At 55.0% G+C, this 115,343-nt stretch carries 109 protein-coding genes and 5 pseudogenes (1 of these 114 running past the window's edge); 53 read left to right on the plus strand and 61 right to left on the minus strand.

Going from position 1 to position 115,343, the window contains the following annotated elements:
* Positions 1–280: 280 nt before the first annotated feature.
* Positions 281–1,255: a LysR substrate-binding domain-containing protein gene (locus ABLN87_RS09060; RefSeq protein ID WP_353009277.1), complete on the minus strand. Its 975-nt coding sequence runs from the start codon at positions 1,253–1,255 to the stop codon at positions 281–283.
* A 199-nt stretch (positions 1,256–1,454) separates the two neighbouring features.
* On the opposite strand from ABLN87_RS09060, the gene ABLN87_RS09065 reads away from it, so the two are divergent.
* From ABLN87_RS09065 to ABLN87_RS09090, 6 genes are all read left to right on the plus strand, one after another.
* Positions 1,455–2,405: an ABC transporter substrate-binding protein gene (locus ABLN87_RS09065; RefSeq protein ID WP_353009280.1), complete on the plus strand. Its 951-nt coding sequence runs from the start codon at positions 1,455–1,457 to the stop codon at positions 2,403–2,405.
* An 85-nt stretch (positions 2,406–2,490) separates the two neighbouring features.
* Positions 2,491–3,519 (plus strand): quaternary amine ABC transporter ATP-binding protein, encoded by a 1,029-nt coding sequence (locus ABLN87_RS09070; protein WP_353009283.1) that lies wholly within the window; start codon positions 2,491–2,493, stop codon positions 3,517–3,519.
* Complete coding sequence (locus ABLN87_RS09075) at positions 3,519–5,501, plus strand: ABC transporter permease (RefSeq protein ID WP_353009285.1); 1,983 nt, start codon at positions 3,519–3,521, stop codon at positions 5,499–5,501. The genes ABLN87_RS09070 and ABLN87_RS09075 overlap by 1 nt, the downstream gene beginning before the upstream one ends.
* 1 nt (position 5,502) lies before the next feature.
* A complete protein-coding gene (locus tag ABLN87_RS09080) occupies positions 5,503–5,874 on the plus strand; it encodes a cupin domain-containing protein (protein WP_353009288.1) in 372 nt (123 codons plus the stop codon).
* A complete protein-coding gene (locus tag ABLN87_RS09085) occupies positions 5,871–8,270 on the plus strand; it encodes a DUF1989 domain-containing protein (protein WP_353009289.1) in 2,400 nt (799 codons plus the stop codon). The genes ABLN87_RS09080 and ABLN87_RS09085 overlap by 4 nt, the downstream gene beginning before the upstream one ends.
* A gap of 32 nt (positions 8,271–8,302) precedes the next feature.
* Positions 8,303–8,794, plus strand: coding sequence for a hypothetical protein (locus tag ABLN87_RS09090; protein WP_353009291.1), 492 nt, complete (start codon positions 8,303–8,305; stop codon positions 8,792–8,794).
* Between the two features lie 411 nt (positions 8,795–9,205).
* Here ABLN87_RS09090 and ABLN87_RS09095 read toward each other — a convergent pair whose 3' ends face one another.
* From ABLN87_RS09095 to ABLN87_RS09130, 8 genes are read right to left on the minus strand one after another with little or no spacing between them, the layout of a single operon-like run.
* Positions 9,206–10,510: an aminotransferase gene (locus ABLN87_RS09095; protein WP_353010240.1), complete on the minus strand. Its 1,305-nt coding sequence runs from the start codon at positions 10,508–10,510 to the stop codon at positions 9,206–9,208.
* A gap of 52 nt (positions 10,511–10,562) precedes the next feature.
* Complete coding sequence (locus ABLN87_RS09100; protein ID WP_353009293.1) at positions 10,563–12,125, minus strand: trimethylamine methyltransferase family protein; 1,563 nt, start codon at positions 12,123–12,125, stop codon at positions 10,563–10,565.
* Entirely contained in the window at positions 12,118–13,350 is a 1,233-nt protein-coding gene (locus ABLN87_RS09105) for an aromatic ring-hydroxylating oxygenase subunit alpha (RefSeq protein WP_353009296.1), read from the minus strand. Before ABLN87_RS09105 ends, ABLN87_RS09100 begins: the two co-directional genes overlap by 8 nt.
* Complete coding sequence (locus ABLN87_RS09110; RefSeq protein WP_353009298.1) at positions 13,350–15,410, minus strand: FAD-dependent oxidoreductase; 2,061 nt, start codon at positions 15,408–15,410, stop codon at positions 13,350–13,352. Before ABLN87_RS09110 ends, ABLN87_RS09105 begins: the two co-directional genes overlap by 1 nt.
* 60 nt (positions 15,411–15,470) lie before the next feature.
* Positions 15,471–16,532, minus strand: a complete 1,062-nt coding sequence (locus ABLN87_RS09115) for an ABC transporter substrate-binding protein (protein WP_353009300.1) — start codon at positions 16,530–16,532, stop codon at positions 15,471–15,473.
* A gap of 15 nt (positions 16,533–16,547) precedes the next feature.
* The gene (locus ABLN87_RS09120; RefSeq protein ID WP_353009303.1) at positions 16,548–17,645 is read right to left on the minus strand and encodes an ABC transporter ATP-binding protein; all 1,098 of its coding nucleotides are present in this window, start codon (positions 17,643–17,645) and stop codon (positions 16,548–16,550) included.
* Positions 17,642–18,430 carry an ABC transporter permease gene (locus ABLN87_RS09125; RefSeq protein ID WP_353009306.1) on the minus strand — a complete coding sequence of 263 codons (789 nt, stop codon included), beginning with the start codon at positions 18,428–18,430 and terminating at the stop codon, positions 17,642–17,644. The genes ABLN87_RS09120 and ABLN87_RS09125 overlap by 4 nt, the downstream gene beginning before the upstream one ends.
* Positions 18,427–19,308, minus strand: a complete 882-nt coding sequence (locus ABLN87_RS09130) for an ABC transporter permease (protein ID WP_353009308.1) — start codon at positions 19,306–19,308, stop codon at positions 18,427–18,429. Before ABLN87_RS09130 ends, ABLN87_RS09125 begins: the two co-directional genes overlap by 4 nt.
* 97 nt (positions 19,309–19,405) lie before the next feature.
* On the opposite strand from ABLN87_RS09130, the gene ABLN87_RS09135 reads away from it, so the two are divergent.
* The 9 genes and pseudogenes from ABLN87_RS09135 to ABLN87_RS09175 all read left to right on the plus strand — a co-directional run bounded on the left by ABLN87_RS09135 (position 19,406) and on the right by ABLN87_RS09175 (position 27,844).
* Positions 19,406–20,059: a TetR family transcriptional regulator C-terminal domain-containing protein gene (locus ABLN87_RS09135; protein WP_353009311.1), complete on the plus strand. Its 654-nt coding sequence runs from the start codon at positions 19,406–19,408 to the stop codon at positions 20,057–20,059.
* 185 nt (positions 20,060–20,244) lie between these two features.
* Positions 20,245–20,815 (plus strand): annotated as a pseudogene (locus ABLN87_RS09140) (IS6 family transposase).
* Positions 20,816–21,120: 305 nt separating this feature from the next.
* Positions 21,121–22,311, plus strand: coding sequence for an L-aspartate--glyoxylate aminotransferase BhcA (gene bhcA / locus ABLN87_RS09145; protein ID WP_353009313.1), 1,191 nt, complete (start codon positions 21,121–21,123; stop codon positions 22,309–22,311).
* A gap of 10 nt (positions 22,312–22,321) precedes the next feature.
* A complete protein-coding gene (gene bhcB, locus ABLN87_RS09150; protein WP_353009316.1) occupies positions 22,322–23,296 on the plus strand; it encodes a beta-hydroxyaspartate dehydratase BhcB in 975 nt (324 codons plus the stop codon).
* A 10-nt stretch (positions 23,297–23,306) separates the two neighbouring features.
* On the plus strand, positions 23,307–24,470 hold the full coding sequence (gene bhcC / locus ABLN87_RS09155; RefSeq protein WP_353009318.1) for a 3-hydroxy-D-aspartate aldolase BhcC: 1,164 nt from the start codon (positions 23,307–23,309) through the stop codon (positions 24,468–24,470).
* Between the two features lie 24 nt (positions 24,471–24,494).
* Entirely contained in the window at positions 24,495–25,475 is a 981-nt protein-coding gene (gene bhcD / locus ABLN87_RS09160; RefSeq protein WP_353010242.1) for an iminosuccinate reductase BhcD, read from the plus strand.
* An 83-nt stretch (positions 25,476–25,558) separates the two neighbouring features.
* Positions 25,559–26,455, plus strand: a complete 897-nt coding sequence (locus tag ABLN87_RS09165) for a LysR family transcriptional regulator (RefSeq protein ID WP_353009320.1) — start codon at positions 25,559–25,561, stop codon at positions 26,453–26,455.
* The gene (locus ABLN87_RS09170; RefSeq protein ID WP_353009323.1) at positions 26,445–27,188 is read left to right on the plus strand and encodes a sulfite exporter TauE/SafE family protein; all 744 of its coding nucleotides are present in this window, start codon (positions 26,445–26,447) and stop codon (positions 27,186–27,188) included. Before ABLN87_RS09165 ends, ABLN87_RS09170 begins: the two co-directional genes overlap by 11 nt.
* Positions 27,189–27,223: 35 nt before the next feature.
* Positions 27,224–27,844 carry a glutathione S-transferase family protein gene (locus ABLN87_RS09175; RefSeq protein WP_353009326.1) on the plus strand — a complete coding sequence of 207 codons (621 nt, stop codon included), beginning with the start codon at positions 27,224–27,226 and terminating at the stop codon, positions 27,842–27,844.
* Between the two features lie 7 nt (positions 27,845–27,851).
* Here the strand turns inward: ABLN87_RS09175 and ABLN87_RS09180 are convergent, their stop codons facing one another.
* The 8 genes and pseudogenes from ABLN87_RS09180 to ABLN87_RS09215 form a co-directional block, all read right to left on the minus strand.
* Positions 27,852–28,517 (minus strand): fumarate hydratase C-terminal domain-containing protein, encoded by a 666-nt coding sequence (locus ABLN87_RS09180; protein ID WP_353009329.1) that lies wholly within the window; start codon positions 28,515–28,517, stop codon positions 27,852–27,854.
* Positions 28,514–28,738 (minus strand): DUF6434 domain-containing protein, encoded by a 225-nt coding sequence (locus ABLN87_RS09185; RefSeq protein WP_353009332.1) that lies wholly within the window; start codon positions 28,736–28,738, stop codon positions 28,514–28,516. The genes ABLN87_RS09180 and ABLN87_RS09185 overlap by 4 nt, the downstream gene beginning before the upstream one ends.
* A complete protein-coding gene (locus ABLN87_RS09190; protein ID WP_353009335.1) occupies positions 28,735–29,691 on the minus strand; it encodes a fumarate hydratase in 957 nt (318 codons plus the stop codon). Before ABLN87_RS09190 ends, ABLN87_RS09185 begins: the two co-directional genes overlap by 4 nt.
* Positions 29,688–30,092, minus strand: a complete 405-nt coding sequence (locus ABLN87_RS09195) for a hypothetical protein (RefSeq protein ID WP_353009338.1) — start codon at positions 30,090–30,092, stop codon at positions 29,688–29,690. The genes ABLN87_RS09190 and ABLN87_RS09195 overlap by 4 nt, the downstream gene beginning before the upstream one ends.
* 14 nt (positions 30,093–30,106) lie before the next feature.
* Entirely contained in the window at positions 30,107–31,861 is a 1,755-nt protein-coding gene (locus ABLN87_RS09200; RefSeq protein WP_353009341.1) for an L-aspartate oxidase, read from the minus strand.
* Between the two features lie 2 nt (positions 31,862–31,863).
* Positions 31,864–32,202 carry a succinate dehydrogenase, cytochrome b556 subunit gene (gene sdhC / locus ABLN87_RS09205; RefSeq protein WP_353010244.1) on the minus strand — a complete coding sequence of 113 codons (339 nt, stop codon included), beginning with the start codon at positions 32,200–32,202 and terminating at the stop codon, positions 31,864–31,866.
* Positions 32,203–32,310: 108 nt separating this feature from the next.
* A pseudogene (locus ABLN87_RS09210) lies at positions 32,311–32,544 on the minus strand (succinate dehydrogenase); the annotation flags it as partial.
* On the minus strand, positions 32,544–33,260 hold the full coding sequence (locus tag ABLN87_RS09215; protein ID WP_353009344.1) for a succinate dehydrogenase/fumarate reductase iron-sulfur subunit: 717 nt from the start codon (positions 33,258–33,260) through the stop codon (positions 32,544–32,546). The gene ABLN87_RS09215 and the pseudogene ABLN87_RS09210, both read right to left, overlap by 1 nt.
* A gap of 117 nt (positions 33,261–33,377) precedes the next feature.
* Between ABLN87_RS09215 and ABLN87_RS09220 the strand changes: the two genes are divergently transcribed.
* From ABLN87_RS09220 to ABLN87_RS09230, 3 genes are all read left to right on the plus strand, one after another.
* Positions 33,378–34,214 (plus strand): nitroreductase family protein, encoded by an 837-nt coding sequence (locus ABLN87_RS09220; RefSeq protein WP_353009347.1) that lies wholly within the window; start codon positions 33,378–33,380, stop codon positions 34,212–34,214.
* Between the two features lie 239 nt (positions 34,215–34,453).
* The gene (locus tag ABLN87_RS09225; RefSeq protein ID WP_353009349.1) at positions 34,454–36,085 is read left to right on the plus strand and encodes an alpha-D-glucose phosphate-specific phosphoglucomutase; all 1,632 of its coding nucleotides are present in this window, start codon (positions 34,454–34,456) and stop codon (positions 36,083–36,085) included.
* Between the two features lie 239 nt (positions 36,086–36,324).
* A complete protein-coding gene (locus tag ABLN87_RS09230; RefSeq protein WP_353009351.1) occupies positions 36,325–37,791 on the plus strand; it encodes a uracil-xanthine permease family protein in 1,467 nt (488 codons plus the stop codon).
* Between the two features lie 96 nt (positions 37,792–37,887).
* Here the strand turns inward: ABLN87_RS09230 and ABLN87_RS09235 are convergent, their stop codons facing one another.
* Positions 37,888–38,571, minus strand: a complete 684-nt coding sequence (locus tag ABLN87_RS09235) for a DnaA N-terminal domain-containing protein (RefSeq protein ID WP_353009353.1) — start codon at positions 38,569–38,571, stop codon at positions 37,888–37,890.
* 467 nt (positions 38,572–39,038) lie between these two features.
* Between ABLN87_RS09235 and ABLN87_RS09240 the strand changes: the two genes are divergently transcribed.
* From ABLN87_RS09240 to ABLN87_RS09250, 3 genes and pseudogenes are all read left to right on the plus strand, one after another.
* On the plus strand, positions 39,039–40,346 hold the full coding sequence (locus tag ABLN87_RS09240; RefSeq protein ID WP_353009356.1) for an AAA family ATPase: 1,308 nt from the start codon (positions 39,039–39,041) through the stop codon (positions 40,344–40,346).
* The gene (locus tag ABLN87_RS09245; protein WP_353009358.1) at positions 40,343–41,449 is read left to right on the plus strand and encodes a ParB/RepB/Spo0J family partition protein; all 1,107 of its coding nucleotides are present in this window, start codon (positions 40,343–40,345) and stop codon (positions 41,447–41,449) included. The genes ABLN87_RS09240 and ABLN87_RS09245 overlap by 4 nt, the downstream gene beginning before the upstream one ends.
* 749 nt (positions 41,450–42,198) lie before the next feature.
* Positions 42,199–42,901, plus strand: a pseudogene (locus ABLN87_RS09250) (IS6 family transposase).
* Between the two features lie 26 nt (positions 42,902–42,927).
* Here the strand turns inward: ABLN87_RS09250 and ABLN87_RS09255 are convergent.
* The 6 genes and pseudogenes from ABLN87_RS09255 to ABLN87_RS09280 all read right to left on the minus strand — a co-directional run.
* Positions 42,928–43,361, minus strand: a pseudogene (locus ABLN87_RS09255) (IS110 family transposase); the annotation flags it as partial.
* A gap of 135 nt (positions 43,362–43,496) precedes the next feature.
* A complete protein-coding gene (locus ABLN87_RS09260) occupies positions 43,497–45,329 on the minus strand; it encodes a PAS domain S-box protein (protein ID WP_353009360.1) in 1,833 nt (610 codons plus the stop codon).
* Between the two features lie 660 nt (positions 45,330–45,989).
* Positions 45,990–46,382, minus strand: a complete 393-nt coding sequence (locus ABLN87_RS09265) for a response regulator (RefSeq protein ID WP_353009361.1) — start codon at positions 46,380–46,382, stop codon at positions 45,990–45,992.
* Positions 46,383–46,446: 64 nt separating this feature from the next.
* Complete coding sequence (locus ABLN87_RS09270) at positions 46,447–48,453, minus strand: ATP-binding protein (protein WP_353009363.1); 2,007 nt, start codon at positions 48,451–48,453, stop codon at positions 46,447–46,449.
* Positions 48,454–48,544: 91 nt separating this feature from the next.
* Positions 48,545–48,862, minus strand: a complete 318-nt coding sequence (locus tag ABLN87_RS09275) for an Hpt domain-containing protein (RefSeq protein WP_353009365.1) — start codon at positions 48,860–48,862, stop codon at positions 48,545–48,547.
* Between the two features lie 23 nt (positions 48,863–48,885).
* Entirely contained in the window at positions 48,886–49,854 is a 969-nt protein-coding gene (locus tag ABLN87_RS09280; RefSeq protein ID WP_353009367.1) for a response regulator, read from the minus strand.
* 712 nt (positions 49,855–50,566) lie between these two features.
* Here ABLN87_RS09280 and ABLN87_RS09285 point away from each other — a divergent pair.
* A complete protein-coding gene (locus ABLN87_RS09285) occupies positions 50,567–51,493 on the plus strand; it encodes a DMT family transporter (RefSeq protein ID WP_353009368.1) in 927 nt (308 codons plus the stop codon).
* Positions 51,494–52,116: 623 nt separating this feature from the next.
* Here ABLN87_RS09285 and ABLN87_RS09290 read toward each other — a convergent pair.
* The 6 genes from ABLN87_RS09290 to ABLN87_RS09315 all read right to left on the minus strand — a co-directional run bounded on the left by ABLN87_RS09290 (position 52,117) and on the right by ABLN87_RS09315 (position 58,282).
* Positions 52,117–52,926, minus strand: a complete 810-nt coding sequence (locus ABLN87_RS09290; protein WP_353009371.1) for an NAD-dependent epimerase/dehydratase family protein — start codon at positions 52,924–52,926, stop codon at positions 52,117–52,119.
* Positions 52,914–53,816, minus strand: coding sequence for a hypothetical protein (locus tag ABLN87_RS09295; RefSeq protein ID WP_353009374.1), 903 nt, complete (start codon positions 53,814–53,816; stop codon positions 52,914–52,916). The genes ABLN87_RS09290 and ABLN87_RS09295 overlap by 13 nt, the downstream gene beginning before the upstream one ends.
* A gap of 52 nt (positions 53,817–53,868) precedes the next feature.
* Positions 53,869–54,864, minus strand: coding sequence for a substrate-binding domain-containing protein (locus ABLN87_RS09300; RefSeq protein WP_010437236.1), 996 nt, complete (start codon positions 54,862–54,864; stop codon positions 53,869–53,871).
* 56 nt (positions 54,865–54,920) lie between these two features.
* Positions 54,921–55,907 (minus strand): ABC transporter permease, encoded by a 987-nt coding sequence (locus tag ABLN87_RS09305; protein WP_353010246.1) that lies wholly within the window; start codon positions 55,905–55,907, stop codon positions 54,921–54,923.
* A gap of 2 nt (positions 55,908–55,909) precedes the next feature.
* The gene (locus ABLN87_RS09310; protein ID WP_353009376.1) at positions 55,910–57,463 is read right to left on the minus strand and encodes a sugar ABC transporter ATP-binding protein; all 1,554 of its coding nucleotides are present in this window, start codon (positions 57,461–57,463) and stop codon (positions 55,910–55,912) included.
* Positions 57,464–57,610: 147 nt separating this feature from the next.
* Positions 57,611–58,282 (minus strand): GntR family transcriptional regulator, encoded by a 672-nt coding sequence (locus ABLN87_RS09315; protein WP_353009378.1) that lies wholly within the window; start codon positions 58,280–58,282, stop codon positions 57,611–57,613.
* 85 nt (positions 58,283–58,367) lie between these two features.
* Between ABLN87_RS09315 and ABLN87_RS09320 the strand changes: the two genes are divergently transcribed.
* The 13 genes from ABLN87_RS09320 to ABLN87_RS09380 all read left to right on the plus strand — a co-directional run bounded on the left by ABLN87_RS09320 (position 58,368) and on the right by ABLN87_RS09380 (position 69,102).
* Entirely contained in the window at positions 58,368–59,258 is an 891-nt protein-coding gene (locus ABLN87_RS09320) for an SMP-30/gluconolactonase/LRE family protein (protein ID WP_353009380.1), read from the plus strand.
* A gap of 26 nt (positions 59,259–59,284) precedes the next feature.
* A complete protein-coding gene (locus tag ABLN87_RS09325) occupies positions 59,285–60,319 on the plus strand; it encodes a sugar ABC transporter substrate-binding protein (RefSeq protein ID WP_353009382.1) in 1,035 nt (344 codons plus the stop codon).
* An 84-nt stretch (positions 60,320–60,403) separates the two neighbouring features.
* Positions 60,404–61,927, plus strand: coding sequence for a sugar ABC transporter ATP-binding protein (locus ABLN87_RS09330; RefSeq protein ID WP_353009384.1), 1,524 nt, complete (start codon positions 60,404–60,406; stop codon positions 61,925–61,927).
* Positions 61,924–62,925, plus strand: coding sequence for an ABC transporter permease (locus ABLN87_RS09335; RefSeq protein WP_108861951.1), 1,002 nt, complete (start codon positions 61,924–61,926; stop codon positions 62,923–62,925). Before ABLN87_RS09330 ends, ABLN87_RS09335 begins: the two co-directional genes overlap by 4 nt.
* A gap of 1 nt (position 62,926) precedes the next feature.
* On the plus strand, positions 62,927–63,715 hold the full coding sequence (locus tag ABLN87_RS09340; protein WP_353009387.1) for an SDR family NAD(P)-dependent oxidoreductase: 789 nt from the start codon (positions 62,927–62,929) through the stop codon (positions 63,713–63,715).
* A 22-nt stretch (positions 63,716–63,737) separates the two neighbouring features.
* A complete protein-coding gene (locus ABLN87_RS09345; protein WP_010437254.1) occupies positions 63,738–64,232 on the plus strand; it encodes a lactoylglutathione lyase family protein in 495 nt (164 codons plus the stop codon).
* Positions 64,225–65,256, plus strand: a complete 1,032-nt coding sequence (locus ABLN87_RS09350; protein ID WP_353009389.1) for a C-terminal binding protein — start codon at positions 64,225–64,227, stop codon at positions 65,254–65,256. The genes ABLN87_RS09345 and ABLN87_RS09350 overlap by 8 nt, the downstream gene beginning before the upstream one ends.
* A gap of 12 nt (positions 65,257–65,268) precedes the next feature.
* The gene (locus tag ABLN87_RS09355) at positions 65,269–65,958 is read left to right on the plus strand and encodes an RraA family protein (RefSeq protein WP_108861947.1); all 690 of its coding nucleotides are present in this window, start codon (positions 65,269–65,271) and stop codon (positions 65,956–65,958) included.
* Positions 65,939–66,859: a 2-dehydro-3-deoxygalactonokinase gene (locus ABLN87_RS09360; RefSeq protein ID WP_353009392.1), complete on the plus strand. Its 921-nt coding sequence runs from the start codon at positions 65,939–65,941 to the stop codon at positions 66,857–66,859. The genes ABLN87_RS09355 and ABLN87_RS09360 overlap by 20 nt, the downstream gene beginning before the upstream one ends.
* Positions 66,856–67,482, plus strand: a complete 627-nt coding sequence (locus ABLN87_RS09365; protein WP_353009394.1) for a 2-dehydro-3-deoxy-6-phosphogalactonate aldolase — start codon at positions 66,856–66,858, stop codon at positions 67,480–67,482. The genes ABLN87_RS09360 and ABLN87_RS09365 overlap by 4 nt, the downstream gene beginning before the upstream one ends.
* Positions 67,479–68,180 (plus strand): SDR family NAD(P)-dependent oxidoreductase, encoded by a 702-nt coding sequence (locus tag ABLN87_RS09370; RefSeq protein WP_353009396.1) that lies wholly within the window; start codon positions 67,479–67,481, stop codon positions 68,178–68,180. The genes ABLN87_RS09365 and ABLN87_RS09370 overlap by 4 nt, the downstream gene beginning before the upstream one ends.
* A 9-nt stretch (positions 68,181–68,189) precedes the next feature.
* Positions 68,190–68,708 carry a 2,4'-dihydroxyacetophenone dioxygenase family protein gene (locus tag ABLN87_RS09375; protein WP_010437260.1) on the plus strand — a complete coding sequence of 173 codons (519 nt, stop codon included), beginning with the start codon at positions 68,190–68,192 and terminating at the stop codon, positions 68,706–68,708.
* Entirely contained in the window at positions 68,689–69,102 is a 414-nt protein-coding gene (locus ABLN87_RS09380) for a methylglyoxal synthase (protein ID WP_353009398.1), read from the plus strand. Before ABLN87_RS09375 ends, ABLN87_RS09380 begins: the two co-directional genes overlap by 20 nt.
* Positions 69,103–69,126: 24 nt before the next feature.
* Here ABLN87_RS09380 and ABLN87_RS09385 read toward each other — a convergent pair whose 3' ends face one another.
* From ABLN87_RS09385 to ABLN87_RS09400, 4 genes are all read right to left on the minus strand, one after another.
* A complete protein-coding gene (locus ABLN87_RS09385) occupies positions 69,127–70,272 on the minus strand; it encodes an alpha-hydroxy acid oxidase (protein WP_353009401.1) in 1,146 nt (381 codons plus the stop codon).
* Positions 70,273–70,317: 45 nt separating this feature from the next.
* Positions 70,318–71,601 (minus strand): TRAP transporter large permease, encoded by a 1,284-nt coding sequence (locus tag ABLN87_RS09390; RefSeq protein WP_353009403.1) that lies wholly within the window; start codon positions 71,599–71,601, stop codon positions 70,318–70,320.
* Positions 71,602–71,611: 10 nt separating this feature from the next.
* A complete protein-coding gene (locus tag ABLN87_RS09395; RefSeq protein WP_170347550.1) occupies positions 71,612–72,097 on the minus strand; it encodes a TRAP transporter small permease in 486 nt (161 codons plus the stop codon).
* A gap of 78 nt (positions 72,098–72,175) precedes the next feature.
* A complete protein-coding gene (locus tag ABLN87_RS09400) occupies positions 72,176–73,174 on the minus strand; it encodes a TRAP transporter substrate-binding protein (protein WP_353009405.1) in 999 nt (332 codons plus the stop codon).
* Between the two features lie 117 nt (positions 73,175–73,291).
* On the opposite strand from ABLN87_RS09400, the gene ABLN87_RS09405 reads away from it, so the two are divergent.
* Positions 73,292–73,963 carry a GntR family transcriptional regulator gene (locus ABLN87_RS09405; protein WP_353009408.1) on the plus strand — a complete coding sequence of 224 codons (672 nt, stop codon included), beginning with the start codon at positions 73,292–73,294 and terminating at the stop codon, positions 73,961–73,963.
* 650 nt (positions 73,964–74,613) lie between these two features.
* Here the strand turns inward: ABLN87_RS09405 and ABLN87_RS09410 are convergent.
* The 3 genes and pseudogenes from ABLN87_RS09410 to ABLN87_RS09420 all read right to left on the minus strand — a co-directional run bounded on the left by ABLN87_RS09410 (position 74,614) and on the right by ABLN87_RS09420 (position 77,416).
* A pseudogene (locus ABLN87_RS09410) lies at positions 74,614–75,396 on the minus strand (IS6 family transposase).
* 551 nt (positions 75,397–75,947) lie between these two features.
* Positions 75,948–76,811 carry a sterol desaturase family protein gene (locus ABLN87_RS09415; protein ID WP_353009410.1) on the minus strand — a complete coding sequence of 288 codons (864 nt, stop codon included), beginning with the start codon at positions 76,809–76,811 and terminating at the stop codon, positions 75,948–75,950.
* A gap of 299 nt (positions 76,812–77,110) precedes the next feature.
* The gene (locus ABLN87_RS09420) at positions 77,111–77,416 is read right to left on the minus strand and encodes a YciI family protein (RefSeq protein ID WP_353009412.1); all 306 of its coding nucleotides are present in this window, start codon (positions 77,414–77,416) and stop codon (positions 77,111–77,113) included.
* 75 nt (positions 77,417–77,491) lie between these two features.
* Here ABLN87_RS09420 and ABLN87_RS09425 point away from each other — a divergent pair, with 75 nt between their 5' ends.
* Positions 77,492–77,827, plus strand: coding sequence for a winged helix-turn-helix transcriptional regulator (locus ABLN87_RS09425; RefSeq protein ID WP_353009414.1), 336 nt, complete (start codon positions 77,492–77,494; stop codon positions 77,825–77,827).
* Positions 77,828–77,904: 77 nt separating this feature from the next.
* On the plus strand, positions 77,905–78,708 hold the full coding sequence (locus ABLN87_RS09430) for a CPBP family intramembrane glutamic endopeptidase (protein ID WP_353009416.1): 804 nt from the start codon (positions 77,905–77,907) through the stop codon (positions 78,706–78,708).
* Positions 78,709–78,813: 105 nt separating this feature from the next.
* Here the strand turns inward: ABLN87_RS09430 and ABLN87_RS09435 are convergent, their stop codons facing one another.
* From ABLN87_RS09435 to ABLN87_RS09450, 4 genes are all read right to left on the minus strand, one after another.
* Positions 78,814–79,254, minus strand: coding sequence for an ABC transporter permease (locus ABLN87_RS09435; RefSeq protein WP_353009419.1), 441 nt, complete (start codon positions 79,252–79,254; stop codon positions 78,814–78,816).
* A 489-nt stretch (positions 79,255–79,743) separates the two neighbouring features.
* Complete coding sequence (locus ABLN87_RS09440) at positions 79,744–80,439, minus strand: ABC transporter permease (protein ID WP_353010248.1); 696 nt, start codon at positions 80,437–80,439, stop codon at positions 79,744–79,746.
* Positions 80,417–80,632 (minus strand): hypothetical protein, encoded by a 216-nt coding sequence (locus ABLN87_RS09445; protein ID WP_353009422.1) that lies wholly within the window; start codon positions 80,630–80,632, stop codon positions 80,417–80,419. The genes ABLN87_RS09440 and ABLN87_RS09445 overlap by 23 nt, the downstream gene beginning before the upstream one ends.
* Before the next feature lie 89 nt (positions 80,633–80,721).
* The gene (locus ABLN87_RS09450) at positions 80,722–82,116 is read right to left on the minus strand and encodes a PLP-dependent aminotransferase family protein (RefSeq protein WP_353009424.1); all 1,395 of its coding nucleotides are present in this window, start codon (positions 82,114–82,116) and stop codon (positions 80,722–80,724) included.
* A 32-nt stretch (positions 82,117–82,148) separates the two neighbouring features.
* Between ABLN87_RS09450 and ABLN87_RS09455 the strand changes: the two genes are divergently transcribed.
* Positions 82,149–83,159, plus strand: coding sequence for a DMT family transporter (locus ABLN87_RS09455; RefSeq protein ID WP_353009427.1), 1,011 nt, complete (start codon positions 82,149–82,151; stop codon positions 83,157–83,159).
* Positions 83,160–83,511: 352 nt separating this feature from the next.
* On the opposite strand, the gene ABLN87_RS09460 is transcribed toward ABLN87_RS09455, so the two are convergent.
* The 3 genes from ABLN87_RS09460 to ABLN87_RS09470 all read right to left on the minus strand — a co-directional run bounded on the left by ABLN87_RS09460 (position 83,512) and on the right by ABLN87_RS09470 (position 85,430).
* Positions 83,512–84,147, minus strand: a complete 636-nt coding sequence (locus ABLN87_RS09460; protein ID WP_353009429.1) for a LysE family translocator — start codon at positions 84,145–84,147, stop codon at positions 83,512–83,514.
* A gap of 433 nt (positions 84,148–84,580) precedes the next feature.
* On the minus strand, positions 84,581–85,024 hold the full coding sequence (locus tag ABLN87_RS09465) for a hypothetical protein (protein ID WP_353009432.1): 444 nt from the start codon (positions 85,022–85,024) through the stop codon (positions 84,581–84,583).
* Positions 85,025–85,061: 37 nt separating this feature from the next.
* Positions 85,062–85,430, minus strand: a complete 369-nt coding sequence (locus ABLN87_RS09470) for an antibiotic biosynthesis monooxygenase family protein (RefSeq protein WP_353009433.1) — start codon at positions 85,428–85,430, stop codon at positions 85,062–85,064.
* Positions 85,431–85,569: 139 nt separating this feature from the next.
* Here ABLN87_RS09470 and ABLN87_RS09475 point away from each other — a divergent pair, with 139 nt between their 5' ends.
* Positions 85,570–86,004 (plus strand): MarR family winged helix-turn-helix transcriptional regulator, encoded by a 435-nt coding sequence (locus ABLN87_RS09475; RefSeq protein ID WP_353009434.1) that lies wholly within the window; start codon positions 85,570–85,572, stop codon positions 86,002–86,004.
* Between the two features lie 425 nt (positions 86,005–86,429).
* Here ABLN87_RS09475 and ABLN87_RS09480 read toward each other — a convergent pair whose 3' ends face one another.
* Both ABLN87_RS09480 and ABLN87_RS09485 read right to left on the minus strand, forming a co-directional pair.
* The gene (locus ABLN87_RS09480) at positions 86,430–86,960 is read right to left on the minus strand and encodes a plasmid partitioning protein RepB C-terminal domain-containing protein (protein ID WP_353009436.1); all 531 of its coding nucleotides are present in this window, start codon (positions 86,958–86,960) and stop codon (positions 86,430–86,432) included.
* A 971-nt stretch (positions 86,961–87,931) separates the two neighbouring features.
* The gene (locus ABLN87_RS09485; protein ID WP_353009438.1) at positions 87,932–88,864 is read right to left on the minus strand and encodes a LysR family transcriptional regulator; all 933 of its coding nucleotides are present in this window, start codon (positions 88,862–88,864) and stop codon (positions 87,932–87,934) included.
* Positions 88,865–88,958: 94 nt separating this feature from the next.
* Between ABLN87_RS09485 and ABLN87_RS09490 the strand changes: the two genes are divergently transcribed.
* Positions 88,959–90,611, plus strand: a complete 1,653-nt coding sequence (locus tag ABLN87_RS09490; protein ID WP_353009440.1) for an ABC transporter substrate-binding protein — start codon at positions 88,959–88,961, stop codon at positions 90,609–90,611.
* A 161-nt stretch (positions 90,612–90,772) separates the two neighbouring features.
* Positions 90,773–92,452, plus strand: coding sequence for a BCCT family transporter (locus tag ABLN87_RS09495; RefSeq protein WP_353009442.1), 1,680 nt, complete (start codon positions 90,773–90,775; stop codon positions 92,450–92,452).
* A 219-nt stretch (positions 92,453–92,671) separates the two neighbouring features.
* On the opposite strand, the gene otnC is transcribed toward ABLN87_RS09495, so the two are convergent.
* The 7 genes from otnC to ABLN87_RS09530 all read right to left on the minus strand — a co-directional run bounded on the left by otnC (position 92,672) and on the right by ABLN87_RS09530 (position 99,007).
* Positions 92,672–93,313, minus strand: coding sequence for a 3-oxo-tetronate 4-phosphate decarboxylase (gene otnC, locus ABLN87_RS09500; protein WP_353009444.1), 642 nt, complete (start codon positions 93,311–93,313; stop codon positions 92,672–92,674).
* On the minus strand, positions 93,310–94,587 hold the full coding sequence (gene otnK, locus ABLN87_RS09505; RefSeq protein ID WP_353009446.1) for a 3-oxo-tetronate kinase: 1,278 nt from the start codon (positions 94,585–94,587) through the stop codon (positions 93,310–93,312). Before otnK ends, otnC begins: the two co-directional genes overlap by 4 nt.
* Positions 94,584–95,381: an N-acyl homoserine lactonase family protein gene (locus ABLN87_RS09510; RefSeq protein WP_353009449.1), complete on the minus strand. Its 798-nt coding sequence runs from the start codon at positions 95,379–95,381 to the stop codon at positions 94,584–94,586. Before ABLN87_RS09510 ends, otnK begins: the two co-directional genes overlap by 4 nt.
* Positions 95,378–95,665: a putative quinol monooxygenase gene (locus tag ABLN87_RS09515; protein ID WP_353009451.1), complete on the minus strand. Its 288-nt coding sequence runs from the start codon at positions 95,663–95,665 to the stop codon at positions 95,378–95,380. The genes ABLN87_RS09510 and ABLN87_RS09515 overlap by 4 nt, the downstream gene beginning before the upstream one ends.
* Entirely contained in the window at positions 95,665–97,176 is a 1,512-nt protein-coding gene (locus tag ABLN87_RS09520) for a tripartite tricarboxylate transporter permease (protein ID WP_353009452.1), read from the minus strand. Before ABLN87_RS09520 ends, ABLN87_RS09515 begins: the two co-directional genes overlap by 1 nt.
* A 4-nt stretch (positions 97,177–97,180) precedes the next feature.
* On the minus strand, positions 97,181–97,930 hold the full coding sequence (locus ABLN87_RS09525; RefSeq protein WP_353009455.1) for a hypothetical protein: 750 nt from the start codon (positions 97,928–97,930) through the stop codon (positions 97,181–97,183).
* A 69-nt stretch (positions 97,931–97,999) separates the two neighbouring features.
* The gene (locus tag ABLN87_RS09530; protein ID WP_353009457.1) at positions 98,000–99,007 is read right to left on the minus strand and encodes a Bug family tripartite tricarboxylate transporter substrate binding protein; all 1,008 of its coding nucleotides are present in this window, start codon (positions 99,005–99,007) and stop codon (positions 98,000–98,002) included.
* A gap of 136 nt (positions 99,008–99,143) precedes the next feature.
* Between ABLN87_RS09530 and ABLN87_RS09535 the strand changes: the two genes are divergently transcribed.
* The 10 genes from ABLN87_RS09535 (at position 99,144) to ABLN87_RS09580 (ending at position 106,192) form a co-directional block, all read left to right on the plus strand.
* Positions 99,144–100,232 (plus strand): isocitrate/isopropylmalate dehydrogenase family protein, encoded by a 1,089-nt coding sequence (locus ABLN87_RS09535; RefSeq protein ID WP_353009458.1) that lies wholly within the window; start codon positions 99,144–99,146, stop codon positions 100,230–100,232.
* Positions 100,229–101,260 (plus strand): Gfo/Idh/MocA family protein, encoded by a 1,032-nt coding sequence (locus ABLN87_RS09540; RefSeq protein ID WP_353009460.1) that lies wholly within the window; start codon positions 100,229–100,231, stop codon positions 101,258–101,260. The genes ABLN87_RS09535 and ABLN87_RS09540 overlap by 4 nt, the downstream gene beginning before the upstream one ends.
* A complete protein-coding gene (locus ABLN87_RS09545; RefSeq protein WP_353009462.1) occupies positions 101,257–101,934 on the plus strand; it encodes a GntR family transcriptional regulator in 678 nt (225 codons plus the stop codon). The genes ABLN87_RS09540 and ABLN87_RS09545 overlap by 4 nt, the downstream gene beginning before the upstream one ends.
* A gap of 266 nt (positions 101,935–102,200) precedes the next feature.
* A complete protein-coding gene (locus ABLN87_RS09550; RefSeq protein WP_353009464.1) occupies positions 102,201–102,566 on the plus strand; it encodes a VOC family protein in 366 nt (121 codons plus the stop codon).
* Between the two features lie 121 nt (positions 102,567–102,687).
* Positions 102,688–103,059, plus strand: a complete 372-nt coding sequence (locus ABLN87_RS09555) for a YciI family protein (protein ID WP_353009466.1) — start codon at positions 102,688–102,690, stop codon at positions 103,057–103,059.
* Positions 103,060–103,062: 3 nt separating this feature from the next.
* Positions 103,063–104,298: an RNA polymerase sigma factor gene (locus ABLN87_RS09560; RefSeq protein ID WP_353009469.1), complete on the plus strand. Its 1,236-nt coding sequence runs from the start codon at positions 103,063–103,065 to the stop codon at positions 104,296–104,298.
* A gap of 68 nt (positions 104,299–104,366) precedes the next feature.
* On the plus strand, positions 104,367–104,753 hold the full coding sequence (locus ABLN87_RS09565; RefSeq protein ID WP_353009470.1) for a VOC family protein: 387 nt from the start codon (positions 104,367–104,369) through the stop codon (positions 104,751–104,753).
* 24 nt (positions 104,754–104,777) lie between these two features.
* Positions 104,778–105,176: an MAPEG family protein gene (locus ABLN87_RS09570; RefSeq protein ID WP_353009471.1), complete on the plus strand. Its 399-nt coding sequence runs from the start codon at positions 104,778–104,780 to the stop codon at positions 105,174–105,176.
* A complete protein-coding gene (locus tag ABLN87_RS09575) occupies positions 105,176–105,520 on the plus strand; it encodes a TfoX/Sxy family protein (protein WP_353009474.1) in 345 nt (114 codons plus the stop codon). The genes ABLN87_RS09570 and ABLN87_RS09575 overlap by 1 nt, the downstream gene beginning before the upstream one ends.
* Positions 105,521–105,532: 12 nt before the next feature.
* Positions 105,533–106,192 (plus strand): DUF2461 domain-containing protein, encoded by a 660-nt coding sequence (locus ABLN87_RS09580; protein WP_353009476.1) that lies wholly within the window; start codon positions 105,533–105,535, stop codon positions 106,190–106,192.
* Positions 106,193–106,439: 247 nt separating this feature from the next.
* Here ABLN87_RS09580 and ABLN87_RS09585 read toward each other — a convergent pair whose 3' ends face one another.
* Both ABLN87_RS09585 and ABLN87_RS09590 read right to left on the minus strand, forming a co-directional pair.
* Positions 106,440–106,598, minus strand: coding sequence for a hypothetical protein (locus ABLN87_RS09585; protein ID WP_353009477.1), 159 nt, complete (start codon positions 106,596–106,598; stop codon positions 106,440–106,442).
* A 12-nt stretch (positions 106,599–106,610) separates the two neighbouring features.
* The gene (locus tag ABLN87_RS09590) at positions 106,611–108,176 is read right to left on the minus strand and encodes a trimethylamine methyltransferase family protein (RefSeq protein ID WP_353009479.1); all 1,566 of its coding nucleotides are present in this window, start codon (positions 108,174–108,176) and stop codon (positions 106,611–106,613) included.
* A gap of 103 nt (positions 108,177–108,279) precedes the next feature.
* Between ABLN87_RS09590 and ABLN87_RS09595 the strand changes: the two genes are divergently transcribed.
* Positions 108,280–109,152: a LysR substrate-binding domain-containing protein gene (locus tag ABLN87_RS09595; protein ID WP_353009481.1), complete on the plus strand. Its 873-nt coding sequence runs from the start codon at positions 108,280–108,282 to the stop codon at positions 109,150–109,152.
* A gap of 204 nt (positions 109,153–109,356) precedes the next feature.
* Here the strand turns inward: ABLN87_RS09595 and ABLN87_RS09600 are convergent, their stop codons facing one another.
* The 6 genes from ABLN87_RS09600 to rhaS form a co-directional block, all read right to left on the minus strand.
* Positions 109,357–110,739, minus strand: a complete 1,383-nt coding sequence (locus ABLN87_RS09600; RefSeq protein WP_353009484.1) for an FGGY-family carbohydrate kinase — start codon at positions 110,737–110,739, stop codon at positions 109,357–109,359.
* Positions 110,736–111,050: an L-rhamnose mutarotase gene (gene rhaM, locus ABLN87_RS09605; protein WP_353009486.1), complete on the minus strand. Its 315-nt coding sequence runs from the start codon at positions 111,048–111,050 to the stop codon at positions 110,736–110,738. Before rhaM ends, ABLN87_RS09600 begins: the two co-directional genes overlap by 4 nt.
* Positions 111,050–112,033 carry an ABC transporter permease gene (locus ABLN87_RS09610; protein WP_353009487.1) on the minus strand — a complete coding sequence of 328 codons (984 nt, stop codon included), beginning with the start codon at positions 112,031–112,033 and terminating at the stop codon, positions 111,050–111,052. Before ABLN87_RS09610 ends, rhaM begins: the two co-directional genes overlap by 1 nt.
* Positions 112,030–113,013, minus strand: a complete 984-nt coding sequence (locus tag ABLN87_RS09615) for an ABC transporter permease (RefSeq protein ID WP_353009489.1) — start codon at positions 113,011–113,013, stop codon at positions 112,030–112,032. Before ABLN87_RS09615 ends, ABLN87_RS09610 begins: the two co-directional genes overlap by 4 nt.
* A gap of 11 nt (positions 113,014–113,024) precedes the next feature.
* Positions 113,025–114,557, minus strand: a complete 1,533-nt coding sequence (locus ABLN87_RS09620; protein ID WP_353009492.1) for a sugar ABC transporter ATP-binding protein — start codon at positions 114,555–114,557, stop codon at positions 113,025–113,027.
* 68 nt (positions 114,558–114,625) lie between these two features.
* Positions 114,626–115,343 carry the 3' portion of a rhamnose ABC transporter substrate-binding protein gene (gene rhaS / locus ABLN87_RS09625; protein ID WP_353009494.1) on the minus strand. 281 nt of this gene lie beyond the right edge of the window, so only the last 718 of its 999 coding nucleotides appear in the window; its start codon lies off the right edge, out of view — the gene reads right to left on this strand; the stop codon is at positions 114,626–114,628.

Here is a 115,343-nt window from a genome sequence, read left to right on the forward strand (position 1 = left end):
CCATAGGGCAGCAGATCATCGCTGGATATGCCCAGCTTCGCACCAATTTCCTGAATCGGCTTCTTCCTCGCCTCGCGGGCAATCTCAATGTCGGATTTGTAACTCATTGGGTTTTAGACTCCCTGCAAAAGTAGGCCGAACGAATTCAGACCGGTCCACTTGTACGACCGGGACGGAATCGGTTACTTTCTTTAGGGTAAATAAATATTCCCTTTGGTCAACCTCTGAGTTACAGAGACCTTGACAGAACGATCATCTATCGCGCGATGACACCTGCGGATCACGCGTAGCGCTTGCGCCCTGCGCTGAGCCCTAACAACCAATCCTCGACGATGCGGCGTTCCGGGAATGCTTTTTGCGATGGGCTCTTCAGAAGGTAATATCCCGACTGCGTTCGCACCGATACGTCGTGGATTGGCCTGACCAACGCACCACTTTCGAGCAGCGGGTCAACAAGATGAGCCCAACCCAAAGCGACCCCCAACCCATCGACCGCTGCTTGTATCGAGAGAGGATAGGTGTTGAAGGCCACAGCGCGTTCCATCAAGGAAGTGGAGATTCCATTGCCGGTAAGCCAGGTATGCCATGTCATCCATTCCGCATGGCTGCTGGTCACTTCAATCAAATCCAACTCCGGCAGCGCGGACAGGACTGCCGCCTTCGGATTACTTTTGAGATATTCAGGGCTACACACCGGGAAAACGGTTTCTCCGAACAAAAGCTGAGCATCATATCCCGGCCAATCTCCATCTCCACGCAATATCGTCAGATCCATCGAATCAGACAAGCACTCTGCGTCGCTGTCCGAAGACACCAGCGAAATACGGATGCGCCCATTGGATTTGTTGAATTTACGTAGCTGCGGCATCAACCAGAGCGACGCGACAGAGTTGGTCGCAGAGATCGAAACCGTGTTGGCCTGATGTTTGGCCAACATATCACGGCTGACATCCCGCATCAGATCCAGTGATTTTTCTACGGTTGCCAACAATATGGCACCTTGCTGCGTCAACGAGACCGACCGATGGCCTCTAACAAACAAGGGCACATCATAATGTTGTTCCAACAGACGCACCTTGCGACTGATTGCCGTTTCCGAAATGTTGAGCACCTTGCTGGCCTGCGCAAAGCTCTGGGCCTTAGCGGCCGCTTCAAAAGCCAAAAGGTAGTCGAGCGGTGGAAGGATCTTCCCGGAAACTGGTGCTTTCTTTGGCATCTGGCGGCGGATTCCCAATCTAAAGCGGATTGCGATCAAAGAGCATTTGCCTTCGTCGGCTGAAAACCGATCAGGCAACTGACTGTTAAAATAGTGAAAACCGGGATTAGCCTCAAGATTTTATGGGCAACGCCTCTCAAATTTCTGTTCTGCATCTCGCGCAAATTTAGGCAGAATACGCAAATTCGGGGCCGGAAGAGCCCTCAATCCAAAATTGAACGTCACTCAGGGAGCAAACATGAAACTTTCAAACCTACTTTCTGCTGCAACCTTGGCAGCGGTAGCGGGCACCGGTGCGATCGCAGAAGACAGCAGCGATCCGATCGTCATCCCAATTCACAACTGGTCCAGCCAGATCGTGATGTCTTACGTGGTCGGCCAGTTGTTCGAAGAGATCGGCGATAATGTCGAATACGTCACGACCGACAGTCAGGCGGTCTACGAGTCGGTGCGTCTGGGCGACGTCACGCTTGAGATGGAAGTCTGGGAAGGCGCATTTGGTGCATCCTTCCGCGCGGCTCTGGAAAAGGGCGGTCTGCATGATGCGGGCGATCACGATGCCGTCACCCGCGAGGACTGGTGGTATCCGATGTGGACGAAAGAGTCCTGCCCCGGCCTGCCGGACTGGAAAGCCTTGAACGATTGTGCGCATCTGTTCGCGACAGCCGAAACCGGCGACAAAGGCCGATATCTGGACGGTCCGGTAGACTGGTTGAAGCATGGTAAAGAACGTGCCGAAGCACTTGATCTTAATTTCACCGTAATCAACGCAGGTTCGGCTGCAGCACTGTGGGCCGAGATCGGCGCCGCAGAAGCGGACAAGAAGCCGGTTCTGGTATTCAACTGGACACCCAACTTTGCCGAAGCTGTCTGGCCCGGTGAGTTTGTCGAGTTTCCAGCCTGGGAAGATGGATGCGATAAGGACCCATCCAAAGGTCCGAACCCCGATGCGCTGTATGATTGTGGTAACCCAGCAACCGGTTATCTGAAAAAGGCCGCATGGGATGGTATGAAAGACAAATGGCCCGCTGCCTACTGCGTATTGACTGAAATTTCCTTCACCAATCCGCAGATTGCGGAGATGGCCAAGCTGGTCGACACAGACGAGCTGGAACCGGAAGAGGCCGCCACCGAATGGCTGGATGCTAACCGCGCTGTTGTTGATCCCTGGATCGGCGCCTGCAGCTGATACCCCGGTCATACGCAACGAAATCGGCGCGGCCTTGCTGATCTCAGTGAAGCAAGGCCGCGCTTAACAAGAAAGAAAGGCAGCCATGTCCGCCACAGCGCCTGTAATCTCAGCCCAAAATGTCTGGAAACTATTTGGGCCTTCGCCCGAGAGCTATCTGAAGTCCATGTCGGCTGGCCGTAGCTTCGACGAGATTCGCGCGGACGGCTACATCGCTGGGGTCAAAGACGTCTCGATCGAGGTTGGCCGGGGCGAAATGCTGGTCATCATGGGACTGTCCGGATCAGGCAAATCAACTCTGGTGCGATGCTTTTCGCGCCTGCACGACATAACTGGCGGCACGATCAAGGTTGATGGTCAGGATATCATGGGCCTGAGCGAGCGTGACCTGATCGAATTGCGACGCAACAAGATGGGCATGGTGTTCCAGTCCTTTGGCCTGCTGCCGCACCGTACGGTCTTAGATAACGTGGCCTTCCCGCTGGAAATGCGTGGTCAGGATCGCCATGACCGACGCGAGCGGGCTTTGGAAGTTATCAAGCTAGTCGGCCTTGAGGGTCGTGAAGAGTATTTCCCGCGCGAACTCAGCGGCGGGCAACAGCAACGAGTCGGCATCGCACGGTCTTTGGCGATTGAGCCGGACATTTGGTTTCTGGATGAACCGTTCTCGGCCCTTGATCCATTAATCCGGCGCGAAATGCAGGATGAATTCCTTCGACTGCAAGAGATGCTGGGTAAGACTATTGTCTTTATCACTCACGATTTCGACGAAGCGCTGCGCCTCGCAGATCGGATTGCAATCATGCGCAATGGCGCGGTTGAACAATGTGATACACCCGATCAGATCGTCATGAACCCCGCCACCGAATACGTGGCGAAATTTACCGAAGACATCGACAAGGCCCGTGTCGTGCACGCAAAAGGGCTGGCAAAACCCATTAATGGACATGCTTTGGAAGGCACACCTGTCAATGGCGGCTCGACCATCCACGAATTGGCGCGGGTTCTGGTCAACGACAACCGCATCCTTCTGCCGGTTGCCGATGAAAAGGGTGTTGTCACTGGTGTTCTAGAACGCGACGCCGCGTTGAATGTCCTGCTTGGAACCGAATGATGGCGACGCTGTCCACTGATCTTCTCGAAACCTCGGATAAGCCGTCGGGGCGGACCCGCGTGCTTACGGCATTGCTGGTCGTGGCCTTTGCGCTGATCCTCGCCAAGGCCGCCGGTGTTTTGCCCGAATGGCTGAACCGCATACCCGAAGCGGCCATCCCACCCACCGCGCAGGTTCTGGATGCGATCTTCAACTTCATCCAGAACGACCTTGGCCTGATCTATGTGACTCGCTTCATTGCCGAAGGTCCGCTGGAGTTTTTGTTGGACACATCTGCCAACCTTTTGGAAGGCAAGCGTCGCTGGCCCAACCTGGGACCGATCCCATGGTCTGCGATTGCCGCGGTTGCCGCTGTCGTCGGTTATGCCGTCGGGGGATGGAAATTGGCAGCCCTTGGTGCGGGTACCTTTGTCTGGACGGCGGCGATCGGACAGTGGAAAATCGCTATGCAAACCATGTCCGTGATTGTAGTCGCGGCACCCTTGGCGTTCCTGTTGGGTCTGGTTCTGGGTATCGCCGCGTGGAAATATGGCTGGTTCGAGCGGATGCTGAAGCCCATCTTGTCCATATTGCAGACCCTGCCCTTCTTTACCTATCTGTTGCCGGCTGTGATCTTCTTCAAGGTCGGGCCAACAGCCGGGGCTGTGGCAACGATTACGTTCGCCATCCCGCCGATGATCCTAATGACAACACTGGGACTTAAAAAGGTCAGTCCCGAAGTGATCGAAGCGGGTCAGATGTCGGGTTGCACCCGCTGGCAGATGCTGCGCCACGTCTATGTTCCGGCGGCACGCACCGAAATTCTGGTCGGCGTCAATCAGGTGATCATGCTGTGTCTGGCCATGGTGGTTCTGACAGCGTTCATCGGTATGCCCGGACTTGGTGCCAAGCTGTTGGCAATGATGGGCAGCTTCAAACTGGGCCGTTCCTTCGAGATCGGAGTTACCATCGTTCTTCTGGCCGTGACGCTGGACCGGATGTCAAAGGCTTGGGTGGTCAAGCAACCGGTTCACTTTGAACGCGGCACCCCCTGGTGGAAGCGGCACCAGATCTCGCTGGTCGCACTGGGTTTATTCATCGGGTTTATCTTGCTGTCGCAGCTGTTCCCGATCCTTGCCGAAGTTGGCCGCAAGCAACACTTGAGCCAAGGCAAGGAAATTGACGTGATAATCAAGTCGTTTCTGGCGATTGACGCCATCAAGGGAACAACTGAATGGTTGCGCTGGTTCCTGAACGTCAAGGTTCTGATCCCGTTCCGGAACACGTTGCTGGCGATCCCCACCCCCGCCTTCATCCTGCTGGTCGTTGCCTTTGCCTATTGGGTCGGCGGACGCCGCCCGGGTATCTATGCTGCGGTGTTCTTTACCATCATCGCATTCTCGGGCTGGTGGGACCGGTCGGTGATCACGCTATATACAGTGATCTCGGCTGTTGCGCTGGCCACTCTGATCGGAATACCGCTCGGCGTGATTGCCGCGCGGTCCGAGCGCTGGTCCAAGAGCATCTTGCTGGCCTGCGACACCGCACAGACCTTTCCCAGCTTCATCTATCTCATCCCGGCTATCATGCTTTTCGGCGTCAATGACGTAGCTGTTGTGTTCTCGATCCTGATTTTCGCCGCAGTGCCATTGATCCGATACACCATTATTGGCCTCAGCAGCGTCCCTCCGGAAATGACAGAAGCGGCAGATATGTCCGGGTCCACGCGGCGTCAAAAGCTGATGTCGGTTCAATTCCCGCTGGCGCTGCCAACAATGGCCGTCGGGTTCAATCAGGCAATCATGTTTGCCTTTTTCATGGTCATCATCGCAGCCTTCATCGGCACACAGGACCTTGGACAGGAATTGCAACGCACGCTGGCAGGGACCGAATTGGGCAAGAACTTTGTCCTTGGCCTGAACGTGTCGCTGATGGCGCTGACCTTTGACATGGCCATTAGCAGCTGGGCGGAACAACGCAAAAAGCGATTGGGGCTCGATTGAGATGGAACCGCTTCAGAACAGACGTAGTGTTGCCCGTTTCGACGATACAGGATTTATCCGGATGCGGATGGACGGCCTGCCAGACGAGCAGGTTTGGTGGAAGAACGTCAGCTTTGATGAGAAAACCGGTCAAGGCAGCTATCTTATGAAGATGGCGCCGGGCACACGCTCGAACCCCCACATCCATCACGGACCGGAAGAGTTCTTTGTCCTCGAGGGCGATCTGACCGATCACGATGGGTTTTGCTATCGCAGCGGGGATTTCGTCAGCCTTGCCGCAGGATCCAGCCATTGCTCGCACACTGAAACGGGTTGTCTTTTGGTGGTGACGCACCGCGGCGCAACGGAATCCATTCAGGAAGGTGCATTATGAATGTGAAACCGGTTTTCGAAGTCCCATTCGAACGCAGCGGAGTTCTGGCCCCTGGCCTTCCGATCCTGCCCCACGGGACAGAGCGCCACCCGGTTCCCGGCATGGGGTCGCGCGCAGTTCCGGTGTCCAAAGGCGATACCATCACGTTGCTGGATCGCGATGGCATGCAACCGGCCGAAATGGTCTTTTTTGCTCCAGATCGGAGTTCCGACGCAGCCATGCTGGGCGCGCAGGGGCATGGGCGGCCCCAAGGGTTGATTGCAACGCTGGCAAATGGCTCCGCTTCAGGGAAAAAGGTACTGCGAGCTCTGGAGGTTGCAGGTTTCGACATCGGAAAAGGCGACGCAATTCGCGCATTTACCGATGGGTCTCGCCCCGGCGACATGGCGCATTTCGTGGCGGAAAACGATGGCCTTTTGATCGTCGCCGCACCCGGCAAGGCGATGCGCCCAGAGGACAACAATCCGCCCACGGATATCATCTTGTATATCCAACGCTCTGCACCCGGATTGGAAAAGCCCGATGTAGGCCCGCCTGATCCGCTGGCTGATCCTTTGAAGGACATCAACATTCAGCCCGGCAATGCCAAGTCCTATGAGGTCAAAGCAGGAGAATTCATACAGGTCGTGGATATCCGCGGGCGCGAGTGTTCTGATTTCCAGGCCTTCAGCCGCCGGGCACTGGATCAAGGGATCGAGCGCGAGATCGACCCGACCACAACCCGCAGTCTGATGGGCAGCCTATATCCTCAACCGGGGATTTTCTCGAAATACTGGTCGGTCGATCAAGAACCTTTGGTCGAAATCGTACAGGACACCTGCGGACGGCATGACACGTTCGGCCTTGCCTGTACCGCGCGGTATTACGAAGACCTTGGCTATCCCGGTCACGTGAATTGTTCGGACAATATTAACAAGGATCTGGATCAGTATGGCATCAAACCGCGTGGTGGCTGGCCTGCGATCAATTTCTTCTTCAACACAATGCTGGACGAGACCAACGCCATCGGTATGGATGACCCGTGGTCACGGCCTGGCGATTTTGTCCTGTTGCGTGCACTGACCGATCTGGTCTGTGTCAGCACTGGATGTCCCTGCGACATCGATCCGGCGAATGGCTGGAACCCAACCGACATTCAGGTTCGAACCTACAAGGCGACCGAGGATTTCAAGCGATCCTACGGCTACAGAAAATCTGCGGAGGCGGATGTGGAAGAAACCAAAAAAACCGCGTTTCACGACTGCTTTGCACGGCACACCCGTGATTTCATAGAATACAACGGCTATTGGCTACCCAATACAATGACCAATCACGGTGCGATTGCTGAATACTGGGCCTGTCGGGACAAGGTCGCAGTCATGGACCTGAGCCCCTTGCGGAAATACGAGGTTGTCGGACCTGACGCCGAAGAACTGTTGCAGCTTTGTGTGACTCGCAACATGAAAAAGCTGAGCGTTGGTCAGGTCGTCTACACAGCCATGTGCTATGAACATGGTGGCATGATAGACGATGGCACTGTCTATCGTTTGGGAGAGACCAATTTCCGCTGGATTGGCGGTTATGACACCAGCGGATTGTGGCTGCAGGAACAGGCACTCAAACGCAATATGAATGTCTGGGTGCGCAATTCTACGGACCAGTTACACAACATCGCGGTACAGGGGCGGCACAGCCGCGACATCCTTTCCAAGATATTCTGGACGCCGCCTCAGCAACCGACGATCGAAGAACTGCCATGGTTCCGGCTTACCGTCGCACGTGTGGGCGATGTGCAGGGGACGTCAGTGGTTATTTCCCGGACAGGTTACTCCGGCGAACTTGGATACGAAATCTTCTGCCACCCCAAAGATGCCGTCGAAGTCTTTGATCGCGTCTGGGAAGTCGGTCAGGAACACGGCATCGCACCGCTCGGGCTTGCGGCGCTCGACATGTTGCGGATCGAAGGCGGATTGATCTTTGCCGGGTCGGAATTCGATGATCAGACGGACCCGTTTGAAGCAGGCATCGGCTTTACGGTGCCACTGAAGTCAAAAACCGACGATTTCATCGGACGGGCGGCAATCGAAGAGCGCAAAGCACACCCGCACCGTAAATTGGTCGGTTTCGAAGTCGAAGGGGGCACCGTCCCCTCGCCCGGCGATTGCGTGCGCGTTGGAAAGGCGCAGGTTGGCGAGATTACAAGCGCAATGAAATCACCCGTTCTTGGCAAGGTCATCGCATTGGGCCGGGTTTCAGTTACCCACGCCACCATTGGGGCAGACATTGAAATCGGACAGTTGGACGGGCAGCAAAAGCGATTGAAAGCTAGGATCGTTCCATTCCCGCATTTTGATCCGGCAAAAGATCGCGTGAAAGGGATATACGCAGAAGCGATGGTTCCGGACGCCGCAGAGTAGCCACAAATAGGGTGACGATATTCAAATTCATCATGTCCAATCGTCGCCACGCCTCAAGAATGCACTCGTCGTTCGGCTTTGGAATTGTGCCCAAAACGGGCATTTTCAGACCGCTGCTCCGTCAAATCAACTTGTTCGCATTACTGGCGTTGTATTCGATACCCGTTTTGGCGGACGAATGTGATCGGATTACTATGCTGGAAAGCTACGAAACGTCTGCAGTCTCACCCGATGCCGCAATCTGTGAAACCTTTTTGGGCTTGGCCGGCGCCAAGGGAATTTCATGCTTTTGGTCATTTTCGTATCGAAGCGATAACGCTGAGCTATTTTTTCGCGACGCTTGGCTGGAAGTTATACGCTGTCGCGAAGGTATCAGCCCATCAAATTCCGACCCTGTGAACCACCCCGACAGCTACTACTTGCAGGAACTGATCACAGTGCGAGGTACATACCGCGTGTCAAAGAAGGACAAGAGCCAGAAAAACCAAACTTTAGTTGTAGTGGGTTTTGTAAACCACGAATAAGAAGCTCTTGCGTCTCGCCACCGTCGCGATGGCGAACAAATCAGCTAGGATCATCTGGGCTATTCTGACAAACAAAAGGAGTACCGGCAGACGGTCGCTTGATCCCGCCCAGAGATGCAAGACGCTTGACGTGAAGATGCAAAACGAAATCACCCAAGAGTAAGGGCACTCGGACCAAGATCGCGTCCCTCAGAGGTCGTTTAGCCGAGAGGAATCATACTTGCGGAACTCATCAGGGTTATCGGCAACAGCTTCACAAACAGGCCGGACACACGACTGTGCTAAAAGACCAGCGCAATCATCGAAATCTCTTGCAACGCAAGAGCCATCCACACACGACCTTGGGTAGAGTCTTCGTTTACTGCCGTGGCATCCCGATCTACAGAGATTCACAACAGTTTTGCATGCTCTTCACTGTTCACTGCTTCCGCCAAGCCACGTTCTTGTCGCTTCAAGCCCTTCGCGCAAAACAGAAAACATCTTCTTAATTTCACTTTCGCTAATGATAAGGGGCGGTGAAAGCACACACATATTGATAACAGGCCGAACTAATAACCCACGTTTTTGGCATTCTATATCGATCTGGCCACCAATCTCGTAATCGCGCCCCAGCTCGCTCTGAGGATCACCGTCGACTGAGCACTGAATGCAACCCATTAAACCCATCCCACGCACGTCGGCAACGATGTCGATCTGACGCAACTGCTGCAGCTGATCCTGAAAAGTCGGAGCGACCTTTCGAACGTGTTCGAGAAGTTTTTCCCGCTCAATAATCTCAAGGCTCTTCAAACCCGCAGCCGCGCTGACCGGGTGACCAGAATATGTATAGCCATTTGAAAAGGTAGCATCTTTTCCTGCAACGTCTGCGATTAATCGGTCCGAGATAATCGCGGCACCCATTGGTGCATACCCAGATGTCATTCCTTTGGCACAGGTGATTATGTCTGGCTGAATGCCGAAAACAGCCTCTGACGAAAACCAATGCCCCAATCGCCCGAAAGCTGTGACCACTTCGTCGGAAATGTATAGAACATCATACTTCTTGCAGATGTTCAGGCAGCTTTCGTGATACCCTATGGGCGGCACGATCACGCCGCCAGAGGCAAGAACCGGTTCGGCAATAAAAGCAGCAACATTTTCTGGACCAAGCGCCAAAATGGCGTTTTCAAGATCGGAAACTTTCTCTTTCAGAAGGCTCTCATCGCTTTGACCGGTCGCACGATAAAGCGGATTCACGTCTGGCAAGAAATGTGCGAGGTCATCGGCCTTGTCGAGCCAAAGCCTGTCACGCTCTTTTCCACTGACGCTGGCCGCCAGATAGGTGCTGCCATGATAGGCTTTTTGCCTTGAAATAATCCTCTTTTTCTCGGGCCGACCCAAGAGGTTGTTTCGAAAATGGACAAATCGGATAGCCGTATCCACCGCAGTGGAACCGCCGGTGGTAAAAAAGACATTGTTCAAATCGCCCGGCGTACGTTTGGCGATTTCGCGTGCGAACCGCGCGGCAGTCGAGTTGGCGTTGTTGAAGGGCGAGAAATAGGCAAGGTTCCGCGCTTGCTCAGCCATGGCCTCGGCCATCTCCTCTCGTCCATAACCGATCTGGGTGCACCACATGCCTCCCGGTCCGTCGATCAAGCGTTCGCCTTGTTCGTTCACCACGTGGATGCCGCTGGCACCTTCGATAAATGTCCGGTCGTTTTCGCGCAAAGTTGCCATCCCTTCCCACGGGTGCAGGAAGTGATCATTGTCCCATTGCTTGGCATTAGAGTTATCCACGGGGGGCCATGCTTTCTGCGCTCATCACAATTGGGAATTCTTCGCGCACCTGAGCGTCCGAGGCGCCAAAGTAGTTGGGGAAATGGGTGTCGAGAATAGAATTGGCCTTGTCACGGGCACGGTCCATCAGATCAGTTTTGCCCTCGTTTTCCCATGTATCTGTACGCTCACGATCCATGAGCCGCGGGTAGACAAATTCGGTGTTCATATAGTTCAGCGTGTGTGGGTTTCCGAGGAAATGACCAGGATCAATGGCACACTGGTGGATCACATCCACCGCCATGGTTTCGTCTGTAACCTCTATCCCACGTAACGATCGCAGGATCATACCGCCCGCTTCGTCATCGATAACCATGCTTTCAAAACTGCATCCCATCAGGCTGCCAATCATGCCCCCGAATTCGCAAAGGCGATTGGCACCGGCATGAGCGGCTAGCGTGAAGGTCAGCGCCTTTTCCAACCCGTATTGCGCGTCAGGTAGTTTGGCATCGGTCATGCCTGCGCCAACGGATGTGGGAAGGCCATAGAAATTACCCATCTGAATGGCTGCCGCCCCTATCAGGGCCTGCTCTCCGCTGCCGCCAGTGAACGACCCGCTGCGCAGATCAGTGATGAAGGGCCAGGCGGCAAAACAGACCGGACAACCTGGTGTGATGAGGTTCACGATGGCAACGCAGGCCAGCGTTTCGGCCACGGTTTGCACCAGCGTTCCCGCAAGCGTCGCGGGGGCTGTGGCCCCGGCTTGCGGAGGCACAGCCAGATCGACAGTCAGGCCAAGCTTGGCGGTATCAATCAGAATCTCCATATTTTCCTTGCCGATCCGCAGGGGTGAAACCATGGGGCAGCCGCCAAAAATGACACTTGGTTTTTTCATGAAAGCGCCTTCACCCCCGTGGGCCAAATCAAACATGCGGATGGCATGCGGGATATGACTGCGGTCGCGAAAAGTAAGGCAAGCAGGTTTTTGGCTACCGGCGAGCATTGCATATATGGTGTTCATATCGTGGGCGAAATCATCGGTCACATCGGTGGCCAAAACTGTGTCGCCCAGCATATGGATGTTGTCTAAACGGTCCACTAGACGGGTGAAGTCATAGACATCGCGCAGGACCGAAGGTCGATAAGATTTCGATTGTGAATCGAAGGTGGTGACAGCGGTGCCAGAGTTGGCGAAGTAAACGCTCTCTGCCGAGCAATGCATATCGTCTTTGCCTTCACGCTCTCCGCGGGCATAGACGTAAAACTCCTTGGCGGCACCAGCCAGGATGTCTTCCATCAGGGCGCGGGGGAAGCACAGCCGATTGAGGTCATTCATCACCGCACCCTTGGGCAGCACCAGATCAAGCAGTTCCGGGAAATGGTCGGTAACGCCGGTGTTTTCCAGAACGGTCAAGGCCGCTTGATGGATGTTCTCCATATCTGCTTGTGTCAGCGGTTTATAGCGTCCGCCACTTAGGCCGCCTCGTACAGCCTCATTGCCCGTAGTCGCCTGTTGCACCTTTATGCGCGCGGCGCGCCCGCCGCCGCCGCGACGGCGTGATTTTACCTCAGCCATGACCGGACATCCTTTGTTCTGGTTCCGGGCTGATCATGTTGAAATAGAAGTCATAAAAATCCTGGATCGAGGTTTCCACGTCGCCCAAAGGGCCGGGTTGGAAGTATTGAGAGTTTACGCCGGACTGGTTGTGCCGAATGATGCGTTCGTCATCCAAAGATGTGACATGCCAAAGCCAGGTCAGGTTTTCTTTGTTGTAGTCCTGGCCTTCTTCGGCGTCAGCACGAACCAGCCAGACCACCTGAATGTCGGTTTCCTGTAAGCCTCGTGGAATGAAGCGGTAGCCGACCATGTGATCCGAATAAATCAGGAACCAATTTAGTGGACCAATATCAAAGTCAGTTGCGCCACCGTCGAAGCCTTTCAACGTTCCAAGCAATGGCGCAAGCGCCTCGCCCGATTTGCTGCCGGTTTTGTAGCCCGGATAAAGCGGATAGCGCCGACAATACGCGCTGGTAAATGGGGTCGGCGCAGCGTCGCCGACAAGCGCCAAGTCATCAGGTGACAGCCCAATTTCCACAGCCCTTGCCTTTAGCGGTTCGATCAAGCCAACCATGTCTTGCGGCGATTTCAGACTATGGGAACGAGAATACTCTTTGTGCGCTGGCCCGCAGTGGTAGCACTCAAGATAGTTTTCCACCGCTAGTTTCCAATTCGCTGGAACGGGAAACGACGCCGTATGCGCTACTTTCAGATCGTCAAAGCCATAGGGCTCGACAAGTGGCGAAAGTTGGTTGAGGACAGGATCAAGCGATGGTGTATTTGCATCGGCACAGACAAAGATCAGACCTTTGAAGACACTCACCTGAACAGGAAAGAGCCCGAATTGGGACGGGTCAAAGTGTTCCCCCATGTTGTGACCTGCACGAAGTTTTCCCGATAGCTCATATGTCCAGGCGTGGTAGGGGCAAACAAGAACACGGGCGTTGCCGGACTGTTCGGTGCAAACGCGAGATCCCCGATGGCGACAGACGTTCAAATGAGCGCGAACTTCGCCTTCGCGGTCGCGAACAACGATAATGCTCTCCGGGCCATAGTCGAACAGGAAGTAGTCACCGGGGTTTGGGATTTGGCTGATATGCCCGGCCCAGAGCCAGTTGCGGTTCCAGACCTGGACGATGTCATAATTATAGATGTCTTGCGAGGTATAGAAACCGCGCGGTAAGGCGTGGCCGTACTGGTGCGAGGCTATCAACGCATCCAACTCAAACGGTCGGCTGTTCATCACGTTTCCTCCAAATCGATTATCTCGCGGCGAAACCAATCCTGGTCTGCTTCGGCCTTGGGGCGTTCAAAATCGCGGGCGGCACGGTGGCCTGCGAAGACCGCGTCCACGATCAATCCCGGAGACGCGGCATCGCCAATAAGTTCGAGGGTTTTGAATCCAACCCCGTGCAGGCTGTCATACAGCGCCGTCTCACGCTGGCGTTCGGTGACCAGAATTGTTGAGGCACACGGAATATCCGTTTCACGACCGGTAAAGGCACAACCGATGCGTGCCATGTCACCTTCAGCCGCCGTCAGCACCTGATTGCAGCGAATGTCGATGCCAAGCTCGATCAGGCGGGCCTGAATGCGCGGCTGCTCCAAAGTATTGACGGCGTAAGCTGAGACCAAACTCTCCGGCGTGACAAAGACCACTTGGTATCCGGCGGTCGCCAGTTTTTCGGCGATCACTCCTGCCAGATAGATGTGGTCATCATCATAGATCATCACCGGGCCATCCGGAGGCAGAACGCCGTTCATGATGTCATCAGGCGTCAGCACATTTGCGCTTTGCTCGATCTGAGGCATATTGCGTTGCGTGCTACGGCCCATGCCGTCGTTGCGCCAATGGCTGCCACTGGCTACAAAGACGTGTTCGACACCTAGCTCTGCCACCTGATCGCCATCAAGCCTGCTGTCGGTGAACAATTGGACGTTGCCGCGCTGCTTCAGATCATTCAGGCGATAGTCGACGACGCGGGACCAAGCTGCGAGGCCGGGAAGTTTGCTTTCCTTTGCAACACGTCCACCAAATTCAGCAGCCGCTTCGGCCAAGGTCACCTGATATCCTCGCCTTGCCAATTGCGTGGCGCATTCAAGTCCGGCAGGACCACCGCCAATAACCAAAGTATCCGCGTTGCTCTTCTTCGGCGCGATGATCTCAGGGTGCCAACCGCGGCGCCATTCCTCGCCCATTGTCGGGTTTTGAGTGCAGCGGATCGGGACGCCAAGATTGTCAGAGGAGACGCAGATATTACAGCCGATGCATTCGCGGATTTCGTCGATCCTGCCTTCTGCAATTTTCTTCGGAATGAACGGGTCCGCGATGGAAGGTCGCGCAGCTCCGATCAGGTCGACAATACCCTTTTTGACCATCGACAGCATCATGTCGGGGGACGTTAGGCGACCGACACCAACCACAGGTTTCCGTGTGACCTGTTTGACGTGGGACAGAAACGCGTTCTGATAGCCATCTTCCGGCTGAAAACGGGTCGTGGCACTGTCATTCGACCAATCGGCCACATTCACATCCCATAGGTCAGGAAGATCCGCCAAAAGTTCGACCACGGCGCGGCCTTCTTCAGCGGCCTGCATGCCGTTGGCACCCATCATCTCATCAATGGCAAAGCGGAATGCCACAGCGCAGCTGTCGCCTACAGCTTCGTGGGTGTCTTCCAGAAGCTCGCGGGTTAGACGCACACGGTTTTCAAGTGACCCACCATATTCGTCACTCCGCTGGTTCATATGCGGCAGCATGAAATGTTGCGCCAATGTCATGTTGTGTCCGGCATAAACGTAAACGATGTCAAATCCGGCTTCTTTTGCACGCAAGGCGGCGTCGCGGTGCCAGCGGCGAAATTCCCGAATATCGGACTTATCCATGGCCTGCGCCTGCTTAGGATGCGTCGTGTCAACGGACATCTCGGAAGGTGCAAGAACCGGAGCGCGGGTCAGCAGGTTTTGCGCATGATTGCCATTGTGAACCAGTTGGATGGCCGCCAACGCACCATGTGCATGTACCGCATCCGTCATCAGCCGCAACGCGGGCACATCGCGCCCGTCCCATAGCCGCCCTTCGGCATAAGGAGACAGGTCAGAGGTCGGGTGAATCTCCGTCTCCTGATTGGAAACTACCGCCCACCCGCCTTCTGCTTTCATCCCACGGACGGCAGCATCCGCCCGCGGCCTGAGGTGCCCAAGCCCGGTGCAATGAGGCACCTGATAGAAGCGGTTTTTTGCTGTAACTGGCCCAATCTGAACCGGTTCCAAGAGCAAAGCATATGCGTTCGCGTTCGACATAACCACGCGTTTTCCTGTATTTGGGATCCGGAGCCGAATGGCCCCGGAAATGTGGTTGTATTAGAAGCCGGCTTTGATCCGCTCGAACTCCGCCAGCATTTTTGCTTCAAGCTCAGGATTCACCGCATCAAAGAACAAGCTGCCTTCGAAAAAGCTTTTGGGATCAGAGAAGCCATAGGTCTCAATGCTGGTCTGATCGGCGATTTCGAACGCCTTGGCGTTGGAATGCGGGTAACCCCAATTGTCGATGATGTACTGGCCGCTGGCAGGATCAGTGAGTGCATTCAACAGATCATAAACCTGATCGACCGGTGTTGTAGAAGACTTCAGATGCACATAGCCGCAAGCCCAGGTCGCGATACCTTTGTCAACGTCTCGCATCATTGCCGCAGGCACTTCGTTCCAGATCAGGTTCAGCTCGGACTGGTTCCAGGCCCAACCCATTTCGATCTCACCACTGGTCATAGCTTGATCAAACTGACCCGCATCGGACCAGTAAAAGCGCATGTTCGGGTGGATCGAGCGCAGGAAGTCAGACGCTTCCTTGAACTGCTCATCGCTCAGGTTGGTGTAGTCGTCAGCATTTCCGGTAGCCAACGCCGCCAATGCATATGCAGATGATGCGGCATCCGGGATGGCGATCTTGCCAGCATAGGCCGGATCAGCCAGCAGTTGCAGCGAGATGTCATCGCCTGAGATTTTGTCGGTGCGATAGATAAGGCCAGTATTCCCCCACTCGAACGGCAACATGTAAAGTTGGCCGTCCAGGACGATGGCGTCCACTTCCTTGATCTCGGGCAGCACATCGGCCCAATTGGTCAGCTTGCTTTCGTCCAGCGGCTGTATCAGATCGGCCGCGACCCATTTCCTGACCGCGTCGGAACAAGGATGTGCCAGATCAGCCGTGAAACCCGAGCTTAGTTTCGTAAAGGCTTCCTCCTGACTCCCGAAATAGGAATAGCTTGGCGCCTCATTCCCGTATTTTTCCATGTAGCTGGCGAAGAAGCCCGGGTCTTCATACCCCGACCAGTCAAACACCGTCAGATCGGCGCCACCGGCACTGGCGCTTCCTGTACTTATTGCCGTCGCACATGCGAAGGCCGCAATTCCCTGAAGTTTCATATTATCCTCCCTTTTTTATTCTATGTTTGTACCAAGATCGATCACGCTGGCGCTCTGAAGCCCCAGCCAGACCGCGTCGCCGCGATTGAAATCAACCGTGTGAAAATAGTTCGGAACCGAGACCGAGATCGGCTTGTCGGTCCCCGCAACCTGTATGTGGTAGTGAATGTTTTCACCGTAGAAGGCGACATTGCTGACTGTGCCCTGAACAGTTGATGGGTAGTCCTCGGGTTTTTCAGTGGTGATTTCCAATTGTTCGGGCCGAATGCCGATGTTCATATCTCGGGCGCTGGTCGCGACGTTAGGGTTCCTTTCAATCTCCATTTGGCCAAAGGCCTTGGCGTCGATTGAAAGCGTATCGCCATTTTCTGCCAGCAACTGTGCTGGCAAGATGTTCATCTCACCGATGAAACTGGCAACCTGTTGATCGCAGGGGCGGGCATAAAGCGTGGTTGGTGTATCCACCTGCTTGAGCCGCCCATTGAACATCACACCGATGCGGTCGGACATGGTCATCGCCTCATATTGGTCGTGTGTGACCATCACGAAAGTGATGCCAAGGGATTGCTGCAGGTTACGCATTTCAAACTGCATCTGCTCACGCAGCTTCTTGTCGAGGGCTGACAAGGGCTCATCCAGCAACAACACTTTAGGTCGCATGATCAGCGCACGGGCGAGCGCCACCCTTTGCCGCTGCCCGCCCGACAATTCACTTGCGCCGCGATCCTGAAGACCGCCCAATTCGACCATTTCCAAAGCTTCCGACACGCGCTGGTCAATCTCGACTTTGGGCGCCCTGCCGCGTAGTCCATAGGCCACGTTGTTTCCGACGTTCAGGTGCGGGAAGATGGCGTAGCTTTGAAAAACCATGTTTGTTGGGCGGTTGTTGGCCGGGACACCTTCCATGTCCTGACCGTCGATCAGCACGGTGCCCTTGGTCGGTTCCTGGAAACCCGCGATCATCCGCAATACCGTGGTTTTGCCGCATCCCGATGGGCCGAGAAGCGAGAAAAACTCGCCCTCTTTGAGGTCGAGATTGATACCGCTAGCCGCCAAGAACGTGCCATAGCGTTTCTCGACGCCCCTGAGTTCTATGATATTTCTGACTGTCATCGGACCTCTGATGCGGATGAGCGGCGGCGGAAATACTCGGCCAGCACCAAAAGCAGGACCGATGTAAGCAGCAGGATAGAGCCCAGCGCCAGCACGTTTGGAAGCTTGGCGGGGAAACGGATCTGGCTCCAGATATAGACCGGCAGGGTTGGCTGGTTGCCGGACAGGAAAAAGGCCAGGACGAACTCATCGAAGCTGACCGTAAAAGTGACCAGCATGCTGGCTACGATACCGGGGGAAACGACCGGCAGCGTCACGCGGCGGAAGGTTTCGAACACGCCGACGCCCAGATCGTAAGATGCCTCTTCCAGCGAGGCATCAAAGTCATCAAATGCAGACTTCAGGATCGAGACGGAAAATGGCAGCGCAAGAAACGTATGACCCAGAACGACGGTCAGCAAAGACGGCTTGAGACCAATGAACAGAAACAAAACCAGCATTGAAGAAGCCACGATAATGCCAGGTATAACCAAAGGCAGCATCACCAGACCCTCTGCGGCACGCTGACCGCGAAACCGGTACCGAACAAAGGCGCGGGCGGCGAACAATCCCATGGTGGTAGATAAAAGTGCGACGACGGTGCCGACACCAAGCGAATTCCAAAGGGCCTGGATCAATGTATCCTGCTCGCCCAGCTTCCTATACCAGTCCAGCGTCCAGCCCTTGATCGGAAAAGCGACGATTGTGCCGCTGTTGAATGAAAACAAGGGCAGAAAAAGAACCGGCAGGTACAGAAATACCAGATACAGGAAAGCATAGGCCGTAAGGGTCGAGGGACGTCTCATCTGATCCGCCTCCCTAGCCGAGTCGCGGTAATCACAAACACTATGGCGACAAAACCGACTGACAGCATCGCGATCAGCGACAGTGTGGCGCCGAGTGGCCAGTTATTGGCAGCCCCGAACTGCACCTGAATAAGGTTGGCGATCATCTTCCCGTCCGACCCGCCGACCAGTGCCGGCGTTACATAATCGCCTACGGTCGGGATGAAGATGATCAGGCAAGCAGCAATGATCCCTGGAATGGTCAGCGGCAGCGTCACCCGCATAAAGCGCTGAAAAGAGCTGTTGCCGAGGTCTGTGGCGGCTTCCAGCAGGCTTGGATCGATTTTCTGCAATGAAACATAGATCGGCAGGATCGCAAATGGCGCCCAGGCATGAGCAAGCGTCAGCACGACTGCAAATTCATTGTAGAGCAAGAAGTCGAGCGGTTCGTCGATCAGACCAAGCATCAGCAGTGCAGAATTCATCACCCCGTTGAAACCAAGAATGAGTTTCCAGGCAAACACGCGCAGGAGATAGCTGGACCAGAACGGAATAGTGATGAGCAGAAGCCAGATTGTCTTTTTCCGTGCCTTCATCGCAATGAAGTAGGCGATAGGATAAGCCAGTGCGACGGTTACGACAGTGACCACCGCTGCAATCCAGATCGACCTGAGCATCAAGTGTCGAACCAGCGGGTCGGAAAACGCGTCGCGATAGTTATTCAGCGTCGGGGTCTTGTCGAGCGTCACATAGGTTTGGGTCCAAAACGAATAAGCGATCAGGATCACCAATGGCGCCGCAACCAGAAAGCCCACGTAAGCAGTGGCTGGTGCGCTGAGGGTATAGCCCCGGGACGCTTCGCTACGAAAGATCACCCAACCTCCCTTCTCGGTTTTCACGAGTCACTAATGGACGATCGTCCATTAAATGTTGCGCCAGAACAGCCTTTCGTGTCAATCTCTCTGTGACCTGCACATATGAGAAGACCTCAAACCAATGGAATCATTTGATAAAATGAAAGACCCTAAGGGAAGAAAGCGTAGTTCGAAACGCGATCCTGAGGCCAACAAGCAGCTTCTGATCAAGGCAACTTTGGACACTATCGCGGATATTGGAGTTACCGATACCTCGGTCAGCCGCATCTGCGAGCGTTCTGGATTATCACGCGGAATGATCCATTTGCATTTCGGGGGAAAGGACAATTTGTTGACGGCAGCAGCCCAGCATTTCAGTGCCCAATACTATGCTGAGATGGACAGATTGACCGATCTAGGCTCGGATGCATCGCCCGAAGACCGCGTGATGGCTGTGATCGAGGCGGATCTGTCCGAAGCTCTGCTCAATCCAAGAAGTACAAAAATCTGGCATGCATTCCGAGGCATCGCGAGTTCGCACGCTGGCATCGCCCGTTACAGCAGCACTCAGGATCAAAAACTTGTCGAGACTTTGCGGCTTGCGTTCAAGGAGATAGCGCAAGAAAACAAGCGTGACTCAAACTTGGTGGAGGATGCCACCGCCGGAACGTTGGCTTTGCTGGAAGGTATGTGGGTCAACTACCTAACAGATATGCAGGGCTTTTCACGACGACGTTCTGTTGATCTTGTCAGACGGTTCTTGTGCGGACTTTTCCCCGGAAAATTCAAATTGTGAGATTTTGGAACGCTGAGATTTGACACAGAAAACAGAAACTACTTGGGACACTGATGCAGACTTTTGACTATCGATATGCTTGGGCTTTGCGCGTGAAGGCTGTGTCGCAAACATTGGGCCTGGATTGACGAGTATATAGATTTCTTTTTTTGGTGTCCGCGTAATGTTCTCCAACAGGTTTCAGCATGACTTCCTTGAAAGGCTGTCATTTCCCCAAGGATGCAGTTTTGTATGCCGTTTACTTCTACCTGCGGTACACGGTTTCTTATCGTGATTTGGAAGAGATCATGGCGCATGGACGAAGCCTATATTCGTGTGCGCGGGAAGTGGATGTATCTTTATCGAGCGATCGACAAAGCGGGAAACACCCTCGACTTCATGCTGTCTAAGCGCCGGAACCGTCCAGCAGCAGCCAGGTTCTTCGCCAAAGCGCTGTCGTCAAACGGAATCCCAAACAAAATCGTCATAGACAAGAGTGGTGCAAATGCAGCCAGCATTCGAGAAGAGGACAGGATCCTGAAGCGGTTCGGGCGCTCTGCCAAGGTACAGATAATCAGCTCCAAATATCTGAACAACATGATCGAACAGGATCATCGGTTCATCAAGCGGTGCGTTCGGCACATGTATGGGTTTAAGTCGTTCGAAGCCGCCTCAGCCACATTGGATGACATTGAGCTGGCCAACATGATCCGCAAGCAGCAATTCTCTAGCGCTACGACCTCGGGCTTTCGGATGTTTGCTGTGATCGCAGGATAGATGTGTCCGGCAGCTCGCTGGCGCTGGCCGTTCTAAAAGTCTGTGACAGAACCGGATGCGACAGCTATCAAACCACAAACATCAGAAACGAATCTCAGATCAATCTCGGGCAAATACTCTTCAACTTAGCTCGCCTCACACATATTTTTTAATTCTCTCAGTTTTAACCCGCTAAAATGAAAAAATAAGCTTTCTCACATTTTCAGTAATTTACGCGATTTCCTATCCTCCCAAAAAACTTTTTCGAGAAAATTGCAGTTCTGACGCCCGGATAGGACACTCCTCTCAAAGCGGAGGAAGTGACAATGTCCAATCAGAACCCGGTCTTCATTCCCGGCCCCACAAACATCCCCGACCGGTTGCGCCTGGCGATGCAGGTACAGACCCAGGACCACCGCGCTCCGGATTTCGTTGAGACCTTCGCGCCAGTGCTTGAGGATACCAAGAAGGTCTTCGGCACCACGATCGGACAGATCATTACCTTCCCGGCCAGCGGAACCGGCGGGTGGGAGGCCGCAGTGACCAACACGCTCAGCCCCGGCGATACGGTTCTTGTCGCCCGCTACGGCATGTTCAGCCACCGCTGGATCGACCTGTGCCAACGTCATGGGCTGGACGTTCGGGTCATCGAGTGCGCCTGGGGTAGCGGCGCGCCGGCGGATAAGTTTGCCGAGGCTTTGGCCGCCGATACGGGCCATGAGATCAAGGCCGTTCTGGTCACTCATAACGAAACCGCCACTGGTGTGCGCTCGGATATCGCGGCAGTGCGCAAGGCGATCGATGCCAGCAATCACCCGGCGATGCTGTTTGTGGATTGCGTCAGCTCTCTGGCGTCAATGCCATTCGCGTTTGATGATTGGGGCGTTGATATCGCGGTCTCTGGCTCGCAGAAGGGCTTCATGCTGGCGACCGGCATGGCGATCCTGTGTGTCAGCCCCAAGGCGCTGGCAGCGATGGAAACGGCCAAGCTGCCGCGTACCTTCTTTGACTTCCGCGACATGATGAATGCCAACGCCTCGGGCGGCTTTCCTTATACGCCACCGCTGCAACTGATCTACGGCCTTCGCGAAAGCCTGAAGATGCTGTTCGAAGAAGGGCTCGACAGTGTTTATGCCCGCCATTTCCGCCTGGCCGAAGGCGTGCGCAAGGCGACCTCGGCCTGGGGGTTGGAGCTGGTGGCGCAGTCGCCTGATCTCTACTCGGACACCGTCAGCGCGATCTATGTGCCCGAAGGTTTCGACAGCAATGCGCTGACCGATCATGCCTTCAACGCCTATGGCGTCAGCTTCGGCATCGGTCTGGGTGAGATGAGCGGCAAAGCCTTCCGTATCGGCCATTTAGGCAGTCTGACGGATGTGATGGTGTTGTCCGGCCTCGCGACGATTGAGATGGCGATGGCCGATCTGGATTATCCGATCAAGCTTGGTAGCGGCGTGGCGGCGGCACAGGAATACTTCCGCGCTAGCCATGCCACCCCCATGCAATCCGCAGCGTAAGGAGGCCCTGATGTTGGATTCAATGACCACTGCCGATTGCCTGACCCTCGTCGATATGCGCGAAGCGCATGAGCGGATCAGGCCGCATATCAACCGCACGCCAGTGCTGCGCTCGGCCTATCTGGACGATCTGACCGGCGCGCAGCTGTTCTTCAAATGCGAGAACTTTCAAGAGGCCGGGGCCTTCAAGGTGCGCGGCGCCTGCAACGCGGTCTTTGGCCTGAATGATGAGGCCGCCAAGCGCGGCGTCTGCACGCATTCTTCCGGCAACCACGCGCTCAGCCTGTCGTATGCCGCTGGTCGTCGAGGCATCCCCTGCAACGTGGTGATGCCGCGCACGGCACCGCAGGCCAAGAAGGACGCGGTGCGTCGCTATAGCGGGATCATCACCGAATGCGAACCCTCAACCACCTCGCGCGAGGCGGTATTTGCCAAGGTGCAGGCGCGCACGGGCGGTGAGTTCGTGCATCCTTACAACGATCCTCGCGTGATTGCGGGGCAGGCAACCTGTTCGGCGGAACTACTGGAACAGACCGACGGGCTGGACGCGGTGGTCGCGCCCATCGGCGGCGGCGGCATGATCTCGGGCACTTGCCTGACCTTGTCGAACCTTGCGCCCGAGGTGCAGATTTATGCCTCGGAACCGGAACAAGCCGATGACGCCTATCGCAGCTTTAAGGCCGGTCACATCATCGCCGATGACGCGCCGGTCACCATCGCCGACGGGCTGAAAGTGCCGCTGAAGGAAAACACCTGGCACTTTGTCTCAAACTTCGTCAGCGACATCCACACCGCCAGCGAGGACGAGATCATCGCGGCGATGAAGATCACCTGGAAATATCTGCGCATCGTGATGGAGCCCAGTTGCGCCGTGCCCCTGGCCACCATTCTGAAGCACCCCGAGGTCTTCAAGGGCAAACGCGTCGGCGTGATCATCACCGGCGGCAATGTGGATCTGGACAAACTGCCCTGGGCACAGGGTTGAGGAGGACATCATGAACAAACCCGTAAACATCGAGCAACTCGAAGTCGGCTACGACATTCCCGCTACCATCGGCATGGACGCATCCGAGATCCAGACCCCGGCGCTGGTGCTGGATCTGGACGCGCTGGAACGCAACATCCAAAAGATGGGCGATTACGCCAAGGCCCATGGCATGCGCCACCGGGTGCATGGCAAGATGCATAAATCCGTCGACGTGGCGCGGTTGCAGGTCGAGCTGGGCGGGGCCTGTGGTATCTGCTGCCAAAAGGTGTCCGAGGCCGAAGTCTTTGCCCGTGGCGGTGTCAAGGATGTGCTTGTGTCCAATCAGGTGCGCGACGCGGCCAAGATCGACCGATTGGCACGGATGCCCAAGCTGGGCGCGCGGACAATCTGCTGCGTCGATGATATCGATAACGTGGCCGACCTGTCCGAAGCTGCTCAGCGGCACGCGACCCAGATCGAATGCCTGGTCGAGATCGACTGCGGCGCCGGGCGCTGCGGCGTGACCACAACGCCTGAGGTCATCGCCATCGCCAAGGCAATCGACGCCGCCCCGGGGCTGAAGTTTGCGGGCATTCAGGCCTACCAGGGCGCCATGCAGCACATGGACCTCTACGAGGATCGCAAAGCCAAGATCGACATCGCTGTGGCGCAGGTCAAAGCCGCCGTGGACGGGCTCAAGGCCGAAGGGCTGGAGTGTGACATCGTCGGCGGTGGCGGTACCGGGTCTTATTACTTCGAGAGCACCTCGGGCGTGTATAACGAACTGCAATGCGGCTCCTACGCCTTCATGGATGCCGACTATGGCCGCATCCTCGATGAAAACGGCAACCGCATCGACCGGGGAGAGTGGGAGAACGCCTTCTTCATCCTCACCAGCGTCATGAGCCATGCCAAGGCAGACAAAGCCATCGTGGATGCAGGGCTCAAGGCGCAATCCGTCGACAGCGGCCTGCCGGTGATCTTTGGCCGCTCGGATGTGGAATACATCAAATGCTCGGACGAACATGGGGTCGTGTCGGACCCGGACGGGGTTCTGAAGGTCAATGACAAGCTGCATCTGGTGCCCGGCCACTGTGATCCGACCGCAAATGTGCATGATTGGTATGTAGGCGTGCGGGGCGGCAAGGTCGAAACCCTCTGGCCCGTTTCCGCGCGCGGAAAGGCGTACTGAGGCGAGGGAAGGATCATGAAAGATATGACAGACACACCCTTGTTGATCGTCGGAGAAGACCTTTGCCAGCAACTGGTTGGCCGCGCCGAGGCATTCGATGCGGTTCGGGACGTCTTCGCCGCCATGGCGCGGGGCGACGCCTATAACTTCCCGGTCATCCGCGAGGCCATTGGTTATGCCGACGCGCTCTATGGCTTCAAATCCGGCTTCGACCGGGCCGGTCAGGTGCTGGGTGTCAAATCCGGCGGCTACTGGCCGGGTAACATGGACAAGGGACTGACCAACCACCAGTCCACCGTCTTCCTGTTCGACCCCGATACCGGACGGATATCGGCTCTTGTCGGTGGCAACTATCTGACCGCGGTGCGCACGGCGGCATCCTCGGCGGTCTCCATCGCCCATCTGGCTCGGAAAGATGCCAAGGTTCTGGGCATGGTCGGCGCAGGCCATCAATCCACCTTCCAGCTGCGCGCCGCTGCCGAACAGCGCGACTTCGAGAAAGTCGTCGCCTGGAACCCGCACCCCGAGATGCTGCCCCGCCTAGGCGCAGTCGCGACCGAGCTGGGTCTGGGTTTCGAGGCGGTCAGTCAAGAAGACCTGGGCGCACAGGCGGATGTCATCATCACCATCACCTCGGCCTTTGAACCACTGCTGATGAAAAACTGGATCAAACCCGGCACGCATCTGGCCTGCATGGGCACCGACACCAAAGGCAAGCAGGAGGTCGATGCTGCGCTGGTGGCTTCGGCCACCGTCTTCACCGACGAGGTCGCACAATCCGTAACCTTGGGCGAGGCGCAACATGCCATCGCAAACGGCACCTTGACCGAGGATCAGATCACCCCCATCGGGGCCGTCATCAACGGCGATCATCCGGGACGCAGCAGCGATGATGAAATCACGCTGTTCGACGGCACCGGCGTCGGCCTGCAAGACCTGGCCGTCGCCTCGGTCGCAGCGCGGATGGCCGACGAGGCCGGGCTGGCGGAACGCGCCATTCTCTAGATACAAGCCTTTTCAAAACCGCCCCAAAGCAGGTTAACCTGTCGGCACCTCTCAGTTCAAAGGTGCCGACTGTGACCATCCGAATGCTGCGCATACTTGTGGCGATTGCAGATACCAAAACCTTCAGCGCGGCGGCAGATGTGGTGCATGTCACCCACGCCGCTGTCAGCCAACAGATGCAAGTGCTTGAGGCTGATCTTGGGGTCACCCTGTTTGATCGCAGCACCCGCACGCCCGAGCTAACCCCGATCGCGCATCAAGTGGTCGAAAAAGCCCGCAAGATCATCGCGGATTACGACAATTTAGTCCCCTCCCTTCATGAACAAGGCGAACTGGCCAGCACCATACGGCTTGGCGTCCTGCGCACCACGCTGACAGGTCTGGCCCCGCAGGCCATGGCCCGACTCAAGGCGCAACATCCTAAACTGGGTCTGCATCTTAAACCCGGCCTCACCGGTACGCTGCTGGCGGAACTCGCGCGCGGTAACTTGGATGCGGCCCTGGTAACTAGACCCACCATGATGCCTCAGGGCGTCATCTTTCGAACGCTGGTCGCGGAACGGATGCAACTGATCACGGCCCGTGAAGAAATCGGGCAAGATCCGATCACCCTGTTAAAAACGAGGCCCTTTATCCGGTTCAACCGAACCGCCGTTGTGGGTGCGCTGATCGACAACTGGATTCTGTCAAAACGCATCCGCGTCAATGAGGCGATGGAGCTTGACGGGTTAGACGCCATCGCCAGCATGGTCCATGCAAATCTGGGTGTTTCCATCGTGCCGCGGCTGGCGGTGCAACCTCTGGACCCTCTGCCTGTCAACCAGTTCAGCCTTGGTGCAGACGCACCCCGCAGAGTGTTGGGTCTGATCTACCCGAAAGCTCAGACCAAGGTGACGGCGATGGATGCGCTTTTCAATGCATTGGATGGTGTGATAGCTGCGTCCAAAAGCACCGGACACACGCCTGCGCATGACATTTGAAACGGTTTCCTATCTGATCCTCGGCGCAGCTGCGGGCGGGTTTATCAACGGGCTCGCGGGCACCGGAACGGCGCTCTTTGCACTTGGGTTCTATCTTGTCGTCCTGCCGCCAGTGACTTCGGTCGCAATCGTTGCGCTCATGTCCGTTCTCGCCGGGTTGCAAGGGCTTTGGATCGTCAGGGCCGACATTCTTGCCCAGCCGCGCAGATTGTTGCGCTTTCTCGTGCCCGGTCTGATCGGCGTGCCGCTTGGGTTGGCTCTTTTGAACCAGATCGACGCTGGCACTTTACGGATCGGGGTGGCGGCGTTTCTGATCCTCTATGGCGGTTACTTTGGCTTTCGCGCGACCCTTCCGGCTTTCGAACGGCGCACACCCTGGCTGGATTCCGGGGTCGGCCTGACCGGCGGCATTCTGGGTGGGGCCGCCGCCGTTTCAGGTGCAATCCCTGCGATGTGGCTGTCATTGCGCCCCTGGACAAAATCCGAGACCCGCGCGGTTCTGCAGCCGTTCAATGTGGTCATCCTCAGCACCACGATCTTTTTGCTGTTTGTGAAGGGCGCGTATGATGGCACCGCCGTGAAAGCACTGCTGGTGACCGTTCCTTGCGGTCTAATCGCGGCGCAAATCGGCATCATGGTGTTTCGGAGGCTTAGCGACACAGGCTTCCGACGGCTTTTGATCTTGTTGACGCTACTAGTCGGACTGGGCGTAATGGCAAGCGAGGTCTTTTAGTCCACCCGCATGACCAACAGGAAGGGCCGACCGGGATGCTCACATTCTACTATTCTAAAGGCTCATCTGCACTTGCCGCGCATATCCTTTTGGTCGAGGCCGGGGCGGATTTCACGGCGGTCGAAATCTCAATCCCCGACGGGGCGCACCGCAGCCAGGATTTCTTGCGCAAAACCCCAAAGGGTCGCATTCCGGTTCTGGAAACGCCCGAGGGGCTTCTGACCGAAAACCCCGCCATTCTGGAATACATTGCAGCCACGCATCCCAAAGCAGGCCTAGTGCCTGATGGCGACTTTGCACAGGCGCAGGCGCGGTCACTCTGCGCCTATCTCTGTTCGACCGTACATGTCGGATTTGCCCATCTCAAACGCGGCAGCCGGTGGGCGGATCAGGACGCCTCGCTGCAAGATATGCGTCGCGTCGCCCCGCGTAATCTTGCCGCCTCAGCGACGCTATTGGAGCAGCAACTGGAGATGACCCCATGGGCGATGGGCGCGCAGTTCAGCTTTTGCGACCCTTATCTGTTCCTGTTGCAGCACTGGATGGCAACAGCCGATCTGTCACTGGACCCTTATCCCAAACTGGCCGCACATAACAAAGCCATGCGCGCCCGACCGGCAACGCAATCTGTTCTGGACTTGTACGGGTCACCATAAAGCGGAGTCAGATCACCTCATCCCGGCGATCATCGCTTTCGCCATACCGTTTCATGACGGCTGGCTTTGTGCCCTCATAGACCTGTTCGATATTGCTGGCGATCTTGGCGTTTTCGCGTTCGAACAAACAATCTCCGTTCAGGTCCGAGGCCACGATGAATGGCCCCATCCGCTTGCACCGGATCACCCACATCGCCTGCGCCAGACCCAGTTCCTCATTCCAATGCACCGCCTCGACGTTTTCCACACCTCGCCCCAGCAACGCCCCGGTTCCGTAGCCGACGGTGGACAGGTAAACCGCGCCATTCGGCACAAAATACTCTTTGTAGTCCTTCGAGGACATACCGCCCTTGCCAACGATCAATCGCGCCCCGGTTTTTGCGATCCACTCCGGCAACCATTTGGCAAACCGGAATGAGGCCGTGGCTGTCACCGCTCCCATGTCAAAGGACCCATCCGCATTGATCCGCGCCGCAGGTGAGCAATGGAAATTGGCGGCACTTTCCGAGGGCAACTCCATCGGAATATTCGACTTATCCTCCAGCGCGCGCATATAGACGCCTTCGCGGGCGGTATACATCAGCCCAGTCAGGTAGACGATATCCCCAAGCCGCAAATCGGCGATGTCTTCGGCACTTGGAGTGGTGGATAGCTCGATCTCGCGCAAACTCATCTGGTCGCCCCATTTTGCATCTCGCGCCATACCCCGCAGGCTGTCTTTAGGGTTTTGCCGGAATTGTCTCTCATCCAGGCCATAAAGTTTCGGTTCATCTTGAAATCATCACCCAAGCGGCTTTTGAAGTAGCGCCTGACGTTCTGAGTGTTGCGGTACTTCGCATCGATGACGGTGTCGTCGCTCAGCTGGGCGGAATGCCAGTCCAAATTGTCACTCATTCCGCCGCCTCCTGCACCGGATCCCAGTCCACCGTTTCGCGACGCTGATAAGGCGTGAACCAATCCGGGTCGGTGCGGTGCTCGACCCGGCCATCGGCATGGATGCGCGCGACGGCCCGGCGCGACGACAGGCAGAACGCGTGGACCGACATGGGCATCCCGCCGGTGTGGCAATAGCCAACCTCGATATTGCAATCGATCACCATGTTCTTTCCCACAAATCCCATGGCCCCCATACCGATGGAGTTGCCCAGTTCCTTGAACTCATCCTCCATCTCGGCAATGCGCGAGTCAGAGTTGCGGCTGCCGACGACCCGAAGGGTCGAGGCACGCTTGCCCAGTGTCATGCAGATGTCCTTGGACCCACCCAGACCGATCCCGATGATTGCAGGCTGGCAGGCCAGACCGCGTTTGCCAAAGGCCATCAGACTGTCGAGGTAAAAGCGCTTGATCCCCTGAATGCCATCCGAGGGGAATAACATCCGGTAGTCAGTGCCAAATAGCCCGCCTTTGTGCACGGTGATCAGATCGATCCACGCGCCTTCGGGCTCGAACCCATATTCAATCTCCGGCGCGCCAATGCCGACATTGTTGTTGTGATCAGTGCGCCACAGCGGGTGCACCCGGTTGGGGCGCAAAGGCACTCCGTTGGTGGCATTTGCGGTCGCACGCCTGAGCGCGGCTTCCAGCGCGACCATGCCGCCCTCAACCTGCGCCTCATTGCCCAGTTTGACAAACCACCGCGGCACGCCGGTGTCACCGCACATGGCCCGGCGATCCTCCTTGGCGGCCTCGTAATTCTCCAGCATCGCTTTCAGGACAAACGATGACAGATCGCCATCCTCAGTCTCGACCGCCGCTTTCAACCCATCAAGGTAATCCTTAGGGATCTCGATGGCGGCCTTATCCATCAAAGTTTCAGCCGTGGATTGGATGAGAGTTATAGGGATCATGTTTTCTTCACCAATCGATGCGTGTTTTTCTTCAGCAATCCCCACCGTTCCAGTTTGTCTGGGTCTTCCCTAAGCGGGTCGTTTGGGTCACGCTCGGACGGGGATTGTTGGAATGCGATGGCACCGGACCGCACAAGCAGTCGGCGCAGCTCGTCATCCTCGAACCCTCGGATATGCGACTTGATGGTGTAAAAGCTTCGCAACTCCCAACCCTGGCGGTCCAGTAGATGAATGATCGCTGCCTCGGTCGAGGTTTCAAGCTTTAGCTCTTCGCGTATTCTGACATGCTCGTGCCGCGATTGGTAATGCGCGGTGAGATAGGCAACGATGATCGAGGCAAGGATCGCGACGAACCACTGATTTTTCGAAAGCCACTCCCAAACCATGTTTAGCAATTCCATGTCTTCACCTTCTGCTACTGGGCCACCAAAGTCTCGGGTTCACCCTTTGGTAAGATCGTTTCTCCTGGCTTCACAATGGTGAATTGCACCGCCTCCTGCGAAACCTCCACAGCTCCATCGATCTGTTTTGCAACCGTGAACGTGCTGCCCTCCATCGCGCCCGGTTCGGGGAAATCTTCACGGTAATGCGCCCCGCGAGAGTTTTCGCGCGCCAGCCCAGCCCGGGTGATGACCTCGGATATATCACAAAGAGAGCGCAGGTTCAGCCAGTCATGCCAGGTCAGATTGAAGGCCAGATTGCTATCGTCCACACCAACATCCATCAGCGCATTAGACACCTGAGCAATCCCCTGCAATCCGCGCGACATACCCGCCTTGGTGCGCATTACGCCCACATCCTCCCACATCAGGTCCTGCAATTGCTTGCGCAGCGGCAGAACAAGCTCGGGCTTACGTGACAAAGGATAGGTGGCACGGTCAATTTCGGCCGCCAGCACAGATTCATCCGGGTCGCGCAGGGACATTGCCCTTACATCCGCGCCCATTACGTCGCCTGCGATGCCGCCATAAACCGTTGAATTGGCCACGCCATTGCCGCCCAGTCGGTTCGACCCATGCGCGCCCCCGGCGTCCTCACCCGCAACATAAAAGCCTTCCATCGCCGTGCGCGTGTCTACATCGACGACAACACCGCCGATGAAGTAATGCGCGGTCGGCACAACCTCGACCTTGCCAGCCGCCAGATCAAAACCACTGTCAGCGCAGCGTTTCACCATGCCTTTGAACTTCTGGCGCACATTCTCGGGCCCCAGATGGGACATCGAGATAAACACCCCCTCTTGCCTCGGATCATTGTTCTTGCGCATCTCGGCGTAGATGCCCCGGCTGACTACATCGCGCGTCGCCCGCTCACCCTTATCATCGTAATCGAACATGAACCTCTGACCCGCGTGATTGAGCAATTGCCCGCCCGCGCCGCGCAATCCTTCCTCCAGCACCGTGCCTGTCATGCGCGTATGATCGCCCGCCAGCAGACCGGTCGGATGGAACTGCACCATCTCCATATCGCGCAGCGGTAATCCTGCCCGCAGCGCCATGGCCAACCCATCCATCGTCTTGTCCCCTGATGGGGTGTGATAGCGGTACATGCTCGGCCCGCCACCGGTGGCCATCAACACGCATTTGGCGCGGACAAAACGGAAGCGACCCGTGCGCATGTCGATCATCAGAACCCCGGACAAGGCACTGCCGTCTTTATTGGGGATCAGACCAATCGCGCGATGCTCCTGCAGCTTTTCGACGCCGCTGGCCAAAACCTTCTCCATCAGCCGGTTGATGATCTCGATCCCGGTCAGATCGCCTTTGTGCACGGTGCGATCTGCGGTCTGACCCGCGAACGCCTTCTGGTGTAACGAGCCGTCGGGATTTCGGTCGAAGAAACACCCGACCTCGTTTTCCAGCTCTCGAATGCGTACCACCGCCTGTTCGCACAAACGCCAGGCCATGTCCTGATTGGGCAACCATTTGCCACCGTGAATGGTATCCATGAAATGGCGCTCGACCGTATCGCCGCCACCTAAAGCGACGTTATAGCCACCCTGCACCATCCGCGTGCAGCCGCATTTGCCGATCAGACCCTTGACGGCGATGGTAATCCTCGTGCCTTCGGGCGCGGTTTGCTGGGCATGCAGCGCCGCGAACAGCCCCGCTCCCCCGCTGCCGAGGATCAGGATATCGGTGTCATGTCGGTCGATCCCGGAAACCCGCATCGCTAAATCGCCCTGAGGAAAAACAGACCTGCAACCAAAAACGAACCCGCTGCCGCCCCGGCCGCCAGCGTTTTCTGCGATGGACGCCATGGCAGCCATTCCAGCGCCATCAGGCGCAACCCGCCGAACATATGCACCGCAAGCAGGAAGACGAGGCCAAATTCGGCCAGCTTAACCGCGCCGGAGTCAGTCATCGCCAAGGCCGTATCCAACCGTGCGGGACCGGTCAGGGCCATCGCCAGAACCCAGAAGTGCAACGGCAGGAACACAGCCAAGGCTATCCCCGAAATGCGGTGCAAGATAAAGGCCAACCACAGCGGGTGAGCGCGCGACACTTTCATGCGCTCGCCCCCACAGCAAAGGTCACGGCCCAGACCGCGCGCGCCCAAAGCAAACAGCGCCAATCCGACGGCCCACATGAAAAGCCCTAGCGCCCTGCCGGTCAGACCGCACCACTCAAAGGCAGTCACACGCAGACCGATGGCGCCGTGAATTGAGACGGCCACGACAAACAACCCGTAGAACAGAAACCAGATCACCGAGCCCTGCGTGCGCCCCAATATCTCGGCTGCACTCAGGCCGCCTTGAATCGCGTAGATCATCACCGCCAGATGACCCAGCACCAGCGGCGCCATCAACAGCGCGGTGATGCGTTGCAGCATATACAGACGCAGGTCCAGCATCAGCGCCCTCGTCGAAACATGGATTTCATGGTCTCGCGCTTCAAACCCGCAATCGCTGACATCGGGTCCAACTCGTTCGGGCAATAGGCCGTGCAAGAGCCCATCGAATGGCAATTGTGGCACCCGCCCTGCCCCGACACCGCCTCCAATATTTCTGTGCGCCCGGCATCCCGGCTGTCATTCACCAAGGTCCAAGCCCGTTGCAACGCGGCGGGTCCTATGTAATCCGGATGCGCTGCCACAGTATCGCAGGCCGCATAGCACACCGCACAGTTGATGCATTCGATCCCGGCATTGGCCTCGACCCGCTCGGCGCTGGTTTCGTCGACCAGAGCAACGGGGTCATCACGTGTCAGGGCACCATGATGCACACCCTCAGCCGCAACCCATTTGTCAAAAAACGGGTCCATGTCGACAATCAGGTCCTTGATCACTGGAAGATTGCGTAACGGGCCGATCGTGACGCTGTCGCCCTCGGCCACTTTCGAAATATGGGTCCGACACGTCCAGCGCGGCACGCCATTGACCATCATCGCGCATGACCCGCACATCCCAACGCGACAAGCGAACCGATAGCTAAGTGTCGGATCGGCGTTTTGTTGAATCCACGACACCACATCCAGAACGGTTTGACTATCATAGGAAGGCACATCGAACACCTCGACGCGCCCTGCGCCCCGTTCGATGCGAACCGTAAGCTGTGCCTTTGAATTCATACCCAAGCGCTTTCAGGTGATGTATTGCTGAAAGAAACCATAACCGACAGCTCACCTTAATGAACGCGAAAATTCCTTAAGGTTTTTGTTAGAATTTGTTGCAAAAGAGGTGCCGTCTTGGCCGATCACATACCGTCCGATCTGAAAACCGCGTTGCGTGCCCGTTTTTCCGATGCGCCAGAGACCATACCAGAAGGTGCGGAGTTGCTGCATTCCATGGCCGCCCGAAGCTCTTGTCGCAGTTTCCGCGATCAGGAGGTTGCGACCAGCCTTTTGGATACGCTCTGTGCCGTAGCCTTGTCAGCGCCCACCAAAAGTGATCTGCAACAGCGCGATATCATCCTGCTGCAGTCAGGCACACAGCGGAAGAAGCTGGCCAATTTGATACCCGGTCAGGACTGGGTGGCCAAAGCCCCGATGGTGCTGATCTTCTGCGGCAACAATCGGCGTCAACGCCTGTTGCACGATTGGACAGGTTTGCCCTTTGCAAACGATCATCTGGATGCCTTCTTCAACGCTGTAACGGATGCCGCTATCGCACTTGGGGCTTTCGTGACAGCAGCAGAGGCATGCGGCCTTGGATGTTGTCCGATCAGCGCGGTGCGGAATGAGGCGAGTGCCGTAAGTGATCTGCTTGGTTTACCACAACACGTGTTTCCACTGGCAGGTCTGGCAGTCGGTTATCCATCGGCACCTCCCTCAATCTCTCGGCGCTTGCCGCTGAATGTAACCTGTCACGCGGATCGCTATCGCGAACCCGCGCTGCGAGACGCGATTGGAATCTATGCGCAGGACCGCGCCGCCGCTCAGCCTTATGTTCGCCAAAGGGACATCGACCAGTTCGGCACCGGCGCAGGTTACACTTGGATTGACGACAAGACGCGGCAATACAGCCATGCGGAACGCGAAACCTTCGGCGATTATATCCGCGCGCAGGGATTCATCCTGACATAAACAAAGACGATGGTTGGCAACGACAAGTCATGCAGCGCAGGCCACGCTCGGCGAGGCATGGCCCCGGCGGGACACACGAAGACAGATCGCCCTAGTGTAACCAACAGGCTTGTGACCTGCAGCCCCCCTGCCCTATCACTTCACCATCGAAGCCCGATACCTGACCCGTGTGGGGCTTGCACATTTTGGGACCCGGCGCGCACCACCTGCGTCATTGTTCAGAACAAGGAATTTGAAATATGCCGATCGTGACACAGCCCTGCACCGCCTTTGCGGGCCAAAAGCCCGGAACCTCGGGACTGCGCAAAAAGACGCGGGTGTTTATGGAACCGGGCTATCTGGAATGCTTTGTCCAGTCGATCTTCAACGCCATTGACGGCGGCGCGGGCAAAACGCTGATCATCGGCGGCGACGGTCGGTTCTTCAATGCCGAGGCCATCCAGATCATCCTGCGTATGGCAGCGGCCAACGGCACCGCCCGCGCTATCGTCGGTCAGAACGGCCTGCTGTCCACGCCCGCAGCCTCCAACCTGATCCGCAAACGAAAGGCTGATGGCGGCTTTATCCTGTCGGCCAGTCACAATCCCGGTGGCATCGACGCGGATTTCGGTCTGAAGTTCAACGGCAGCAATGGCGGCCCGGCGTCGGAAAGCCTGACCGAAAAATTCTATGCGCAGTCGCAGACCATCACCCAGTATCACATGCTGACAACTGATGATGTCGACCTCAGCCAGATTGGTACATCTGAGCTTGAGGGGATGCAGGTCGAAATCGTCGACCCGGTCGCCGATTATGCAGAGCTGATGCGCGAGCTGTTTGATTTTGACGCGATCAGATCGCTTCTGTCCGATGGCTTCTCCTTACGCTTTGACGCGATGCATGCCGTGACGGGACCTTATGCAACTGCGATCCTTGAACAGGAATTGGGCGCGTCAGCAGATTCGGTGCTGAACGCAATACCTTCGGTCGATTTCGGCAAAGGCCATCCCGACCCCAACCCGATCTGGGCCAAACCTCTGGTCGATCTGGTCATGTCGCCTGATGGCCCGGATTTTGCCGCAGCCTCCGACGGCGATGGCGACCGCAACATGATCCTGGGCAAAGGTATCTATGTCACCCCATCGGACAGCCTAGCGGTTCTGGCAGCCAATGCGCACCTCGCTCCGGCCTATGCAAAGGGGTTGTCCGGCGTGGCCCGATCCATGCCCACCAGCACCGCTGTGGACCGCGTGGCCAGCCATCTTGGCCTCGATTGCTATGAAACCCCAACCGGTTGGAAATTCTTCGGCAACCTGCTCGACGCAGGTCGGATCACCTTGTGCGGAGAAGAGAGCGCAGGGACCGGATCAGATCACGTGCGCGAAAAAGACGGATTATGGGCAGTACTCCTGTGGCTGAATATTCTCGCAAAACGCCGGGTTTCCGTCCGCCAGATCATGGAAGACCACTGGCAGACCTATGGGCGCAACTATTACTCGCGCCATGACTACGAAGCGGTGGACAGTGCCAAGGCCGATCAGATGATGTCAGGGCTTATCGCACGGCTCCCAAACCTGCCGGGTACCGGCACAGGAGAGTTTGTGGTCGCGACCGCAGATCAGTTCTCGTATCACGACCCGGTTGATAGATCGGCCAGCCATAATCAGGGCATTCGCATCGTCTTTGAAAACGGCAGCCGCGGTGTGATCCGCCTATCCGGCACCGGAACGGACAATGCCACCATCCGGGTCTATCTGGAAAGTTTCACGCCAAAGGACGGCGACTTGGGTGCTGATCCGCAAAGCGCCCTGAGTGGGGTTGCCAACGCCATCGCCGCGATCACCAAGTTGCAAGAGATTTGCGGGCGGTCTTCTCCAGATGTCATAACCTGATCATCCAACCCTCGCTGCCAAAGACCGCAAGATCAACTAGATCTGCTCAGATTTTAGCACACCCCTCTTGCAGCTCGGATTGCAAGGGGCATGCAGAACCTTTTGAGTATTTTTGATAATCGCCAACCCTAGTGTGGACTATCGTTAACTTACTTTGAACGGCTGCAGATCAAACACACAAGTACACAGAACCGGCACCCGCTCAGAGACGACTCCATTGGTCCTACAGGAGGAACCTCATGACGACGTCACCAATCGGGACACCGGAACAACTTCGAGACCCGAATTACTTTCCTGCCATCTATCGCGCAGTACCCTTGGGTATTCAGCACGTTCTGGCCATGTTTGTCTCAAACGTGACCCCGGCCATCATCGTAGCGGGCGCAGCCGGGTTTGGATTTGGCTCGAACAGTCCTGATTTTCCCGAACTGCTGTATCTGATTCAGATGTCGATGCTGTTTGCGGGTGTGGCCACGCTGTTACAAACCGTCACCCTTGGGCCTGTCGGGGCAGCGCTGCCCATCGTTCAGGGCACGTCGTTTGCGTTTATTCCCATCATGATCCCGCTGGTCGCCGGGAAAGGCGTGGATGGGCTGGCCGCTTTGTTTGGCGGCGTACTCATTGGCGGCCTGTTCCATGCGCTTCTGGGCACGGTGATCGGCCGGATACGCTTTGCTTTGCCGCCGCTGGTGACCGGCCTCGTCGTTACCATGATCGGTCTGGCGCTTGTCAAAGTAGGTATCGAATACGCAGCCGGCGGTGTTCCAGCCAAGGCGTCGGGCGCGGAAAGCTATGGCTCTTTGTCCAGTTGGGCCCCGGCCCTGATCGTGGTCTTTGTCACGCTGGCGCTGAAGTTCTTTGCCCGCGGGATGCTGTCGATCTCTGCGGTTTTGATCGGTATTCTAGTGGGTTACGTCTATTGCATCCTGGTTGGAAAACTGCCACTCGATGCGATTTCTGGCTCGTGGGAACGCTCTGCCGCCTTCGCCTTACCGCAACCTTTCAAATACGGGTTCGAGTTCTCTCTGGCCGCTGTAATCGGCTTCTGCCTCATGGCCTTTGTATCGGCGATCGAGACGGTTGGCGACGTCTCAGGCATCACCAAGGGTGGCGCCGGGCGCGAAGCCACCGACAAAGAGATTCAGGGCGCAACCTATGCTGACGGTTTCGGCACAGCGCTTGCCGGCATCTTTGGAGGCTTTCCCAACACCTCGTTCAGCCAAAACGTGGGCCTGATCGCGATGACCGGCGTAATGAGCCGCCATGTCGTCACCATTGGCGCTATTTTCCTGATCATTTGCGGGCTTGTCCCCAAGGTCGGCGGCCTGATCCGTACCGTCCCGATTGAGGTTTTGGGCGGTGGTGTGATCGTCATGTTCGGCATGGTTGTCGCGGCAGGTGTCTCAATGCTGTCAGACGTGATCTGGAACCGTCGGAATATGGTTATCTTTGCGGTGTCCCTGTCCATAGGTCTGGGTCTTCAGCTTGAAGTCATGAACGTCGCACCGGGCTCAGCCAATGCGCTGCAGCATTTACCGGATACGCTGCGCATCCTGGGGGCCTCGGGGATCTTGCCGGCCGCGCTGATTGCAATTGTTTTGAACCTTATCCTGCCCGAAACACTGGCCGATGAGGCAACCGAAGAAGTCTCAGGCGGTCTGGCAGGACATGGCCGGGGCGAGCTGGTGAAAGACGATCACGTCTAAGCATATCGATGCGGCGGGAGATTGCCGCATCTCTGCCTTCGATCAAGACTACAGAATAGAACTTGATCGAGGGCCCATTCCCCGAGCATCTCTGGACTATTCCGAGGTTTCAAAGCGTAGCCTGCGTATGTCCGGATCAACCCGGCTGTAAGCTGCCAGCAACCGAGCGCTCCATTTCTGGGCAATGTAATCAGCCATAAAGCGCGAGGGGGCGATCAACGTGGCCACGCCCCCTGCCCTTTCGGCCTCGCTTAGATGTTGGAACCAACTTGCCCAAAGCTCAGGGTCCCGGCCATGCAAAATGGCTTGTACTTGCGTCCAGACATCATCTTCGGCCCCGTCAGGGAACGCCGCTTTGACCTTGAATGGCACAATATTAGTAGCCGCTTCGGGTTCATCGGTCATACGCGCCTGGAAATCAGTGCCAATCACAGGCCAGACCTCTGAAGTATCCAACATCAGTTGCTTTAAATCCAGCTCGTATACTGCCACGCGCCCTCGGGCAGCGGGTCGTTTGACCACAACCCAGCCCATCGCGCGAAACTTAGCCATTTCGCGTTTCACCGTGCGTTCATTCACCGACCACAGCCGCGAGATTTCTTCTCGTCCAATCGAAAGCTCATTGCTGCGCCAGTTATACCGCGTGGTGATCAAGGCTACTATACGTAGAATACTGCGCTGACGATGCTTGTCGCCCGACAGAGCATGCACTGTCAGTGCCGATAGAATATCGTACTTGAGGGCCGGTGCATTGCGCCCGACCGGTTTTGCAAGCTGCATCCTCGTTCTCACCGCTCTGGTCTGCCTCATGCGGTTATTACCGCCGTGCCACGCTGTTTGCCAACGCTTTTCATCATCTTGCAGTGATTAGCGTCCAAAGCTTCGATTCTGTCAAGCAGAGTCTCATTTCAGGCCAGTTTGGGCTTGGGTTCAGATCAATTCAATAAAAGAAATTTGGTGAAGTATTGGTGATGGGGGACATCCAAGATGACCCCCTATTGGGCCATTCTGTCCCCCTAAATGGGGTTAGTCGCCTATTGGTGGCCCCCTAAATGTGGGCGGAGCAGCGATGCGCTACCGCGGATTTCAGTACGCTTGACTCCGAATCGCTCAGCGTTGCGCCGGCTCTTGTTTTCTTACCCACGGGTAAGTTTCATCTTCATGATATTTTCTTTTGCGTAAAGTGCAAATCGGGCGTAAATAGAAAAAAGATAACAAATAGCGTCCGAAGGAACGAGAGCTGAGGCATGTATACGCACGAAGATCTAAACGCATTGCGCAATCAATCGCTGAAACTGCAGGGCTGGATACGGCAGCAGACCTTCAGCCCCGAGATGGAGAAGACGCTCCGTCGCTTCTCTAGTTGGGAAGTGTCCGAGCTGATCTTTCGGATCAACCAGTCGACCTTCCGCGGTAAGCTTGCCGCCGACCCTTCGTTGCCGGGTGGTGAGGTCGAGCCAGATGGCCGACAGCGCTGGTTCAGCCTCGAAGAGGTGAACGAGCTGCGCCGCAGGCTCAAGGTGAACCGCAAATCCCTGATGCCGCCCCGCCCCGCCGGCAAACGCGCCATGCGCGCGGCTGTTGCCAATTTCAAAGGGGGTGCCGGGAAGTCGACCGTTGCTTTACATCTGGCGCATGCGGCTGCGCTGGATGGCTATCGTGTACTAGTAGTGGATTTCGACCCGCAGGCGACCCTGAGCCATTCGATGGGCCTGACCGATGTGGCAGAGGATTTCACTGTCTGGGGTATTATGGCGCGTGATCTTATCCGTGAAACAGAGCGGATGAACAACCGCCCTGCCGCTGCGGAATCCGGCACCGCCCTGCCCCGCCGCGAGCTGCCACCCTCGATCACAGGTATGGGTCTGGGTGATCTGCGGGTCGCTGATTTTATTCGGCAGACCTCCTGGTCGACGATCGATGTGATTCCGTCCTGTGCGAACGCCGCTTTTGTTGAATTTGCGTCGGCCCAGTATCGGCACCTGAATCCCGAATGGTCGTTCTTTGCGGCCGTCTCGCGCTACTTGGATCAGATCCCGGATGATGCCTATGACCTGATCCTATTCGATTGCCCGCCCGCGATTGGCTATCAGTCCATGAATGCGGTCTTTGCGGCGGACATGCTCTATATCCCCTCTGGGCCGGGATATTGGGAATACGACTCGACCACCTCTTTCATTGGTCAGCTCGCCGAAGCACTCGAGGATTTGGCATATGGGTTCGACAAGACCTTACCCACGGGTAAGATCGGTCTTCCCAAGACCTTCTGCGAACTTCGTTTCCTGCTGACGCGATACGAGCCGGGCAACGCTCTGCATCTTGCGATGTTCGAGGCGTTCCGCAAAGTCTTCGGCGACAACGTTGCGCGGCACCCGGTGGAGATGACCCGCGCCGTTGAGCAGTCGGGCCGTTTCCTGAGCTCGGTCTACGAGATGGATTACCGAGAGATGACGCGCGAAACGTGGCGGCGCGCACGATCGACCTTTGATAACGTCTATGAGGAATTCCGGGATGTTATGCTGACAGCCTGGGACAAGCTGGAGGATGACGCATGAGCCGTAAACGCAGAATGTTTGACATCGATATGCCGGCAATGGAGGACATCCCCGTCGGTAAGGTTCCGGACAAGGTGCTTGAGAAACGACGTGGTCCGATGGCTGCAGCGATCTCTGAGAACGCAGATGCCCTGCGCGATCAGCAATCAACCGAAGATACGATCCGCGCCGAAAATGACCGATTGGCGCATGAACTGGTGCGGCTGCGGTCTGAGGGTTTGGTGACCGAGCGTGTGGCGCTTTCGAATGTCGTCACAGAAAAGCTGACACGCGATCGGAAGGCTGGTCCGGATGACGAGTTGGATGAATTGAAGGATTCGATCCGCGACATTGGTCTGTCAAACCCAATTCGGTTGGAACGTCGTTCGGATGGTCGATTTGATCTGATTCAGGGTATGCGGCGCTTGTCTGCTTATCGCGCCCTGTATGAGGAAACCGGTGATGAGAATTACGCTGAAATCCCGGCAGGCATTTCGGACGCTGCGGATATCAATGACAGCTACCGGCGCATGGTGGATGAAAACCTCATCCGCAAGGATATCTCATTTGCAGAAATGGGCACCTTGGCGCGCGCCTACGCTGAAGACCCGGCAAATGATTGTGCGGATGTGGATAAAGCAGTGGCAATCCTGTTCAAATCCGCCAGCTACACAAAGCGCAGCTATGTCCGCGCGTTTGCCAGTTTGTTGATGATGTTGGACAAGGTGCTGATGCACCCAAATGACATCCCGCGCAATCTGGGGGTCACGCTCAAACGCAAGCTCGATGCTGATCCTGGTTTGGTACGTCAGGTGAGCACCGCCGTGATGAGCGAACCGGAGCGGGACAGCGCGCGCGAGATGGCGATATTGCGGTCGTTTGTAGAGGTTCAAACGGGAGCCGAAAAGAAACCGGCGCCCAGCAGTTCAGGAAAAACGCGCCGCGCCAAAACGACGTTTCAAGTGTCGGGCAGGGCAGGGGTTGCGCGATGCTCGGCTTCGAACGGGCGCATAGAACTGAAATATGATCTGGATTTCACGCGTGTAGATCGTAGCAAGCTAGAACAGGCTGTTGCGGTGTTGCTTGATGATCTTCAGGAAGAGGATGATCTTACCCACGGGTAAGAAATTGCCATCTTGGACCAGACCAAGCACCGGGCTATCAGCCCGGTGTTTTGCGTATAGAACTAACGCCAACACGATCATCACAAGGCCATCTGCAAGATCTACGCAAACCCGTTGGATCTGTAACTGGATCCAGGCGCTGGTTTGTTTCAACTAGGGCGTGCCCGCTTGCAAGGCGAGCTACTTTGTCCAGCAAGCTCCCGCCAGGATGTGACGCGCTGCTCCAAATCGAAAACGGATGGGCGGGCCAGTGTTTTGCGCAGACTTTGCACGACTGAGACCATTGTTGTCTGACGCTGTTGTTCTCGTTTGAGATGCCGCCGAGGTCGCGAGGGTCGGAGGCAATCAAGTCCAACGCCGTTGCCTTGTTCACGGGCCCAGCGACCCTGGCAGATGCACACAGATCAAAGACCGTTCCACGGCCTGATTGTGAGAGGGGGCAGGGCAGGGAGCTAAGATGTTTGGGCTTAAGACGCCAATTCTGCGTCCAGTTCCTGGAGGAGCTCGTCTTATGCCGAATAGGGATACAGATGGGCGCCGACAGTGGCTTTGAGGAATGTCGATGCAGTGTGCAAAATATCTAAAAAAAGATCATTATGGAGTTACTGTTGAGCCAGTGAGCAAACATATTGGGGGTTCTGTTGCAGAGTTTTTAGATGGCAGAGCAGGTTCTGTCGCAAACTTTGTCCCCACCAGTCAGGCCGCGCGTAGTTCTGGTAACGCGTTCTGGAACATCACAGGAGCAGGCGGTGACGATCTCATCTAAGGGAGCGCATGTTCCAATGGACGTGGTCTTACACGCGTTTTTTCTACCTGCGTTTCGGTGGCTGCTGCCGGCATCTGGAAGAAATCACGGCAGAATGGGGCGTAAATCTGGATCACGCCACGCTGAACCGTTGGGTCCGCCTACATACAGGCCTTGTTGCTGAAACAGTGCGGTATAGAAAGCGTCCCGCAGGCTGTTCGTGGCGAACGGATGAAACCTATGTGAAAGTGAAAGGCGAATGGGTTTATCTTTACCGAGCGATCGACAAACACGGAAGGACCCTGGATTTCATGTTGTCCGAGCGCCGGAACAAAGCCGCTGCGACGAGATTCTTCGCCCGCGCTCTCGAGGTAAACGGAATGCCACGCCAGATCGTCATTGACAAAAGTGGTGCCAACACTGCTGGCATCAAGGCGATCAACAAGATGCTCAAGAGCTTTGGTTGTCCGATCCCGATCGACATGGTCAGGCGGAAATACCTCAATAACATCATTGAACAGGATCACCGTTTCATCAAACGAAGGATCAGACCCATGCTGGGATTCAAATCTTTCGCGTCAGCCGCATCTGTCCTGGCAAGAACAGAGCTGGTCAACACGATCCGCAAAGGCCAATTCACACCCGGATTCCGACCGTTTCAGCAGTTTGTCCAGTTGGCGGGGGAAACTGCTCACCAATTCCACTGATGTATTGCCGTCCAAAAAAGTGTGCGACAGAACCCCTCGCACAGCATTGATCAATTGCGTGCGCTGCCGAACCAACAGCTCGCGAGCCCGAAGAACCATCTCGCGGTCGCCTGGGTCTCTTCACTCTTCACGGCAACAAAGCGCATCGTTGGGCGGCTTGCAACTTCACAGATCGCTTCCGCATCGGCCATATCGTTCTTCTGACGTTTGACGAATGATTTCACGTAGGCCGGATGGATCAGCCTGACTTCGTGACCCAAACGACCGATCTCGCGCCCCCAATAATGCGCACTGGCGCAGGCCTCCATTGCAACTACGCAACGCGGCAATTTGGCAAAGTGCTCAAGGACCTGGCCCTGCGCAGTTTCTTCTGAAGAACAGGGTGACCTGTTCTATCCGCTCCGTGTACCTCGAACACATTCTTCGCCAAATCCAGGCCAATCATGCTAGCCTCTTCCATAGACGCCTCCATTCAGGTTGTTTGCAAACCCACAATGGCACATCGAAGCCAGCGGGGGCGTCTACGCCTTCAAAACCAGTTTAGAAATTCATTGCAAAACCAAGGGCGTCCACACACGATCCCAGATTAGATTGGTTAATTGCGCGCGCTTTCTGGAGGCGTGGCGAGTGGAAGCCGGAACCAAAAAGTAGCCCCAGCTTTTTCATTATTTTCGAAGCCAATTGTGCCGCCAAGCCTTTCGACAATCTTCTTTGCAATGCTCAAGCCCAACCCAGTGCCGCCGCGCAGTCTTGTATCCGATTGTTCAGCCTGGCGAAACGGTTCGAATACTGAATCTACAAACTCGGCTGGGATCCCGATACCCTGATCCACAACGCTGATTTCTGCCATTCTCTTTTGCCGTGTGAGAAAGACATCCACCTTGCCGCCCGGGTGTGAAAATTTGGCGGCGTTCGAAAGTAAGTTGACTATAACTTGTTGGAGCCTTTTCGTATCAACGTATCCGTACAAATCGCGCTCCACATGTGCCAGTTTGAGCGTCACCTCAAACTGGTTAGCGTAGGCCTGGACTGTATCAACTGAATGGATAACAAGATCACTTATCTTCTGCTTTGAGCATTCGATAGAGATTTCTTTCTCTGAGAGCCTCTCTAAGTCGAGGATGTCGTCGATCAGAACATGCAAACGTGCGCCGCTTGTACGTGCCATATTGATCAGACGTTGAATGTTGTCAGGAAGGTCCTCCGGTGAGGTTGCGGCGATCAAGTCAAGTGATCCCAGTACCGAAGTAAGAGGCGTTCGCAACTCATGACTTACTGTTGAGATGAACTCGCTTTTTAGCTGTGCAAGCGCCCTTTGCTCGGTGATGTCTACAATCTGTTTTATGAAATATGAAGGCTCGTCATACTGGTCGCGGATCAATACGACGTTCAGATTTCCCCATAAGACTGTACCATCCGAACGAATGTAGCGCTTTTCCATCTGATAAGCTGATCGGTCGCCTGCCAGAAGCTGATCGGCTTGTTCAAGATCAGCTTTCAGGTCATCGGCATGTGTGAGCGTTTGGAAGTCGGTTTGCAGCAAATCTTCCTTAGAATAACCTAGGAATTTACATACCGCATCGTTTACTCGCAACCATGTGCCATCAAGCCCGACCAGAGCCATACCGATTGGAGCATTGTCTAGCGCAGAACGAAAGCGCATCTCACTCAATTCGATCTCGGATTCTCGCTCTTTTATCTCGGTGTTGTCGGTTTGCGTCCCAATCAGTCGCAACGCGCGCCCGGTTTCATCTCGTAGTGTAGCAACCGCGTCCGAGCGCATCCATGTCCATCCTGATCCATCAAGCGTTCTCATCCGAAAGTCCGTCAGTGAGCGCTTGGTCTTGCCCTCAATACATGCTTGATCTGCCTTTTGGACGATCTTTAAATCTTCCGGATGGATGCGCGCTTCCCACGCCGCTTGAGCATCAATTTCGGTGTCTTTAGGGTAGCCCATCAAAGTGTACCAACTGGGTGACACAATTGATTTTCCAGTCAAAAGGTTAATTTCGAAAACCCCGATGCGCGCCTGTCGCAGGGCGAGATCAACACGCTGCAGTGTTTCGTTAACCGCTTGATGCGTAGAGATTTTTTGTTGCTCTTGAATTGTCAGCGTATGGCACTGCTCGCCCGATTCGGTGCACCACGGCTGCGCAATCAAGCTCAGTGGGAAAAGCGCTCCGGACTTGTCCTGTGCTTCGACCGCGTTACATTTGCCATTGGCAGAAAATGAAGTTCCCCATTTTCGAATGTCTTCAATACAAACCATCGGAAACAGACTAGATAAGCTGATACCGCTTAGTTCATCTAAGAAATATCCAAATAGCTTACAGGCTTCTGAGTTGGCATGTGCCACGGCGGCTGAATCATTGATCAGGACAATTGGCACAGCCACTGATTCTAAGAAGGAAACTGTTAACTCATCCATATTTTGGTTCAATGAATTTCTAAATTTGTGCGAAGCCCGAAAGCGAATAAGCCAATAGGGGCCAAGCCTCGCCAGATAGAGCAAAGTGTAGCTTGATTGTAAAGCTAAGTTCAGGATTTATAATCAGTAGATTACAGTTGCCGCGAGTGCGATGGCTGAGAGTAAGAGCTTAAGGTATGGGAATAGGTTCAGAGTAATCCGGAAATATCCGACGCCGTGATCTGTGGCGGAGTTTGTGGCTTGTGGCCCTGATTTCCCAGGAGCCGAGCCGCACAGACCGCAGCTTAATTGCGCGTCTGGAGCACGATGGGCCCATGCAGATAGTCTTGGGTACCAATACGAGGAATTGCACGCTCTCGCCCGGCCGATCACGCACCAGACACATGATTACGTTGCACCTGTAAGAGGGTCCGCACCACATCTCGGAATGACTTGCCTTCAATCATACCTATAGCCGCGATGTTGCCAAACGTGCAGCTTAGCACGCACGGTTTGAGGACTTTACCTACGACATCAAATGGTGGCGGAGAACTGAATCGTTGCGTGAAACGGCAACTGCGGGTAGCCCCATTTTTACCAATCGTGCCAACGGGATTTACCCCGCCCTCCCGTGTTATTGACCGGGATCTGCTTTTTCCGGCACCTCGTGAATTCCATTAGTTAAGGACTTTGGCATAAAAGAGCATTCAGTTTCTCGTGCAGTGTAAGAGGATCGAAAGGCTTAGTTATGCAAGCCAATGCATCGCCAAAGTCCGGGGAATTCTGTACCTGACTTTCGGCCTTTGCTGTCATGAATACGGCTGGCGTATCCTTGAACTCAGGTCGTTTGCGAATGTTGGCCAAAAATTCAGGCCCGCTCATCTCAGGCATCATTACATCCAGAAGAAACAGGTCCGGCATAAGATCCGAGATTTGTTCTAGCGCCTCGCAGGCCGATCCGAATTGTACAACTTCAAAATCTCCCACAAGTTCAAGAGCCATGCGAGTGATCGAAAGAATGTTTTCATCGTCATCGACGTGAACAACTTGCTTTTTTTTAATCATGTTGGTCATCTTTTCCTTTCGGATGTTCAAACCGCGGATTCTGAGTTGGCGGGCAAGTTTATTACTTTAGGTTTTAAACCGGGGCATTCTGTATGGGAAAGACGACTTGAAACTTGCTGCCCTGCCCATAAACGCTGGTCACGGAAATGCTACCACCATGCAGCTCAACCAGGTTTTTTGTTATCGCAAGCCCAAGACCCGTACCCGTCTGGCGTTGCGTCTGTACGCCGTCCACCTGAGAAAACCGATCAAAGATTAGATCCAGTTGATCATTTGGGATGCCTTCTCCCGTATCCTCGACAACAACTTTCGCCAAGCCGCTTTCATTCGACAAAGATACCCTGACATATCCCGTCTCGGTGAATTTGATGGCATTATTGATGAGGTTCATAAAAATCTGCCTAAGGCGCAGAGAATCTCCGTCAATCGAAACAGGGTCGGCAAAAACCTCAAGGCGAAGTCCTTTGTCTTCCGCTACCGGCCCAAACTCAACACCCAGATTATTCAGAAGGGTATCCAGTTCTGTGTTCTCCAGGTTCAAAGTCACGTTGTCGGAACTTAACTTGGCCCAATCGAGTACGGAATTTATTAGATCAAGCAGGTGTTTGCCTGAAACCTCAGATATTGTTGCTTGTTTGACTATGACATCCGTGAATTTGTCCAACAAATGGCTAAGTTTGACGTCACTGCCGATTGCCTGCTTCAGAGCCTGATATTCCGGATAAATTTCAACTTTTGCAAGAAATGCGACATATCCAAGAACAACGGACAGTGGTGTACGCAGTTCGTGGTTCATGTTGTTAATGAATTCACTTTTGGATCTCATAGCCATTTCTGCAGTTTGCAGCGCAGTTTTAAGCTCGGTGATGTCAGTCCGGATGCCAACTGTGCTCCCGTTACTGGTCTTGGATTCGGATACTTTGATCCAACTTCCATCTGAAAGTTCAATCTCGGTCTGGCCGTGTGGGTTGGCATGCAACTCGAGCCGCTCCGCGATCCAGTTTTCCTCGCGACCCGCCGCCTTGGGATACAACCCATGTCTAACACCTTCGCGTAAAATATCTTCAAACCGCGCTCCCGGTACGATGAGGTCCCTTGAGGCTTCAAAATAGTCCCGATAGCGTGTGTTGCACATCACCATGCGATCATGTCGATCAAAAATCACAAAACCGTCTTGGACAGATTCAATGGCATTCAGCAAATGGCGTCGAGCCTCCGCACGTTCAATAATCAGACGACGGGCATAGTTAACTCCCAGAAATGCGATTAAAGCTAGAACACCTGTCGTTAGAACCAGAACATACCGGTGGGATTTATCCACTTGCCATCCTCCGGCAGGGATTTTTGCGAGTTCCAGAACTGTATCACCCAAAGAAACGTTGGCACGTACCGGGTCACTATTCCAAACCGACTCCGCACCAAAAATCACATTGCCGCCTGTTCCTTGGTCATTGCTGACACGCGCTGAAGCTTTGAATACCTTGGGTTGAGAACCCATTCCTGCTTCTACAAGAACGCGTTCGAAATCGAGAACGACGTTGCCAACAATGTTATCCTGCCCAGGCTGAGCATTTCTCAAAAGAAGCCCGAACCCGCCTTGCACCAACTCCATGGGGCCGACAATGACTGTTTCTTTTGTATCCAACGCTTGCTGGACAGATTTTAGTTTCTCAGGGTGATCACGATAGTTGTAGCCAAGAAGATGATGGTTCGGTTGTGTGGGGTGAACATCTGTAATGATGAAGTTTTTTGAGCGTGCGATGTTGATCACGCTGGGATTATTATTTCGTAGCAAATAGGCAAGGGTCTGAAATTCTGAAGCAGCCTCAAATGACTGTGCCACCGCTAAGCTGCGAGACATATGGCTGTAACTTTCGATCAACCGTTCCAGCCGAAACTCGATCGTATTAAGTGACCGTTGGATAGCCGACCGCTCGGTTTCAAGTTTCTGTGCAACAATTGCGCGATCCATCAGCATGACGCTCAGCACGCCCAGCAAAACAATCGCCGCATATATCAAAGAAACTGTGCGTCTGTGCCGACGTTTTCGTTGTTTCAAAGTTTCTTGACGGTTTTTCAACCTGTTACCTCGAGCACAATGAAGATGGACATTCGAAGCCCTCAGAAGACACGTTAGAAACAGATTTGCAGAAAGTCTGAGGTCCTCACGGTCATTTCTTGATCCCCTCCAGGCGCTGCAATAGGTCTTTGACCATCGGCTCAATCACCACCCAACCTGCTCGCCCCTCTTTTAGTCGGGTATCGATCACTTCTGCCAAGTTCCCAATCTCAGTAAATCCGATCGAACCAGCCAAACCGGCAAGTTTGTGACACTCTCGCCTAACTTGGGCGAGCGCCTCAGGTTGATCCAACTCAGTTTCCAGTGCGCGCATCGCTTCCAAGAGTGTTTGCGATCTCTCTTGGCATGAAACCACAAATTTGGACCGCACTTGTGTTAACGCATCGTTTAGTTTTGCCTCTTTCGACATTTGGTCCGATTCCCCGATAAACACTATTCGCCTGGCTGGCTCTGAATTTGGGCAATCGCGTCTTCTTCCTGCAATCCGCCTAACGTGGTTATAGGCTTCTTCGTATTGATTAGCGCTTTCTCAAGTATTTCGACGGGTGAGCGCAGTGACACCAACCCGCGGCTGATCGGTGCACCAATTTTGATCCGAACCGGCAACTGACCAAGCTGGGCATACCATCCATTTAGAATTTGCAGTCTTTGCTCGATTTGATCTGCCAACCTTTCAGGACATGTCGCTGAGTGCCTATCGAAAAGCACAACAAAGAAACCTGAGCCTGCATAGGAGGTAATCGGGTTGCCTGACATCGTTGCCTCAACAATGACTTCTGCAATATCGGACATCGTTTCTCGGAATGCAGAATTGTCCAGCGTGAGAAACAGCTCACGAGCATTTGCGACTTGAAAACCTATCGCCACGTGATTGAACATACGCATTGATCCCAGTTTCAGGACATAGTTCTGCAGGGCGAGGTAGTCTATACAGGCATATTCGGCTTCCAGACGGCACGCTTCCTCAAAAGGGAATTGTTCAGTTTTTTTGTTGTTTGCTAAAGTGGTCTTGCGAGCGACTCGTTCCCGAGCCATTGCTGACGCCATAGTCATTCGACCGCGCAAGTCGCGCCGATCAATGGGTTTGGTCAAATAATCAGTGGCACCCGCAGCAAATGCCTTGTCCACACTTTCAACTTCAGAGCGTGCGGTGACCATAACCAGTGGAATGTCAGCTGTTAAGGGCTCGAACCGGAGCAGACGACACAATTCGATCCCGTCAATTCCGGGCATATCTATATCCAGAAGAGCGCAGTCAAACGGAGTCTCCGCCGTTTTGATAGAGCTTATGGCTTCGGCACCCGAGTTGACAGAATGAACGTTGGTATGCCCGCAAGCTGATAGTTCAGCCTTCAGTAGCTCGCAAAATAGTGGCTCGTCATCAACGATCAGGATTTTCAAAAAAGGTTGCCCCTTCGTCGGAAGAAATTTGTTGTGAATACACGCGCCTAAGTTGAATCGCGTCTAGACCCCAATCGAGTTACCGCAATTCTTTAACGGGCTTCAGGACCGCTCATCGTTAGCCTGTCGCCGCCGACCTGCACCCGAGTCCAAAGGAGGGCAATGACTCAAGGGAGCACTACGTGAGCGAGTGGCATCGGCGGCGACAGACACTGATATACTGTTTTCGCTTGTATGCTTGAGGTCTTGGTGACTTGCGATGTTCAGCCTGTAGTTTGATTTGTATCGGCTCCTACTTTCCGATGTTGTGTTTCTATGAGCAAACAACAGTTTTTTCGTCCCTGAACCGGCCATCGGTACCGCCGCATCGCCAGGTATGTGGATCTGAAGATCTCGCTGATGCAGCCGTTGTGTAAGGCAAGACCACAGGCGCATCGTGAGAACTCCAGAGCTATACATAGCTGAAATATTTATGTTTTCTTGTCGATAGCGCTGTTTACGACAGCTGACTTTGATCTATGTCAAGTATTTCTACTCGTGCTCCCTTGCTGTTCCCAGTCTCATCGATGTGAGCCGGGGCATAGCACGTTGGGCTGGTGGTCCGGGAACTGTCGTTTGCGTCGTCAGGCCTAAACTGACAGCAGTGCGGAACAAAACGGCCGCTCGATGAATCTCTGCTAAAATATTCGCTGATCTATGTTAGCCCTTACGCATGGCAACGACAGCTACACAATCTGGACCAGCTATTCCCTATGCGCTAGCGGTTGTTGGCGTACTTTTAGCGTCAATTTGTTTCGGGCTGGTTCCCTACTTCAGCCGTGGGCTGACCGAGCAGGGCGTCGCGCCTTATGCTGTCGCATTCTATCGCTACATCGTCGCGGCAATACTACTGCTGCCCGTTCTCATTTTGCACCGAAAAGCGTGGCGCGAGATTTGTTGGGGGCTTTCGGCCGGAGCGGTGATGGGCCTTGGCTGGATTGGATATGTGATGGCGCTGGAGACATTGCCCGCATCGACAGTGGGCGTACTCTATATGACCTATCCGGTTTTCACGCTGATCATTGCATGGGTTTTTTTCGCCGATGCACCTACGAAGCGAGCCTTGCTTGCCTCGGGCCTTATTACGTTGGCGGCGATCATAGCTGGCTCACCTGCATCCGTGCCCCTACAACAAATACCTACAATTTTGATGTCCTTGGCGGCCCCGTTCGGCTTTGGCTTTGGTATATGTGTTCTGGTCCACAGGCTGTCCCGGATCGCGCCCCTTGCACGCATAGCCTCCGTTTCCTTGGGATCGGTTCTCGGTCTATTGCCGTTGATGGTGAGTGCCGACGTTGCCAAGTTGCTTCCGGAGGGGCAGTCCGACTGGATTTTGATCATCGGAATTGGTCTGGTCACTGCGCTTGTGCCGCAGCTCATATACACGATCTGCTCGCCGTTGATCGGCGCATCTCAAACCGCAGTCGTCGGAAGCATAGAATTACCTACGATGTTTGCAGTTGGTTTTCTGGCTTTTGGCGAAGCGATCACAACGCCCCAGGCCGTCGCCTGCGCCTTAGTTGTGGGTGCGATAGCGGTTACAAGAAGCCGGAAGGCGCGCTCCGTAACAACCGTTATCGCGAAAGAGTCTCAAAAGTAGGTTTGGGCTCAAAGCTGCCCTTATCTGCACGATGCACAAAGGTAAGGTGCAAAGGTTCTGTTGCAAAGTTTTTAGATGGCAGAGCGCCAGTGGAATTGGTGAGCAGCTTATCTTATCTCGAAAACCTTGAGCTGAACCCAGGGTGATCCCCCATTGCCATGCACACTACGATCAGAGGAGCTTTGACAAGTATGGGTGCAGCATCCCGCGCTGCCGTGAACGCGTAAGGGCCGACCTTCTGCGGTGCCATTTTTGCATCGCAGTGATAGAACACTACAACTGGAATCGGGCCAGGCCCAACTGAATCCGGGACCAAATACTGGCGCATGCCCACGTACGACTTCATAGAAAATACCCAAGTGATCGTGCGACCGCGCCTGACGGTTTGCCAACCGAGCCTCTAACACCCCAAAACATATGGTGTCTGACGTCAGCGCAATGGGGCAGTTTAAGGTGATTTGATAAGGGAAGGTTTCTGGCACATCGTGTGAGTGGCAGCTATCCTCGCTGCCGCGCAGCAAAATTTAAAGACTTCCGGTGTGGGCTCACAACAGCCGTTGGTTACTTCGGTGCGAGGTTTCGGAAACTGAATGCGAGACGCAACAATGTCCGGGCCTTATACTCTACCAATCTGGAAAACGTGTCGTGAAATAGCTGGGGAGCCGGACTGCAAGCAGCCGTTTCAGCGTCGATTTTAAGAAAACGCTCAATGTTATTTTTGCGGGGCTTCCGTCCTTTGGAGAGTAGCCAATCGCTTGCCGCGTTTCGGTGATATCCCAGCGCATACCTGGGTTATCTGACATTAGGTTCAGGGCTGCGAAGGAAATATCCTTGGCATCTATTGCGGCGCGCATTCCGCCTAGAAAGTCCCGATCACTCAACCACATTTCCTGACCCCACCGGCCCATCGCCATGTGTGTGCCGGGTTGGTTGCCGTGAGTCCATTGCGTCCAGCCGATGCGCAAGCAGATGACCGACAGTCCGTGATGCTCGGCGAAATAGGTCCCTGTCCGTTCACAGAACAGCTTTGACATGCCGTAGGCGTTTACTGGCCCTGGTGGTGTCGCGCTGTTGAGCACCTGATGCGTGAACCTTTTGTCGCCGTGAACCCAGTTGGAGCTGGCAAGAACCACGCGGCTGACGCCCATGGCTACCGCATGGTGATAGAGAGAAAGCGTTGCATCCATGTTGTGTTTGATCGCGGAGGCCCAAGTGGCGGAGGGCTCTCGGTCTCCGGCAAGATGCACGATAACGTCCACTCCCTTTAGCAAACTGACCCAACTGTTGTCGTCGGACAGGTCTGCTGTGTGAATGTCGGGATGATCAACGGGACGGATGTCGATGCCAGAGACGGTGTAATCGGGGTCGCTTTCTAGCGCGTCGAAAAGTTTGCGGCCTAGATGCCCACCAGCGCCTGTGATCAAGACATGCATGACAGGAATTCCTTGTTGTTTGTGAGGCCCAATGGCATTTGGGGTGCATTCTCGTCTGCCAAAACGTGAAACTTTTGCCGAAAACTCAGCGTTTCATTCGGTGCGAGCTTGCGTGCCGGGGAGTGCCACTCCGCTTCGCAATAGGCATAATCGCCCGAATTAAAGACCTCAAACGGATAGTCGTGTGCAAATTGATCGCCCTTTTGAGGTTCTGGTACCGAGCACATTAGCAACGGGGTATCAGCGCCGCACCGTATCAATGTACGACCGTTGGGGTTCGGTAGTCCGACCTTGAATTCCTGCTGTCTGTTGCAATCCACGACAATGCCGTTGCCGTGCGTAGCTATCATCCCTTCGGCAGAGCCAAAAACAGGATAAAATGCAGGGTTTTCCAATTCGACACCGACCTTGGTGGGGGTGTTAAGCATCATGACTGACCAAATGCCGGTCAGGCGCGAGGAGGTCCCATGGTTGACCACGATGTGTTCTATTTCCCAGCTTTCCGCCGAGGTCAGCGTGATGCGGCGCGACACTGACAAGTGCGAGGTCGGGCAAAATGCGCTGGTCATGTCGATACGAGTGCTGCTTCTTGAAGTGATCTGGTAAGAGCCGCTGTCCAACACGGGAAACGGAGCGCAGTTTACCCAGGATGCATCCGGGGCGATCCACGTCTTCTCGCCGCCCCAGAGTGGAAAACCAAATTGTGGAGAGCGTGTGGGTAGATCAGTAAGCTGTGTGTCATCGACCTCCAACCCGTCGAGATCTGCGTTTTGAAACAGGAGGGAGCGCCCTTGGAAGTTCACATCCCATAAACGGCCCCCGATGCCGGGCAGGAGTGTCAGTTGCAGATCGTTTTGCTGCAGGTGAAGAACGCTCCATCTGTCCGACATGTACCCCCTCCTATCGGGTTCCCGGCGCGATCGAATGCGCCGGGACAATCGCTTAGGTGTGTTTGAACTGGACGACGTTTTCGGCCGTAATCGGCATAACCCCGGTCTCAACGCGCTCCGGCAAAGGGTTGATGCCAGCCGCCTTCCAATCGGGCAAGACCTTCAGCGCATCAGTGTTCTGCCAATGCATCATGTGGAAGGCGAGAAAGATCTCCAGATAGGATTTCTGAGCCACAGCGCCGTGAATTGTGCCGTCTTCGATATAGGGAAGCATATCATCATTTCGGTCCATCGCGACGATCTTGATGTCCTTGCGTCCTGCCTCATTGACGGCAATTGCTGCGCCTTTGCCACTGTCGCCGTCCGTGCCGCCAATGCCAACAATATCCGGGTTCGCCTGAATTGCCTGAAGGTAGGCTGTCGGCGCATAGGAAGGGTCGGCCTTATCGTTGACGACGTCGACGACCTCGATATCCGGGTATTTCTCGGCAAAGATTTGTTTGTACCCTTCGACACGCTCCAATGTGGAAGGGGCAGGGAAAGTGCCGAGGATAACCTTGCCTTTCCCGCCAATCGCTTGCGCCAGCATTTCACCGCCGACACGTCCTGCCTGAACGCCGTTGATACCAAGGAATGTGGACCGGGGACTGTCGGGAATATCGCCAATACAACATGTGACCGGAATGCCCGCCTCGACCGCACGTTCGACGCCGGGAGCCAGAGTGGCCGGATCACCGGGGAAGATAAGGATGCCTGCGGGACGTCTTGCGATCAGTTCATCCAATTGGCGTGCTTGTGCGGCCGTGTCGAAATCCAACGGGCCGGTGAATGTGGCCTTGATGCCCATTAACTCTTCAAGGTCTTCCATCGCATTGCGATAGTCCACCCAGAACGGCACCTGCGTTACGATGGACAGGAACACATACTCTTTGCCGGCCGCTTGTGCCATGGCTTCTTTGGACAGCATGGGCAGTCCAAACGCTGCGGCCAATCCAGCGGTGGTACCCGCTGTCAGCAGCCTGCGCCGATTCACATTCAATTCAGTCATCGTAGTCTCCCTGTTTTGGATCTTTGGTTGTTCTTGGGTTTTGGAAAGCTTATGGATTAGCCCCGTTTGCTTCGTATCAGCATGTCCAAGGCCACCGCTGTAACGAGTACACCGCCGATGACGATCATCTGCCAGTAGATCGATACGGCCAGCATCGTCATGGTGTTGTTGATCAACGCGACAAAAACGACGCCGAGGAAAGCACCGAGAATAGTACCTTCGCCGCCGCGTAGAGATGCGCCACCGATGACCGCAGCCGCCAGAACCTGAAGTTCGATGCCGTTGCCTGCTGTGGGCGTACCGCTCATCAGGCGCGAGGCCAGCAAAACTCCGGCCAAAGCAGCCAGAATACCGGTCAGTGCGTATAGAATGATACGCACGCGTCTGACATGGATGCCTGACAACATCGCGGCCTTTTCATTGGCGCCGATGAAATAGACCTGACGGAAAAAGCGCGTATGGCGGACGGCCAGGTCAAACAGAACGACGAGCAGAATGGTGAACAAGACGATTACCGGAAAGCCGCCTATGTCAGCTTTGCCGATCCAGGCAAATGATGCCGGCAGGCTTGAGACAGAAAAACCTTCGGTCAGGACAAGAGCGATGCCTCGTGCGATCGACATCGTGCCGAGGGTCGCGATAAGCGGATTGATCCCGAGGCCGGTCACGAGCAAACCGTTCACTACCCCGACAATTCCACCCAACACTAATCCGCATACCACAGCGAGCGGAATTGGCATGCCAGTCAAAAGCAGCAGGGCTACGACGGTAGAAGACAAAGCCATAACCGATCCAACGGAAAGATCGAACCCGCCGGATGCAAGCAGGATCGCCATACCGATCACGATGATCGCGGTGGGGGCCATGCCCACGGCCACGGCTCGAAAGTTCGAGAAGCTGAGGAAATAGGGATTAACGTTGGACATCACGATGATGATGGCGGCGATCAGAACGATCAGCGTCAGTTCACGAATATCGACAAAAGCTTGCAAAACACGGCGCAGCAGCGGACGCTTCATGGGCAAGTTGGCTTGAGCGGTCATGGTCACGTCGCGACTCCTGATTGATTGGTTTGGGGCGCGTCCACAATTGGAACGGAATTTCCGGCGGCCATTTGAAGAAGCGTGGTTTCGGTTGCCTCAGCGGCTGCGATGTCTCCCATGAGGCGACCGTCGTGGACGACAAGGATGCGGGTCGAGAGAGAGACAAGTTCGGGAAAATCGGATGACACTACGAGGATGGCCATTCCCTCGGCTGCTCGACGCAAAAGTTCCGTGTGGATTTGGAATTTGGCTCCGACATCGACCCCTTTTGTGGGCTCCTCGATGATCAGAAGAGCTGGCCCACGTTTGAGCCACTTGGCCAACATAATCTTTTGTTGATTGCCGCCTGAGAGATCACCAACAAGCTCGTTAGTCCCGCTGGTTTTGACACTGAAGGCGTCAATGGCCGTTTGGCTGGCTACTTTGATCGAGCCCGAACGCATGAATCCTGCAGACGCGTGATCGGAAAGACTGGCCGCGATCAGGTTGTCGCTGAGTGATTGTTCCAGAAAGAGGCCTTCAGTCTTGCGTTCCTCGGGAACAAACCCGACCCCAGCACGCATCGCTTGCCGCAAGGACGCAAAGTTAACAGGCTTGCCGTGCAGTCTGATCTCCCCGGTCGCGCCATGCATCAGCCCGACAATCGATCGAACAATCTCACTGCGGCGAGCGCCCATCAACCCGGCCATGCCTACAATCTCTCCGGCTTTAATGGAGAAGGAAATGTCTTCGAATTCACCTGGATGGGTTAGGTGTTGGACATGCAAAACCTCTTCGCCGTTAGCCTTACCTGACCGCGTGACATCACCAGGGTGAGCGCCGCCGATCATCTCGGCAACGACTTGTTCCTGAGAAGTTTCCGAAACCGGTAAAGTGCTGATGTGGCGCCCATCTCGCAAAACGGTAATGCGATCCGAGATCTGGAAAATCTCGGCCATATGGTGGCTGACATAGACGATGCCAATCCCTTTCCTTGTCAGGGACTTTAGGACTTCGAATAGTGCGTCTACTTCGTCGGGTGCCAATGCTGATGTCGGTTCATCCAGCAAAAGGACGCGGGAATTCAACGACAGCGCCTTGGCGATTTCAACAATCTGGCGGGAGCTGATCGGCAAGTTTTCCACGGGTGTTGAGACGTCGATATCCAGACCGAATTCCGCCAGCAACGCCTCCGCTCGGCGGCGCAGTTCGGGCCAGTCAACTACGCCGAACCGGGTGGGTACGCGGCCCGCGTAGATGTTTTCCGCGACAGAGAGCGCGCCAGCGAGGCTGAGCTCTTGGAAAACACAGCCGATGCCCAGGGATTGCGCGTGCGATGGGCTTTCGACTCGCTGTTCCTTGCCGTCGCACAGGATACGCCCAGCAGAAGGTTGGTGAAGTCCATAAAACAGGCCGAGACAAGTGGATTTTCCAGCGCCGTTTTCCCCGCACAGCGCGTGAACTTCGCCGGGTCTCAATTCAAAGTCGACGCCATCCAAAACAATGTTCGTGCCGAAGCTTTTGCCAACCCGATCCAGCTGGATCAGTGGCTGTAGCCCCGGTGAATCAGGCTTCATTACTGGCGTCATACAAGCTTCCTCCCGCCTTTTGATTGGCATCTGATATCTCAGATGTCAACTGAAAAAGAAAAGACCGGGAGGTGCCCAAAAGAAAGGGGCGGCGCCGTTTTGGCCCGCCCCCGTCACAACGAAGCTACGTTTTTGCTAGGATGCGGTCGCTCCTTCGAGGACGATGGCGGCGCTTTTGTAGGCTTGTCTGGTGCGGTCAATATGTGCTGTGAGAAGAGATTTGATTTTGGCCATGTCGCCTTCGCGAACGGCAATAGCGATTTTCGAATGCTCATCGAAGGAGAGCTCAGTATGCTGTGGCAGCTTCGCCAAATGGGTTCGCAATGCGGCAATCTTACCGATGTAGCGTGTATAGCTGGCCGTCAGGTAGTCGTTACCGGCATGTTCAAAAATCAACTGATGAAATGTGGTATCCAGTGAAAGGTAGCCCTTTTCGTTACCTTGCCTGCGTTCCTTCTCCATGTCCTTCACAACAAGCTGCATATCGCTGGCAAGACCTTCCGGGTTCCGCAACAACGCAAGTTCAAAGGCGGCAGTTTCGATAGCCTGTCTGAAATCGCAGATCTGAGTCACTTCCGGCTCAGAAAGCGAAAAAACGCGTGCGCCTTTTTGAGGCTCGATACTGACCAACCCTTCGTCACGTAATTGAGCGAGTGCTTCGCGGACCGGCGATTTCGATACGCCCAGCTCTTCGGAGATTTTTCGCTCCGACAAAACCTGACCCATTTTCAGGGAGCCATCGATAATACTATTCCGCAAATGTTCCAGTGCGAGTTCACGCAAAGACTTGGGTCTCTCAAGCGCCATCTGAGGATATCTCCAAAAAAAGGTGTTGCCAGATGCAAGATATCTGATACACCAGATTAGGCAAGCTGGTATATCAGATATCAGAATGTATTTGGGAGATCAAAAAGTGCGCGCAGAGTTGGTCGTCGATTGTAGGAACCAGCACGGGGAAGGGATTTTCTGGAATCCCGCCGATGGTCTTGTCTGGTGGACCGACATTGAAGGTTGTGCGCTTTGGTCATTTGATGCTGCAACGTCAGAAACTGCCTCTCATGAGATGCCGGAGCGTGTGTGTTGCTTCGCGCCGCGCGCGTCTGGCGGTCTGATTGTTGCTTATGCTGATCGAGTTGTCTTGTTCGATTCGCCCAATAGCGAGGAAACCCTCGTGGCACGATTCGAGCCGAACAATCCGGAGACACGGCTGAACGACGGACGAACCGATCGCCAGGGGCGATTGATTGTTGGAGGCATGAACGAAGTTTCTGGTGAGGCCGATTCGTCAGTCATCCTCGTCGATAAAGACTTGAGTGTGCGGACGATTATCGAAGGAGTGTCTTGCGCCAATTCGACTTGCTTTACATCCGACGGTGAGACGATGTTCTTCGCGGATACTCCGGATCGGGAAATCGTCGCATTTGATTACGACACCCGCAGTGGAACCGTTTCGAACCGTCGGCGGCACGCTTCTTTCAATGATGAGCCCGGCTTGCCTGATGGGTCCTGTGTCGATGCCGAAGGGGGCGTCTGGAACGCCGAATGGGAAGGCCATCGCGTTGTTCGCGTCGCACCTGATGGCACGATAGATCGCGTGATCGAGGTGCCGGTCTGGAAGCCCACCTGTTGCGCTTTCGGTGGCCCTGATCTCGACACGCTGTTCATCACGACCTCAAGGCTGATGAGTGACGAAGCAGCTTTAACAAAAGAACCGGAATCCGGCGGCCTCTTTGCTGTGAAACCCGGCGTTCGTGGCGTGATCGACGCGCCATTCAAAGGATAACCAACGAAATTCTGGAGGAGAAAACTATGTTGAAAACGCTTATGACCACTACGCTTGCCGCGGGGTTCGCCACGCTGACAACGGTCGCTCTGGCGGAAAATTATCCAACACCGGTTCCACTTGAAGACGGGGCACAAGCGCCAATCGATGCAATTGAACCCAAGAACGATACGTTCCGGATCGCGTATATGCCGCCGGCGACCGAGTTCAACTATTACATCGCCATCGGTGAAGGCATCAAAGCGGTTGCCGCTCAGGCCGGGGTCGAAGTGTTCATGCTTGCGCCCCAGTCCGGTGCGGACATCAACGGCCAAATGGGCATGATCCAGGATGTGCTGACGCAGGATGTGGATGCGATCATCTTTGGGACACACGATGAATTTGCTGCCGCACCGCTGCTAAAGCAGGCAGTAGACAAGGGCATGGCGGTTCTGATGATCAATTCGGACATCCCGAACTTCCCGACACCAATTCATGGCGTTGTCGGGTACTCCCAGCGCAACGGCACGCATGCTATCGCTGACTGGGCCATTGAGACTTATGGCGATAAACCGTTGAAGGTCGGCATTATCGAAGGGCAGCCTGGCTATCACTCAACCGAGCGTGTGGGTGGCTTCCTCGACGGTATCGAGGGCAACGAAAACTTCGACGTTGTGGTGTCTATCGACGGTAAATGGAACGTTGAGGGCGGCAACACTGCTGGTATGGATATCCTGCAGTCGAACCCCGATCTCGACATGATCTTTGCGGCGAACGACTACATGATCATTGGAGCGTCCTTCGCGGCTAAGGCACTCGGTCGCAATGACATCGTCCTTTTGGGCAATGATGGCGACACGTCCGGCCTTGAAGAAATCGCGGCTGGCAACATCACGGCAACCGTCAACACCTCGCCATTCCTGATGGGTAAGGCGGCTATGCACGCAACCATTGATGCGCTCAACGGGTCCTATCCCGGCGGCTGGATCGAAACGCCCACATCAATTGAAGACAAAGACGGTGCAATCAGCGTGCTGCAAGAGCCAGAAAAGCTCTTCCCGCAGCCGTCCAAAGAGTACTGAGTTTTCTCCCCGCTTCCCGGTGGCGCGTGCGCGTGCTGCCGGGTGGCAAACCAACCGAGTTTCACTTTTGTCGAGGCAATCGCGATGACACCCGCAACGCCCCTTTGGGAGTTTGTCGATATCACCAAGGCTTATCCTGGGGTATTGGCGAATGACAAGGTCTGCATCCGGCTTATGCCCGGTTCCATTCATGGGCTGCTGGGTGAAAACGGCTGTGGCAAATCGACCATGATCAAGACGCTGTCCGGCGTGCAGCAACCCGATAGCGGTCAAATCCTGCATAATGGCAAGCCGGTCACGATCAGCGACCCGCAGGCGGCACGTGAACTGGGCGTCGCAACAGTTTTTCAAGAATTCTCGATCGTGCCCACCTTGTCGGTTGGCGAAAACATCTTCCTTGGCAATATGCCTCGGTCCCGCTTTGGCGTGATCGACTGGGCCAAGGTCCACAACGAAGCCGCTCGGGTTCTGGCGGAAATGGATGTCGATGTTTCACCCGAAACCATAACCGGCTCGCTATCGGTAGGCGAGCAACAACTGGTCGAGATCGCGAAAGCCGTCGCGATGGACGCCCGCATGATCATCCTGGATGAGCCGACAGCGGCATTGGGTGAAGATGAAATTGAGCGCCTGCACCAGCTACTGCGCAATATGCGTGAGCGCGGCACAGCTATTCTCTATGTGTCGCACAGGCTGGATGAGGTTGAACGGATCGTTGATGAAGTGACGATCCTGCGCAACGGCTGTGTTGTGCGAGCGAGTGGCGAGACCAAGATCAATGTCTCTGAGATTGTCAGCGCTATGGTCGGTGAGGACATTGGTGAGCACTATCCCAAGGAGCAGAACGCGACCAAGGATGTTGTGCTGGAAGCGGCAGGTCTGAGCACCAATTCGGGCGTGAAAGATGTATCGTTTTCGTTGCACCAGGGTGAAGTTCTGGGCTTGGGTGGCGTATTGGGCAGTGGCCGCACAGAGATTGCCCGCGCCCTGTTCGGAACAGACGAGCTAACAGGCGGACAGATAAGACTAAATGGCAAACCGGTTCGCTTTCGCCGGGAAATTGATGCGATCCGTGCGGGTTTGGCTCTTGTTCCGGAGAACCGAAAGTTTGACGGGTTGTTCTTCAATTTCCGCGCAAGCGGGAACGTCACCGCAGCGTCCCTTGGCGGGCTAAGCCGGTTCGGGGTGTTGAATCTTAAGGCGGAAGAGCAAGCCACCCATGACCTGATCCGCGATCTGGAAATCTCGACCCAGGCCGAGGAAAAGACGGTCAACTTCTTGTCTGGTGGTAATCAGCAGAAGATCGTGATTGCACGTTGGCTGTTCTCAGCCTCTGACATCCTGATCCTTGATGAACCGACGCAAGGGATCGATATCGGCGCCAAGATCGCTGTTTATAAGTTGATTAACAGGCTCACGCGGGCGGGAAAATCGATCATTCTAATCAGTTCAGACCATGATGAGTTGCTTGCGATGAGCGATCGGATTGCCGTCGTGCAGCACGGAACGATAGTGCGCACGGTCGATGCATCCGACCTTACGCATGACGATCTTGTTCGCGCGTCCGCCGACACCCCCCAATCCAAGCCTAAGGAGGCTTTCGCATGAAGCGGATCTTTGACACCCAGTTGATCGGGCCATTCGCAGCAATGGTGATCGTCGCACTGATCGTGGCACTTACGACGGAACGCTTCCTGAACCCGGGTAACCTTTCAAACCTGTCCCTACAAGTAAGCATCGTGGCCTTGATCGCAATCGGGTCTACTATCGTGATCTTCGCTGCGGGCATCGATCTGAGTTCCGGGTCTATGGTGGCTTTGCTGACCATGATCCTTGCGCAAATGTTGAAATTTGTCGGCATTCCACTGGTTCTGGCGCTGCCCCTCATACTCTTCATGGGCGGATTGCTTGGTCTGTTCATTGGGCTGATAACAGCCTACGGGCGTATCCCGTCGTTTATCACGACATTGGCGGCGTTGATTGCCTTTAGGGGCCTTGCCCTGACCTTCAACAATGGGTCTCCGATCTTCTCGCTGGATCCGGCGTTAGAGCCAATCTTCTACGGCAAGCTGTTCGGCGTTCCGATGCCTTTCTTCTACCTCGTATTCTTCTACGTCCTTGCTGCGTTCACCATGAACTTCACGAAACTTGGGCGTGAGATCTATGCCGTGGGTGGCAACCCTGCCGCTGCCGTTCTGACGGGTATCAACGTACGTAAAGTTCAGACGACGACATTTGTCATCGCGGGTTTTATGACTGCGGTTGGTGCGATCCTGATGTCAGCGCGCCTCAACTCTGGTTCACCCAACTATGGCCAGACGCTAGAACTGCAGGCCATTGCCGCTGCTGTAGTTGGCGGAGCCAGCCTTGCAGGCGGCCGCGGCAACATCCTCGCCACGCTGATGGGGGCGATGACAATCGTTATCGTCCAGAATGGTTTGAACCTGAACGCTGCGCCATCTTCGGTTCAGAACATCGTGCTGGGCCTGATCATTCTGTTGGCCGTCGGCATAGACATGTGGCGCGCGGAGATTTCGGGCTTGATGGGTCGAATGTTCGGCCGCACTTCATCGCAGCAGTCATCTAACGTCAAGAAGGAGGCCTGAGATGGATCTGGGGCTCAAAAATAAGCTGGTCCTGGTGACTGGTTCAGGTTCCGGCATAGGCAAAGCCACTGCGCGGATCTACCTGGAAGAAGGCGCGCGGGTCATCGTGCATGGCCTGACCGAGGCGGAAGTGTTCGACTGCGTCGACGACCTGTCATCATTGGGCAAGGTCGAAGGCATTGCGGCCGACTTAACCAAAACCAATGATGCGGAAACTCTGGCAGAGTTTGCTCGTGCGCGCGGGGCGGTGGATGTTCTTGTGAATAATGTCGGCATCTTCTCGGTTAAACCGTTCGAGGATCTCACGGATGACGACTGGATGCACTACTTCAACATCAATGTCCTGTCCGCCGTTCGGATGAGCCGAATTTTCCTGCCTGACATGCTTGGCCGGGATAAGGGATCTATCATCAACATGGCCAGCGAAGCGGCAGTGAAACCGCTCCCTCAGATGGTGCATTATTCTGTCACTAAAACTGCCATGTTAGGTCTGACACGTGGCATGGCAGAATTGACAAAGGGGACAAAAGTCCGGGTTAACTCGATCCTGCCTGGTCCGACCTGGACCGAAGGTGTCGAGGCCTATTTTGACGGCCTCGCCGATCAAAAGGGTGAGCCGCTCGACACGATCGTCGACAATTACTTCAAATCAGATGAGCCCACATCGCTCATACAGCGCTTTGTCCAACCAGACGAAGTCGCCCGCATGATCGTCACGATCTCTGCAAGCACGGCCTCCAATGGTTCTGCGCATCGGATCGAAGGCGGCATCGTTCGCAATATTCTCTAACTGCTAACTGGAGGAGCCTGCTATGGCCGCTCTCACTTTCTCTCACATCGGCATCACAGTTCCCGACCTGGAAAAAGCCGTGGAGTTTTATTCCAAGGCATTCGGCCTCTACGTGCTGATGGAACCAACTGAAATCCTGCATGACGAAAGCGCCATCGGTCAGATGTGCGACGATGTATTTGGGGAAGGTTGGGGAAGCTTCCGCATCGCGCATTTGTCGATGGGCGACGGTGTTGGCATCGAATTGTTTGAGTTCCCGAAGACCGTCGAAGAAGAACGCCCGTTTGAATATTGGCGGCGTGGCTTGTTTCATTTCTGCGTACAGGACGAGGATCTGGAAGGCCGCGTCAAGGTTATCGAAGACCTGGGCGGGCGCCAGCGCATGAGCCAAGTGCGCAAGTATTACCCAGGTGAAAAGCCCTATCGCATGGTCTATATGGAAGACCCTTTTGGCAACATTTTCGAGCTCTACAGCCACTCGTACGAATTGACCTATTCGGCGGGTGCTTATGACTGATCGCGCCGCCTTTCCCCCCAGAACGGACAAACCCAAGGTCGTGATCACCGATTACGACTTTGGTGATGTTGCCGTTGAGACGGAAATCCTGGAAGCCGCAGGAGCCGAGGTGATTGCGCTTCAGGCCAAGCGTCAGGAAGACCTGTTCGATGTCGCGCCGCATTGCGCAGCGATGATGAACCAATATGCCCGGATCGGGAAAGAAACGATCACGCGGATGCGAAACTGCGAGGTCATCGCGCGCTATGGCGTAGGCGTGGATATCGTGGATGTCAGCACGGCGACAGAAAAAGGTATCCTCGTCACCAATGTGCAAAACTATTGCACCGAGGAGGTCGCCGATCATGCGATTGCCCTTTGGCTGACCCTGGCGCGCAAGTTGCCTGACTATGATCGGGCCACTCATGCAGGGATCTGGAAATGGCAAAGCGGGCAGCCGGTCTACCGTTTGCGCGGGCGGACGATGGGTGTCGTCTCGCTGGGTAAAATCGGGCAAGCCATCGTGGCGCGGGCGCAGTCTTTCGGGGTTACGGTCATCGCCTACGACCCGTATTTGCCAAGAGAAGTCGCGGCAAAGATTGGGGTCGAGCTGGTGAGCAAGCCCGAATTGCTGGCAAGGTCCGACTATATCCTGATGCAGGCACCGATGACGCCGAACACGCATCACTTTTTGTCGGATGCCGAATTCTCGGTCATGAAACCCGGTGCGATACTCGTGAACACTGGACGTGGACCAACGGTCGACAACAAAGCCCTATTCCGGGCGCTGACCGAAGGCCATCTGGCTGCTGCAGGGCTCGACGACCCCGAGGAAGAGCCGGCGAAGCGCGCCAACTGGACGCCTGATGACAACCCGTTGTTCACACTGCCCAACGTCCTCTTAACGCCACATGCGGCCTATTATTCCGAGGAATCTATACACGCAGCGCGGGTCACCGCGGCCACTCAGGTGGCCAAGGTCCTGACAGGACAAAAACCCGACTACACAGTCAATGCCGACGCATTGGCCGTATCTACCGCATAACAGGAGACAAGAATGCCAGACGTCAGCACGGACCTCAGGGTTTTCAATGATTTTGAAAGAAACCCGGAACTTCTCAAAAAATTCGACAAGGTGTTGGAGGCGTACTCTGCCGCTGCCATTTTTGCGGATGTTCAGTACCGAACAGGTGTGATGGACAGCGCCATCAAGCCCGCTTTCCGCGCCAAGGTGACAGGCCAGGCCGTGACGGTTCAGCTTTCAAAAGGCGATCTGGTCGATCCTTTGAGGGCGCTGGAAATGGGACAACCCGGGGACGTGATCGTTGTGGACGCGGGTGGTGATCGTCAAACGTCAGTCTGCGGCGGTTTAATGGGTGGTCTGGCCAAGAACCGTGGCATTCGGGGTATGATCGTCGATGGCACTGGGCGTGACACAGATGAGTTGGAAGACATCAACTGGCCGATTTGGACGCGCGCGATCACGCCGCGCGGAACGCACACGATGTTTTCAGAACGTAAAGAAGAACTTTCGATCAATGTGCCAATCGCCTGTGGGGGCGTCGTGGTAAACCCCGGAGATTTCATTGTAGCTGATCTAATGGGCGTCGTCGTGGTTCCACAGGAAATTGCCGAAGAAACCGTGCGCCTTGCTCAAGAGCAGGCTGACCGTGAAGAGGAAACCCGTAAATGGGTGGCCCAAGGCAAAACCGTTGAGGATCTGCTGAATGAATTCGGTCGCATCTGAGCCAGCGCTGATCGGCGTAGATTGGGGCACTTCATCGTTTCGTGCATTTCTAATTGGTGCGGAGGGCGAGGTGATCGATGGGGTCTCGTCGCCTGAAGGTATCATGCAGGTTGCGGGACAAACCTTTGAGTCGGTCCTTGATCGTCTCATCGGCCCTTGGGTCGCCAGCGCTAAACTGCCGATCCTGGCATCCGGCATGATCACCAGCCGCAATGGCTGGGTCGAAACGCAGTATGCCGAAATGCCGCTGAGTGCTGGCGGTCTTGCGCGAGCGTTGGTCCCGCACGAAGCGGCCAACGGAGCGCGCATTCATTTTGTGACAGGTGCTTCGACAGAACATGCTGGAGGACCGGACGTAATGCGCGGCGAGGAGACCCAGATCATCGGGGCATCTTCACTAGGATTAAGCGAAGGTATGTTCGTGATGCCAGGAACGCACAGCAAATGGGTTCAGGTTGCGGATGGGAAGATCGTGGATTTCTCGACTTACATGACAGGTGAGATCTTTTCGGCGCTGAAAGAACACACGATCCTTGGCACATTGATGAAGGAGGACGCCTTCAGCGAAGACGCATTCGTGATGGGCGTAAAGGCGGGCCTCAGTGGTGAGTCGAACCTGCTGCACAGCCTGTTTCATGTTCGGACGCTTCCTCTCATGGGCAAAATCCCAAAGGTTGCCACGGCCGACTACTTGTCGGGCTTGTTGATCGGGACCGAGGTTGCTGCCGCGACCGGCGAAGTAAAAGACGTCGGCACGATCACTGTTGTTGGACGCAGCGACTTGTCCGACCGATACGAAATAGCGCTTCGAACTGCTGGTTTCGACAGCCGTCGCGCGCCAGATGATATCGTTGCGAAAGGGCATTTTCTGATTGCTCGCGCTGCGGGGTTGGTTGGATGATTGACCTCACTGCAGCTCTTGCCGAGAACCCGCTGATTGCGATTTTGCGGGGGCTGGCACCAGAAAATGCGCGCCCGGTGTCTGATGTACTCTTCGATGCCGGGTTTCGGATCATCGAAGTGCCGCTCAACTCACCGGACCCGCTGGAATCGATAGGGCAGATCGTCGTGAAACATGGCGCTCAAACCATCGTCGGCGCTGGCACAGTGTTGACTGTGGATCATGTCGCGGCGGTTGCTGATGCAGGCGGGCGGATCATCGTGTCGCCCAATATGAACCCGGACGTCGGGCGCGCCGCTGTCGCGCGGGATCTTTATTGGTGTCCAGGAGTCATGACCCCCTCCGAGGCCTTTACGGCGTTGGATATCGGAGCATCGGTCCTCAAATTCTTTCCGGCGGAAATGGTGCCGCCAGCTGCCATTGCTGCCATGCGCGCCGTATTGCCTGCAGACGCAGTCGTCGCTGCGGTAGGGGGCATAACGCCGGATACGATGGCGCCGTATCATGCCGCGGGTGTAGATGGATATGGGCTGGGCTCCGCACTGTTCAAACCGAGCTATACATTGGATGATATCGGCAGGCGCGCGCGCGCCTTCACCAGTGTATTGGAGGAACTTGGATGAAACAGGCCCTTGTAACGGGCGGAACGCGAGGGATTGGTGCGGGTGTTGCACGGTCGTTGGCAGACGCAGGTTGGTCCGTCATTGCCGCATCCGCCTCCCAATCCGAATTGGATGCATTCGAGCCTCGGGACGGGTTAAAGGTGCAGCTCTTGGATGTCACCGACCAGACGTCCATCAATGATGTATTCGGCGAACTCACGGGTCTCGATGCCTTGGTGAACTGCGCAGGTATTCTTTTGCGTGGCGAAGAATATGACATCGACGTCTTCACCAAGGTGCTCGATGTGAATCTGACAGGCACCATGCGCTGCTGTCTTGCCGCGCATCCATTGTTGGCTGAAGCGAGTGGGGCCATCGTCAACACTGCCTCCATGCTCAGTACCTTTGGTGGGCCTTTGGTTCCGGCGTATTCCGCTTCTAAGGGCGGCGTGGCACAGTTGACCAAGGCGCTCGCAGGTCGCTGGGCCGAAGACGGTATCCGGGTCAATGCCATCGCGCCGGGTTGGATTGAGACAGAGATGACCCAGGGCCTTCAGGAAGACCCTGAACGAACAGCGGGGATCATGGCGCGTACGCCAATGAAGCGCTGGGGGAAACCCGAAGAAGTCGGTGCGCTTGTGCAATGGCTTTTGAGTGAAAACGCCAGTTTCGTGACCGGATCGGTCTATCCGGTCGATGGCGGTTATCTCGCTATGTGAGGAAAATCTATGAATGACGATGACACCGCCCGAATGCCATATCAATTGCCATTCCCCAAGGATGCGCAAGACGAGATCGTGATCCCGAATGCCATGAGCGAAGACGACAGGCTATGGGTTCCGCAGGCAGAGAACGTCTGGTTCCGACCGCTGTGCCTGAACCGCTCGCAAGGTTATTGGATGAACCTTCTCAAAGTGCGCAAAGCTGGTGTTCTTTCGCGGCACCGCCATCCACAGCCAGTCCACGGTTTTGTCCTGAAAGGGCGCTGGCATTATCTGGAACATGATTGGGTTGCGGAAGAGGGGGGATATGTCTTTGAGCCGCCGGGTGAGACACATACTTTGGTCGTTCCCGACGATGTTGAAGAGATGGTCACCTATTTCCAGGTCAATGGCGTGATGTGCTATGTTGATCCGTGGGGCAAGGTCACTGGCTACGAAGATGTCTTTACCAAGATTGATCTGTGCCGAAAACATTTCGGGGAAGTCGGTCTTGGAGAAGATTACGTTGAACAATTCATCCGGTGATGCGCCGCGTTTCGCGCTTGTAGCGCATGATGCGCGAAAGGACGAAATCGTTGAATGGGTGGGTCTGCAATTGGCCCGCCTGTCCAGAGTACAAATCTTTTCGACAGGGACCACTGGTAGTCGCATTAAGCAAGCCTATCCAGAACTGGATGTGACCTGCCTGAAAAGCGGACCACTCGGAGGCGACCAACAGATCGGCGCCATGATCTGCGAAGAGAAACTGGATGCATTGATTTTCTTTGTCGACCCTCTGTCGCCCATGCCACATGATGTCGACGTTAAGGCTCTGACCCGTCTCGCAACAGTGTATGATCTGCCAATGGCATGTTCGCGCTCAACTGCGGATCTGATCGTGAAGGGGCTGATTGACGGGGAAGACAACACGCCTGTCTGATACGCCACGCGCCGCAAGCGCCGATCAGCCAGTTCTCAGAAGGTGCTCTGCCAGACTGCCGAGGTTTTCGCTGCCAAGCTGGCTCATGTTGGCCTCAATGTCAGCTTTCAAGATGTGAACGAGATGGTCGATCCCTCGTGCTCCGAACGCTGCAACGGCATACTGAAAGGCGCGTCCGACCATGACGAAATCTGCACCTTTGGCCAGTGCGCGCATGATGTCCAATCCCCAGGCAACGCCAGAGTCGTAGATCAGTGGCACATCTATTCCGACCGCCTCGCGGATGTTCGGGAGTTGGTCAATCACAGCGGGCCCGGCTTCGAATTGACGCCCTGAGTGGTTTGAGACCCAGATGCAATCCACGCCTTCGGCCACCATTTTTTGCGCGTCCTCCGGCCGCAGGACACCCTTGACGATCAGGTGGCCCTCCCATTCCTGCCGCAGTTCGCGCAGGTAGTCCCAATCAGGAATCCCACGGATCAGAGCGCCTGCATGGGTAAAGCTTTCTCGCCCGCGTGTCGGGACGTAATCGTCAAAGAACCGCATTCTTGGCATGATACCTTCGCGCAGATGCGCAAGGCACCAGGCGGGTCGTGATGCCATTTCAGTCAGCGTGCGCAGGTCAGCTTTTGGAGGCACCGTCAGATTGGCGCGGCGTTGTCGTTCGCGCCGACTCTCTTCTGGAACGTCCACCGTGATAATCAGCGTGTGAAATCCCGCTGCCTTAATCCTCGGCAGCATCGCGCGGCGCAAATCGCTGGAGTTCACCGGGTAATGCTGAAACCATCCATTTTTGCCAATGTAAGGTGCCACATCTTCCGGTGAAGCAACCGCCACGCTCGACAGCGAAAACGGAATGTTGTGAGCAACCGCTGCCTTTGCAAGCATCCGCTCTGCTCCTGCCCACATTAGGCCGGACATGCCTACCGGTGCTATCCCGAATGGCAGATCGTAAGTTTGACCCATCAATGTAGTCTGCAGGTCGGCCTTTGTTCGGCCGCATAGTACACGCGGCATAAATCCGATGGCATCAAGTGCGTCCCGGTTGACCTTCAACCCCAGCTCCCGGCCGGTCGCGCTGTCGAGGTATTCGAAGGCAAACTTCGGAATGCGCTTTTGTGCGGTTTTCCGAAGGTCTTCTATCGACGGGTGGGAAAGGTCCAGATCCATCCGGGTCCTCTGTTCGTTGTCTAACGTTTGAAGCTCCTCAGTCGGTCACCAAAGGGATGGCAGGGCCAAGGAAATTGCGGGCACATAGGTGATGAACATCAACAAGATCAGCATGCCGACAAAGAATGGCAGGATCGCCCGGCTTAGGCTTTCGATGGAAACCTTCGAAATGCTGCTGGCCACGAACAGGTTTACACCCAATGGCGGTGTGCAGAACCCAATGGCCAGGTTGACCGTCAAGATGACACCAAAAACGATCGGATCGACACCCAGCGCGGTTGCAACCGGCAGCAGGATCGGCGTCATGATGATGATCGACGAAATCGTCTCCATGAACATTCCGATCACCAACAACAGCAGATTGATCAGCAACAGGATGATGATTGGGTTGTCGGACAGGCTGGTGATCGTTGTTGCGAGCTCTGTCGGGATTCTTGCGAGCGTGATCAACCTGCCAAAGGCGGTCGCCATGATCACCAATATCAGAATGGTCCCGCTGGTCTTTGCACTGCCCGCCAAAACCTCTGGCAGGTCCTTGAGGGTGATGTCTCCATAGACGAAGATGCCGATGAAAGCGGCATAGACTACGGCCACGGCACCCGCTTCGGTTGGGGTGAAGATGCCGCTGTAGATGCCCCCAAGAATAATCACGGGTACTAGAAGCGCCCAGATAGAAGAGCGGAAGCTCTGCCAGACGCCCGGGCCTGAGAACGTAGTCGTCGATTGCTGAACAACCTCGTCCTTTCGCAGCAGAACACGAGCGACCAACATGAACATGAGGGCAAAAAGGATTCCAGGAACAACGCCTGCAAGAAACAGTTTGCCGATCGAAACCTCGGCAGTAACACCATAGATGATGAAGGGAATACTTGGCGGTATCATAACGCCGATCATTCCTGAGGATGCCGTCAATGCGCCGCTGAACTTGCGTGCATAGCCGACCTTTTCCATCTCGGGGATCATGTTCGACCCGATGGCGGCTACGGTCGCAGGAGATGAGCCGGATATGGCGGCAAAAAACACACAGGCGAGCACGTTCACATAAGCCAGCCCACCCCGGATATGCCCGATCAGTGCATTGGCGAACCCAACCAGTCGACGAGACATTCCGCCGTGCTGCATAAGGTCGCCTGCCAATATGAACAGAGGGACGGCAATTAGAGGAAAGGAGTCCGCGCCTGTTACCACGGACCGTGCCAAAAGAACCATGGGTGGGGTGCCATCTACAAAGACCATCACGATCATAGTGGCCAAGCCCAGACAGATGCCAATAGGCACGCTGAAGAGCAACAGGGCGAAGAGCGTCAAGAAAAGCGTTGTTGCAAGCATGCCGGGTTCCTCACGCTTTGGTTCCTGCGATCAGACGCAGGGTTCGGAACAGATGTTGAGTGACGCGGATCGCGGACAGGCCCGCGCCAATCGGCGCCGAAGCATAAAGGATTGGGATCGGTAGCCCCAAAACGACCGAAGTCTGGCTGGCGACAAAAGGCTGTCGGATCAGCTTGATGCATTCAATTGTCAGAACGATCAGAAATCCAAGGACAAGAAGCGCGATCACAACATCCGCGTAAAGCCTTGCGCGCTCGCTCAGGACATCACGCAGGACCGTGATACGCACATGATCGCCTGTGTGGAATGCATAGCTGACGCCAAGCCAGACAAACCATACAAACAGCCAAAGCGTTAGCTCTTCGCCCCATGAAAGAGAGGCATTCAGAATGTAGCGCATGAACACATTGCCAAAGATCAACAAGACAATCGCGGCCAGAAGTGCACTGGCTAAGACCTTTTCGGCATTCATATCGATCCATTTGATAACCGACACCGTTCACCTCCCCTTGAACGAAAGGGGCACCCGAACCTTAATGGCACGGGTGCCCGTATTGGCTGAGTAGTCCGAGGGTCAGCTTCCGCTCGCTGCGGAAACCGCTGCTACCCAGTCGTCATAGGCTTCGGCGCCAACCTCGTCGCGATACTGCAGACGGACGCTTTCGGTTTTGTCTGCAAAGGCCTGTCGCTGCTCGGCAGTCAGTTCCAGAATCTCGACACCAGCAGCACGGATCTGTTCCAGCTGTTCCGCATCTTCGCTTGCGACCAGTTCCGCCTGATAGTCACGTGCGGCGGCCATCGAGTCCCGGACCAGTTGCTGATGCTCTGCGGACAGCGAGTCAAAGAACGGTTTGGAGATGACGGGCATATAGACCGCAAAGACATGGCCCGTGGTCGAAAGGTATTTCTGCACCTCGTAGAAACGCTGTGAGGTAATGATCGCCAGGGGGTTTTCTTGGCCGTCGATCACGCCTTGCTGGAGAGCAGAATAGACCTCACCAAAGTTCATTGGCGTCGGGTTGGCCCCGAGCGTTTCGAATGTCGCCACATGCGCCGGAACCTTCATGGTACGTAGCTTGACACCCTCGAGATCTGCGGGGGTTGCAACCGGGCGGACATTGTTGGTCACATTGCGTACACCCAATTCAAGCCAGCCAAGACCTACCAATCCCTGGTTTTCGACCCGTGCAAGCATGCCATCACCAGCATCACCATCAAGAACATCAAAGGCGATGTCCTTGGAGGAATACATGTAGGGCAGTTCAATTACTGCAAAAGCCGGATCCCAGCCCGCGAAGAAAGAGGAAGGAGGAATGGCCATTTCCAGAACGCCGGTTTGAACACCTTCGATCATTTCGCGATCAGGGCCCATCTGCGACGAAGGGAATATCTGTACGTCGATCTCACCATTCGAGCCAGCTTCGACCAGTTCTTCAAATTTCAGTAGCGCGCGATGCATATGAAACGCTTCTGCTGCGCCATGCCCAACCTTAATGACTGTTTCAGCGGATGCTGCAAAAGCAAGCCCGGCTGACATGACGAAGCCAAGCGCCAATGTTGATTTCTTGAACAAGGTATCCTCCCACGGATTTAGTTATTTTTGATCTATTATCTGAGATATCAGATATAATATAGAAATCAAGCTTACATGTGCTATTGTGTTAGAGAGACGAAATAGGACGAAGTGAAAATGACCGAGATTTTGCAGATTAAGCGCCCGGATTCGTTGAGTAAAACTGCTGAAGAACATATCCGAAAAGGCATAATCAATGGCACGTTTCAATTGGGTGAATCGTTGCCGGAAGTGAAGTTGTCAAATGCCATGGGCATCAGCAAAACTCCGATTCGCGAAGCTCTATCAGCTTTGAATCTTCAGGGCCTCGTTCAGATCTTTCCTCATCGAGGAGCCTTTGTATTCTCTCTTTCTCAAGAGGACGTGGTGCAGCTTTGCCAGTATCGGCTCATCCTAGAATCCGCAGCTTTGGAGCAGTCGCTTGAAAAGAACCCTTCGGTTCTGATCAATGAGCTGGCTACAATTGTTTCTAAGATGTCAGAAGCGCAGGAAGTGGATGAATTCGAGCAGTACTTGGAACTTGACGCCGAGTTTCACGACGCGTTTTTCAGGTCCTGCGGAAACAGTTACCTGCGGGATGGATATCAAAAAGTCAGTGATATCGTCCAAACAATGCGGACACATCTGTCCAAGCGTTCCAATCGAACGAAGAAATCTTTCAAGGAACATCAAGCGATCACATCGCTATTGGGCGAGGGTAAAGTAAAAGCAGCAACGAACACCCTCAAACGTCAAATCACTCGCGGTGAGCGTTCTTACTCCGATTTGGTTGGTCTAAGGCAAGCATAGGTGCCCACCATTTGGTCACGATGTTCACCAAAAGCGCATCTGGCAGCAAATCTAATGTCGCGTGCGCGGGCAACCTAACGTCAAAATAGCGGAGTTGGGTTGTTCTGAGACATGGGCCGTGGCCAAGATTAGAGGGCGTTTTTTGTGTTGGGTCAGAAATGTTTGACGATTGGGTCAGAAATGAATGACGTGAATGGCCGATTTATTGAGGTTTTGTCTGTCGATTGAGTCAAATATCAGTGACGTTCCACAGTAACTTGTCAGGCGACACATAGTTTTGTCACCAGCGACAGAACCTTGCCATTTTCGCCTCACTTCCTTCATCCAGCACCTAGACCGATTTCAATGATCCTGACTTCCCTTTTGGGAAAATCAGGGCTGATTTGCAGATCAGACGCCGAAGGCGCCGGTTCCTGCTGATCTGCCACGTGGCGAACGCGGATGGGGGCGAGGCAATGCTATTCGACAATAGTGGTGCGGCCCGCAGGCGAAGCCGAGGACACGGTGTTGCCTAATAGGGTTGCCCGAGGGGGAAGGCGGCGCTTTCCCCCTGACGGCCAGAGGCGTTTGGCTCGTCCAAATCCCGCTGGCCCGGAACAAGTGCGGCTGGGTGAGCTAGATCGTCACAAGTAGGGTGCAAACCGGCCTAACTATACAAAAAAATGGGCAGAAAACAGAAGTATGCTACGCGTGTGACTTGCTTGGGGTGTAAGCACCCAAGCTGGCTTTAACGAGATGCTGCACAAGGCCGCAGTGTCTGCTATCAGGCGAGGGTAACCATCCCACAGCTTGAACGCGTCGGCTCTGGCATGGCGGTAGGAGAGAGTGGAAAGGTGATCGCGGCGGGGACGAAAAATCGTTGCGCTTGGCGCGGTGATTTGAACCGACCCATCATTTTTTCCCGCTTTCGCGTCGGCCGGTGTGACCCTTCGATCCGGTTTTTGAGCCCCTTGTGCGCCCGATGGTCGGCGACCGGCGCGATGGCCTTGATCGGCTTGGTACAAGCTGCGCAGCTTGTCCGTGATCGCGACACGCGGTTCGCCATAGGCAGCAACCAGTCGGCCGAAGAAACCCTTTGCGGCCTTGGCATTGCGGCGAGGCTGGATCATAATGTCGAGTACGTCTCCGTTGCCATCAATTGCACGCCACAGCCAATGTTTCACGCCGTTGATCGGGACGACCACTTCGTCCATATGCCATTTGTCGTGCGGCCGGGGCCGGTCGCGACGGAAACAAGCCGCGAACTGAGACCCGAAACGGTTCGCCCAGAGACGAACCGCTTCAGGACTGACGATGACACCACGCTCCGCCAAGAGGTCCTCGACATCCGCGGTGCTGAGAGCAAACCGATGATATGCCCACACCGCATAGGCGATGATTTCGCGAGGAAAACGGAAGCCCTTCAGCCGCGGCAATGAGGTCGGTATGATCATGGTACCGCGCTGTCCGAGAAGGACAACGCGATCAAATTGGCAATGCCTCAACGTCTGGCAACCGCTTTCAGCGGTTCATCCAGCTTACAACTGAGAATTGTTCCCCGGCCTATGTAAGTCTTTGAGTCGATCAAGTGCACTCCAGAGACATAACCAGGCTGGCAGTTGAATTAGGATTAGGTTCGTTGCTGCAATGAGATCGAGAGGCATACCTCTTTGAACAAAGATCCAGGCGTGGAAAAGCGCGTGCAAGATGGGCCAAAGGCTTGCGAATAGAGCGACATGCGGAGCGCGTGCACCATAGATCAGTCCGAGCCCGGACACGAGGTAGATCAAACCGATGTCGCGCACAAAGTGCGAGTTGAACGGGCCCATCATCGTAAGGCCGGGAACGGTCTCGTACCACCACATGGGGGCAAACCACATGGTAAACGCATTCACAACGTAGATGGTGCCAAATGAGCGAAGTATGAATAAATGCACTTAAACGGTCCTTTGATGACATTTTGCAGAACAATTTGATTTATAGTCTGAGGAGTTGCGACTCGACCTCATTGACAGCAGTCTTTTGCGAAGGGCCAGCAGATCTGCGGAAGCGTTTGGTTGGGCGGGGGATAGGATGGGCCGCCAAGGGACAATCCGATGATCGCAGGTTCGTTCTCATCTGACGGATGGTAGTAAGTTCCGAATATATGATCCCAAACAACGAACGCGCGACCAAAGTTGTGCATACCTTCATTATAAGCCGCAGAGTGGTGCCAGCGGTGGACTGTGTTGGTGTTGAACAGATAGCTGAACATCCCGAACTGAAAGCCAACATTGGAATGCTGAAACAGCGTCACCGGCAAGGCGAGAGCCGTATAACCTAATAGTGCTTCTTTCGAAAAGCCAAGAGCCAGGAGCGGAAGGAACATGATCAGATGGTTCAGAATATGGTTCAACGGATGAAACCGAAAGCCATTTAGAGTGTAAAGTCGTTCACTACTGTGATGCATCGCGTGTAGCGCCCAGAGCGGTTTGTATTTGTGATGAGCCCAATGGCTCGCCCAGGCCCCCAGCTCGATTAGCAATGTGGCAGCTGTAATTTGCGCCCAAAGTGGCCAGCCTAAAGTGGTGTTTGTGTTTGGCAACAGTGCAAGGATGACAAAAGGGGATAACCACTTTAGCGCGCTGTCAATGATCCCAAACACAACAACAAAGCTGCCGATGTCGCCGACTGTATCACCCGTGTCAATGTTCCAATCCCGGTGCAATGGGGCCAATCGCTCGATAACAAGCGAGAGGCCAATTAAAAACAGCGATGCGAGCCCTAAGTAGGTTTCTTGCAGCGGGTTGCCCAGCGTCCAAAGGAATATCCCTCCGACAAAGGCTAGAAGACTGAGGAGGAAGAGTTGGGACTTAAATTGAGAGATCACGACGTGAATTCTCCTTCAGATGTATGCTCGATTGTGCAGCAAAGCTGCGTCAGAACAGAGGTGATACCTTTAAGACTAGGCAGATTAAGAGTGGTCAACGTGCACGGCCCGCTTGCATGGCGATGAATAACAGTACTCGTCTCCATCGCGTGTAATTGATGGGACAAGGTCGAGGGCGCGAGGTTCGTTTCCTCAGATAGCTTTCTTGCTGTGAGTCCTGTGGGGTTAGTGCTGTTTCGTTTCTGAAGAGTACGCCATCTAGGCTGGGATGGTTCAAAAAAGACAACCGTTTGAGCCCATCAGAAGTAACTCAACTCATCGCCCAACACTTCAGCATAAGTTTGAGCTGCCATAACGGGTTTGAACTCTGTGATTTCAAACTGGGCCAGCCCGGCAACAACGAGAGGGTCCTTTTGCAACAAGGCGAGCAGATCTGTCTGGTCGCGATGCGTCGACAAAATGAAACCTCCGGTTCTTGGTGACTTTGGTCCGCCAAACATCAGATTACCCTTAGCGTATTCGTCGACCATATGGTCGCGATGAGCTGCGGTTTTCTCGGGTGGGATACTGTTTGGATCGGTGAAAGTCATATCAACGAGGAACATTTTTTCTCCTTCTCATCGCATTAAATGAGCGCTACTATAATCGAAGCATCTAACCGCTACTAAAAGAGAAGCTAAATGGCAACCCCTCTTCCCGGCCTTCCCAGCAGAGGCTCTCATTCTGGTCAGCCGATCATGGCTCTGTTCGATCTTTTGGGGCGCAGATGGACGATGCGCTTGCTTTGGGAACTGCGCTCCGGCCCCAAGAGCTTTCGCGCTTTGCAAAAGGCCTGCGGAGGTGTGTCGCCTTCTGTTATGAACACGCGCTTGAAGGAGCTGCGGGCGAGCTTGCTCGTCGAGAACCAAAACGAAGGATACGTTCTGACATCGCTTGGCGATCATCTGATGAAGACCCTTGATCCATTGCGAGACTGGTCCAGGGATTGGGCGGCCGTTCTGGATGAAGGCGGCTAGCGCTGTGAGGTAGCCGTCAGGATCATCAGTTCTGGTCTGCAGATCTGGAACCAACCCATCTTCTAAGGAGCCTCTACATGCGCGCGACAGGCCTAACAGCCAGCCTGCGAAACATCTCTATCTTTGTGTGTGGGGTCATGACACTTGCAACCCTGGGTGCCTTTTTGATTTTGCAAGGCATAGAGGCTGGTGGTCTGCTCTTTGTGCTTTCCCCCGCACTCATGGCTCTTGGTTTGCGCAGCTTTGGAGGGGATGGTTGGAGCGACAGTGCTATTGCCCCAAATATCCGCGGAAACGGTGGGGAATATTTGCGGCTGATTTTGCTGTTTCCGGTTGCCTATTTCCTTGTGGGTTTGCTCGGCCAAATGTCAGGTGTGTTCAAGTTTGGCCCCGATACTGCTGGCAAGATCCTTGCCGTCGCTGGGGCGCAGGCTATTCCACTATTTCTTTTTGCACTGGCCGAAGAGATCGGCTGGCGTGGATATCTCTATCCAAAGCTGAACGCATTGGGTATTTCTGCGGGTCGCCGTGATCTGATCATCACTTTGGTCTGGGCCAGCTGGCACATCCCTTACTTTGCCTTAGCGCAAAACTTCCATGGCTTACCCGTTTGGCAGTTTGCCGGGTTGTTTGTGCTGAGCATTTATGTGACGACCGTGATCTATGGCTATGTGCAAGAACGCACGCGCAGTATCTGGCCCATGGTCTTTTCTCATACAATCCTAGGTGTTCTTTCCGCACCCTTTGCCGATGCAAAACTGGCAACTGTGTCTCAGCAACCCTTTCTGGCGCTTCGGCCCGAAGCCATTGCAGTTATCTTGATACAGTTACTATTTTTGCTATGGCTTCGCGGCCGCCAACGTAAGTATAAGCGCAGCTAAGCTAGACGTCAGACCCGGCCTATTACAGGGGCTAGAGGCAGAGGTTTCGTTCCAACCAATGTTGGTAAATTAAACCCCTATGCTCAAACAATGGAGCCGCGACCTTCAACAGCACCGTATCTTTGTAGGCAAAAATCTGAGGGCTGTCATGATGTTAAAGATGTAGGCCAGCGCATATGCGGCAAGGATTGCGCCGATGATGCTTTTGCGTCCCTTGCCGAAAGTGATGCCACCCAGAATGACGCCGGCAATCGATGTCATAGCAATGTCAGTTCCAATTTTTACCGACCCCATGCCGATGTAGCCCGCAAGCAGTACGCCACCAAGACCCGCAAACCCGGCAGCCATGACGTGGGTAACAAACAATGTCTTTGCAACCGGAATGCCAGACAGGCCCGCCGCAGTCGTGTTCGAACCTATGACCCGAATGTATCGGCCGTAGATGCTTTTGCGCAGATAAACCTCCAGCATAAGGGCCAGAGCAATCCAGATAATGGCCGCCACCGGGACGACGCCGAATTTTCCGACACCCAGCCATTTGACCAATCACCAGCCGACCCAGGGGGTCTGCCACTGCTGAGGTAGAGCACCACGCCAAGCAAAATTGACCCCATAGCAAGGGTGACGACAACCGAAGAGGACCGCAATACGGCAATGAAGTACCCGTTGATCGCACCGACCATAATCGCAACCATCACGGGCAAGAATAGCGAGAAGATCTCGGGCAGCCCAGAGAACGCCGAGCTGGTTACGAGGCAATTCATCAAGATAAAAACACCGCCAACCGACAGATCAATGGAGTTGGCTCGCATCACCGACAATTGGGCACAAATCACAAGGCCCACCGGGGCGGCTTGTCTTAGAATGACCATCTGAAATGGCAATTTGGTCAGAACAGGCACGATGGCGAATGACACGGCCACAAGACAGGCGATCACATAGACAGAAGGTGGTAACCTCAGGAAGCCGCGCCCGAACGCTTTGATGGCACTTGTGGATTTCGGTGCTTGTTGAGTTGTAGAGGTACTCGTCATGTCAAATTCGGACCGTCTTGCGGCGCGAAAAGCCCACGGCGACCAACAAAAGCAAACCACTCAAGATGGATTGCAGGAATGGGGACACATTCAGTAAGTTCATTCCATTGCTGAGAAACGCCAACGGCATACAGCCCAACAACGTGCCTTTGGCCCCGCCGAGTCCGCCGGTGAACTGTGTCCCGCCTAGGGCCACTGCGGTTATGGCAGTCAGGGTAAAGGGCAACCCAATAAGGGCATCGCCGGACGAGATGCGCACCGCCATGAACAAGCCCGCTGTTGCCGCAAAAAACGAACAGGTGACGTAGGACATGATTGTTACTCGGATGACATTGATGCCGGCCAAGCGCGCGTTCTCTGCCGAGCCACCAATAGCAAAGACATAAAGTCCGAACTTGGTGCGTTCCAACAAATATAGCGCCGCTGCCATCGCAAGCATACACCAGAGCAATTCGCCCGGGATGCCTGCAACGTCATAGCCAACGCTTGCCGCAAGCCAAGCGGGCACCCCGCCGCCAGGCGTTGGCCGGATCGTAAGCGCAATACCTGTGATGACTGTACTTGTCGAAAGGGTCGCAATGATCGGGTGTATATCTAGAATGGCGACCGATGCGCCATTTATGGCGCCCACAATCACAGCAATTCCGATTGCAAGAAATATGGCGACCATCGGATCAATGGGAAGCGTGACGACCACCGCTACCAATCAGCTCATTCATTTCGCGCGATAGAACGACAACGGATTTGCCCTCAGAAACCAGATAGCGCAGCAACGCATAGATTTCAGCCTTTGCCCCGACATCGACACCGCGCGTCGGCTCTTCGATCAAAAACATATGTGCACCCGAGGCCAGCCAGCGACCTAACATGACCTTTTTGTTGATTGCCACCCGACAGGGTCCCAATAATCTGCTGATCACTAGAGGCTGCGATATGCTCGAACGGTAGCAACTAGCGACAAATCTTGGCCAACCTTATCTCAAATAGTCAGTGAAAATCCGCTTGGCTTTTGTGCAAGTACGCCGACAATAACATCCAATCCCTGCAAAAGCCTTTCTTCACTCTGTTCGTGACTAACACAAATACGGATCGCCTCCGGTGCATCATCGCCGTTCATGGCAAAGCTACGGCCCTCACTGACATAAACACCCAGACGGGCGCAATTCGAGCTGAAGACATCAGCTCGCCACCCTTCCGGCAGAGGTAACCAAAGGTGGAAGCCGTCGGGAGCTTGCTTTACTAACTTCGTTCCCAGCTTGTGCTGAACGATCCGCTGGCGGCGATTTGCAGCTCTACGCTGCTGCCGGGCCAGTTGGGCGGCTGTTCCGTCTACAATCAGACGGCTTGCCACTTCAAGAGTCATCGGTGGCGTCATCCAGACACTCATGTTGACGGATTGGTGCAGGGCAGGTGCGATTTTTCTGGGCACATGAAGAAAACCGACGCGCAATCCAGGCGCGACGCTTTTGGATAGGCTGGTCACATAGATTGCCGTCTCGGACGCGGATTGCGCGATAGGCGCAGGTTTGTCGGGTTTTAGCGGCCCAAAGACATCATCCTCGATCACAATTACCCCGTAGCAGTCAGCGATCCGCGCGATCTCAGTCCGCCGTTCCACCGAAAGGGTCACAGTTGTAGGCGCTTGTAACGTTGGTGTCAGATAGAGCGCTTTGGGCTTTGCCTCACGGCACCACGCATCAAAAGCCTCAGGAACCAACCCCTGCGCATCCATCGCAACTGCTCCTGTTTGTAGGTTGAGACGTGACGCCATTGCCAGAACTGGAGTGTATGTCAGCGCTTCGACCAACAACAAGTCACCTGGTTCCAAGAGCGCCATCAGGGTGCACATTATGCCGTGTTGACCGCCAATGACAGGAACAATGCTATCTACCGAGGCTTCTAAGCCGCACTCGGACAACCAGGCCTGGCCTGCCTCGCGGTGGTGCACCAGATCAACATCTGTTTGATAATCAAGAAGCGCGCGCAAGCCTGCGTCACATGCGATCTCTGACATGGCGCGGCGAATGTGAGGTTCGGAAAAGCCGGGAATCGGCAGGTTCTGCGACAGATCGATTGGACCGCTTTTGGCGCGATGCAATGTCTCGGGTTCTGCCGTATCAAGACTGGCATAAGCTGACCGGACGAACGTTCCGCGCCCGACCTCACCTCTGACAAGCGCTCTTTTCACGGCCTCTGCATAGGCACGGCTGGTCGTGTTAGGCGAGATATTCAGTTGGTAGGCGAGTTCACGGTGCGGCGGGAGGCGTGTTCCTGCGGCCAACTTACCCGACGCAATATCTTCCGCCATAGCCTCAAGAATCTGGAGATACTTTGGGCCTTCGCGGTTTGACAGATCAGGTATCCAAATTGCCATCAGATCAATATTTTAATTGCATTGGTATTGTTGTGGGTGCAATTCAAGGCCCCGTCAATACCGTTAATGGGATTTCGGACATAGCTATTTTCTCTCCGTCAGTAAGCAAAGGCATCGCACTTTCTCTGGTCAGCCTCACTCTGCTTGGGGTTATGCCGATCATATCCAACTTGCGCCCGTCCGATGTCGGGGCGCTCAGCTTCGCCTTTGCACTTTCCGTTTGGCAGGTGGTGTTTGCAGCGCCAGTTTTTGGATGGGAACTGCGCAGGGGTACCAAAGGTATCTTCGGAATTGATCTGTCCCGGCGTGAACGCTACCGGATGATCCTCGTCGCGCTCTTCACAGGTGCGCTTTTCGGGCTCTCGACCTATCTCTATGTTCTGGGCGTGGAAAAGGCAGGTGCGACCAACGCCGCCATCGCAATTCAAGCCTATCCCCTCTTCGCCATCCTTTGGGAGTCCCTGTTCCTGAGGCGGCGGAAAACGCCGCTCGAGCTGGCCCTGACTGTCGTTCTGATCGGCACGCTTTACTTCCTCGGAACGGGCGGCACCTTCCTTATGTCGGGCCTATCGCCTTGGTTCCTTGTCTCTCTCGGGGTGCCTCTGCTTTGGAGTATCGCGCATGTCATCATCAAGGAAGAGCTTAGCAATACTCAGGTTACACCTGCACAGGTGACGTTTTTTCGAGTAACAATCTCAACACTGTTTTTACTGGCGGTCCTTGCATTCGCAGTCCCGTCCGGTTTGGTTGCCGGTATCGACGCGGTGTTCAAGGCAATGTCAGCCGTCATGGGGCTGGTCTACTTCCTTGAGCTGATCGTCTGGTTCTATGCTGTCCGTCACATCGACGTTTCGCTTGCAAGTTCGTTCACCACCCCTTGGCCGGCGCTGACCATGGTGCTGGCGGTACCGTTGCTTGGCGAAACTGTGGAGGCTTATCAGATTTTGGCGTTGGTCGTTGTTGTTGCCTGTATATATGGGCTGACACTTTCCGGGTTGCGCAAAGCCACCGTCAAACCTGCTGTCCGGGCAGGAAGGCATTGAAATGCTGAGCATCTATGCCAAGGCTATCTTAACTGCGACACGAATGGATGGACTTGAACGCGCGGAGACACTGAAGGCCTCTGAAAGACCTACGCCACGAGAGCGGGAACGAGCGGGCGCGGTCGAAAAGCATACAGCTCTAAAGCCAAAAAAGCGCTGATTTGATGTTTCCAAGCTGATCAGGGCAAGTCTGCCAATTGGATACTTCTATGTGACCATCGTTTGCCATACAGTCGAAGCGCTCGTCAGCAACATCAGGCGTCACGGGTGATTTTGTTTTTTCGAGGCAGCGATTTACACAGCATCGTTCTAGAGTTAGGAAACGTCGTCGCTCAGGCTCTGTTGAGCTCGGTCACACCGAGGACCGCCGTAAAGTGAGCGTTGCCAGTCCCATCCCGATCAAGATGCTACCGCTGACACGCTTGAACCAAACAATAACAGAAGGACGACGGATCACGTTTCGCATTCGGCTGGCAAGTCGCGCATAGAAATAGGTATTCAACCAGGCAAGGCAGGTGAACGTTGCAATGGCCGCGACAAACTGAGGCAAGAGAGGTGCTGCGGTATTGATAAACTGGGGCACAAACGCAATGAAGAAAGCGATGGGCTTAGGGTTTAATGCTGTCACACCATAACACTGACGGAAAATCCGGTGGGAACTGATGCGCGGTCCAGCTTGTTCGGCCTCCAGGCCGCCGTCTTGGGCTGATCGAATTGTTCGAATACCAAGCCAAATAAGATACGCCGCCCCCACCCATTTAAACACTGTGAAAATCTCTGCCGAAGCCATCATCAACGCACCGAGCCCCGCTAGCGAGACCGTCATTGCCGTCATGTCCCCTAAGGCAACGCCGGACGCAGCAACCGGCGCTATTCTGGGTCCATTTGAAAGTCCGAACGTAATCACAAGAAGGATTGTCGGACCAATTGGGAAGATCAAAAAGACGGAAGAGGCAGCTACGAATGCTAGCCAAGTTTCAAATTCCATTTCTAATTCTCCTAGCCTGGTTATGAGAATTGCGCGTAGATCATTGAAAATGCTCTGTTCCGTCATGCAATCGCCTCATCTAGGACGAGGTGGTTCGGTATTGTCAATGGTTTGACAAACTATGTACCACGGGACCTAACAGCGGGCATTCTTGCAATTGCATCTAAGGACTGGATTGTCCGCGAGGCAGCCTTTCGTACTTGTTCCATTGAACGGTTATCACTCAACCAGAGATCGCTTTACATAAAACCGCTACAAGGATGTTCGCGGTTTGTTGAGGTTAGCACTTTCAAGCTTTGGTTGTTCTAAGCGACCAGTAGGCCGACATTGTATTGGGTGTATCTTGATATCCTCTTGGCACAACAATGCACCAATTCGTCGCCTTCGCTCGAATGACGGCAATTTCGCTAGCACTTGGATTAGAATCGAGCTTTCAGCGTGGGCGCTGAATCTTGCCGGTCATTCTTAAACCATCGCGAATGTTCAATCCCATCATCGTGAGGTTGGCCGCCCCGGCGATCAGCTCAATCACCTGAACAGTGTAGAAGGTGCTGTCGAATTCGCCAGTGGCGGCCTTACCGGCCAGAAACCAGGCGGCTGGTACGAGGATCAGCAAACCATTCAACGCAATGACAGGCATGCGGGTTTTCTTGGCTTTCGTAAGCGCATCTTTGCGTTTCTGGCCCATTGCCATGCCCGATCCGCCAGCAATCGCCATTGCCGGTATGAGGATGAACATTCCCTTCAGGATCAATGCCTTGACGGTTGCGACTGCTTCATGGCTCGCAAAGAGCTCGCTGGTGATCGTTGATGTCCAGAAGAGGAGGATCATCACAAAGCCGATGCCGCCCGCGATGGCGTGAATCTTTGTTTTCATAGCGGTTCACTCAAATTGGCTTTTGGAAAGGATTTCGTCAGGCCGTGCAGCAATTCGGCACCGCAACCCTCTCGAATAGGTGGGGTGCTGTCACAGCGCTTGAGGGATAGTGGCTGAGCTGCTGCTGAAACTCGGGGTTTGAAAACGCCGCGCGGAAGTCCGCAACAGACTCCCAGACCGCGTAGTTCAGGTACATGCTGCCGTCACCAACGGCTTTGTGCAATTGGGTGCTAGTATAACCCGACTGCTTTTTCATCCATTGGGCATCGCTCTTCCAAGCTTCAACCAAGGCGATTTGGTCAACGGGATCGACTGTGAAGAGATTGACGAGAACGACGGATCCAGCGTCGATGTCCAATTGCCGTTCAATGGGAAACTCCGGGTCGAGGGGTTTGAAATTTACCATTTCGGTGCTCCTTGAAAGTAGCTTCATTTTGGTGTCATGTTGTCATATTTAGGAGGCATCAAACACAATGACAACACGTTGTCAAATAAAATGAGGAATCGACATGCCGGATGCGCGAAGGACCGAAGAAGGAGAAGCCGTGACAGCCTTGATACTGGATGTGTTTCGGCTGAACGGTCGATTGCAGCTTGCTGGTGATCGCCTCGTATCAGAACTCGGTCTAACAAGTGCCCGATGGCAGATTCTTGGTGCCATCGCCTATTCTGATCGACCGGAATCCGTTGCCTGGCATGCACGGACGATGGGCGTTCACCGGCAGGGCGTACAACGGATCATAAATGAATTGAGCAAAGAAGGCATGGTGGAGTTTCAGCCGAACCCACACCACAAGCGGGCGCACTTGGTTGTCATGACTCGAAAGGGGCAGGAGTTGTACGAAGCCGCGATTGCGAAGCAAATCCCATGGGCGAATGAACTGTCGGAGGGCCTGTCGCCAGATGAGATTGCCACTGCGCAAAATGTTATTGGTCGTCTCAAAACACGGCTTGAAGAAGCCTCAATACGACAAGGATAGAGCCCGACCCAAAGCTGATGCAAATACAGATCGCAGCATCAATTGAGACTGGCTCATCGCAGTTGGTATCAGCATGCGCTATCAATGGTCGTTATCAGGCGCATTAATTTGCTGGAGCATTTTGACAAGCAGATGAAAAAACCACTGAACCAGATATCGCTTCACATTGTACCGCTTCAAAGATGTTCGCGGTTCGCTATGGTGAGGCATTTCGGCCAAAAGTTGTCTGCGCGTACCTCTGTATCGGGAAACACGCACAGACCATCGAGAATCCTGCCGGGCGTCTAGCCCGGCAGGATGGGCTCCGACGGGTTCGCCGTCCTCCCCATCGCCGCGCTTGATCCGCCCCACAGTGCGGCGTCTCCTGCGGTCCCCGCGCTTGATGGGTCCGGGCCCCAAAAACAACTCCAATCAGCCGTGAGGGTTCAGGAAGTGAAGGCCTCGTTTTCTGTGATCTTTTTAAACGCGGGTAAGAATGCTTCATGGTGCAGCGAAAGGTAGCGTGTGATCTGATCGCTGCGCATCAGTTTCGCGATGTACCCGCGTGTCAGGACCGGATCGAGATGGTCCGCGCCGTAGCTGTCTTCGACAAGGCGGACCTCGCGTTCCAGATTGGCAGACTCGCGCTCCATCAGCTCCAGCTGTTCGCGCAAAATGCCTTTGATCTTTTTTGGCGTTGCCGCTGATACCAACTGGCGCTCGGGCGTCGCGGCCAGAAGCGATCGGGCATAATTGATCGTGGACCTATTTATGGCGACCATCAGTTGCGCCGCTTCAATCTGGCGGATTGGCTTCATCTTTTTCAGAATCTGAAACCCGGTCAAAGCCACTTGTTTGTCTTTCAGCAGTTCCGCTGCCTCATCGCAGATACCATCCAGAAGCTGGCGTTTCTGCTTCAGGGTCTTGATGTTGACATTAAGCGCGCTCGCCAAAGTGACGAAGTTTTCGTCAGTCATCAGGGTCTTGAGCGCTTGTGTCAGAAAGAGCAGTTCGCTACGCGTAGCAGTTGCTTTTCTCAGCAACACCTTCTTTTTCTCGACATCGTTTTCATAAGTTTTGAGCAGACTTTCGACCGACAGGCTTTTACGCGGTCGTTCGCCAGTGGGCGCGCGGCCCTAACCTGAGCCAGGCCCATGTTGAAGATGCCTTAGATAGGGTAACAAAGTGCGTACCGAACTTTGGCCGGGCACATCCAAGCGGCGGCCACGTGGGCGTAGATGGCTATACCTCGAATAGCCGACCTGTCGTTGGATGGTTGCCATCACTGAAGCCTGCATATCTGGCAAGCGGATTTTCCGGACGTGGCTATAAGATCGCTCTACCGATCGCGGCGACCGTCGCTGCGGAGTTGCTCAAAGTAATGGGGATGACCCAGCACGAAATTTTGGATGCTCTAACTCTGGGCAACGACACCTTTTTCCCTCTGGTGTCGCGTCCACGACTTGACGTCGTAGGCGCGTAAATACGTCCTCAGAGGCAAGCACTCTTCCTCCTGCAGCTCTCCCCGTGCTGCATAACTGACCCGGCCTCGCGCCGGGTTCTTTTTTTCATCCATTGTCCTTTTTGTTACAATAGCACAGACCACGTGCACCGGTTCTGTAGCAAAGTTTTTAGATGGCAGTACATCATCCTTACGAAAATGACAGCCTTTCAAGGAAATCATGCTGAAACCTGTTGGAGAACATTACGCGGACACCAAAAAAGAAATCTATATGCTCGTCAATCCAGGCCCAATGTTTGCGACACATCTCGCCAACTCCATTCGGCAAGTCGGGTCACAACCCTGACATTGGCGACCAGCCTTCAGAATTTCGAAGGGCGCTAAAATGCGAGCCTTCAATGTTGCTTCCAAGCGTTTCTATAATGTGGTCGTTATTCGAATTTTTCTGACTTCGCGGTAGCGTCAGCCGAACAATTCAACGACGCGCTATTTGGCAGGTTTTGAGAGAACTTGATCCGCGATCCAGTCAAACACAAGCTTCGGACCTCGACCCGTGTTGGTTTGGCTCCGTGACATGACATAGCCTGCGTCGCTTGAGACCAAGTCGTCCGTAACGGTCACCAGAGAACCCTTGCTGAGCAGTTCGTCGATCAAGCCAATCCAACCCAAGGCTACGCCATCGCCGGACAAAGCGGCTTGGGTCACCATATCATAGTTGTTAAAGCTTATATAATTCCTCTTTCTTTCACCCACTATGCCTAGACTATCAAACCAGCCTTGCCAGGTTTGCCAAGCAGCGGTTGCAGGTTTTGACAAGCTCAGAAGTTGAACATCCAGTAAGTCCGCAGGTGATCGGATTGGTCTAATCTTCTCTAATAGCTGCGGGCTGCATACCGCCGCTACTACCTCTTCCAACAATAGTATTTCGTCGGCTTTGGTTTGGTCTTTGGGTGCAACATGGATCTGAATGTCGCAATCCGTATCATCCAGGCCGGGTGGCACGGTTGAAGCTAGAATCTGAATCTCAATTTCATCCCCAATCTCTTCTCGCAGATAACCCAAGCGAGGCAGAAGCCAGAACGTCGAGAACGCAAAATCAGCTGAAATCCGGACCCTGGGCTTCGATTTGCGCTCAATCAAAGAGCCAACTGCATAGCCCATTTGCCGCATCGCCGGGCTGACTACGTTAAGTAGCCTGAGGCCTTCATTTGTCAGCGAGACACCTCGGTGTTCGCGTTTGAATAAAGCAACACCCAGATCGGCCTCCAGCCCCTTGATCCGCTGCGAGACCGAGGATTGCGTCAGGCCAAGCGCTTCGCCCGCGCTGGTAAAGTTCCCATGTTGAGCGACCATTTCAAAGGCATATAGCGCCACCAGATTTCGGCTGAGATTGGTATTAATCCTGCTAATGTCATCCATAACCACTCAGGTACTGCAAAAAGGACCGGATATGTATCAAAAAATGTTGAAAAGGGGCTCTTAAGCAGCCTCAAAACACAAGGGAGCCCAAAAAATGAACAGCCCTAGCTGTGATCAATCCGTCCATCCTGCGATCGCCATGCATGCCACTGAAGTTGCTGACGGCACCCTCAGTCGTCGCGAGTTTCTGACACGCGCCACTGCGTTGGGTCTTTCAGCTTCGGCGGCCTATTCGATGATTGGATTGTCGCAACCTGTGCAGGCTGCAGCCGACATTCAGCCAGGTGGGAGCATTCGTATTCAGCAGGTTGTGCGCGCTCAACTTGATCCGCCGCTTTACAACTGGCCACAGCTTGGAAACGTAGTGCGTGGTTTTTTGGAGTACCTTGTTCAATACAACGCGGACGGCACGTTCGAGCCCCGGTTGCTTGAGAGCTGGGAAGTTAACGACGATGCGACGGAATATGTTCTGCGTATTCGGCCAGGCGTGAACTGGAACGATGGCCGTGGCACGCTGACAGCAAAGGATGTCGCGTATAACTTCGGTAGATGGTGTGACGGTAGCTGGGAAGGTAACTCCATGGCCGCGCGCATGGGTTCTTTGCAGAACGAAGCCGGAGATGGCCCGGCGGAGGGTGCTTTGGAGGTGGTCGACGATCTGACGTTGAAACTGAAGCTGACGCGCCCTGACATCACCATTATCCCCGCCGTCACAGAGTACCCGGCAGCAATCGTGCCCGATGGTTGGTCTGGTGATCCCGCGAATGACCCGGTTGGTACAGGGCCATACAAACTGGTTGAATATCTAGTTGGTGAAAAAGTCGTTCTAGAGAAAAACACAGATCACGAATGGTGGGGCGAAGGTGCCTATCTAGATCGGATCGAGTTTATCGATTACGGCACCGATGGCGCAGCGCATTTGGCTGCGGCAGAAGCTGAAGAAATCGACATGACCTATGAAACGGTCGGTGAATTTGTCGATATTTACGAAAGCATCGGTTGGAACCAGAGCGAGTCCGTTTCGGCCAACACCATGGTATTGCGAACAAACCGAGATGCTGAAGTGGACGGACTAAAGCCCTATGAAGACGCGCGCGTACGACGCGCGTTAGCAATGGCTTGTGACAACGCCATTTTGCTAGAACTTGGGTACGCCAACCGCGGGACGCTGGGTGAAAACCACCACGTTTGTCCCATACACCCGGAATACGCAGATGTTGGAGCGCCCGAAAAAGATGTCGAGGGCGCGCGGGCATTGCTCGAAGAACTCAACATGCTCGACTTTGAGCATGAGATTTTTTCCATCGATGATGACTGGCGCCGCAACACAACTGATGCATTGGCCGCCCAGCTGCGTGATGCCGGTTTGAATGTCAAACGCACAGTCTTACCGGGGAATACGTTCTGGAACGATTGGAACAAGTACCCGTTCAGCTCTACGGACTGGGGACATCGCCCGCTGGGTGTGCAGGTGCTGACCCTGGCATACAAATCAGGTGTGGCTTGGAACGAAACCGGCCTCGCAAGCGCGGAATTTGACGCGATGTTGGAAGAGGCGTCAGCCATAGCTGATGCGGAAACGCGCCGTGGCCACATGGAGAAAATCGAGCAGTTCTTGCGGGACGATGGCACGATAATCCAGCCCTACTGGCGCTCGCTCTATCGCCATTCCCGTCCCGGAGTAATCGGCGCAGAGAGCCACCCGATCAACGAGATTCATGTGCATAAGTTGGCACTTGAATCCTAAGTGCTTCAAAAGATGAAGAGTTTCTCCCCGAACTGCATGAAGCTGACGAAGCGCACATCGTGCTTCGTCAGCTTCGTGTCTTTTTCGGGCAATAGCGGGCAATCAGTTCAATATCAGCTGGTTTCTCAGACAAACAGATCAACAAAAGGGAGAAGTTGATTATGGCGATAAAGCCACCTCTTTCGGAACTTCCGATTAAGACCGCAGACAACGGTTTTTATCGGGGGTTCAGCGTCAATGTGACAGTGGTCAGTAAGATCATCATCAGTTTGCTGGTCGTGTGGTGCATCGTGTGGCCGACCCAAGCCGGCAGGATTCTTGGCGACTGGAACGCAGCCATTCTGGCACAGTTCGCCGCATGGTACATTTGGGTTGTAACTGGGTTTGTTATCGTCTGTATCGGTTTGGCTATCTGGCCAGCCGCGGGACGCCTGAACCTGGGCGTCGAAGGTGAAAAGCCGGAATTCTCCAACTTTTCATGGTTTTCGATGATGTTCGGCGCTGGCATCGGCGTTGGGATGTTGACATGGGCCGTTGCAGAGCCGGTGGCTCACTTCAAGAACAACCCATCGGTTATTCAAGGCGTCACCACTGCCCTCGATGCGGACAATGTGCGCACCGCCTACGTTTGGTCCTATCTGCATTGGGGGTTGGGCGCTTGGGCGTGCTATGCGATTGCAGGTCTCGCACTGGCGTTCTTTAGCTACCGCCGTGGATTGCCGCTGACGATCCGATCATCCCTTACACCGTTGTTTGGCAAAGCGCTTTCGGGCAACCTTGGTCACATCATTGATATTGTTGCCGTTGTTGCGACGATTCTTGGTGTGGCGCAGACACTTGGCTTTGGTGTCGAGCAGTTTGTGGCAGGTTTGACGCGAATTGGGATCGGAGGCTTGGCAAACGGGGACGGTTCGGCAACGACGCTGGGCATTATCGTCGCATTGCTCGTTATCATGGGGGCCTCGACCTTGTCGGCTTTGTCCGGTGTAGGCAAAGGCATCAAATGGTTGTCGAACATCAACATGGCGCTGTCGATATTCCTGCTGGGTTTCTTCATCTTGTTCGGCGCTACCTTCTTTGGCGCAAAGGCCTTCTTTGTTGGCATTTGGGACTATCTCGTCGCTCTGCCATGGCTCAGCTTCAACGTCTATGCTTCGGACGGTGTCGAAGGGTCCGAGGCCTTCCTATTGGCGCAATGGCAGGGCTGGTGGCCCGTGTTTTATTGGGCATGGTGGATCGCGTTTGCACCCTTCGTCGGGTTGTTCCTGGCGCGCATCTCCCGCGGCCGATCCATCCGTGAGTTTGTGCTGGGTGCGATGATCGTACCTTCACTGATGTGCTTTGTTTGGTTCGCTTGGGCCGGTGGTACTGCTATCGACTTGGAGCTGAACGGCGGCGCAAACGGCGTTATCCTTGATGCGGCCAATGGCGACAAGATCTTTGCCATGACCACTTATATGCTCGCACCGATCGCAGAGTTCCTTGCCTGGGCGATGGCCGTCGTGATCGTGATCCTGCTGATGACGTTCCTTGTCACCTCAGCGGACTCGGCAGTTCTGATCGTCAACACGATCAACGCAGCCGGTGACGAAGGGCCAAAGGCCCGTCCGCACATCATGTTCTGGGGCGCGGCCCTTGCGCTGGTGGTCGGCGGTTTGCTGATCTCGGGCGGAACCGGAGCCATTCAAACAGCTATGGTGATTGGAGCGCTTCCATTCTCCATAGTCATGGCATTGATGTGCATCGCCCTGATCAAGGCGATCTGGAACGACGGACGCCGCGAAGCCGCCGGTGTCGCATCAACAATTGATCCAGAAACATCAACGATGCCAGCTGAATAGCATTGGCGTATCCAACTGTGACCCCAGGACAGAACTGGGGTCACAAATAGGACAAAAGCCTATAGAGAAATCTACTAAAATGAAGGTATTACGACGGATTTGTCACATTGATATCATCCAAGAAAATCTTGGAAGTTTGGCCGTAACTCTGCACAGTATTTGCATACAGTATTGCACGATTTTCCCGAAAAAATGTACATTCGCCGTTCCGGTGTCCAACTACATCCTTCCGAAAGTCTCTTTGAGTTCTGCAACTTGAGCTACATCCAGCAACCGGGTTGGCAGGCCGCGCAAAGCTACTAGCAGCTTGGCTGTTTCTTCTAACTCTTCTGCTGCACAGACCGCTGAGAAGAGATTCTTTTCCGAGACGACAGGACCGTGGTTGGCCAATAGAACAGCACTATATTTGCCGTCCAGTTCGCGGATCAAATCACCAGACTTCGGGTCGCCCGGCTTGACGTATGAGACCAGTTTGACCGTACCTACGCGCATGACCACATACGGCGTCAGCGACGGAATACAGTCATTAGGATCGGTGTCTTCCAGACACGACAGTGCAGTGGCCCAGGTCGAATGCAGATGCACCACTGCACCAGCGTCTGGCCGCGTCTCATAGAAGGCTTGGTGCAGAAAGACTTCCTTGCTCGGCTTGTCGCCGGAGACATGGTTCCCATCCATATCAATCTTGGCGATACGCTCTGGATCGATATCGCCCAAGGTGGAATTGGTTGGTGTCATGAGGATTCCGTCATCAAGACGCGCGGAGACATTGCCCGCAGTGCCGACGGAAAAGCCACGCGCAAACAGCGAGGCGCACAGTTCCGACATCTGCTGTCGCAGCGCCTGTTCTTCAGAACTCATTTGCCGGCCTCCATCATTCTGAGGGCCTTCGCGAAGAAGTCCGGAGCGCCAAAGTTCCCAGACTTTAAAGCCAGCGCTATGGGTTCAGTTTTTCCAACGCTCAAGGCTGGCACGCCCGGGTCAATTTCTGGCCCAATTGACATGGCCGGTGACCCCAGTGCCTCAGAGACGGCCTTGGCAACAGCTCCCGAGGTCTCCCCTCCTGCCACCACCAATCGCTTGTAGCCCTTCTGAACAAGTTCTCGTGCTGTATCTGCAAAAAGACTGTCCAGCTTTTCCGCCACAGCTTCTTGACCAAATTTGCTTTGGATCGCACGCACATCATCCGGACTTCCCGATGAATATGCGAGCGGCGCTTGACCCGGATACGTTTCAAAGAAATCCAGAAGCGTTTGTGTGGTCACTTCCCCGGACATGACGCCTGGAACATCAATGGCGAAGGTCGGATGGGATTTCGCGTGAACATCGATCTGCCCACGGGTTGCACCTGAGCATGACCCAGCAAGGATCGCGGCGGGCCCAGTGATACCTGTGAACACAATGCCACCTTTTTTGGATGAAGCTCTTCTGACGAAGTTTCTGGGTAGACCCAATGCTATCCCGGATCCCCCTGTAATGAGTTTAGCGTCTTTTAGAGACTCACCCCACGCCAACAGATCTTCGTCCGAAATCGCATCACCGATCACAAAGCGTTCGTTTGCGTTCTGCAACGCATCAGCAATCGCCTCTGGCCCTTTCTTCACGGTATCAACTGGCACCAACCCGACCGCTTCTTGGGTCTGATGCTGCAACCACCGCCTGATGTCCGCATCGGTCATCGGAGTAAGAGGGTGATTTTTCATCCCAGACTCGCTCAAAAGCTTGCCGAGCACAAATAGATGACCGTGATAGACGGTGCGCCCCGTTGTCGGAAAGGCCGGGCAGAAAACCACTTTTTGCGCGCCCAGTTCATTGGCCAACGCTTCCGCCACAGGGCCGATGTTTCCCTCCATCGTGGAATCAAAGGTCGAACAATACTTGAAGATGAACTGCTGGCATCCTTGATCCGCGAGCCAGCGCAGGGCCCGCAGGCTGTCCGCAACAGCTTCTTCGACAGGTGCGGTGCGGCTTTTGAGCGAGATCACCCCCGCTTCAATCTCTTCGTCGGCCGGGGTCGTCGGGATACCTGAAAATTGAGCCGTTCGTAGCCCACCTTCTGGCTCAAAGCCCTTCGCTAAGGTGTTCGCAATATCGCTCGCACCGGTAAAATCGTCCGCTATGACACCGATCTTCATAGTTTGATGTCCTTGGTTGGCCCGGGATCCAGCCTATGGATGTGCGGTGCCGCACCGACGGGAAAAAACTCACGCACAAGTGGATCATGGCCGGGCACGATAAGTCGAGGATGCGAGGCCAACCTCTCGAGCGTCTCGAAACCATCCATCATGTCCTGCAAATCGACGACGATAGGAAAGGCTTTGCGCGCCATGAAATTCTCATAGTAATGCGAGGCATCAGAAGCGAGTACCATCCACCCGGCTGCCGTTCTTACGCGAACGCATTGCAACCCGCGCGAATGCCCTCCGATGCAGTGCACCGTGACCCCATCTGCAATCTCGGCTTCTCCATCGTAGAACACGACTTTGCCTGAATAGAGACGCTGTACGACCTCGCAGACATGGCCAGCCGTGAAAGGCGCACGCAGGTCGTCATGGCACATGCAGGGGCCTGTCGCGAAGGCCATTTCCGCCGATTGCATGTGTAACTTCGCGTTGGGGAACATATGCAGCCCCCCTGCGTGGTCATAATGAAGGTGGGTCACGATGACCTCAGTCACCGCATCCGGCGCAATGCCTAGGGGCCGCAACGCCTCGCGAGGGTCCATCGCGATGGGACGACCACGGGCGGCGGCCTCATCGGAATCGTAGCCAGTATCGACCAGAATGACGTTGTCGCCGCGTTTGAGCACCCAAACGAAATAATCCATCGCATGAGGCGCGTTATGATTATCATCGATGATGAAGCTATCAGCGCGCGTCCGGGCATTTCGATCCGCGTATTTCACGGCGTGGATTTCCCAATCGTTCATCGGATGACCTCGGAATACTGGTGAACCACCTTGGTGGCGATCATATCAGCCACTGCCGTATCGAAGGACTGAAAATGCCCGCTTTCTAGGTGGGCAGCGAACGCCGCGCTGTCATCATAAACCTCATAGAGAAAAACTGTCTCGGGATCGTCGCCGAGGCAAACGTCAAACTGCTGGCATCCGGGTTCTTCACGCAAAGAGGTTGAAGCGTTTTCGATCATCAGCGGCAAAAAGGTGTCTCTCGTACCGGGCTTAAGAGTGAAGGTGACAGTAACCGCAAACATCAGGCAGAAAGTCCTTTCAGACGTGAGAAAGCGCGCTTTGCAACAGGCAGTTGGCTGAGGATCAGACCAATGTTGAGCACCAGCAGAATTGCCGCACCAGGTCGTGAAACGAAAATCGAAAGATCCCCGTCCGATAAGAACAGCGACCGGCGGAAGGTTTCATCGAACAGACTGCCCAGAATTACCCCGATCACCAACGGCGCGATTGGATATTTCATCAGGTTCATGAAATAGGCAACGGCGCCGACGCCGAGCATCAGGTAGAGATCATTGATGCCACCCCCGACGCTGAAAGACCCAATCGTTGTCAGCACCATTACGACGGGCAAGAAGATAGTCTGCGGGATGGCAAGTATTTTGATGAATACCCGAGCGGTAAAAAGCCCCATCAGGAACATTGTCAGGGAGGCCAGCACCAGGATCGCAACCACGCGCAGAATGATCTCGGGATCAATCGTCGGACCCGGAATCACGTTGTTGATCTTGAAGGCCCCCATCAAAGCCGCGGCGGGTGGTGAACCGGGTATACCCAACACCAAAAGCGGGATCAGGGCGCCCCCAATGCAGGCGTTGTTTGCGGTCTCAGAGCAAAGTAGACCTTCCAAAGAGCCTTTTCCAAACTTATCGCCCTCGGCAGATACGGTCTTGCCGACTCCGTAGCTTACCCACCCGGCGACATCTTCGCCTACTCCGGGAAGCGCCCCTACCCCTGTCCCGATCACGCCTGACCGGCCAATGGTGGGCAGGTAGCGTCGGATTGAGCGAAGGTTGGGAAGGATACGACCTTTCAGGGCCAGAACCTTCCCAGCCTCAACGTGCCTCAGCCCGTCGATGATCTGGGGGATGGCAAAAGCCCCCATCAAAACTGGAACAACCTGAAATCCGCTCATCAGATAAGACCAGCCGAAGGTATAGCGCGGCTCAGACAATAATGGGTCAAGCCCGACCATGGACATCGCAAGCCCGATCAGACCAGCGATCCATCCCTTAATCACCAGGTAATCGCTCATCAAAGTGCCAGAAAGCAGAATGCCGAAAAGGGCAAGCAGGGCTTTCTCCGGGCTTGCGATGTTCTTTGAAACCAGAAGCAGCGCCCAGACGAAAATCAACAGCGTGATGGTCCCAATAACTGTGCCAATAAAACTCGCCGTTGTGGTCAGCCCAAGTGCTTCGCCCCCTCGACCCGCTTTAGCCAAAGGGTAACCATCCATGGCCGTCGCCGCGCTGGCTGCCGTGCCAGGTATGTTCAGCAAAATAGACGGGTAAGAACCGCCGTAAATCGCGCCAACATAGGCGCCGAGCAATGCGATGAGTGAATAATCCAGTGGGATTTTGTTGCCAAAGAAGCCCGTCAGGATCGTCACTGCCAGAGTTGCCGTAAGGCCAGGCAATGCGCCGAACGTGATGCCCAGGAACACGGATGCGATCAAATACAGATAGGTCAGCGGGTCCACTGCCAGGCCTACGAAGGCAGCCCCGAACCCAGCAAGTTGCGAAAGGATAAAGTCCATCCTGTCAGTCTTTCCATAACGGACGAAGTGTCACGTAATAGTGGTATTCGATTTGCTTGAAGATCAGCCCGCCGCGCGCCGGCACGTTCTGCCGAAAAACAAAGGCCATGGCGCAAACAAGGATGAGCGGGGCAAGTATTGCCACCAACGGAACGAACCGCAAAACGCGTTCCGAAGCCGCTTTGGTCAACACCAAAAGTGTCAACGCGACCCAAACGACCAATGTAAACCAATCATCACCGTGCGCATTCCAGTCCGCCTGCGCAGGAAACACGGCGAATGCAAACAAGCCGGCGATGACAATTACGATACAGGCCACCAAAGCACGCCGCGCATGACCGCCGTAGAAGCCAAAGGTTAACGCCGTGATCAGCAAGCCCGAGCACAAAATAAAATCCACTCTGGGAACCAGCCCAACGACATAGGCCATAAGGATTAAGCCTATTGTTGATGCTCGGTAGGCTTCGGACTTGTCCCACCCGATCCCTACGGCGCTGAGCGCAGTCCGGGCACCTCCCGACCGGATCGAAATGGTCAACAGTACAAAGGCCAAAATAAGCAACCCGCCAAAGATGAACAGTGGAACAATTGCGGCTGAGTTGTACCAATCCGAACCACTTACGCCTGCGCGGTTTTCACCCCAAAGGGGTATATCTGATGTCTTCCAAAGGAAAAAAACTGACACTGCTATCAGGACAATCGACGCCCAGAAATCGCGCGTCCGCATGACCAGTGTTCCGTCGCTCTTGTCCATATGCCGCCTCCCGTTGGACAGGGTGCCGAGGGGGTAGAGGCACCCTGTCCACAAAGCTCCGGATTCAGATCAGGGTTTTTCGATACCCAACGATGCGGGGTCGACTGTGGTAGCACCCAGATCCTGAAGCGTATAGGCAAACGTGGCTTCCAGAGTGGCGAACAACTCTTGCGCTTCGGCACCATGCTGGCCACCGACGTCGTAGTTGTTTGCCGCAGCCCATTCAGCGACGGTTTCAGAAGCAATCGCCTGCTCAAACGCATCGCTCAGAGCGGATTTCACATCATCCCCGGCCGAATTGTGTACGGCAAAACCAATCGCCTGCTTGAGCGGAAGATACTGATCGAGACCGTCATAGATGCCGAAGGCAGACGGGACCGTCGTTCCAGCAATCTGCGCGTCTTCAGGCGTCAGCATCGCAAGCGGCTTCAATTGCCCACCTTCGATCAACGCAGCCTGTTCCGCCAACGAGGTCACAACCAGCGCAACCTCTCCTGCGATAGCAGCTTCCTGCCCAGGTGCTGACCCTTTGTAGGGTACAAACTTGAACTCGGCACCTGAGCCTTTTTCGATCGCCAGAAGGTTCAGGTGATGAATAGACCCTGCACCCGAGGCGGCAGCCGGAATTGTGCCCGGTGCTGCCTTCGCAGCGTCGACTAGCTCTTCTAGAGTATTATAGGGGCTGTCAGCAGGAACCGAGATCAGATCAGGCGAACCGCCGACAATAAACGGGTACCAAAAATCGAATTTTTTATCCCAACCGCCCTGCACAGCAGCGGTAACGTTCGATTCGGACAAACCTACCAATGTGTAGCCATCATCTGGTTGGTTCATGACATAGACCATACCGTTGGAGCCTGCGACGCCGCCTGTTTGATTGATTACATTAATCGAGACCGGAAGGTGCTTTTCCATCTCGGCCATGATCATCCGGTTGATCGTGTCTGTGCCTCCACCGGCTCCCCAAACCACGGCTGTGGTAATATCCCGGTACGGGTAATCCTGCGCAGAAGCAGCCCCTGTGATCCCAGTCGCAATCACGGCTGCGGCCGCCAACTTCACAAGCTTCGATTTCATTTCCAAGTCCTCCCAAAACAACTTCGCGTTTGTTATTGCATTTATTTGCGTATACATTAAAGAATGCATTGTCAACAAACTGTAGTGAAAGCTGCTGTCGCGCTATGAATGCGAAACGGGAAGGAAACGGGCGAAGATGAAAAAGACCTACGATGTCGCAGTGTTCCACGGGGATGGAATTGGTCCTGAAATTATGGCTCCTACGCTTAAAATTCTGCGCCAGATCTCCGACAACAATCCCAGCTATAACCTCGTGTTCACGGACGCGCCGGCAGGCGCTTCTCACTACGCAAAAACTGGGGAATCATTTCCTCCGGGATCGCTTGAAACTGCACGCAATGCTGATGCGATTCTTCTATCTGCAATGGGTTTGCCCGATGTTCGCTATCCTGACGGAACCGAGATTTCACCGCAGATCGACCTGCGAAAACGGCTCGGGCTATTTGCAGGCGTTCGTCCAGTAAAGGTTAGCAATGGGCAAAGGACACCCCTATCACTTCCTGATGGAAAAGAGATTGATTTTGTCCTCATCCGCGAAAGCACCGAAGGGCTGTTTTTTACTCAAGGCTCGGGTGAAGTCACAGAGCACGAAGCGCGTGAAACCCTCCTGATCACCCGCGAGGTATCCGAAAAACTATTCCGTTTCGCTTTTGAACTTGCCCAAAATCGGAAAGCTTCCGGGCGAGGACAGGGGCGGGTTACATGTGTCGACAAAGCCAATGTATTCCGCGCTTTTGCATTCTTCAGATCTATGTTTGATGCTGAAGCCGCTCACCACCCCGATTTGCAAGCTGATCACGCTTATGTTGACGCTACCGCTCTTTGGATGGTCCAAAAGCCGTGGGAGTTCGATGTTCTGGTCACCGAGAACATGTTCGGAGACATCCTTTCCGATCTGGGCGCCGGTCTCATGGGTGGTCTTGGATTGGCGCCATCCGCAGATATTGGGTTGAACCACGCTGTATTCCAACCCTGCCATGGTTCCGCGCCAGACATTGCCGGACGAGATATTGCTAATCCTTTTGCGATGATCTTATCAGCGGCAATGATGCTTGAGTGGTTGGGCTTGACCCACGACCACCCTGAACTGTCCAGCGACGGTGCGCGCCTACGCGAAGCCGTGGAAAAGGTAGCAACAAACGGTCACAACCTGACGCGAGACTTGGGTGGTACAGCTGGGACGAAGGACGCCGCCGCATCGGTCATGGAAGCGTTGCGAGCATGACTACTCAAGAAGTCATCAAAGTTGCATGTGTAGGAGCGGGATACTTTAGCAAGTTCCACTATGAAAGCTGGTCGCGAATGTCTGGAGCAGTTCCGGTTGCATCCTGTAACCGCGATATTAAGAAGGCCAAAGAAACTGGACTGAAGGCTTATAATGATCTGTCGAAAATGCTGGAGCTGGAAAAACCGGACCTCGTAGACATCATTCTTCCACCAGTAGCACAGGCTGACGCGATCCGAACTGCCTTGCGCTTGGGCATCAAGTGGCTCATCTGTCAAAAACCTTTCTGCAAGTCCCTCGATGAAGCCGAGCAGGTCGTTTCAGAGGCTGAAATGGCGGAGGCAACGATTATCATACATGAGAACTTTCGCTTTCAGCCTTGGTATCGTGCGATCAAAGCGGCAATGTCCGAGGGTCGAATTGGAACGCCCCTACAAGCGACTTTCCGACTTCGCCCCGGGGATGGACAAGGGCCAAACGCATATCTTGACCGACAGCCATACTTTCAAGAAATGTCGCGTTTCTTGGTTCACGAAACAGCAGTTCACTGGGTGGACACGTTCAGGTTTTTGTTCGATGCGCCCAGCGCAGTCTACGCAGACTTGCGCCAGGTTAACCCCGCTATCGCGGGCGAGGATGCAGGTTACATTCTGTTTGATCATCCCAATGGTTTGAAAGCTCTTTTCGATGGGAACAGGTGCCTAGACCACCGCGCAGAAAATCTGCGTCAAACAATGGGCGAAGCACTCATTGAAGGCACGGAAGGATCACTGGTTCTTAGTGGCGACGGCTCGGTAGAACTTCGCAATTTTGGCAAACAGGAGCGACAGCAGATTCTACCACCCAGTGTTCATGATGGATTTGGAGGAGATTGCGTCCACGCCTTGCAAAGTCACGTTGTTTCGGGCCTTCTACGGGGCACGCCGCTGGAAAACACGGCCCGAGACTATTTGGACGTGATCCGCATCGAAGAGAAAATTTATCATTCGGCTGCGGAGGGACGAAAGGTAAAGTTGGAGACGCCGTGAAGGATCAGGACACCAAATCTCTTTCCAATACACAGCGCGCTGTAAGGGACCTGCGCCGGATGATCCTGTCCGGCGAGCTTGCAGCCGGGACTGACCACCTAGAGTCGGAACTCGCCGAAACGCTGGGAATGTCCCGCACCCCGATACGGGAAGCTGCGCTGATGTTGGAGAGTAAAGGGCTGCTGGAAATGCGGCCTCGCAAAGGTGTGCGAATACTGCCTGTTTCATCAGACGATATGCGCGAAATCTATGACATTCTCACGGAACTCGAAAGCCTCGCGGCACAGCGCGCTGCAGAAGCGGGGTATTCAGAAAGTCAACTGGCCGTACTTGCTGGGTCAATTGCGAAGATGGACCAAGCTATCGAAGCCGAAGATCTAGAAGCTTGGGCAGAGGCCGACGAGTTGTTTCATCAGGAGCTCGTTCGGTTGGGCGGCAACAAACGGGTCGAAGCCATTGTGGCAATGATGAGCGACCAGGTCCGTCGCGCGCGAGCAACGACGTTGTTCATTAGACCTCTACCCGTTAAATCCAATGAAGATCACCGGATTGTTTTTCAAGCGATTAGCGAAGGCCGTCCAGATGCCGCCCGAGAACGTCATCGAGAACACAGGCTACAAGCACAGGCTATGCTTTGTGGGATACTCGAAAAGCATCGGCTTAACAGCCTCTGATCTACTCGTGTCTGTCCATTAGGTGTCTAATTTAGAGCTTTTGAACATTGTCTTAGTCCCTCACAACTGTACCACTATTTTCGGGCACGGATGGTGTGATTGATGGCCTGGAAACGCTTTTCGGGTGAGGATGCGCTCAAGAATGGCGGAATACCATGACACGTCGTCAGCTGCTGTGTTGCTTAAAAAGTGTACGGGCCGCGCTTATCAAATTCCACATATTGGAGTAGCCTTCTCGGGTAGTGTATCTGGGTTTAAAATCGAATATGGAAAAAGTACTGGGCTTTGGCGGGTTTTTCTTCAGGGCAGACAAGCCCGTCGCCTTGGCAGAATGGTATCGTGACAATTTGGGCATTGACCTCGTACCAAACGATTATGAATCACCGTGTTGGACGCAGGAAGCAGGCGAGACTGTATTCGCCCCGTTCGAAAAAGTGACAGAGTATTTCGGGAACCAAGAAAAGGCATTTATGTTGAATTTTCGTGTTCGCGACATTGAGAAAATGATCGCACAACTCGAGTCTAAGGGTGTTGAAGTCCGCCGCGATCCAGATTCGCCTTATCCAAATGGCAAGTTTGCGTGGCTCAATGATCCGGAAGGAAACCCAATTGAACTTTGGGAACCCGCCTAGCATTCGATTAGCGTCTCGGTGTTACAAGTGGCCATCTTGCGACCTTGCGTCGTGGATCAGTTGTCGGATTTGCATGTCCTCGCGCGTCCTTGCACCATGTGAATGAAGCAAGGAGGCGAGAATGATATACGCAATCACGATTTATGGGGAGCCGGGCGTGTTCGAAGCGCTGCCCAAAGATCGCCAGAACGAAGTGATGTCAGGCCACGGCGCGTTGCAAACGGCGCTATCTGAGCGTGGGGAGTTCGTGTCGATGAAGTTGATGCCGCCGACCTCTGCCGTGATGGTCGAGCCGGCTTCGACCGAGGGCGCAGCGCCATTGATCACCGACGGCCCATTCGCCGAAACCAAGGAGAACTTCCTTGGTTTTTATGCTGCTGAATTCAAAGACCTCGATGAGGCGTTGGAATACGCAAAAATGATCTCATCCCCTGTAGCAAGGCTTGAGGTGCGACCGGTGGCCTGGGCTGGCGGTGTGATCTCGTCGGAATAGGACATGTCGGACTGGCTCGAGGCCACTTTCACTCTGCACCGACCGCGTGCGCTTGCAGCCTTGACCCGTTTGTTTCGGGATATCGATATGGCGGAAGAGGCATTTGCCGACGCCTGTCTAAAGGCTCTGACGGTTTGGCCCAAAGACGGAGCTCCGCGCGACCCGTTGGCGTGGCTACTGACGACGGCGCGCAACGCGGGTCTTGATGATTTGCGCAAATCGCAGCGCCGCGCGGCAATCCTGTCGCGCCACAGTGAGGAGTTTCAGCCAATGCCCGCCGAAACCCCGGACCCGGACGAAATGCGCGACGATGTTTTACGGCTTCTGTTCATCTGCTGCCATCCGGAACTGGAACGTCGAGATCAGATTGCCATTGCCTTGCGGGTCGTCCTGGGGTTGAGCGTGGACGAAATCGCGAGCGGTTTTCTGATCAAGCCCAAGACCATGGAACAGCGGATTACCCGAGCCAAAAAAAAGATCGCGAGCAACCCGGTTGCTTTCGAAACACCCAGCCCAGCAGAACGGGGTGCGCGATTGGGTGAGGTGTCTCTGATGGTTTACTTGATGTTCAATGAAGGGTGGTCGACCTCGGCCGGTCCAAAGCAAATCAAGCTTACCTTGTGTGAAGAGGCTATCCGTTTGGCACGTCTACTTGCGGCACTGTTTCCAGCGATGGGGGAACAGGCCGCCTTGCTGGCATTATTGCTGTTTCAACACGCGCGGCGACATGCGCGCATTGATCCAGGAGGCAAGCTTGTCGCGTTGGACGATCAGGATCGCAGTCTTTGGGATCGCGCGAACATCGCCGAAGCGACGGGTCTTTTGCAAAAGGCCCAGCGGATAGGACATCATGGTGTCTATATCATTCAGACTGCAATCGCAGCGACCCATGCCCATGCGGCCTCGGTTGATGACACAGACTGGTCATCGATTGAAAGTCACTACGCTGCCCTTTACGCATTGCAACCAACGCCTGTCGTCCGACTTAACCAGATAGCAGCGCAGGCCAGGCTGCATGGCCCGCATTATGCGCTGAAGGCGATGGAGCCTCTGAAACAGGATTTGTCTGCGTATCGCTGGTTCCACGCAATGCGCGGTGGCTTGTTGCAAGAAACGGGTGACCACCGCGCGGCGATTTCTGCGTTTGAAACCGTTATTGCACTTGGCCCTACGGCTCTCGAACGTGATGCAATTGCAGAGAAAATTGCAATCAGCCAAGAAAGTTTGCGCAGCGTGTAGGGATCGCGGTGCGTCGTGCGTCCTTGGATCAGACCCGTATGTGGCGGGCGCAACCAAGGGAGAAGCACATGAGTATTCTTGAGATGACCACTGTCGGGAACTCCGGTTGGATCGGACATTCCGGTCCCGACCAGGGCAAAGCCAAAGCCTTCTATCAAGAGGTGCTGGGCTGGACGATCAACGACATGCCCATGCAGGATGGGTCAAGCTATTCCGCCGCCGTCGTGGGAGAAACCGCGATTGGCGGATTTTCCCCGATGCCGGAAGATCACGGCAGTTGGACGATCTTTTTTACGGTTGCCGACGTGGAGGCCAGTGTCGCCAAGGCTGAGGCCAAAGGGGCCGTAGTTGTTCAGCCGGCGATGGATATGCCGGGGGTCGGCCGCATGGCCACTCTGACTGACCCGCAAGGGGCTCGGTTTGCGCTCATCACATATGAGAGCATGGCGTCTTAAGCGCGATCAAAGAGGAGGCATCACATGGAACAGTTTCCGCAGATCGCACTGGCCGTTACGGCAGTGTTTGTTTTGATGAGCATTCCGATGGCGATTGCCGTTGGTGTGCGCCGCACCAAGACGGGAATTTCTTTGCTTCACGGTGAGGATGAAAGCCTCCTGCGGCTGATGCGGGCGCATGGAAATTTCATCGAATACGTGCCGCTTGCGCTGCTGGCGCTGGCAGGGGCTGAGATTGCGGGAACTGCATCCTGGCTGGTCGCTGCCTGCGGCGGCGTGCTGCTGCTTGCCCGTCTCATTCACTATCTCAGCCTCAGCACTTCGGTGAATGGTAAGGGGCGCGCGATTGGCGCGGCGCTCACGACTATGGCAATGCTGGTGCTTGCGCTGGCAATCCTCTGGCAGCTTTGGATCGGCATCTGATGCCCGTGGATGAAACACTCAACGCCCGCATGCGAGACGCTCTGGCCGCGCATGTGGGCATTTCCGAAAAACGAATGATGGGTGGTACGTGCTTCTTTTTGAACGGCAACATGCTTTGTGGTGCGCGCCGACATCAGGATGGCGTGGGTCGGTTCATGTTCAGGGTGGGAAAGGTGAACGAGCCCACGGCATTGCAAGACCCCACGGCCTGCGCTGTAATTCACGGAACTCGCAAGCTGGGTGGTTTTGTCCGTGTGGACGAAACAGATTGCGATGACACAGCTTTGCTACGGTGGCTGCACTTGTGCCTTGAACACGCCGCGGCGCTGCCCAAGAAAGACTGAGCGGAGGATTTTATGGTCTATTTCGATTGTTTTACCGCCGAGGCAGTAGACTTCCTGAAAGAACTGAAGGCCAACAACACAAAGGACTGGTTTGCAGCGAACAAGGCGACGTATGAGACCTTCATTAAGGCACCCAGCAAACTGTTCGCCGAAGATATGGCGTTGGCGCTACGCGACCTGACCGGGCAGGATCATAGCAGTAAGATTTTTCGGATTCATCGCGATGTCCGGTTTTCCAAAGACAAGACACCCTATAACGCGCATCTGCACCTTGCGTTCCTACCGACAGGACAGGTGGTTCAGCCGCCAATGTGGTTCTTTGGGCTTTCCCCAGAAAGGCTATCGCTCGGTTGTGGGGTGTTCCAGTACGAAAAAGGGGCTTTGGGCGTTTTCCGCGATGCGATGGCGGGTCCTCTGGGCGCAGAGTTAACCCAGACCACCATAGAGATGCGGAAACAGGGTTTCCGGATCGGTGACCCAGAGTTGAAGCGCATCCCGCCCGGTTTTGACAAAGATCATCCCCATGAGGAAGCGTTGCGGCGCAAAGGCTTTGCGGTTTGGATGGATGCCATGTCCTCTAACTTTGTTCACAAACCAGACCTAACGGAACGAACGACAACCAAGCTGGCTGAACTAATGCCGGTGTTTCAATTGCTTTCCCGGATCAAGTGACCCCACCGTTGCGAACGCAGCATATGGCCGCTTTGACGAGCGCACCGCAACTTGGCCCTGGTTGGATGAACGGCAGGAATGGGCCACCCTTGTTGGTGCGGATGAGTGAACCGCTGCGGAGCCCGCCCCTCGGACCTGCGTCCGTCTTCTAGCTTCACTGGTGCAGCGAAGGTCTCTTTCGACGGGTTGCACCGCAGCGACAATAGTCAAAGTCGAACGACCGCAATGGGCCGGTGCCGATGCCATTCTATTCGTGAGTGCGCGTTTTGCCGGGGTCGTATATCGGGCTGGACACAACAGTTGCATCTGTCGCGACATCATTCCCCGAGACCCTGAGCGTGGTTCCAGCGGCGAGCGCTGTGTGGCGAGAGGCAAGGGCGGATGTGCGACTAAGTCCTGCGGTCATGGGTGTTCCTTTCTAGTACCATTCGTCCGGCAAATGGGCCTTGCGCTCGGATACAAAGTCCTCAAGCGCTGCCTGGATGCCAGGTTTCATTTCGGGTTGTTGGTAGTCGTTCAACATTTGCCGCCACCGTTGCGTGGCGCGTTGGTCTGAGGTAAGTGCGCCGTTTTCTGACCAGCTTTCGAATGACCCGGCATCAGATATCTGCGGCTCAAAATTCGCCGTTGTGTAGTGGCGTAGGGTGTGGCTGGTCGACAGGAAATTCTCGCCCGGACCCGTCTCATAGTATGCATCCCGGCCAAAGGCCTCGTCATCGGTATTGAAGCCTTGCAAGAGTTTCAGCATCGCGCCGCAATGGTCGAGGTCCATGATGAATTTCTCATACGACATCACAAGCCCGCCCTCGAGCCAGCCCGCTGCATGCCAGACCTGATGCGCACCAGAGAGCAGCGTGGACCACATCGCGCCGGTGCTGTCCTGCATGGCTTGCCCGTCCGGCGCGTTGGACGCGGTGATCTGCCCCCCGCCAGAGCGCACCGGCACGCCAAGCCTTCGGCCAAGTTGCGAAAGCGCCATCGTGGTCATGTTCGCCTCGGGCGATCCAAAGGTCAGGGCTCCTGTCCGCAGGTTCATGCTGGAGTGGAACGACCCGAAGACCACCGGACAACCGGGCCGCACCAATTGGGCAAGCGCGATGCCCGCCATCGCTTCGGCCAATGTTTGCGCCGCCACGGCGGCCGGTGAAAGCGGCCCCATAGCACCCGCGAAAATCGCAGGAGAGACGCAGACGCATTGGCCCGCCTCGGCATAAATGCGCAGGGCCGAGGACATGGTGTCATCATAGATCAGCGGCGAGTTGACGTTGATATTGGCCTGCATCACAGCGTGGCGATCCATGACGTCGCGGCCAAAGACGAGGCGTGCCATTTCGATACTGTCCCGCGCGCGGTCGGGCGCCGTCACGGACCCCATGAAAGGCTTGGTCGAGAGGGTCAGATGCGCCAACATCATGTCCAGATGCCGTTTGTTCACCGGTATGTCCGTTGGCTCGACCACCGTACCGCCGGAATGATGCAAGGCGGGCGCGCTGTAGGTCAGCTTTACGAACTTGCGGAAATCCTCCAGCGTCGCATACCGTCGTCCCTTCGCCAGATCGCTTACAAAGGGAGAGCCATATCCCGGCATCAGCACAACGTTGTTGCCGCCAAGCGTTACGGTTTTGGCCGGGTCCCGGCCATGCAACTGAAACTCAGCCGGGGCAGTTGCGCACAGGGCGCGGACGTGACCCGGCTCAAACCGCACGCACGCACCGTCAATGCGGGCGCCAGCCTCAGCAAAGTGATCCAGCGCCGTTCGATCTCCCCGAAACTCGACGCCAATATTTTCCAGAATCCAATCGGCCTGATCCTCGATCCTGGCCAACGCCGTGTCGCTCAGCAGATTGTAGGCAGGTATTTTGCGGCCCGTGAAAGGCACTGCTTCGGATGGTACGTTGTGACGGGCCAAACGGCCCCGACGCACGCGACCCTGATGCCCCGCCAATGTTGATGTATCTGCTGTCGCGTTCAAGGTATCCAACACTACTTTGTCGTTTCAAAAGCCTGGTTCAGAATGAGGGCATGAAAATAAGCCTGAAAATCGAATTTTTCTCTTCGCTGCGTTTAAAAAATTTGTACGATAGCTTATGCCAGCCCGCTTTCATCACCATGACCTGCTCAGGCTATTTGCCGAAATTGCCCGCTATTCCAGCTTTTCGACAGCCGCAGTGGCGCTCAATATGACCAAGGGCGCCATCAGTTATCAAATCAAGACGCTTGAGGCCGATTTGGGGATGGCCCTGTTCCAGCGCACTTCACGGGGCGCCACGCTCACCGGCGATGGTCTAAAGCTCCGCGCAATCTGCCAGACACGATACGAAGAGATCGAAACCGACATTCAGGCGTTGAAGGGAATATCGGCCCGCTCTCTGACCGTCGGCGTCTCGACCTATTTCGCCGCGCGTTGGCTCTCGCCACGCCTAATGTCGTTCATGCAAGACCACCCGGACGTGCAGCTTCGCATCCAACCGATGATCGAGTTTTCGACGCATGAACTGCAAGCGGTGGATCTAACAATCAGATGGGGCAACGGGACTTGGGAAGACGGCGCCGTGACACCTTTCATGCCCATGCCACCATATCCGGTTGGCAATCGGGCGGCGGCCGAACTGGTGAACCGATTGGGGATGGAACAGGCGATTTCGCATATGACCTTGCTCAGAGATCGTGACGACAGCAGCGCCTGGTCCGATTGGCTGAATGCCTCAGGGCTTCCCCCGCAAGCGAGGCGAGATGTGCTGATTGTCCCTGACCCGAATGTCCGAGTGCAGGCGGTGATCGATGGACAAGGGATTGCTTTGATGGATGATCTGGTTCAAAGCGATGTGAAGACCGGACGGTTGTTTCGTTTGTCCAGGATCGAATTGCCAGACTACGGGTATTTTTTGGTTCGACCCCACAGCGCCGCTTCGAGCGAGGCGGTGCAGTTTTTCTCAGACTGGCTTCTGGGCGAAGCCTGACAAAACTCTCCCCTGAGCAGTTCTTGGGCTTTTATTATATGCTGTATAATATTTATTTTGGGAAACCGGGAAGACGACCACTGGGCATATCATGATGGCGATGAGCTTGTCCGCTACGGCCTGTCATGTGGACAAAGTGACTTTTCGTACGGTCAGTGCTGCGTTGTCCCCAAGGTTGGTCGCGCACCTGCGGACGCCGTCCCATCAATCTTTGATTAAGCTACTATTCCACTCGGTGGCATAACGCAAAAACGCATCGTTCAACTGTTTGTCAGCGACTGTAAGCGCAGGTATCTGGTGTTGTTGAGCTTCATTGGGCGCCACAAGCAGAGCTGCTCCCTGACTCGTTCCCGTCGAGCTTTCTGTTGGGACAACAGGAGAGGAGGCTGCCACTCCGAGCATCTTAAGATACGCTGCATTCCGTGCGAACGGTCCTTCAATGATCACAGGGCCTCTATGGCCAATTAAATCAAGACAATGAGACGTCACCAATGCAAGGTAAAACCCGACTGCAGCACTCCGTTGGCCCGACCCTTTCGGCGGTTCCCCACCGACCCAATGCGTTTGGTGTCCGGCGAACGGCCCTGTCTCTGATACTACAGCAGGCAAAAGCATGCTGCAGTTGCTCAACACCTCAAGCATATCAGACGCCTTAGCCTGAACAGCCGGTCCACCAAGGGCAAGATCGTGTTCTCGCCCCCCCATAAAACGTGCTGATGGCACCGCATCGCCAAAGGCGTTGACGTTGACCAGCGTATCAAGCGCAGGATCGAGCGTGACGGGATTACCACCGACGGCCATCGCGATCACCCAGGTGCCGGTCGACACCACGCTGAAGGGAGGCTTGCGGGTGACCAGATGCGACAATAGCGAGGCATTGGAATCGTGGATGCCGCAGAAAACGGGCGTCTCCACACATAACCCCGTTCGCCGGGCGACCTCTGATGTGATGGTCCCAAGAACGTCACCGGGCTTGCGAGGCGGTGCGATCTTTTCAGCGATCCCAAGCGTTTGAGGCAAGGAAGAAAACTGATGCTGAAACGGGTTCCAAAGATCCGTGTGGCACCCCAGAGATGTCACGTCTGTAGCGAGGACGCCCGACAAGCGATGCGCCCAGAATTGCGGGTAGGTCACGATATGGAAAACCCGTTCTCGGAGCGACGGGTCATTCATAAACTGCCAATGAAGTTGCGCACCGAGATTCAAACCCATCGATAATCGGGGTGACCCAGTTTCGGCAAATGGCGGACGGATCGCATTGTACTCGCCCGCAAGATCGTCTGGACCTGTGTGTTCATAGTCAAGGATAGGGGCTGCCAGCGATCCATCCTTGGCAATGAGAGCGCCTGCTGCGCCGTGCGTTGTGATCGTGATTGCTGCGACACCGTGCTCGGTATGGAAGGATGCGAGCCCGTCCAAAATGAACTGCCAATGCCCTTCAACATCGAAATGCGGATAGGGTGGGCCGGGCAGGGCCGCATTTGGCCGCGTGATTACCGAGATCTCGGACTGGTCGGAACGCCGTACCAGCGCCAGCTTGGCATTCGTCTTGCCGATATCGATGACGGCGATGTTCCCACTGGTCATGGCATATGGAACACGGTGGTTAGAGGCACGGCAACGGGCTCGTTATTGTCGTGGGTTTCCATGATATCTGCCATATGCGCCCACCACTGCTTCATGACCTCATGGGATGGAAGATCGTCCATACCGTGGTCATCCCGACGCCAGAGAACGCCGAACAGGATATTCGTCTGCTCGTCGAGGTGGATGGAATAGTCCGTTACACCTGCCTCCTTCAGAAGTGTCACAAGTTCGGGCCATATCTCGTCATGCCGTTTCTTGTATTCGTCTTTCATACCGGGATTGAGGCGCATCTTGAACGCATACTTTTCCATCACGCCCTCCATTTTTCCCAAAGGCGCGGTAGTGCAATGACCCCGATCAGCAGAAGGCCGATAACGATGGACATTACGATGCCCGGCACGTTGAGAAGACCGAGCCCGAAGGTAACGAGGCCCATAACGAATGCCGCGATCACAACACCGGGGATCGAGCCCGAGCCTCCGAGTATGCTCACCCCGCCAAGAACCACCATAGTGACGATCTCGAGCTCCCAGCCGAAGGCGATAGACGGGCGCGTCGAGGCCAGTCTTGAAGTCAGACAAATTGCTGCCACGCCGGACATGAGCCCAGTCAGGAGGAACAGGATGAATTTTATACGAGCGGCGCGAATGCCCGAGAACTCAGCACCGATCGGATTGTTCCCGATGGCATAAACCGCCCGTCCAAAGTTCGTCTTGTGCAGAAGTACAAAGTAGATCAGTGCGATAATCGCGAACAGCACGCATTCGAAAGAAATCACCCAGAACACGTAGCCCTGTCCGAAGAAAGAGAAATCCGGCGGATAACCGCGATAGGCCTGATCCCCGAGAACGATGTAGCTGATCCCGCGAAAGAGGCTCATCGTACCGATGGTCACAACAATGGATGGTAACCTCATTTTTGTCACAAGAAATCCGTTGAACGCCCCGCAGATCAGTCCGACACACAGCCCGATCAGTACAAGCCCCGCAGTACCCACGCCGATCTGCACGGCGGCGCCCATCGCGGTGGAGGCGAGCGCAATGATTGAGGCCACGGAAAGGTCGATCTCGCCTGCTATGATCAAGAGCGCCATCGCGAAGGCGATCATCGCTTTTTCTGTGAAGTTGAACGTCATATCACTCAGGTTCCACGCGTTCAGGAAATAGGGCGATGTAAAGCTGTTCACGATGAAGATCGCGACGGCGACAGCCAGAAGCAGGGTCTCCCAGCTTTTTAGGCGTCGCTCCAGCGGCGATTGAAGACGATCAGGAATGAAGCGTGTGGTGTCGGTCATGTGGCATGCTCTGCGCGTTTGAGTATGATCCGGCCCTTCTCGCGGTTTGCCTGCGCATTGAGAGCAACCGCGATAATGATTGCGCTGCCGGAGATCGCCAGTTGCCAGAAGGGCGAGATATTCACGACCGGCAATGCGTTGCTGATGATGCCCAAAAACAACGCGCCAAGCATTGCTCCAACGACTGTGCCGATCCCGCCCATGATGGCAACTCCGCCAATCACGCAGGCGGCAACGACACTAAGTTCAAACCCCCCAGCGAGGTCGACGAAGGCGACCGCAAAACGCGACACCCACAGGTAACCGGTGAGTCCCGCCAACGCCCCTGATATCGTGAATGCCCAGAACTGAGTGCGACCCACGTCGATGCCGGCGTAAGTTGCCGCATGTGGGTTTCCACCAGCGGCGTAAAATGCCCGGCCAAGTGTGGTTCGCGACATGATGATCGAGAAAACAACAACGGCGGCGATAGCGATCCAGCTCATCAGTGGCAGCCCGAGAAGCACTGTTCGAGGGAACCCCTTGAACGGATCGCTAAACTCATGTGCGTTGATCCACTTCCCCTCGGAAAGCAGGAAGATGGTGCCGCGGAATATCGTCATCGTCCCTAGGGTGACAACGATTGGGGGGATCGCCAGCTTCCAGACAAGAACACCATTCACCATCCCGAGCAGCGCGCCAAAGACAACTGAGATGACTATGATCGCTGGTACCGGTAGCCCAGGCATAGCGACATTGATCATGGACACGACCATACCTGTGAGGGCTAGGTTGGCGGCAACACTTAAATCGATGCACCGCGTCAGGATCACGATCATCTGACCGATGGCCAATAGGATCAAAGGTGCAGTGTCATTAAACACGTTCGCAAGATTCGATGGCGCAATGAAAGCCGGGAACCGAGAGGAGATAATTATGAGAAGAAGAAGTATTGCGCCGGTCAGCAGGACTTCGCGGGACATGAGGATTTGCTTCGACATGCTTGTCCCTCCTAAATTCCCGCTGCGTATCGTACGAGCGTTTCTGGGGTCATCTTGTCGTCTGATAGTTCTGCCGCTATCCGACCTTCGCGCATCACGATAACGCGGTCGGACATGCCCAGGATTTCTGGGATTTCCGAACTGACCATAATGACCGCCAATCCCTGAGCAGCCAGCTCCGCCATGAATTCGTGAACTGCGGCCTTCGAGCCGATGTCGATGCCCTTGGTCGGCTCGTCTAGAATAATAACCTTTGGTTGGGTGGCGAGCCATTTGGCTATGACCACCTTCTGCTGGTTTCCGCCCGAGAGATTGCCAACGTCAGTGTCCAGAGAGGCCGCGCGAAGATCGAGCCTTTCGGTGTATTCGCGAGCCAGTTTGAACTCTTCGGCCAGCCTCAGAAATCCGTTCTTTGAGGTGCGGCCAAGCGAGGGCAGGGTGACGTTCTGGAAAATCGGAAGCGCAGTGATTGCGCCCTGTCGGCCGCGGTCTTCAGGCACGTAGACGATGCCCTTGCCAACGGCGTCGGCAGGCGACCTGATGACCGCGCGTTCGCCGTCGATTGTCACCTTACCTGCTGAGGGGCGAGTTATTCCAAATAGCGATTGCATGAACTCTGAACGTCCCGCGCCAACCAGGCCGTAGAAGCCCAGAATTTCTCCGCGGCGCAGAGTGAAATTGATATCGGCGAATTCGGTCGGATGTTCGTAGCCTTCTACCGCCAGTATCTGATCGCCAGCATTGTGTTCACGGTCGGGAAAGATCTGGCTGACGTCCCGGCCAACCATCAACTTGACCAGCTCTGCCTCGCGCACATCGGCGATAGCGCCGTCGCCCACCAACGCGCCGTCTCGGAAAACCGTGTAGTTGTCGGCAATGCGGAAAATTTCATCGAACTTGTGGCTGATGAAAAGGATAGCCTTGCCTTGCGCTTTCAACCCTTCGACAAGTTCATAAAGTTCTTCGATTTCCTTCTGGCTGAGCGCGGCGGTCGGCTCGTCCATTATCACCACGCGCGCGTCGATCGAAAGCGCACGGGCAATCGCCACGAGATGCTTGTTTGCAATCCCCAGGTCTTTGAGTTTCGTTCTGGGATCGATGTTGGCACCAATGGCTTCCAGGATTTCTCGAGCCTTGTCCATCATCGCAGCCGTATCGATCAGGCCGAAACGCCCGCGTGGTGCGTGGCCCAGAAACACATTTTCTGCCACCGACAATTCGTCGAATAGAACTGTCTCTTGGTGGATCGCGGTGACACCAGCGTTGCCAGCGTCCTGAGCGGTTGGGAACCGAACGGGCGAACCATCGATCTCTATCTGGCCACCATCCGGTTGATAGATGCCGGTCATAATTTTGACGACAGTCGATTTTCCAGCGCCATTCTCTCCGACTAGTGCCGTGACCCTGCCGGGGAAGAGCTCAAGCGAAACCTCAGACAAAGCCGTAACGCCCGGAAACGTCTTAGTTACCCCGTTCAGCGAAAGAACCGGTACGTTGGTTTCAGCCCTGGTGAGCGTGGGCTCGGGATCTGCTTCCATTAACATCAGGTTCGGCTAGCCATATCGGAGTAGTGCCGGCGCAACTATACCGCTGCGCCGATCTGTTTGAGGGATCAGAATATGTCTTTGAACTGATCAATATTCGACGCGTCGTAAGTGAACGGGTCTGACATTGCGGCAGAGTTCGTGTCATCCAGAGTCACCGAGCCCATGCGCCCCGTTGGAATCTCTGCACCTGGCTCGGCCGCTGCAGCACCTGAGGCCAAGGCGTGCGCAATCATCGTCGCCGAGTAGCCAAGGTCGATCGGGTTCCAGATTGCGAAGCTTTCTGTGGCGCCGGATTCGACGCAGCCTGCCATCTCGGATGGTAGCCCCAAGCCGGTAACGTTTATCTCACCGATCTTGCCCGCATCAGACACGGCCTGACAAGACGCAAGAATGCCAACGGTTGTCGGCGCGATGATGGCCTTGAGGTCCGGGTAGGATGCCATCAGGCCTTGTGCTTCGCGATAAGACTTGTCCGAGAGATCATCGCCGTAGACCGTTGCGACCAATTCAATGCCGTCGTAGTTCGGCAGGACCTCTTCTGCAGCAGCAATCCATGCGTTCTGGTTTGTGGCCGTAGCCGATGCCGACAAGATGGCCACCTGGCCGCCATCTGGCATGTGGTCAGCCGCGAGTTTGATGATTGTGTTGCCGATCAGCGGGGTCGAGGACGGGTTCAGATGCATCATCCGACCCTCTTCGTTGACGCCTGAATCCCACGATATGACCGTGATGCCACGCTGCATCGCACGTTGGAGCGCAGGAGATACGGCGTCCGGGTCGTTG

Origin of the sequence: Ruegeria sp. SCP10 (genome assembly GCF_040329495.1) — a bacterium.
GTDB lineage: Bacteria > Pseudomonadota > Alphaproteobacteria > Rhodobacterales > Rhodobacteraceae > Ruegeria.

Bases quoted from the DNA above. Each gene is read 5' to 3' on its own strand.
- ABLN87_RS09175 (WP_353009326.1), top strand. From the start codon at position 27,224: ATGCTCACATTCTACTATTCTAAAGGCTCATCTGCACTTGCCGCGCAT.
- bhcB (WP_353009316.1), top strand. From the start codon at position 22,322: ATGTTGGATTCAATGACCACTGCCGATTGCCTGACCCTCGTCGATATG.
- bhcC (WP_353009318.1), top strand. From the start codon at position 23,307: ATGAACAAACCCGTAAACATCGAGCAACTCGAAGTCGGCTACGACATT.
- ABLN87_RS09560 (WP_353009469.1), top strand. From the start codon at position 103,063: ATGTCGGACTGGCTCGAGGCCACTTTCACTCTGCACCGACCGCGTGCG.
- ABLN87_RS09115 (WP_353009300.1), bottom strand. From the start codon at position 16,532: ATGAAACTTCAGGGAATTGCGGCCTTCGCATGTGCGACGGCAATAAGT.
- ABLN87_RS09100 (WP_353009293.1), bottom strand. From the start codon at position 12,125: ATGGCTGAGGTAAAATCACGCCGTCGCGGCGGCGGCGGGCGCGCCGCG.
- ABLN87_RS09225 (WP_353009349.1), top strand. From the start codon at position 34,454: ATGCCGATCGTGACACAGCCCTGCACCGCCTTTGCGGGCCAAAAGCCC.
- rhaM (WP_353009486.1), bottom strand. From the start codon at position 111,050: ATGGAAAAGTATGCGTTCAAGATGCGCCTCAATCCCGGTATGAAAGAC.
- ABLN87_RS09460 (WP_353009429.1), bottom strand. From the start codon at position 84,147: ATGGAATTTGAAACTTGGCTAGCATTCGTAGCTGCCTCTTCCGTCTTT.
- ABLN87_RS09230 (WP_353009351.1), top strand. From the start codon at position 36,325: ATGACGACGTCACCAATCGGGACACCGGAACAACTTCGAGACCCGAAT.
- sdhC (WP_353010244.1), bottom strand. From the start codon at position 32,202: ATGAAAGTGTCGCGCGCTCACCCGCTGTGGTTGGCCTTTATCTTGCAC.
- ABLN87_RS09335 (WP_108861951.1), top strand. From the start codon at position 61,924: ATGAAGCGGATCTTTGACACCCAGTTGATCGGGCCATTCGCAGCAATG.
- ABLN87_RS09485 (WP_353009438.1), bottom strand. From the start codon at position 88,864: ATGGATGACATTAGCAGGATTAATACCAATCTCAGCCGAAATCTGGTG.
- ABLN87_RS09540 (WP_353009460.1), top strand. From the start codon at position 100,229: ATGACTACTCAAGAAGTCATCAAAGTTGCATGTGTAGGAGCGGGATAC.
- ABLN87_RS09535 (WP_353009458.1), top strand. From the start codon at position 99,144: ATGAAAAAGACCTACGATGTCGCAGTGTTCCACGGGGATGGAATTGGT.
- ABLN87_RS09565 (WP_353009470.1), top strand. From the start codon at position 104,367: ATGAGTATTCTTGAGATGACCACTGTCGGGAACTCCGGTTGGATCGGA.
- ABLN87_RS09360 (WP_353009392.1), top strand. From the start codon at position 65,939: ATGAATTCGGTCGCATCTGAGCCAGCGCTGATCGGCGTAGATTGGGGC.
- ABLN87_RS09615 (WP_353009489.1), bottom strand. From the start codon at position 113,013: ATGTCGAAGCAAATCCTCATGTCCCGCGAAGTCCTGCTGACCGGCGCA.
- ABLN87_RS09580 (WP_353009476.1), top strand. From the start codon at position 105,533: ATGGTCTATTTCGATTGTTTTACCGCCGAGGCAGTAGACTTCCTGAAA.
- ABLN87_RS09610 (WP_353009487.1), bottom strand. From the start codon at position 112,033: ATGACCGACACCACACGCTTCATTCCTGATCGTCTTCAATCGCCGCTG.
- ABLN87_RS09405 (WP_353009408.1), top strand. From the start codon at position 73,292: ATGACCGAGATTTTGCAGATTAAGCGCCCGGATTCGTTGAGTAAAACT.
- ABLN87_RS09340 (WP_353009387.1), top strand. From the start codon at position 62,927: ATGGATCTGGGGCTCAAAAATAAGCTGGTCCTGGTGACTGGTTCAGGT.
- ABLN87_RS09290 (WP_353009371.1), bottom strand. From the start codon at position 52,926: ATGCATGTCTTGATCACAGGCGCTGGTGGGCATCTAGGCCGCAAACTT.
- ABLN87_RS09110 (WP_353009298.1), bottom strand. From the start codon at position 15,410: ATGTCGAACGCGAACGCATATGCTTTGCTCTTGGAACCGGTTCAGATT.
- ABLN87_RS09330 (WP_353009384.1), top strand. From the start codon at position 60,404: ATGACACCCGCAACGCCCCTTTGGGAGTTTGTCGATATCACCAAGGCT.
- ABLN87_RS09275 (WP_353009365.1), bottom strand. From the start codon at position 48,862: ATGTCGAAAGAGGCAAAACTAAACGATGCGTTAACACAAGTGCGGTCC.
- otnC (WP_353009444.1), bottom strand. From the start codon at position 93,313: ATGAGTTCTGAAGAACAGGCGCTGCGACAGCAGATGTCGGAACTGTGC.
- ABLN87_RS09430 (WP_353009416.1), top strand. From the start codon at position 77,905: ATGCGCGCGACAGGCCTAACAGCCAGCCTGCGAAACATCTCTATCTTT.
- ABLN87_RS09570 (WP_353009471.1), top strand. From the start codon at position 104,778: ATGGAACAGTTTCCGCAGATCGCACTGGCCGTTACGGCAGTGTTTGTT.
- ABLN87_RS09355 (WP_108861947.1), top strand. From the start codon at position 65,269: ATGCCAGACGTCAGCACGGACCTCAGGGTTTTCAATGATTTTGAAAGA.
- ABLN87_RS09195 (WP_353009338.1), bottom strand. From the start codon at position 30,092: ATGGAATTGCTAAACATGGTTTGGGAGTGGCTTTCGAAAAATCAGTGG.
- ABLN87_RS09295 (WP_353009374.1), bottom strand. From the start codon at position 53,816: ATGTCGGACAGATGGAGCGTTCTTCACCTGCAGCAAAACGATCTGCAA.
- ABLN87_RS09265 (WP_353009361.1), bottom strand. From the start codon at position 46,382: ATGACCAACATGATTAAAAAAAAGCAAGTTGTTCACGTCGATGACGAT.
- ABLN87_RS09070 (WP_353009283.1), top strand. From the start codon at position 2,491: ATGTCCGCCACAGCGCCTGTAATCTCAGCCCAAAATGTCTGGAAACTA.
- ABLN87_RS09125 (WP_353009306.1), bottom strand. From the start codon at position 18,430: ATGAGACGTCCCTCGACCCTTACGGCCTATGCTTTCCTGTATCTGGTA.
- ABLN87_RS09215 (WP_353009344.1), bottom strand. From the start codon at position 33,260: ATGAATTCAAAGGCACAGCTTACGGTTCGCATCGAACGGGGCGCAGGG.
- ABLN87_RS09420 (WP_353009412.1), bottom strand. From the start codon at position 77,416: ATGTTCCTCGTTGATATGACTTTCACCGATCCAAACAGTATCCCACCC.
- ABLN87_RS09120 (WP_353009303.1), bottom strand. From the start codon at position 17,645: ATGACAGTCAGAAATATCATAGAACTCAGGGGCGTCGAGAAACGCTAT.
- ABLN87_RS09525 (WP_353009455.1), bottom strand. From the start codon at position 97,930: ATGGACAAGAGCGACGGAACACTGGTCATGCGGACGCGCGATTTCTGG.
- ABLN87_RS09305 (WP_353010246.1), bottom strand. From the start codon at position 55,907: ATGACCGCTCAAGCCAACTTGCCCATGAAGCGTCCGCTGCTGCGCCGT.
- ABLN87_RS09325 (WP_353009382.1), top strand. From the start codon at position 59,285: ATGTTGAAAACGCTTATGACCACTACGCTTGCCGCGGGGTTCGCCACG.
- ABLN87_RS09375 (WP_010437260.1), top strand. From the start codon at position 68,190: ATGAATGACGATGACACCGCCCGAATGCCATATCAATTGCCATTCCCC.
- ABLN87_RS09390 (WP_353009403.1), bottom strand. From the start codon at position 71,601: ATGCTTGCAACAACGCTTTTCTTGACGCTCTTCGCCCTGTTGCTCTTC.
- ABLN87_RS09555 (WP_353009466.1), top strand. From the start codon at position 102,688: ATGATATACGCAATCACGATTTATGGGGAGCCGGGCGTGTTCGAAGCG.
- ABLN87_RS09190 (WP_353009335.1), bottom strand. From the start codon at position 29,691: ATGATCCCTATAACTCTCATCCAATCCACGGCTGAAACTTTGATGGAT.
- ABLN87_RS09600 (WP_353009484.1), bottom strand. From the start codon at position 110,739: ATGACCAGTGGGAACATCGCCGTCATCGATATCGGCAAGACGAATGCC.
- ABLN87_RS09465 (WP_353009432.1), bottom strand. From the start codon at position 85,024: ATGAAAACAAAGATTCACGCCATCGCGGGCGGCATCGGCTTTGTGATG.
- ABLN87_RS09490 (WP_353009440.1), top strand. From the start codon at position 88,959: ATGAACAGCCCTAGCTGTGATCAATCCGTCCATCCTGCGATCGCCATG.
- ABLN87_RS09090 (WP_353009291.1), top strand. From the start codon at position 8,303: ATGTCCAATCGTCGCCACGCCTCAAGAATGCACTCGTCGTTCGGCTTT.
- ABLN87_RS09285 (WP_353009368.1), top strand. From the start codon at position 50,567: ATGGCAACGACAGCTACACAATCTGGACCAGCTATTCCCTATGCGCTA.
- bhcD (WP_353010242.1), top strand. From the start codon at position 24,495: ATGACAGACACACCCTTGTTGATCGTCGGAGAAGACCTTTGCCAGCAA.
- ABLN87_RS09480 (WP_353009436.1), bottom strand. From the start codon at position 86,960: ATGACTGACGAAAACTTCGTCACTTTGGCGAGCGCGCTTAATGTCAAC.
- ABLN87_RS09370 (WP_353009396.1), top strand. From the start codon at position 67,479: ATGAAACAGGCCCTTGTAACGGGCGGAACGCGAGGGATTGGTGCGGGT.
- ABLN87_RS09550 (WP_353009464.1), top strand. From the start codon at position 102,201: ATGGAAAAAGTACTGGGCTTTGGCGGGTTTTTCTTCAGGGCAGACAAG.
- ABLN87_RS09620 (WP_353009492.1), bottom strand. From the start codon at position 114,557: ATGTTAATGGAAGCAGATCCCGAGCCCACGCTCACCAGGGCTGAAACC.
- ABLN87_RS09165 (WP_353009320.1), top strand. From the start codon at position 25,559: ATGCTGCGCATACTTGTGGCGATTGCAGATACCAAAACCTTCAGCGCG.
- bhcA (WP_353009313.1), top strand. From the start codon at position 21,121: ATGTCCAATCAGAACCCGGTCTTCATTCCCGGCCCCACAAACATCCCC.
- ABLN87_RS09350 (WP_353009389.1), top strand. From the start codon at position 64,225: ATGACTGATCGCGCCGCCTTTCCCCCCAGAACGGACAAACCCAAGGTC.
- ABLN87_RS09095 (WP_353010240.1), bottom strand. From the start codon at position 10,510: ATGGCAACTTTGCGCGAAAACGACCGGACATTTATCGAAGGTGCCAGC.
- ABLN87_RS09530 (WP_353009457.1), bottom strand. From the start codon at position 99,007: ATGAAATCGAAGCTTGTGAAGTTGGCGGCCGCAGCCGTGATTGCGACT.
- ABLN87_RS09235 (WP_353009353.1), bottom strand. From the start codon at position 38,571: ATGCAGCTTGCAAAACCGGTCGGGCGCAATGCACCGGCCCTCAAGTAC.
- otnK (WP_353009446.1), bottom strand. From the start codon at position 94,587: ATGAAGATCGGTGTCATAGCGGACGATTTTACCGGTGCGAGCGATATT.
- ABLN87_RS09085 (WP_353009289.1), top strand. From the start codon at position 5,871: ATGAATGTGAAACCGGTTTTCGAAGTCCCATTCGAACGCAGCGGAGTT.
- ABLN87_RS09075 (WP_353009285.1), top strand. From the start codon at position 3,519: ATGGCGACGCTGTCCACTGATCTTCTCGAAACCTCGGATAAGCCGTCG.
- ABLN87_RS09180 (WP_353009329.1), bottom strand. From the start codon at position 28,517: ATGAGTTTGCGCGAGATCGAGCTATCCACCACTCCAAGTGCCGAAGAC.
- ABLN87_RS09345 (WP_010437254.1), top strand. From the start codon at position 63,738: ATGGCCGCTCTCACTTTCTCTCACATCGGCATCACAGTTCCCGACCTG.
- ABLN87_RS09080 (WP_353009288.1), top strand. From the start codon at position 5,503: ATGGAACCGCTTCAGAACAGACGTAGTGTTGCCCGTTTCGACGATACA.
- ABLN87_RS09510 (WP_353009449.1), bottom strand. From the start codon at position 95,381: ATGAACGATTGGGAAATCCACGCCGTGAAATACGCGGATCGAAATGCC.
- ABLN87_RS09320 (WP_353009380.1), top strand. From the start codon at position 58,368: ATGTATTTGGGAGATCAAAAAGTGCGCGCAGAGTTGGTCGTCGATTGT.
- ABLN87_RS09300 (WP_010437236.1), bottom strand. From the start codon at position 54,864: ATGACTGAATTGAATGTGAATCGGCGCAGGCTGCTGACAGCGGGTACC.
- ABLN87_RS09105 (WP_353009296.1), bottom strand. From the start codon at position 13,350: ATGAACAGCCGACCGTTTGAGTTGGATGCGTTGATAGCCTCGCACCAG.
- ABLN87_RS09170 (WP_353009323.1), top strand. From the start codon at position 26,445: ATGACATTTGAAACGGTTTCCTATCTGATCCTCGGCGCAGCTGCGGGC.
- ABLN87_RS09450 (WP_353009424.1), bottom strand. From the start codon at position 82,116: ATGGCAATTTGGATACCTGATCTGTCAAACCGCGAAGGCCCAAAGTAT.
- ABLN87_RS09135 (WP_353009311.1), top strand. From the start codon at position 19,406: ATGGAATCATTTGATAAAATGAAAGACCCTAAGGGAAGAAAGCGTAGT.
- ABLN87_RS09065 (WP_353009280.1), top strand. From the start codon at position 1,455: ATGAAACTTTCAAACCTACTTTCTGCTGCAACCTTGGCAGCGGTAGCG.
- ABLN87_RS09495 (WP_353009442.1), top strand. From the start codon at position 90,773: ATGGCGATAAAGCCACCTCTTTCGGAACTTCCGATTAAGACCGCAGAC.
- ABLN87_RS09200 (WP_353009341.1), bottom strand. From the start codon at position 31,861: ATGCGGGTTTCCGGGATCGACCGACATGACACCGATATCCTGATCCTC.
- ABLN87_RS09515 (WP_353009451.1), bottom strand. From the start codon at position 95,665: ATGTTTGCGGTTACTGTCACCTTCACTCTTAAGCCCGGTACGAGAGAC.
- ABLN87_RS09245 (WP_353009358.1), top strand. From the start codon at position 40,343: ATGAGCCGTAAACGCAGAATGTTTGACATCGATATGCCGGCAATGGAG.
- ABLN87_RS09315 (WP_353009378.1), bottom strand. From the start codon at position 58,282: ATGGCGCTTGAGAGACCCAAGTCTTTGCGTGAACTCGCACTGGAACAT.
- ABLN87_RS09425 (WP_353009414.1), top strand. From the start codon at position 77,492: ATGGCAACCCCTCTTCCCGGCCTTCCCAGCAGAGGCTCTCATTCTGGT.
- ABLN87_RS09575 (WP_353009474.1), top strand. From the start codon at position 105,176: ATGCCCGTGGATGAAACACTCAACGCCCGCATGCGAGACGCTCTGGCC.
- ABLN87_RS09365 (WP_353009394.1), top strand. From the start codon at position 66,856: ATGATTGACCTCACTGCAGCTCTTGCCGAGAACCCGCTGATTGCGATT.
- ABLN87_RS09385 (WP_353009401.1), bottom strand. From the start codon at position 70,272: ATGGATCTGGACCTTTCCCACCCGTCGATAGAAGACCTTCGGAAAACC.
- ABLN87_RS09260 (WP_353009360.1), bottom strand. From the start codon at position 45,329: ATGGATGAGTTAACAGTTTCCTTCTTAGAATCAGTGGCTGTGCCAATT.
- ABLN87_RS09470 (WP_353009433.1), bottom strand. From the start codon at position 85,430: ATGGTAAATTTCAAACCCCTCGACCCGGAGTTTCCCATTGAACGGCAA.
- ABLN87_RS09520 (WP_353009452.1), bottom strand. From the start codon at position 97,176: ATGGACTTTATCCTTTCGCAACTTGCTGGGTTCGGGGCTGCCTTCGTA.
- ABLN87_RS09240 (WP_353009356.1), top strand. From the start codon at position 39,039: ATGTATACGCACGAAGATCTAAACGCATTGCGCAATCAATCGCTGAAA.
- ABLN87_RS09585 (WP_353009477.1), bottom strand. From the start codon at position 106,598: ATGACCGCAGGACTTAGTCGCACATCCGCCCTTGCCTCTCGCCACACA.
- ABLN87_RS09595 (WP_353009481.1), top strand. From the start codon at position 108,280: ATGCCAGCCCGCTTTCATCACCATGACCTGCTCAGGCTATTTGCCGAA.
- ABLN87_RS09185 (WP_353009332.1), bottom strand. From the start codon at position 28,738: ATGAGTGACAATTTGGACTGGCATTCCGCCCAGCTGAGCGACGACACC.
- ABLN87_RS09310 (WP_353009376.1), bottom strand. From the start codon at position 57,463: ATGAAGCCTGATTCACCGGGGCTACAGCCACTGATCCAGCTGGATCGG.